This is a genomic window from Fibrobacter sp. (genome assembly GCF_017545445.1).
GTDB lineage: Bacteria > Fibrobacterota > Fibrobacteria > Fibrobacterales > Fibrobacteraceae > Fibrobacter.
Window position 1 is genome coordinate 1 of record NZ_JAFWOM010000043.1, and the last position, 115,343, is coordinate 115,343.

Genomic DNA, 115,343 nt, shown 5'->3' on the forward strand with positions numbered 1-115,343 from the left:
ATCCTCTTTCAAGCCCTTTCTTGATAACGGCTTTTGAGCCACAATAAAAGCATTTTTTTTGTCATATAACAAAAATATCCCTCAAAGCCTGTAGCCATAAGGGATAGAAACGATTTTAGGTCTCCAAATGACACTTAAGCCTTTTAATGTAAAGAATCGAACGTTGCCTTGTAAACCTTGTTGCCGTCGGGCATGAAGGTCGGTATTTCGACTGAAACTACACCTAAAAGATTCGCTGCGAACATATAAGGAGCGATTACATTATGCGTGGGTTTTTCCCATTCGGGCAGTGCGTAATAAAGATCGAATGTCTCGCCCTTTGCTTTGCTTGCCGTCATGAAACCGAACAAAGCGTGTTCAAAGCTGTGTAATGATGTTTTCCAGTTGTGGGCTTTAGGATAACGAATTATGGGTTCGTTCGTTGCCCCGTCGACATAATGCCAAATTTCGCCATTTTCTTTGTCCACCATGTAATTGAACCAGTATTTGTGGGTATTGTTCAGATATTCATAGTATGAAGGATCGTGGATGGCGAGAATTTCTGCGGCTTGGTCGAGTTCTGCAAGAATCCACCATTCCTTGTCCTTGTCAAGTTCATTGTCTTTGACAAATCGTCTTGCCCATGAACCGTTTTCTTTCAAATAGGCGTGCTTTAAAATCTTGTCGATTTTTTGTCTTGCAAATTGGATGTAGAACGGGTCACCGAGCAATTCGCCAACTTTCAAAATGACCCAGAATGTCTTGACGGAATGGCCAAAATCGGTATGGTCTGTACCAAGCTGCATGGAATGGGCATCGCTGTCAACGCCCCAGAAGAATTCATAGCGTTCGCTGTAGAACTGCGTGATGAGAATGTCCACGATTTTCTTCATGTCTTGCTTCCACTGCGACTTGAACGGTTCGGGCAGTGTTGGCGTGAGCATGAGCATATAGGCGTAAAGCTGGTCGAGTTGAGCCACAATTTGGACTTCGGAATCTTTCAGATAGCGAGGTTTCCATGTCAAGTAGCCCTTTGCGTCATCCATATAGACGTTGAAAATAAAATCTTTCAACTGAATTATACGGTACAGGACTGTTTTGTCTCGTGTCAAGAAGTAATACATTCCGAGACCCGTCAGACCGTAGGCCAAGTCTTGGCTTGTTCTCGCTTTATAATCCTTGTCGAATTCACCGCCGTTAATACCTTTGGTCACATGCATCCCGTAGTTGCCGTCGAATGCTTGCATCAGTGCCAAAGCTCCCTTGCGGCATACTTCAAGGTAATGCTTGTTTCCTGTCATGTGGAATGCAATCCCGAAAGCGTAGGTGAGGCGGGAATGCGCTCTCATATAAATATTTTGCGGATCGACTAATCCGTTTGTATCAGTTGCTTTTTTGTCTGTAGCGGCCTTAAATTCAGGTGGCCAATCCTTAGGATCTTCAGGAAGAAGGTGGCCTTCATTTGTAATGTAGGTCCGGAAAAATCCATCATCGGCATTTGTGATTTCGGGTTTGTCCCAGAACTTCATCAAATCATGAACAACATGATTTTTCCATGTTTCTGGCGAAATTGCGTTTTTGAGCAATTCGTCAACATTGAATCCTTTTTCACTTATTTTCATTATTGTTTACCTCGTATGTTTCGATTATTTTGTTGCAATAAATGTCCAAGTCTGCGGCAGACCTTCCAGTGACCAAGTCTCTGTCTGCATAAACGTGCGATTCGTCAGGAACAAATTCTGCTCCTGCGTTCAATACGTCCGAAAGTACGACAGTGTGGCATATCACTTTACGCCCTTTCAAAAGTTCTGGACATGGAGTCATAAACCATAGCGCATGGCAAAGAAACCCTTTGACAATCGCTGGGTTCATCATAGCGCTAGCCATAAATCTGACGGCGGACGGTGAGCGAATTTCTTCAGGACTTCCAAGATTTCCCATGGGTGGAATTTCGCGCAGACGACAGGCAACGTAATTTGCGGCGCACAGTACAATGGCGTAATCATTGGGATTTGCGTCGACAACGTCTTTGCAAACGGTCAACGTTTCTGGCATTTTACCAGGTTCCGTTACGTCGCTGACGATAACTCTTTCGCCTTGTCCCCAAAGATACGTCAGCAGTTCAACTTCTGCTCCCAATTCACCGAAAAAGGATTGGTATTTTCTTATTTCGTCAGGAATGTATTCTGTTTCAACTAGAACAGCAATTTTTTTCCCTGCGAGTATATGCTTCTCAGGTATCACGAGCTCCCCTTGTGATTTTTGTAAATAAAGAATTTTATTTTGTATGTCGTAAATATATTCTATTCAAAGTAATAATTACAACGTATAAATATAACAACAACTTATAAATTTAGTTTCATGTAAACAAAATATTTTCAATTTAGGGCGTTAATTGTGATTTTTCATCGACTGTTAATCAGATTGTTGTGATTGGAATCACCTCTTGTTGCAATGATGACTATGCTAATTGCGGTAAGTGCTTGCATCTATATATGAACTTTTCTGTCCGCTGTGTGCGAAAAAATTGCAAAATAATCTCCCATATAGACATAATTTTATTGCATTTTTTCCCTACATTAAATAAAAAAGCTATATTCATGGCATGATTTGTCCATTTTGCAAAAGTGATAACGATAAGGTGGTCGATAGCCGCGTGAGTGGCTCATCAATTCGTCGTCGTAGGGAATGCTGTAATTGCGGTCGCCGTTTTACGACCCGTGAGTACGTCGAATTGCAACCGCTGACCGTAATCAAGCGTAGCGGAGAACGTGAACCGTTCCAACGCGAAAAGCTTTTGCGTGGTATTATGAACTCTTGCAAAAAGCGTCCGGTGTCCATAGACGATATTGAACAGCTTGCAACACGCGTTGAGAATTCGTTGCAGATGTCGGAAGGTTTTGAAGTGGGTTACGATCAAATTGGCAATCTTGTCATGCAAGAACTCAAAAAACTCGATGCTGTTGCTTACGTCCGCTTTGCTTCTATTTACCGCGAATTTAAAGAAGTGGGCGAGTTCGTCGATCAAATCAAGACATTGGACAAGTAGAGCGGCGCAGAGCGCCTTTGGGGTTTGGGCTATGAGGACGCTTGCTATGCAAGCTTTGTGGTATGGGCAAAAGTAAAAAGAAACGCATCTGCAAAGAAATCTGTGTAAGAAAATTTTCGGATCACTTTGACAGGCTTTGTGCATTGCAATTTTTTGATGACAACGCAAGCTTTGATACCCCAAAGCGAAGCGACCTCAAAGCGCTTTAGCGCGACCTCATACCTCATAGCTGCGGTTTCATATGATTTATAAATACGCTGATCTTTTAAATTCTGCATTTTCCAAGCGTTCTTCGCTGTTTTCTGTCACAGACGCTTATCGCGTTGTAAACGGTGTAGCCGATGGCTTTCCAGGGCTTACGATTGATAAGTTTGGCGACCGTTACCAGATGCAGTTTTTTGGACCGGAGCTTTTGCAAAGTCGTCGTAAAATTGTCGAAGCTGTTGTTGAATGCTTCAATCCCATTTGCGTTGTCGTGAAGGAACGCCTTTCTAGTGCAGGGCGTTCGCTTGAAAATGCTCCGATGGATGTTGTAATCGGTTCGCGCGATGATGCTGTGGGCATTGTGCATGAAGGTCTTGCTAAGTTCCATGTGGATCTGATGGATACGATTAATCCGGGACTGTTCCTTGATATGCGGCATGTCCGTCTCGAAGTTGAAGAACGCTTCCGTGCGATGTCTGACTCGTCTTTGTCTGCAATTTCTGCATCCTCGACGCCTCTCGAAACTCCAAATGCTTCTCCGGCGAATTGCGAAACTGCGAATACTGGCTTTCGTTTTTTGAATTTGTTCAGTTATACGTGCAGCTTCTCGGTGCATGCTCGATTGGGGGGCGCTGCTGTGGCTACAAACGCCGATATCAGCGGGAAAATTCTTGACAAGGGTCGTGAAAATTATGCGCTGAACGGCCTCGATTTGCGACCGGGAGAATTTTTCCGTGGCAACGCCATCGAGTATGTGCGTTGGGCTAAAAAGAAGGGACTCCGCTTTGATGGTATTGTGCTCGATCCGCCGAGTTTTGCGCGTTTCAAGGGCTTTAACTTCAATGTGCGTGAACACTTGATGCCGTTAGTCGCCGAATGTGCGGAACTCCTGAATCCGCATGGATTCTTTATGGTGAGTTCCAATTACAGTGAATTTAACTTGTCCGCTTTTTCGCGTGATGTCCTCGCCGCTGTTGCTTCTATTCATTCGCAAGCGAAAACATCATGGAAAAAATCTCAGGATATAGACTTTGTCGGTAGCGGCTTGACTAAGGATTCTTGCTTAGTTGCGACGATGGTTGAGGTTTGACTCTCGGCTATGGGGTATGGGCTCGGTCGCCTGCAGCTCCCTCTGGGGGATGGGCTATTGTAATAAGAAGTGCTCAAAGCCTTGCAGAGCAAAGCGACCTCAAACCCCATCGTCACTGGATCCTTCGCGTAGCTCAGGATGACGCTTCCAATAGCCTACAGCCTCTGTCCACTAATCACTAACCGCTGCCTACTGCCTACTCTTCTCCGCCATCAATGGCTATTTTTAGCTCTTTTAGCTTGCGCCACAGCGTTGCACGGCTGATTCCGAGTCGCTTGCAGACTTCCGTCTTGTTTCCCTTGCACACACTCAAGGCATGCAGAATATGCCTACGTTCCATCTCTTCCAGCGAGAGAATTTCTTCTTCGACGACTTCCGTATTGATTGGCGTTGTATTGTTCGTTAAATACTTTGTCGGGTTATGTGACAATAGCCCGGCGTTGTCCGTCTTGCCTGTAATGGGGACAAATTGTATAGGCTTTCCGATAGGATTGTCGATGGACTTTTCCGCTTCCTCGGCTTCATCATCGTTGTTTCGTGTGAAAGTTTCTGAAACAACGTTGTTCTGAACAAAATCATCGTTTGTTGCATTCTCGTTGTAGCCATTCAAGTGCGGTATTGCGACCGTTTTTTCACGGGCTTCTTCTTGAACATGCTCGGGCAAGTCTTCGAGTTTGATGATCCCGCCTTCCGAAAGCACTATGGCGTGCTCCATGATGTTTTCGAGTTCGCGGATGTTGCCGGGGTAGGGGTATTTTGACAATGCGTAAAGAGCTGCCGGTTCGAGGTCGTGGATCTCTTTGCCCTGTGCTTCTTTATTCTTTAAAATAAAGTAACGAATTAGATTGGGGATGACCGGTTTGCGTTCCCTGAGCGGAGGCAATTGCAAGTGGAATGTATTCAAACGGTAGTAAAGGTCTTCGCGGAACCGGCCCTCGTGCATGGCTTTTTGCAAATCGCGGTTTGTGGCTGCGATAATGCGGATGTCGAGGTAGCGGGCTTCGGTTTCGCCCACACGCCTAATTTCATGACTTTGCAGAAAACGTAAAAGCTTGACTTGCGTTGCCAGTGAAAGTTCGCCCACTTCGTCTAAGAACAACGTTCCGCCGTTTGCGGATTCGAACAAACCTTTCTTGTCGGCGGTCGAACCTGTGTAAGAACCCTTCTTGCTGCCGAAGAGTTCGCTTTCCACAAGGTTTTCGGGGATGGCGCCGCAGTTGACTGGCACAAACGGTTCGCTTGCGCGCTTGCTGTAGCGGTGAACGACATTCGCCAAAAACTCCTTGCCTGAGCCAGACTCGCCGGTTATAAGCAAACTGCTATTGGTCGGTGCGACTTTATATACAGTTTTTAAAATCTTCCGCATCTCGGGCGTGTCGCCGAGAAGGCTATCCAACACTTGGGATTCCATGAGTTGTGTGTTGGATTTGTTCTGTTGTTGTGCCTGAGTTTTACGTGCTGTATTTTCGAGAAGCGACAATGTAATGGGCTTCTTCAAAAAACTGCTTGCACCACGCGTGATTGCGCTAGCTGCTCCCTGCCAGTTGCGATCATCGCATAGTACAAATATTTCGATACCGGGTTGACGTTCCTTGAGGTAGCTGATCATGTCCATGTTGTCGAGCATCAAAAAAGGAACCTCGATAAACGCAAGGTCTATCGACGTCTTTTTTACTAAAGGCATCAAGGTCTTTTCGTCGGAGCAGACATAGAGGTTCGTTCCGGCAACCGACCAGTTGCGCTGTAGCTCATCGACAAATTTCCGATCAAAATCAGCGATCAGGATATTCATCTTACGCGATTACGTATGGCTCTTGATAATCTCGTCAACCTTGGTTCGCAACTGCTGGAGATCCAGCGGTTTGCTGAATATAGCTGCAACATCGAAATGCTGGGCCGTTGCCAAATAGTCTTCGGCAGAGGTACGTCCACCACCGCTAATCGCTATGATGCGGTCGCTTAATCCCATGCGGCGCAAATCAAGAATTACTTCAAAGCCGTCACCCTCCGGCATAATGATATCCGTGATAATAATATCGTACGTATTCTTCTGATAGAGCGACTTTGCTTTCTTACCATTGCATGCAGTATCGACAGAGTAACCTTTCAATTCCAGGGCGGACTTCAACATGAGGTTCAACTGAGCGTCATCGTCAATAATGAGTATTGTAGACATTAAGCCTCCATTTTCTCGTTTCTTATAGGCCAATATAGATAAAAAATAGTTCCTTCGCCTAAAGTTGTTTGTACAGTATAGCCTGCATTGCCTTCTTTTAGCAGTCTAAGGGCCGAAGAAAGGCCTAAACCAAGGCCTTCACCGGGTGCTTTTGTTGTAAAGAACGGTGAGAATATGCGTTCGAGCGTTGCTGTATCCATTCCGGTACCCGTATCTTCGACTGTGATTTTGGCATAAATGCCTGCATCGATTTGCGGGGCGTATGGAGTGATGAGAGGCTCTTTGAGTTCTTCTTTATCGAGCGATATCGTAAGCGTTCCGCCATTTTCCTTCATGGCGAATATGGCGTTGTTTGCAAGGTTGCTGATGATTCGGTCTAGGGCAGCTACGCTTCCTTCAATGCGGATGTCCTTGTCTAGGTTGCCTACTTTGACCTTGACGTTGGGTGGAAGCGTAATCCAGAGCTTCTTGACCACGTCGTCGATAATCATGTATGGTGCAAAATTGGTTGTGACTTCACTTTCGGACGTCTTGCCTCGTAAGGTCTGTAGAAGTTCTTTCAAGGATTCCTGTCCGCGGGTCGCAGCCTTTCTTGCTTCTTGAATGAACATTCTCGCTTGGTTGTCCGGAGGGAGCACTTCGAGTGCTAAATCGCAGAATCCAATTTGGGAATTGAGAATGTTGTTGTAATCGTGGGCGAAACCTCCGCATATGGTCCCCAGTTCTTCGAGTCTCGAATGGATGTGTTTTTGCTCCTGCAACATGTCACGTTCTTTTTCAAGTTGCTTTTCTTTGGTGATGTCGAACTTGATCCCTATTATTTTATATGGTTTGTGCGGGGCCATAATGGGGATGAACATGTTTTCGAAAATTAAAATATCTTTTGCTTGACCCTTGCGGACGGCCATGTTATAGTCGTCTTGTTTCAGAATTTCGATATTATCTTCGTCTTCGTTGTTAGATTTGTTAATTCGTTCGTAAGAAATGAAACTTTGCGGTTCTCCGTTGTTGCGGGCTAGGAGCTCTTGCGGTAGAATTTTGTTGTCGGGTTCGGATGTCTGTAATAGGTTTCCACGTTCCTTGATATCGTTTTGGTTTTGCGTCATGAACACGCCTTGTTCGTTCTTGGACCAAAAACGGAAGGGTAGTGTGCTGATTAGGGTATCCAAAAAGAACTTGCTTTCATCGACTTTCTTTTTCCAGATGTTGAGTCGTTCTTGGTAACGAATTTGGTCAAGTTGGTATTCCTTGAACTGCTCATTACGACTTTTGATAATTTGTTGGTAATGCAACGTGTTTGATACATCGCAAAAAAACAAGGCGTTATAGTTTGTTGTCAACGATTGACGTATCTGGAATACCGTGGCGTTGATAATATGATCTTCATTGTCTATATTGATTTTGATTTTATTGTAGGCTGCCTCACGAATGGGATCCGTAATTTGTGGAAATATGGATGTAATCTTTTTATTGTAAATGTGTTCTTGTGTCGTGTGCAAAATGCTGAGTGCAGCCGAGTTTGCCAAAATGATATTGCCTTTGGTGTTGTAATACAGCAGACCGTCAGTCATCTTTTCTTTGAGTTTGTCTAGAAACCACGAGGCGCTTTTATTCTTGAACGAAACGGATGTAAAGTATTGTCCCGAAAGGGTTGCTAGGAACACCGATATGAATTGTGACCACTTAAGAAATTGATCGTAATCATTGAATTTTGTTGCAATGGGAATGATAAAGTCAAAGAAAACTGTAATCATTGAAAAAAAGGTGAATGAACTCAGCATGTATATGCCAACTTGCCGAGGAAGCGTCGAATCGCTAGACTGCACAATGTTGCGGAGAATAATGTAGCCTGTAACGATGATATTCGGAATGACGAAAATGCCAAATATCAGCATGTATAAATGAAATACAGGTCTTTCTACAAATGGGGTGAATCCCAAAATATTGATGTTCGCAATATAAGAAGGATCTTTGATGAATAAAAATGTTGCGATGATGACGGATGATGTTCCGAGAATATTCATGAGCTTCCATCCGTTTTTTCGTTTTATCTTTAGACTGTTTTCTGCAGTATGCTGTATGGCATTTCCGACTTGAACCCAAGCAATCGCAGAAATGCCAAAAACAATCATCCTTGTGGTGTAGGCTTTAGTTCCTGCTTCGAAGTCGCTGCCGCTGAAAAAAATGTTGCCGATCAAACAGCTTGCTTGCCAAAAAATGTTGATAATCACTAATTGGTGAATGGTTTTGGGAAGCTGTTTGACGGACGTTTTTTGCCCAAGCATGATGGGAAAATAGCATACGAGAATTAACGCAATGACTGAAAGCGCAATGACGTAGGGTGAGTTCGTAAAAAGGCTCTCTTGCATATTTTCCCATTTACTTGGATTTTGTTACTTTGTTCTCTTAATGCCGAAGGTCTTTGTTTTTTCAAACGAAGACTTTGTTGAGAAGTTTGCGGAAATTTTCGCATCGTTCTTGACTTCGGGGTTATTCATATTAGGCTCGAATTTGGCGCTGACTTGGGCCTTGTAGATATATGCACCTGTGCCTACAGCTCGGTCTTTCTGGGTACGTATGCCAGACGGAGCCTTGTTCGCCCATTCGATAATGAATTCAACCTGATTGTTGGGGGACAGGTATTGCTTCGGATTGACTTCAAAAGACTTGTTGAATCTATTGACGAAACTGCCCAAGTTGGAATAAATGGGGATGTTGAACTTGACGAGAAGTTTTTCCCAGGCGCATTCATCTCCAAGCGAAGCTCCACGAGGAACAACCAGATTTACGTCAAAGATTGCCCCGCCGATATCGGTAGAGTCTATGCCCTGCTGCGTGACTTGACCATTCTGGATGAGATCGTATTTGCCGCTGGATGGATTCTTGACATAGAAACGCATAGATTCTTTGGCATCCACTTTAGTGCGCGCTCCAGAGTTGGCGTCGGTTATCGTTTCACGTAAATCCAAAGAGTACTTGATTTTGGGTGCTCCTGTTCCGTTGACCAAAATCCATGGAACCTCATTTTCAGGATAGTTCCCGTTAGCATCCTTGAATACGCTGGTCATTGCAGAACCCATTCGCACAAAGTCGCCTTCCATGACGGTTCCCGCGCGTTCGCCCATGTAAAGAATTGTCAGCACGGAGTTGCTTTGTGAATAACTCCATATTGTAAATTCGTTGGCGAAAGCATTGGACTGCTTGTCGGCTCGCTTTTGTCTGTAGTATTGCTGTGCAGAATCGGCGACAACGATGGGCTCGCTTACAGTGATGTTCAGAACGTCCGCGGTCGATGTCTGGTTTATCATAGCAGATACATATACCGGTCCGACTTTGTCTTCTGCGAGAACGGAATTTGTTTCGATTGCCGCCCCTGTTCCAAGGTATTGCGTGACCTTACCTGCATGAGAGAGTATCTTTCCGCCTGGAAGCATGCCTTCGAAATTTCCGGCTGTATTGCCGAATTGGAACGGCTTTGCAAGGTCCAGAGAGAGGTTCGCTCCGTTAAAGACGAGCTTGCTCTTTTCGACCATAAGCGTTTCGGGATGCGCGGTACCGAAGATGATTTCCAAGGTGTCAGGAATATGCTTTTCATCGGGGGCGCGATCGAAGGTTACATCGATATGGCTTGCATAACCGTTTTGGAATTTGTCTGTAATGACCGCGTAGTTCATCGGAATAGGCAGAATCTTGAGGAGAATTTCAACTTTTTCAGGTGTGCAGATACCGGCGATTCCGTTCCCGTTCAAATCGGTGATTATTCCGGCGGGATCCAGCTGTCCCCACATCCCCGCGCTAACAAGCGATGCTCTGCTTGCGTCAAATGCAAGCTCGAAATCCCAAATGTTCTTCGCTTCGTTGTAGAGTTTGGCTGAAAGGACCGTCGGCGTTGCTGTTTTGGTCGTCTTGTCTGTACCGTAGAGAACGAGCGGGAAATTCGTACCCGGTGCAGAAATCGGTTCGCTGAATTGCAGATAAAGGTGGTCTGTCGTAGAGGTATCTAGACGTTCGAGGACTGTTGCTGAAAGAAGTGCTGGTGGCATGCCATCGGAATAAGAGTCGTCAATCGACTTGACTTGTCCTTGAATATTGCTGGTTAGCGTAATCTTTCCGCTGGCGTTTGTCACGATTTCTTTTGGAACGTCAATGTTTACGACGAGAGAACGACCGTTAAGCGATTTGACCGAACTCGATGTATAGGTTTGGTTTTCGTAGGTAAACGAGATAGAGGTGAACGTCTGGTTCTCCAAGTATTCCGATGAAAGCTGGATATCCATGGCATCAGGAATATGGTCGCAGTCCAAATCGACAATTTTTGCAACATCGATGATCGGCCATGGCGGCAGTTCCAAGATGTTCAACTGTGCAGTAGCCGGCGTGTAGGCGTATTCCTTGTCGCTGATGTGCGTTGCGGAAATAGCGGTCTCTACGGCGACCTTGGAACTGACGTAAATCGTAGCAACGCCGTTATAGAGCGTCACGGATGTTACAGGAATTGTTGCCGTCGGATCGGTGTAGAAGAGCACGTTCGGATCGTTTGTGAGGAGATCGACGTTTAAGTTCTTTTCGTCTTTAATAAGATCCAGGTTACTGTCGAGAAGTGAAATTTCGACTTCGATGAACTTGTCCTTATAGCCTTCGATTTCAATTTTGTCGAAGACGAGGTAACGCTTTTCGGGTGGAATGGTGATGCTGTCGATTTCGACGTTGCTACGGACGTAGGCGCAAGCGCAGTCATACTTGTTTTCGCTCTTCTGGTTTGCGTTTCTATTGTGCCAGCTGACCCATTCTATATAGTTGTTGCCGTAAGCGAGTATGGTATCCTGTTTCCCGAAAGAAATCGCATCGGTGCGCTTGGGGTTCAGGTATTCAAACGGGTAAGGATTGCTGTTCATTTCTACAGCATCGAGGAGACCAGTCGGCGTAACCTTACTTGTGGCCGAGTAAGTCGTGAGCGTGTCCTCCTTTTCGACGGAGTAGTATGGTGTCACGAACGGGCTAGTGAAGTTGATTTCTACGTTGCGGTTGACTTGTGGACCCGTTTCCGGCGTATCGTCCGGAGCGTAGCCGTAAATGTGCTTGCCGTGGTAATAGACGGGGACGTAGGGGTCGCGCACCATGGCGACAACTTTTTCTCCGCGAGAGTTCCTTTCGAGTTGTGCGGTCTCGGAACCGGTATAGTACGGGGCCTGCGTGAGGTCGATGCCTTCGAACTGTTCTTGGGCTTCGTCTCCTGTATGGGCGATAAGCGACCAACCGTCATTGAAGCTTGCGTATGTGGCGCTCAGCCACTTAATCTGGAAGATGATTCGGCCAGAAACATAGAGCTTGTCATTGACTGTTATGGGGAGGTAGTATTGCCCGGCCTTGTCTTGTGTTTGCGGTCCGAAGGTGACTAGAGGCTTGCTTGGATCGACACGAGGGACGACAAGACCGGTTCCGCCGAATACTTGTCCGATGTAGCTTACAGGAGTTTCAAGGCTTGCGTCTGCGCCGAGGTAAAGACGAAGTTCGAAGTCCTGGAAATCGGTCGTGTCATTGTTGTCGATTTCGACGATAAAGTCGCCGCAGTTCTTCCAGTTGTTGCCGGAACATTTGGATGTGTTCTGGTAGGCGCTTGGCTTGATGTAGATGTCCAGGTCCGCGTAAGCCGCATGGGATTCCGTCGTGAACGAATATTCGTCAGAGGTTGTCGTACCCGAAGAAACTTTGAAGTAGTAAGTCGTGCCGGCTTCAAGTCCAGTGAGGATGGCTTCGTGGAAGAGCACTGCGCCACCGCTTGCTGCGGCTGTTTGCGTGTAGTTGCCTTTTCCCTTGCCAAAGTTGACGATGCCGTTCAAACGGTCGGTACTCCACCAGTAAATCTTTGCGCTGCGGTGATCGACTTGGCAAATTGTGACTCCCTTGATTTGTGTGCCAATCGGAGTCATGGTGAACTGGTACCAATAACCATGGTTGTCATCCGTGGTGAGGTTTCTCTTGGTGTCCATGCCTTCGAGGAAGAAATAGTAGGTTTGCCCCGGTGTGAGGCCCGTAAGCGTTACGGAACCGCCCTTGGATGCCTTTTCCTGCTGTACGGATTTGGCCGTATTCGCATTTGTTGTTTCGTCGTAGAACACGGTCACGAGTGCGACTTCGTTTGCATCCCAGCTTATAATCGCTTCTGTATCTGAAATCGGAGTTCCGACGATATTGCTGAAGATCGGGCCTTCGTTATCAGGCGGGAGCGTTTCTGCAAGGCTTTGTGCCGGGAAGAGGAATTGTGCGGAGAAGTCGATGCATGTTTCGGTAGAGGTATATTTGCTCCAGTCTTCGATAAGCGTCTTTTCGGGATCGCGTCCGCCCATGAGTGCGCCTTTCGGGCATTTGTACTGGTAGGGCATGCCGCCTGCGTTGTAGCCGTCGGGGTTTGCGGAACGGTTATGCGGGTGCTGAGGGTTCTTGTCGCCGGCACCCATCAAGAGGGATATATCCCATGGGTTTGCGCCAAGGGCGTAGTACATGTTGTCCAGTGCAACTCTCAAGTAGCGTTCGTCTTTCGTGAGTTCGTACATCAAGAAGATGGAAACGGCGGTGCCCAAGTTGTAGCGGATAACGCCCCAGTCAAAGCTGGTCCATACGAGGTTGTAAGGGGTAATGACCTTGAGGTCCGTCGGTCCTTCATGCGGGTCGCCCGTGCCGACGCCCGGATTTACGAGAACGGTGGAGTCGCCTTGGTTCGTGGCGTCGTTCAGGATTTTGCGGAACGTGGCCATGGTGCGCATTGAGAGTGAGTCGCGTTCAATTTCGGTAAGGCCGTATTCAGCGGCTATTGCGGCGTCTTTCAATATCAAGTTCTGGAAGGCGAACAACACGTAGGTGTGGATGTTCTGGTAGTCTGTTGCCCAGCCACCGGGCGAAAATCCGCTTTCGTTGCCGAGGAATCCTGCCCTGAAGTAGTCCAAGTTGAATCGATAATTGGTGGGATTGTTGAAAATCTTTGTGTTCTTGTAAAGGTCGTAGCGGTAAGTGGTGTCTTTGGTGGCATACCACAAAGCGAGAGCTGCCGCTGCACCGTCGTCATAACGAGGGCCGCCGCCGGTGTAGAATCCCGGGAAGTCCGTCGTTTTTCCAGATTCGTTGCCGTTGCCGTAGTCAAAAAGCGGCATCATCACGTTTTTGTAAATGTCTTTGGCGGCTTCGAGTAACGTATCCGCATAGGCTGCATCATAGACGCGGTAGCCTGTGGCCACGTTGGCGAGTGCCGCGACGAACATGCCGGAGGTATTTGCGCCGATGCCTGTGAGTACTACGCGGTCTGGGCCACCTTTGGATTCGGGCTGGGCATCTTGGCGTTCCGGCAAATCCCAGAACTGGTGGTCTTTTTCGTCAACGCCTACGGAGTGGTACATGTCATTCTTTGCTATCAAGCCGTTTGCTTTGGATGCCTTGTAGAGCTTGAGAATAAAGTCTGCACCAATTTTTGCTTCGTAGAGAATGTCAGGGATGCCGTCCGTAAAGACTGTGTCCGCGTAAGAATGTCCATAGCGGTCTTCAGCCTTGTCGGGGTAGGTGAGATAAACCATCGAAAGCACATAGGCCGTATAACCCAATGTTTCGGACACCTTGAAATGGTCACCGCAGTCATGCCAACCGCCGGTCAGGTCGTGGCCGATTTTGGAACCGTCTTTCAAATGGCAGGGCTTGTGGAAGTGAGAATCCGTGTTGCCGCAGCGCTGGATGCCAAAGAACTGTAACGAGTTTTCGAGAATGGCATTGTAAATGGAGGGGTGCACATGGAAGGTTGCCGAAGTATCGTTTCCGACGACGAGGAAGTATTCGCCTGTTGTCGAAAGTGTCGTGAAATCGGCGCGGTACAGGTCCTCTTTTTGCGTACTGATAGAATCCTGCTTGCCGAACTCATAGACGCTTTCCAAGGAATTGAAGGATCCGTTAATCCAAATGTTGGGCTTTGTGGCTCCCTTCTTGATGAGCGTGAGGTTTCCGCCACCCGGCACTTCCTTTCCGCTATTGGCGTCGATGACCTTGAACGTTTTCTCTTTCGGGTCTGCCACGTAAGCGTACTTGTAGTCCTGCGGCCTGAATCCGCTTTGGTTCATGCGTATAGGACGCCTGTTATAGACATTCAGGGAGTCGAGGTAGCGACGGTTGCAGCTGGTACACGTCCTGTCGATATTGGGAAGTGTTTCGCGACTTGCCGCAATAGAGGTGTCAATGCTCAATAAGGTTAATAATGAAATGACGCTAATCAGTTTCTTCATATGTTGTTCCTCCTAAAAAAGTAGCCCCCTGAACGTTTAAGTTCAGGTGGCTACGCATTCATAATTATTTTCTTCTCTTGAAGCCAAGAGTCTTGGTCTTGCTGTCGTTTGCCTTTTCGACTTTTTCACCGACGGCCTTACAAGATGCCTTGTAGTCGTTACTTGCTTCGTCAAATGTTGTGGCGCAGAAGGATTCTGCCTTGAAGTCAAACTTGGCGATGTAAGCTCCGGTTCCAATCTTGTTGCCTTTCTTTGCGACTGGGGCTTCGTTGTCCTTGGCGGCCCATTCCAAATTGAGTTTGAGCGAACCGTTATCTACAAGGTGGCGCATGGCGGCGAATTTTTCCTTAGGAATTTCAGTCTTGTACGTATTGACGTACTGCCCAAGATTGTCATAGAGATCCATGACAATTTTCAAGCTGTAATCGTACATGTACATGCCACTATGAGTCATGAAACTTGCGGATGGCATCGAAATTTCGATTTCGAAGTTCGGGCCAGAACCGAAGTACGTGGCGGAGTCTGCCTGGCCAAGGATTGTTCCGTCCTTGCCAATGAAGGTGTGCTTGCCACCGATAACTGCCGTGGTTACGAAATCGTCGTTGTTCGTTGTTTCTGGGCGTCCAAAGTAGGCGCCTGTTTTCGGTGTTGAAACCGGTTCCGAAATCTTGGTGGTAAAGCGGACGTTATCGTCTCCAGTCACGCGGACATAGGGGTTGCCACTTGTCGGGGCATTGTTGTTTTTGTCTATATACGCAGAACCAAGAGAATTCGGGACAAGGCGGATGCGGTCTCCGGCATGGACTACGTTTTCTTTACCATTATAGATAAAGAGCTGGGACTTGCCTGGATTCTGCGGCTTCTCAGGCGGAATGTATGTGTCTCGTTCGCGCTGGATGAACGAACCTGTTTCGAGAATTGAAAGATGTTCGGACATGTTGACGGTGAGAATATTCCTGATGACTCGTGCAGAACTGATAACCGGAGGGCATTTGTCGTACAATGTGAATGTCGATTCGAAGAATCCGTTCGCCATACCCTTGAGCGGGGAGACTGTTCCGTTTCCGTCCTTTTCACCACTCGTGGAACCATAAGGATAGGCTAGACTTGGCGGAATGGTGATTTCGATGATACTATATGTATTGACGGTATCAATTGTGGTGACGGAGTCTTTTTGAATGGTGTATGGAGCGGAGTTCGTATCGCGGATGGACCAGTATGTTTCTTTGGGTGTGATGATTCCGCCTGTCGTATCGGCTGTGGTGATGAACGAACGTGCAATGCCCGGATTTCCCCAGACGGTCACGATACTGTCGAACAAGTCTTTCGGCTTGAGCTTGCGTTCAAACACGATATAAACTCTATCGGGGATGCCGTCGCCTTCTATGTCAATCATGTCTGCATGATAGATTGGAACTGGGCGGGAGATGAGTGTTATAGGTACGGTCGGCTTGCATCCTTGCGGATTGATTTGGTTCAAACTGTAGTCAGTGATGGATAGGTTGCCGGCAGATCTTGCACTTGCCTGTGCTCCGACCGGTACAAGCTTCTTGTCTGTGTTTCCGCTGATGATGTACTGCCAGCTCTTGCCGTTGTTTGTTGTGGTTGCGTTTCCGACAACTGCCGGCATGCCTGGAGCGCCAGCCACAGAGAGAGGCCATTCGCTCATGGACGAGAGAATGACGGGTTCAGAGTATGCTATCATGACAGTATCGAGTCCGCTATCATCGTCGTCAGCTCTTTCGAGAATCGATACGCTTTCGAGAGTGGGGAGGATGCCGTCCGTGATCTTCATGGATTCAGCATTTACAGATACGTTCGTTGCGGCATTGTCCGTGACGTAAGTTGTTGCCTTGCCGGATGGGCTCGGGTTTGTCGGAATGAGGCTTGTGTCAATCGCTATGAGAACTTCGTCCTTGTCCGCATATTTGGTCGCGTCAAGCGAAAGCTTCACTGAATCAGCCATGCCTTCGATGAAGTACTTGATGCTGTCTAGCATATAGCCATCGGCGAGCTTGTTTGTAAACGAAATTCTCAGTTGGTCGGCCTTGCCGTCGCAGTCGCTATCTTCTGCAAGTATCTTTTGCGGAGACGGCACCTTGGATATCGCGAAGAAGGACTGCTTGGAAATGTCGTCTTCATCATCCGGGTCCGTATAGATGACTTGGATGGTGTCGCCTGCGAAGAACGAAATTTCTGAGGTTTGGTCTCTCGTTTCCTTGGATTTGTTCACAGCCTTGAACGGTCCACCGGTAAAGTGTCCGGGGTTTGCAGGGTCTGCGCTCAAGGTGACTGTGAGAGCATCGTTCTTTTTGTTGTTGAGAATCTGGATTTCGATAGACTGAGTATTTTTCTTGACTTTGTCCTTGTCCATCAAGTCGATATAGAACACGGTTCCTTCGGGTTCGGCTGGGCTTACGACTGGGTTGCCCTTGTCATCCTTGAGGACGAGCGTCGATGCAGTGGCATCGCCCTTCGAGAAGTTGATGTAGTAGTTTCTGTTGACGAATGCGCATCCGCCGGTTTCGGAACAAGCTTCACAAGAGGGGTTCGGTCCGGCAAAGATGGTGATATCGACCTTCTTGCTGCCGAGCGTCATCTTGACCGGAATATCGAGATCCCACATGTCCGACGGAATATCGTACTTGGCGATAATATGGGTGCCGGATTCGTCCAAAATCCATTTGTCATTGCCTTCGGAGAATACCATGCCGCTAATCTTTACACCGTTGGCCCAGACCTTCGTGATGTAGCCGCCTTCGGTAATATGGGCCTTGCCGGTCACGTGGACGGTGCTGTTCGGTTGGTCAATGTCGATATGGGAACCGTTGGAAACATGGAACGGAGGATCAAAGGTCACGTCCATCTGGTAGTTCGCTCTCTTGGTTTCCATTTCGCTCTTGGAGGGGCTGAATCCCCAAATAAATTCGTTTTTACGATAAACGACAATGAAGGGGTTTACCGGGACTTCGTTGTCAAGGTCCCCGTAGTCCTTGTCTTCTGCGGGCATACCGTCATAGTCTGCGCCATCGACTAGGAATTTGTGCGGAGCCCAGGACCAGTCTCCCGTAGTCTTGTCCATGTGCTTTTTAGCTGGCTGGCGAAGAGTTTCGCATGTCTTGTAGCCGTCGTTAGAAAGGCCCGACGAATAAGTCAAGTCAACACGCAAACGGGACTGGGACTTGATGATTGAAGAACCCAGCGGCACTGGGAAGTAGTAAGAATACTTGCCCGTAGCCGGATCGTAGGTGTCGTCCAGACGGACCGGCAATGCGGAACGCATCAAGTCGCGGAGCTCGCGGTCGTTTTCGCAGGGCTTGTTGAAGCCTGCTTCGTCGTAAGCTTGGCAAATATCGGAGTCTATCAACGTGGCGCACTTTTCCACTTCTTCGGGCAATGCGCTGAAGTACATACGAAGCGTAAGGCTGTCGAATGCACGTGCTTCGTTGTTGTAGATGTTGAGGTTCAAAAATTCCGTTCCGCCAAATTCATACTGGTAGGCGCGCACGCTAAAGTCGTACCACGTGACTGGAGTTGTGAACTTGAGCAAGTTGCCGTTGTCATCAACCGTGGATTGAGCTCCGTTGCTTTCGACCATGAAGTAATAAGTAGTTTGTTCCTTAAGTCCGCCAATCTTTACATAGTGGAATTGCGTCGGGATGCCGGAAACATCGGCGTTGCCGCTACCGCTGTTGTATGCAAATTCTGCGGCGTTGGAGTGCGGTTTGGTGTCCCAATAAATCTTGGACTCGTATTCGCCGTTCGGGGTGTACCACATGATTTCTGCGCTGTCGGCACTGACATTACAGACGGTGACGTTTGCGATGTTTGCGTTTTCGACGATGCTGAGTGTCGTGAACGTGAACGGAGTCATCGTGCTGTCAACAAGGTACTTGTCCTTGGTATTTTCTGGCTTGTAGGCGTTTGCGCCAGTGGCGTAGAAGTAATAGGTTGTGCCCGGCTTCAGGTCGCGGAGTATGATTTCGTGCTGAACACCAGCTTCGGTGCTTGCTGCTTTCGAGGTGTACTGGCCTTCGGTCGTGCCGTAGGAGATGGTGGCTGTGCCACGCTGCGTGAGCTTGACCATCACGATAGCAGAGTCCATGCTCACATGGCGGATTTCTACGCTGACGTCCGGGGCGAGCGTCTTATCGACTTTCTGGGACGCGATCATGCTTGCGCTGACCAAGATTGCCGCAGCGTCAATACAGGTTTCTGACTTATGATAGTCTTCCCAGCTCTTATTGTCGGGAATCCAAGAGTTGGTGAGGCCCGGGGTCACGCCGCCAAAGAGTGCTCCGGTCGGCGGTCTGTACTTGTAGTTCGCGCCCGGCATGTTTTTGCCTTCGGGGTTTGCGGCACGGTGGTGCGGGTGGGCGTCGTTCTTGTCTCCCACGCCCAAGATGAACGAAACGTCCCACGGGTTCACGCCCAGCATGTAGTTGAGCTGGTTGATGGCCATTTGCTTGACTTTTTCAGAATTCCAGGAGAGAACGCCTACGCCGTTGGGCAAATCGACGTTTTCAAGATCCTTGGTGACATCTGCATAGGCGAGCATTTCGAAAATGTTGCCGGCTTGATAGCGGTTGTAAATCCAGTCCTGGTCCGTTTGCATGTTGTACCAGAGGTTGCCGAAGGAAACGGTTGTATTCGGGTTCCATTTGTTCAATGTGGGGACTGTAATAGACTCTGTGCCGTTGCCGCTGAGGTAGGTCAAGTTTGTGCCAAGGTTCAAAGCGACCTTTCCGGCATAATCCAGACGCTTTTCGCTAGAAATGCCGTATTTGGCAGCTGTCTCGTCATCCTTGAGCAATAATTTGTAGAAGGCGTACAGTGCGTAAGTGTATCCGTTTGCCCAGCTGGTGTTCTTGCTGCTCTTGCGCATGCCGTCTCGGGTGTAGGCCATCCATCCGCCGCGGAAAAATCCGTAATCGGATTCTTGATCAGTACCTATAGTCTTGTCTTCCACGGCATCGTTCAAATAGCTCATGTCGTGAGAATCTTCGTAAGTGGCGTAGTGGAGCGCGATTGCTGCAAGAGAAAGGTCGTCTTGTGCTTCGTTGTTGCCGTTGTAAGCTTCACTATCGAATTTGAAGGACTTGTGGTTCTTGAACGTCTTGCCTCCGTCGTAGGAGCCTTTCCCGAGCATAAGGTTCTTTGCAAAGTCGTACATCTTCTTTGCCACCATAAGGCAGCTATCGGCGAAAGCGTCGTATTTACCTCCGAACTCCTTGCCCTTGTACATTTTACTGAGGATGGCAAGGCCGGCTGCCGTTTCGCCACCTACTGTAGAGCCAACTTCACCAAGACGGACGGCTCGTGATGCCGGACCGCCACGGTCTGTTGCTGCGGCCGAATTGTCAACGGGTAGCTTGTCCTGGTTTTCGGGGCGGCCCCACCAACCGTGGTCAGTGCCGAACGTACCCACAGAAAGAGCCATGTCGTCAATAACGCCCTTTGCGCGGATGAAGGAGCGGAGAACGAAATCGGCGCCATGCTTTGCTTCACGGAGCATGTCGTCAACACCATCGGTATTGACGGTTTCGCCTTGGTTGAACGCGTAGTGGTCTTCGTCAGCGTCCGGGTTCGTCGCTGCCATGACCGCAGATACCATGAAGGCGTACATTTGGGTTAAGGATTCCTTCAGGTGGTCGCCGCAGTCGTAGTAACCGCCTTGCAGAGTCCCTGCTAACGAGGCATTGTAGCTGCCTCTTGCACCGTCGCTTGTTGCCGGGTTGATAACGATTCCGCCTGCACCGTCTAAGGTGTGGCTTGCCGGATGGAACCAGGAATCGCCATAACCGCTGCGGTTGATGCCGTAGAACTTTAGGGCGGCGTCCTTCACCATGGAATAGACCCTGTCGGAGATGATGAAGGTGCTGGAAATATCGTTACCCACTTTGATACGGAGACGTGTTTCCGTCGGGACTCCTTGCGGAATGTTACCGACCATGACCTTGCCGGACTGCCCCGTGATATCGACCTGATAACGTTTCTGGTCGTTTGTGGCAGCGTTGGTACCTGCGATAATCGTCCAGTTCGAAGAAATGGAGTGGCTGGTCGGCGTGAACGCGCCGGTGACTGCCGGGTCTAAAGATTTGCCATTGACATCGACAACTTCGAAGGTCGATGCGTTTCCGACGTAATAGAATTGACGTTCCTTGTCTTTTTCAAGGTAGCCCGCCTGGTTCACGCGAATAGGAGACATGCGGTAGTTGATAGCGTCCAAGTACGCCTGGTTCAGAGTATCGGGAATCAATGCGTTCGGAGCGTATGATGCCGGAGTCAAATTTTTCGGCAGCATATTCTTCTTCTTGGTGACCGAGGTATCAAAATGTTTGAATACGGTAGAGTCCCAAGTGAGTGGGTACGTCGGTCGAATCAAGTCATAAGGAGTCGGTTGTTCCTGCTGTGCTGACGTTAACCCGACGGCGGCGCACAATGCAAACAGATACTTCTTAATAGACACGGTGTCTCCTTTATATATGTAAAAATCGGGCAAAACATGTCTTGCCCTCTAATTATACTTTCAAAAGCTAAAATAGATTATTTCTTTAAAAATGTTTTGGAATAAATGCTTTTTTTGTTCTCAAATTATGCTCTATTATTGTGATTATTTCTTGCCATGTATTATATATATGGTGAAAAATTTACAATGTCAGGAAATATAGGCCTGATGGAAAACTTTTGTTTACGAATGATATTTTTAAAAGTTTACAATGCGGTGCGGTTTGCCTGTTATTTCCTTCTCTTGAAGCCGAGGGTCTTTGTCTTGTTGTCTGTCGAGCGTTCGACTTTATGGCCGATTTCGTCGCATTTAGCCTTGTAATCGTTACTCGTTTCGTCGAACGTCGCTGCACAGAAGGATTCTGCCATGAAGTCAAACTTGGCAATGTAAGCTCCGGTTCCAATCTTGTTGCCTTCCTTGGCGATGGGAGCTTCGTTGTCTTTGGCAGCCCATTCTAGGTTGAGTTTGAGAATCCCGTTATCGACGAAATTGCGCACTGCCTGGAATTTTTCCTTTGGAATGTCGAGCGTGTATGTGTTGACGTATTGTCCGAGGTTATCATAGAGGTCCATGACGATTTTCAAGCGGTAGTCGTACATGAACACGCCTTTGCGCGTTGTGAAACTTGCAGATGGCATCGTGATTTCGACGTTGAAGTTTGGACCTGAACTGAAGTAAGATGCCGTATCCGCTTGACCGAGGAACGAACCGTCTTTGCTGATGAAGTTGTTTTTGCCGTTGAAAACAGCGCTTGTGGAGAAGGCTTCTTTTGCAATGGTTTCCGGGCGGCCCATGTAAGCCGTAACCTTCGGGGTGGCAACGGGTTCCGCGAGCGTTACTGTAAAGCGGATGTTGTCGTCGCCTGTGACGCGGACGTAGGGATTCATTTTTGTAGGAACATTGCCGTTTTTGTCCATGTAAGCACCTCCAAGTTCTTGCGGAACAAGACGGATGCGGTCGCCAGCGTGGAAAACGTTGTCTTTGTCGTTGTAGGTAAAGATGTACGATTTTCCGGACCCCAGCGGTTTTTCGGGGGGAATGTATTCATCGCGTTCGCGTTGGATATAGCGATTATTCTGTTCGATAATGGAGACTGGCTCGGATACGTTTACGGTCAGGATGTTCTTGATGAGGCGTGCGCTTGCGATAACTGGGGCGCACTTGTCGTACAGCGTGTAAGTCGATTCGAAAAATCCGTTTGCTGTACCCTTGAGCGGAGTGATTGTTCCGTTTCCGTCTTTTTCGCCGCTTGTAGAACCGTAGGGGTAGGCGAGGCTTTCTGGAATGTTGATTTCGATAATGCTATAAGTATTGACAGAATCCTTCGAGTGGATGGAATCTATCATGACTTTGAAAGGTGACGAGACTGAGTCGCGGATGGTCCAGTAGCTTTCTTTGGGTGTGATTTTGCCACCGGTGGTATCTGCTGTGGTCATGAATGTACGCGTAATGCTTGGAGAACCCCAGTTTACGGTGATGCTGTCGAATATGTCCTTGGGCTTGAGCTTGCGTTCGAACATGATATAGACCTTGTCCGGAATGCCGTCGCCTTGCAGGTCTATCATATCGGCATGGTAAATCGGTACAGGGCGCGAAATGAGCGTTACGGGTACAGATGGCTTGCAACTGACATCTATTTTATTGAAGTTTTGGTCGGTAACGGTAAAACCGCTGGTGGTTTTAATGCTTGCCTGTGCGCCAATCGGAACAAGTTTATTGTTGTCGTTACCGCTGATGACAAATGTCCAACTTTTTCCGTTGTTTGTCGTTGTTCCCTTCCCGACGACAGTCGGTACGCCTGTCGCACCTAGGATAGAAAGAGGCCATTCGCTTTCGGATGAAAGGATGACGGGCTCCGAGAAGGCTATCATCACGGTATCGAGACTGCTATTGTCATCGGTCTTTTCGAGAATCGAGACACTTTCGAGCGTCGGGTGGATACCATCATCAACTTTTGCAGTTTCCTGGTTTACAGAGCCTTGGTCGGAGACGTAAGTCGTAATCTTTCCGGATGGGCTTGCGTTTGTCGGGACAAGGCTTGAGTCAATCGGGATGATGACTTCGTTCTTGTTGGCGTATGCGGAGGCTTCAAGCGGAACTTTGACGGAATCGGTCATACCTTCGATATAGAACTGGATGCTGTCGAATGTGCTTTCGTCGCTAAACTTGTTCGAAAAGATGATTCTCAGTTGGTCGGCTTTGTTGTCGCAGTTGGTGTCTTCGGCAAGTACAGTTTGTGGCGATGGCGTCTTGGATTCTGCATAGAACGTCGATTTAGAAACATCGTCTTCGTCATCCGGGTCGGTATAGACAATTTGGATGGTGTCGCCTGCGAAGAACGATATTTCGGAAGTCTGGTTTCTCGTTTCCTTGGAGTGGTTGACGGCGGTAATTGGACCTCCGACAAAGTGTCCGGGGTTTGATTCGTCTGCTTTCAAGGTTACAACGAGTTTGTCGTTTTTCTTGTTGTTGATGATTTCGATATCGATAGTCTTTGTATTGCTCTTTACTTTATCCTTGTCCATCAAGTCAATGAAGAATATCGTGCCGTCTGGATTGGCGGGACTTACGATGGGTTTTCCTTTCGCATCCTTGATGACAAGCTGGGATGCGGTCGCATCACCCTTGGAAAAGTTCACGTAGTAGGTTCTGTTCTCGAAGGCGCAACCGCCATTTTCTATGCAGACATCACACGTGGGATCTGGGCCTGCAAATATCGTTACATCTACTTTATTTGAACCGATTCCCATCTTGACGGGAATGTCGAGCTCCCACATATCGGTTGGAATGTCGTACTTTGCGATAATCTTTGTTCCAGATTCGTCTAAAATCCACTTGTCAAGGCTTTGCGGGTCAACGAAAGCCATGCCGCTGACCTTGACTCCGTTTGCCCAAATTTTTGTAATGTATCCACCTTCGCTCACGTGTGCCTTGCCAGTGACGTGGACGGTGCTGCTAGTTTGGTCAATATCGACATGGGAGCCATTAGAAACGTTGAACGGCTTATCTAGCGTCAAGCTGATTTTGTAATTGGCCCTCTTGGTTTGCATTTCCTTCTTGGAAGGACTGTAACCCCAGATAAATTCATCCTTGCGATAGACGGATACATACGGATTCACCGGAGCCGCATTAAAGTCTTTGTCTCCTTCGTCTTTTTCAATACACGGCATGCCGGGGTAATCTAATTCTTCGCCGTTTGCGCGTGAGTGCGGCATCCAGCTCCAGTCTCCCGGATTTTCGTTCAAGGTGGGGGCGCCCGGAGTTTCGTTGGACGGGGCGTACCATTTGTTGCCGGAGTAGCAATAAAGTTTTTTATTCGGAGCTTCGTTCATCAAGTCCTTGTACGGAGGGTACGGACTGCGGTGATCGAATCTCACGTCAAAGCGCAGGCGGCTAGAGCTCTTGATGACGGTCGAACCGAGGTTTAGCGGGAAGTACCATTGCCAGGTTCCCGTAGCATCATCGTAGGTGTCTTCGATTTTGACAGGATGGGCATCGCGCAGGAGTCTTGCGAGTTCCTCGATGGTTTCTTCAGGGCATGAGCCGCTGAAACCAGCTTCGTCGTAGTCGTTGCAAATGTCTGTGCCCATGCCGATATCGTTCTCGATTTCGTCGGTACCACGCATGTAGAGACGGATGGTTAAGCTATCAAATGCTCTTGATTCATTGTTGAAAATGTTGATGTTGACCATGGCCATATTGACTTGCCAAGGATATTGGTAAGTTTTTACGCTAAAGTCGTACCACGTGACGGGAGTCGTGAATTTTAGCGGCTTGCTGTCTTCGTCAACGTTGGCAAATGTGCCGTTGCTTTCGACCATGAAGTAATAAGTCGTCTTTTCCTTGAGCCCTCCAATCTTTACGTAATGGAACTGGGTCGGAATGCCGGACAAATCGGCGTTTCCGACTCCGGAATTGTAGGCGTACTCGGCTGCTGTGGAGTGTGGTTGGGTGTCCCAGTAAATTCTTGATTCGTATTCGCCGTTGGGAGTGTACCACATGATTTCGGCACTGTCGGCAGAAACATTACAGACGGTAACGTTTGTAATTTCCGCGCTTTCGACGGTGCTTAGAGTTGTGAAAGAATATGGCGTTTGTGTGCTATCGACCAGGAACTTGGTCTTTTGGTTTTCTGGCTTGTAGGCGTTTGCTCCCGTAACGTAGAAGTAATAGGTGGTACCTGGAGTCAAGTTGTGGAGGACGATATCGTGCTGGACTCCTTTGAGATTATCTGTTGCGGTAAGCGTGTATTCACCTTCTGCGGTGCCGTAGTGAATGACTGCTGTGCCGCGCATGGTGAGGTTTACAGTCACGATGGCGGAGTCTGCGCTTTTGTGGCGGATTTCCACGCTTATGTCTGGCGCCTGGGTCATGTCGAATTTGTGGGCGACAAGGCTGACTGCGCCTAAGAACGTTGCCGAGGCGTCAATGCAGACTTCGGATTTTTCGTAATCTTCCCAGCTCATCGTCTTGGGTACAAAAGAGTTGGCTCCACCGGGTTTGATGCCTCCAAGGAAGGCGCCTGTGGGGACTTTATACGGGTAAGGACTGCCTGGCACATTTGTTCCTTCCGGGTTTGAAGCGCGGTGGTGCGGGTGGGCATCGTTCTTGTCTCCAACACCGTAGATAAACGAAATGTCCCACGGATTCACACCGAGCATGTAGTTCATCTGGTTGATGGCGAGCTGTTGCATTTCGTCGGTTTTCCAGTTGGGGGTGCCCATGTGCGGGAGCGTAATGCCTTGAGCTTCTATGCTTTTGGCGACATCGACGTACGCCATGACATCAAAGATGTTGCCTGCTTGGTAGCGGTTGTAAATCCAATCCCCAGATGGCGAGGCCATGTTGTACCAATCGGCGTCGTATGTCACTTTATTCTGTTTCCAGATGATGCTGCCCATGGGTAGTTCGATGGAGGCTCCGGTACCTTCCGACATATCGGAAACGTTGTAAATCAGGTTAGCTACGCAGTCTTCAACGGCGTTCAGCCATTCATCTTCGGTCAGGCCGTATTGCGTAATCGCTTTGTTCTTGTCGGCGAGGATGAGCTTGTACAAAGCGTAAAGGGCGAATGTGTAGCTGTTTGCCCAGCTTGTTGACTTTACGTTTTTCAAGAACCCCTTGTCGTTTGTGACGAACCAGCCGCCTTCAAAGCAACCGGCACAGTTTTCCATATATTCCTGAGTTGGAGCCGTTTGCCCTTTATCGCCAATTTTTACTCCTGCAGGCACTAATTTCCTGGTACGGATCATATCATCGGCGTATTGCTTGTCTCCGGTGGCGTAGAGAAGGGCTACAGAAGCGAGTGCCAAGTCGTCGTAGAATTCATTGTTGCCGTTATAGGCTTGACTGGACCAGCTTGCTGCAGATGTGTTGTTCTTGATTTGCTTGTCTCCGTCATAGGTGCTTTTGCCTTGAGCGATGGCTTTGGCCAGGCTGTACATTTTTTCTGCAACCATCAGGCAACTGTCTGCAAATGCTTCGTATTCGGGATAATCCTTGAACATCTTGCCAAGAATGGCAAGGCCCGCGGCAGTTTCTCCGCCAATATTCGAGCCGATTTCGCCTAAGCGGACCATTCTTGAACTTGGGCCGCCACGGTCTGTTGCTGATGGAGAACCATCTACTGGAAGATCATCTTGGTTTTCGGGGCGTCCCCACCAACTGTGATCAGAACCTTTAGCTCCAATGGAAAGTGCCATGTCATCGATAACGCCTTTTGCTCTTACGAAAGAACGGAGTACGAAATCGGCTCCATGCTTGGCTTCGCGGAGCATGTCCGGGACGCCGTCGATTCCGCCCGCTCCGTGGTTGAATTTGTAATGGTCAACATCTACATCCGGGTTTGTGGCCGCCATGACCGCTGCTACCATGAAGGCGTACATCTGGGTTTGGGATTCTTTCAGATGGTCGCCACAGTCATAGTAGCCACCTTCGAGTGTCCCTGCCATTGATGCATCGTAATGGTTTCGAACTTCGGTTTTGTCGCTGACCGTTACTGCACCGGCGCCATCTTTAGTGTGGCTTGCCTTGTGGAACCAGGAATCTCCGTAACCGCTGCGGTTGATTCCGTAGAACTTGATAGTCGCGTCCTTGACCATGGTGTACACCTGGTCGGAAATGATGAATGTGCTTGAAATTTCTTTGCCGACCTTGATGCGGAGGCGGGTTTCTGTGGGAACTCCTTGCGGAATGTTGCCTATCATGATGGTGCCGGATTGGCCGGTAACATCCACTCTATAGCGCATCTGGTCATTTGTGGCGGCATTTGTGCCTGCAACAATGGTCCAGTCCGAGGAGGTGGTATGTCCAGAAGACTTTAATGTGCCTGTAATGGCTGGGCTAAAGGACTTGCCGTTGACATCGACTATTTCAAAGCTAGAGGCTGTTCCAATGTAGTAGAATTGACGTTCCTTGTCGCTTTCGAGATAGCCCGCCTGGTTTACGCGGATTGGCGATATGTGATAATTGATGGCGTCGAGATAAGCCTGATTTAGCGTATCTACAATATAGGCGTTTGGCGCATAAAAAGGAGTTGTCCTGATTTTGGGGACTGTGTTCTTTTTTTTGGTGACGGATGCGTCGTAATGATCAAAAACGGTTGTGTCCCATGTTAGCGGGAATGTTGGCCTAATCAGGTCGTAAGGAGTCGGTTGTTCTTGTTGTGCTATTGCAAAACTTATGACGGTGCTAAGTAGCAATAGATACTTTTTGAAAAGCATTTTTCCTCCCTAACTCATATAAACGGGCAAAAACGAGTTTTGCCACCGCAACGGTATTTATTTGTATTCTATAAAAATGAATATAAATTATTAGGAGGAAAATTTATTAGAATAAATTTTTTTCTGTTCTCAAAACGTACTCCGTTTTTGCAAAATTTTTGCATAAAAAAAGACCGTCACATGGACGGTCTTTAAATTCACAATAAAGCGTTCTTGAAAAAGCGCTTATTAGTCGTCTCCAGTAAAGATGATGACGAGAACGGAGGCAATGAATGCTGCGGAAACTGCGATGAATTCCCACGGATTGTCCATGATAGAGGACTTGGCTGTACCGCTAGTTTCGTCTTCGACTTTCTTCTGTTCTTCGGCCTTTGCCTGAGCTTCTGCTTCGGCGGCCTTCTTTTCTTCTTCGGCCTTGGCAAGAGCGGCGCTATCTACCGGAGCTTCTTCAGTCTTTGCTTCGAGAACTTCGGTGGCTTCTGCGGCTGGTGCTGCTTCAGCAGCCGGGGCGGCGGCTTGCGTGGAGTCTGTAACCGGAGCTTGAGCGGCTTCAGCCGGTGCAGCTGCTTCTGCAGCGGGTTGAGCTTCAGCCGGGGCGGCTACTGCTGCGGGAGCCTGTGCTTCGGCAGGGGCTGCTGCTGGTGCTGTTTCGGCGGGTGCCGGTGCTACTGCTTGAGCTGCCGGAGCGGCTTCTGCAGCAGGTGCTGCTTGAGCGGCTTCAGCTGCGGGTGCCGGAGCGACTTCAGCAGCTGGAGCGGCCTGAACAGCTTCTGCTGCGGGCTGTGCTGCCTGTGCGGCGGCTGCCGGAGCTTCTTCAACCTTGGTTGTTGTGGCTTTTTTAGCCGTAGTCGCTGTTTTCGTGACCTTCTTTGCTGCCGGAGCTGCAAAAACCAGTGCTGCCGAAATCATCGTGGCGAGCAAAATCTTTTTCATTATTCAATCCTCTTATGAAGTTTTTGTTTCGATATCAAAAATAACACTTCTTGTGTGATTTTGGTCATATTGAAAGTAAAAAAGAACGAAAAACTTGTGAAAAAAAGGGGCAGGGTTGTCGAATTTGCGGGATAAGTGGAACTTAGTAGGCGGTAGGAGGTTGGCTTCGTCATTTTGGAGGGTGCGCATGCCTTTGTTAAAGAAAAAGGAGATCCCCGAACATGTTGGGGATGACAGCCAGAGGCACATGCTTCTAACCACCAACCACTAACCACTGTTTACTAATCACAAGATTACACGAAAGAACGGGCCTTCGGCCCTACAGATAGCAAGTGAAAGATTTATCTTTATATTCGAAGTAACGAAACGAGGTCTTAGGTAGTAGGTTGTAGGTCGTAGGTGAGTTAGGCGGCAAAGCCGCGTGTTTATGAACCTAAAGCCAAACTCCTGTTGCCTAACCACTAATCACTAACCACTAACCACAGGATTAGACGAAAGAACGGACCTTCGGCCCTACAGACGAAAGATATAAGAATGGATAGTTATGCTTGGCATGAGCAAACACTCTCGTCTTTCGTTAAGGTTGGTGAGCCTGCCGAACCACGTCTCTCGTCTAAAACAAGGAAACTATGGCATTCAAATACGAAGCTACCGTCCAGCACGGTGAAGATACTACCGAATACGTGAACCTCGGCAAGGAAGGCGTTTCCGTCGCCGAATTCGAAGGCAAGAAGATTCTCAAGGTCGCCCCCGAGGCGCTCACGAAGATAGCCCAGGCCGCTTTCGAAGAAGTAGAATTCTGCCTGCGCCCGGCACATACCGCCAAGGTCGCCAAGATTTTGCAGGATCCGGAAGCTTCGGACAACGACAAGTTTGTCGCTCTCACCATGCTCAAGAACGCCTGTGTCGCCGCGAAGGGCATCCTCCCGTTCTGCCAGGACACCGGCACGGCTATCTGCGTTGCCCACAAGGGCCAGCAGGTCTGGACGGGTTTCGACGATGCCGAAGCCATTTCTGAAGGTATCTACAACGCCTACACGACGAAGAATCTCCGCTACAGCCAGATTGCACCGCTCACGATGTACGAAGAAAAGAACACGGGTTGCAACCTCCCGGCCCAGATCGACATCCACGCCGAAGAAGGGGCCGAAATGAAATTCTTGTTCGTCGCCAAGGGCGGTGGCTCTGCCAACAAGACTTACTACTGGCCGATGACCAAGGCGCTCCTCAACCCGAAGTCCTTGGAAAAGTTCCTCGCCGAAAAGGTTAAAACCCTCGGTACTGCCGCTTGCCCTCCGTACCACCTCGCTATCGTGATTGGCGGTACCTCTGCCGAAATGAACACGCACATGGTGAAGCTCGCTAGCTGCGGCTACCTCGACGATATTCCGACCAGCGGTTCCGAAGGCGGCCGTATTTTCCGCGACCTCGAAATGGAAGAAAAGGTTTTGCACATCTGCCAGAAGACGGGCATTGGCGCCCAGTTCGGCGGCAAGTACCTCGTGCACGACGTCCGCGTGATCCGCGCTCCGCGTCACGCTGCAAGCTGCCCGGTTTCTATCGGTGTCTCCTGCTCTGCTGACCGTAACATCAAGGCAAAGATTGACGAAAACGGTCTCTGGCTCGAAAAGATGGAACACCATCCGGAAAACTACATTCCGGCTGGCAATGCCGTGAACCTCGCTCCGGCAGTTGAAATTGACCTCGACCGTCCGATGAAGGAAGTGCTCGCCGACCTTACCAAGTATCCGGTTAAAACACGCCTCTCCCTCAAGGGCACGATGATTGTGGCCCGCGACATGGCACATGCCAAGATTGCTGAAATCTTCGACAAGCAGGAACGTGGCGAAGAACTCACGGACGAAGAAAAGACCGTGCTCAAGGTTGTTTCTGACCACCCGATTTACTACGCCGGCCCGGCTAAGACTCCGGCAGGCATGCCGACAGGTAGCTTCGGCCCGACGACGGCTAACCGCATGGACCCGTACGTGATGCGCTTCCAGAGCAAGGGTGCTTCGATGATCATGGTCGCGAAGGGCAACCGCAGCCAGGACGTGACCGACGCCTGCAAGAAGTACGGTGGATTCTTCCTCGGCTCTATCGGCGGTCCGGCAGCCATCCTCGCTGAACAGAACATTCTGTCCAACGACATCGTGGCCTTCCCGGAACTCGGCATGGAAGCCATCCGCAAGATCACGATTAAGGACTTCCCCGCCTTCATCTTGGTTGACGACAAGGGCAACAACTTCTTCGAAGGCTTGATCTAAACCCGAATTGTCATCCTGAGCGGAGCCTGTCATTCTGGAGCGAAGCGATAGAATCCAGGCGAAGTCGAAGGATCCAGACCCGAGTCTAACAAAAACATCCCGTCGGAAAACCGGCGGGGTGTTCTTGTATGTAAAAAATCGGGCTTTAATTTGAGGCTTATCTATTCTTTGAATTCAACGCTGTTGATGGCATCGAGAAGTTTTTCCTTGACTTTAGCATCATTGGCAAAGCTGCGCATGACGACGAGAAGGATGTTCCCTTTTTGAGTGAGTCTAGATGCGAGGCAGATATCTTCCGGTGTCCCATCGCCATGTGTTACTTTGTAGCATCTGTGTGTGTACTTCTTTTCGGAATTATAGTCGGTATCGACTAGGTTTTCATCTGTACAATCTTTGAAAAATTCATCGTAGGCGGTGAAAATTCTGGTTGTCTTTAGTGAATCGCTTATATCGTTCTGAAAAACTTCAGGATTGTTTTGTACGGCTTTGCTGTATGAAGCGAGTATGAAACCCATCTCTAAATCTTCGTTATTTAACGTAACGGAAGCTATTCCTTTTGTGGTGTCATGAACGGCGTTTTTGTAATTGAATGGGAAGTTGACGTTGAATGGGGTATCAATTTCGAGTTTCTCGGGCATTTCGGTGGCGATAAATGCTTTTGAAGTTGATACACGGAAGTAAATGAGCATTTGTCCAAGAACGATTGGCTGCATTCTTGTTCCCATCAGGACGGCGCAGCTTGAAAGTACTAGTACAGCGAAAATAAGCGAAATGGATAAAAACTTTTTCATAGAATCTCCTTTTTAGTTATGTTGAAATAATAATAAATTCTATACGGATTTATGCTTGCGGGGCGTTCTTGTATATAGGATTTTGTTTATATTTAAAGCGATGTTTAAGGCTTTGCGTATCGCTGTATTTCTTTTGATGTGCTACAGTTCTGTAGCGATGGCCCAGCTTTTATCTGATACTGCGAAAATTCAAAATGAAGAAAAAATTTGGGTCCCTGAATCTGTATTAAACATGTCTCCAAATTTACCTAAATGTATGGACTTAGGAAATGGATGTCTCGGTGAAAATCTTAATTATGATAAAGTAAAAGATGGGATCGAATGGGATAAGTGCCGCAATGGGGACGAAGATTGCTATTTGACGAAAAATGTAAAACTCGCAGCCCTCTTTGTTAAAGCTTTGGCTCAGCCGTTTATCTATAATCACGAAAAATGTGAGCGCCGTTCAAACGAAAGCTCGAAGTAGTGAAGTCTAATATTCCGTCGGTAGTCTGGTTTATCCGTAGATTTTTAATACTGTAGAAGGTGCTGCCCAGCTAAAAAATATATATTCTGGCTATGAAAATATTGAAGCTTTTATATTGCTTTTGTTTCCTCGCTCTTTTAGGGTGTGCTGGTAGCGAACCTGTTGTGCAACAGGAGAACAACGCCGATGAAGTCCGTGCAAACGTTGCTCAGGCTTACGAAGAACTGAATGCGGAGCAGGTAGGGCCGTAATGCAGAATACTCGTGTTTTTCCCAAATTTTTTGGCTTATTGTCATTGGCTATGTTAATGACGTTGACTTCTTGTGGCAGCGATGATGTGAATCCGAGTGCATCAAAGGATTCTCAGGATGAAGATTCTTCTAGTTCGTCTGTGAAAAAATCAAGTGCGAGTAAGACTAAGTCTAGTTCCAGTACGGTGAAATCTAGCGCTTCCGGCAAAAAGGTATCCTCTTCGAGTGCAAAAGGCAAGTCCGTAAGCTCCAGCAGCGCGGCTTCGAAAAAGTCTTCAACATCGTCCAAAACGAGTTCGTCTGCAACTGCAAAGAGTAGCTCCTCTGTAGCGAAGTCCAGCTCTAGCGTTGCGAAGTTGTCTTCGTCGAATGCTATATCGAGTTCTGCGAAAAAAGTTTCGTCAAGTTCAGTGAAAGCGCTTTCATCGTCTTCGGTAAAAGCAACTAGCTCTGCATTTGATTTAAGTCTTATTGGAACTTGCGCTCCGACTAACGCTGTGGCCGAAATGGGTGAAAAGGTGACGTGGAAATTTACGCGTGGCGAAGTGATTACTGTAACAGATTTGCTTAAAGGTTCGTTCAAATGGACGTTTGAAGGCGGCTCTGCTCCTACAGTGGATGGGAACGTGAACGATCTTGTACAAACGATTACTTATGCAGCTTCGGGTGACTTTGGAGCTACGTTTGAAATGGATATTGACGGCATCTCGTATTCAATTCCGTGCACCCCGGTTCATATTAACGGAGCTTCGATTACAGGTTGTAGTTGCGATGCCGACGCTCTTTCGGTGGATTATAAGAAAACGCCTTCTGTCGAATGGATGGTGTCTAATTGTACGACAGAGGGTGGCAAGTTGACATACGAGTGGGAGGGAAAATCCGGTACGGATACGTTCTCTAAAGCTTTTGACGCTCCGCATTCCGGATATTCGCCAACTCTGATTGTTCAAAACGAAGAAAATACAAAGGTCGAAGTCGCATGCTCTGCGGTGAAGGTTACAGACGGCCCGGAATTTACTATTGCAGAACCGGGTGGTTCTGGTACTGTTAAGTTGCCTGCGGGAGTTTCGCATGTGACTTTGGAGTTTAATTCTTTTGGTTCTGCTTGCGCTGTATTTTGCCAAGTGGACCGACAGGATTCTCCTTCGGGTGATCTTGACGGAACGGTTAATGGCGTAGCTCTTAGAGGACGTGATTACGTTTCGGAGCATTTGCCTTCGGGGTCGTGTGGTCCGGGGGCCGTCTTGGAATTTGTGCTAGATGTCCCTGCAACTTGCGGTGCTTATTGATTTCGTGCTGTTAGAATTTTAGCCAAGTTTTGGTTTGCAACTGTTAAAAATTATATATTGGGACTATGAAAATGTCTAAACTTTTATATTGCCTTTGTTTTCTCGCCCTTCTAGGGTGTGCTAGTTCTGAACCAGCTCCCAAGGAGGAGCCTGTAAACGTTGACGAAATCCGTGCCAACGCTGCGCAGGCGTACCAGGAACTTAATGCGGAGCAAGTGGAAAAGTAGCTTCGTTGCGTAAATGGTGTTTGCCTGAACTCCGGGGCGTTTTGCCCTGGATTTTGTCGTTGTCTGTTTTTTCTAAACGACATTGAAGTTTGTCATGCCGGACTAAGATCACTGAGCCTGTCGAAGTGCCGGCATCAGTTATTCCAATTGAGATAAATCTTATTACGTTTACTATACTTTTGCTATTGTTCTATTGTAAACAAAAATTCTATATTTACATCTATGAAGACTTTAAAGCTTTTGTATTGTGGATGCCTTATTTCTCTTATAGGGTGTGCCGGCAGCGAACCTGCTGTAAAGAAAAGTAACGCCGACGAAGTCCGTGCGAGGGCCGAACAGGCTTATAGCGAAATGGATGGTGGCGCAACTTCCCAGAAATCGAATGGGCAAAATGCGCCTCAGCCACAAGCTGTCGTTGAATCTGGCGTACCTTTAATAGAAATGTTGCATTCCCATGCGTGCCCGAATGCGGATGACTTGCGCGGTCAGGGGATTGCGGACAATGCGAGTTCTGCACTCACGATAGCTCAAAAGGAAATCGCGGCACAAATTCAGTCTGTAGTCGTTGCCAAGACCGAAGAAACGCGTCATTCCAATGTCGATGTTGCCGGGAACGAAACGCTCCGGTCCTCGTTCGAATCAAAAACACAGGTGATTACGACATTGCAGAATGCTCAGGATGCAAAGCCTATTATCACGTTGACGCAGACCGGTAAGTTTGGTGTTGTAGCTTGCATGCAACGTTCCGATGCGGCGAAACCCTTTATTCGTGAAGCGAACCTCTTGCAAGATTCTGTGACGCTTGCTCTTAAAATTTTTGAAGAACAGAAACATCCGATTATCAGGAACAATGCGTTCGTGGCTGCCCGCGACATGTACGTGCAGACGCTTTCAATTGTGAGCGTTCTTGATGGGCTGGGCTTCAATCAAGAAAACAGGGTTAAAGAATCTTTTGAAACTGAGCAGCAAAAGTACAACGACTTCCGTTCGCAGTACGCCTTCTATTACCAGATGGATGAGAACGATGCGTCTGTGCTACCGCAGCGTCGTGCCGTGTTTGAACGAATTTCTGCAAAATATCCAGTGCGTGCCGCTGCTTGCTCTAACGGCCTTTTGCTGAAGCTGGATGTCACTTCGACAAATTGTGCCGAAGGTAGCCTTGGCGTGTCTTGTACGGCGGACTTGAATTTGAGCGGCTCGAATTGCGAAGGCGAACCTTACTTTAGCGTCCATGCCAAGGTCAAGGGCAATGGCCGCTACGATGTGAACGAAGCGAGGGAACGCTTGAATACGAATATTTCCAATGGTGATTGGTTTAACGAATGGACTCAAGAATTGGATAAATGGAGACTCGAATGATGCGCTTTCTACTTGGTGTATTGGGCGGTGCTCTAGCTTTGTCGCTTTGCGTCTCTTCTACGGCGCAGGCGGCGTCTCAAGGTAAATCGGTCGAGATGAAGTTGCCTTCGTCAATTTCTGATTCGCTCCCGTGGTTTGCTATCCGCGAAGTTTCGGATAACATGCTTCCGTTTACGCGTACGCATTTGTCTAAAATTTCGATGAAGAACGAACGCACCGCGCTTGTCTATTTTGCGACATGGTGCATCCCCTGCAGGGCGGGCATCAAACGCCTTGTCGATAATTACGCGGAACTCCAGAAAAACAAGGTCTCGGTCGTGCTGGTGAACATTGGCGAACGCGACGAAGAACTTGTCAAAAGCTGGGTGAAGAAGACTAACGTCTCCAAATTTACTGTCGTGAGCGACCCGTTCAAACGTTTGACGGAAGGCTTCGGGCTCGTCAAGGAAGGCGAAGAAATAAGCCTCCCGCGTACGATTGTGCTGGACAAGAATGCAAAGCCGTTGTTCATGCTTGGCGAAGAAGGCAACGACTGGCCGCAAGTTCTTTGGACTAAATAGAATTATGTATCTTATTGTCGGTCTTGGAAATCCGGGTACGCAGTACTCTAACACTCATCATAACGCTGGTTTCATGGCGGTTGAAAAGCTTGCGGATTCAAGCAAGGACTGGAAAAGCGAACACAAGGCATTGACCATGAAGGTGAACATTGCTGGCGAAGAATGCCTGCTTGTGAAACCGCAGACTTACATGAACCTCTCTGGCGAGGCGGTGCAGGCGCTCATGACATGGTACAAAGTCAAGGTCGATCATCTGCTTGTCTTTAGCGATGACATCAATTTGGATGTAGGCCGCATCCGTTGCCGTGCAAACGGTAGCCATGGCGGGCAGAACGGACTCCGTAATATTATTGAGCATGTGGGCGACAAATTCCCGCGAATCCGCTTTGGCGTTGGAAAATGCCCTCCGAAATTTGACTTGAGCAACTGGGTGCTCGCCAAATTTTCTCCCGAAGACCGCCCGAAGTTTGACGAGGCTATTGCAAAAGTCCCGGCATTGATGGAATGCTACTTTAAATTTGGCATCGAAAAGTGCATGGAACGGTATAACGGGAAATAACTAATACTTGCATAGCCCAAAAGCGTTAGAGGCAATATTAAACGAAAATAGTCCATGGGGCTATTTTTTTTTGAATTAAAAAAGTAAAAAAAAAGAAAACATTTTCAAAAAAAAACTATATTTCGCATCAATTTAAAATAACGAAGGATGTTTGATATGAAATTCCAGAATGCAAAAATATGCGTTTTTTCTATCATGATGGTTCTTTGCCTCTTTGGCTGTGCTGAAGATTTCCTCTTTTCCGATGAAGCAGTTAATACATTTTCCACGATTGATGCTTTGACTGACAAATGTACCGAGGAAACGAATGGCGTTATGGTTTTTGTGAAAAAAGAAGCCACGATGTACGTGTGTACGGATAATGAATGGGTGGCTATGCAAAACAAGAATCATAAGTGCCACTCTGAAGATTTAGTGGATGGGGATGGAATCGCCATTGTCTGCGATGGGGAAACCATTGGCGTGGTCAATAATGGCAAGGATGCCGACATGGATGCCATTCAAGAGCAAATTGAAGACAAGGGGTGCCAAGTTGTTGATACGACTCGCAATTATGAGGAAGCTGTTATCAAGGTGACTATCCGGTGTGGCGATGCTCAGACCGAAATGAAAATTCCATTTACTGAAGAAAATAAGAATCTTGCTAATGTCTATAAGAAGCACGTTGTTGTGCGTTTCCCGGTGCGGACCACTAAGGAAACAAACTCCCAAGAAACTTTCGAAGAACTCTGGAAAAACTTCAAGAGCGGTGAAAATGCAGAACTTACCGTGATGGAACTTGATGAAAATCTCAATGCGACTGGCAAGATGTTTTTGAAGGACTTGTTTGCTTCTGATGATAAGTCTTTTGTGACGATTGAAGAATCGAACAAAAAAACGGTGGAATACAAGATTGCCCGCCTTGAAGGTGACCTTGACATAACGAATCTAACGTCATCGATTGTTCAACTCCGTACGAACCTCATTTTGAAACAGTCTAAAGCTGCAAAAGGCAAACGTTTCACGAATATCATTTACAATGCTTATGCAGACTTTTCTGAAACTTCTGATACGATTGTTATCGACTTCTTGACCGACTACAAGGCTGCCCGTGTAAAGAACTTGGTCGATGAAGGCCTCGGAAAAACGGACTTTGCAACTGCAAATAAGAAGGCCAACCAGGAACTCGCCGATGCCCTTTACTTGGAACATGAGGGGGTCGATGATTATCCTGCTTTCGAACACTTTGTTCCGAATGAGGTTGGCTTGGCCGAATACTTCAACAGCATCGTGTGGGTAATGGCCCTCATTGACCAAAAGGACAAGACTCCGGGTTTTAACTCGGTCTATAACGCTTTCCGCAATGTCTTTGCCGAAAACGGCAACTTTAACACCGCCGTCAATACGACTTACGCAGGCAAGGAACACAGCATGTTCTTTGTTGATTACCTCGCTTTGCTTATCGACGCGAACTTCTTCAAGTGGAACCAAATGCAGCATGGCGACAACACTGCTGAAACGAATGTCTGGAGTGGTTCGGATGCCGTCTATTACAAGATTTTGCAGAATGGATTTGTGGAAGCCTATAAGCTTAAAGTCGAAGACGCAACGGTTTTCAATGATCCGTCTGGCTATAGCAGCAAGGTATATAAGTCTGATGTCAAAGGGGGATATTTCCATTACTTTGAATATATCGAAAACGATCAAGTTTGGTATCCTGTAACACTTTGGGCTGCAGGCGCTGCAACGGTGGAAAAAGTTTGCGATGCTGACGCTGTTAATTCGACCTTCTTCTATAGCTTTGAAGGTCTTGATGATAATGCCGTTTGTGTATGCGACAATGGAAAATGCTACTGGAAAGATCCTGAAAATGTATGCTTGGGCCGTAATAAAGGAGATAAGGGATCGGCGTTCATTGACAGGGAAATTCAAGAGTATGAGTGCGAATGTAATCTATCAGCTTCTTCTACTTGCGATGATCTTGTGCCTGGTATTCCGAGCTCTTCGAGCTCTGTTGCATCCTCTTCTAGCGCTGCAAGTGGCAAGACTCCAGAAGAACTTGCAAATGATCCGTCTTTTAAGCTTTACCTCGGTGAATGCAGCGCTACAGTAAACGAAGGCAAAGAAAAACTGTTCGACTACAAAAATGCGGAACTAGCCACGACAACGAGCAAAATAACCCTTGTATGTGATGGCTCCAAATGGAGAAAGAAAGATTATCATGATGAGAAATTTGGAATATGTTCAAAAACTACGATGGAAAAGGGCGAAGTCAAGGCAGAAGTTGGTACCGCATATTATAAGTGCGATTACCTTGATAACGATAAAAAATACGAATGGATCGCTGCTGATTGGCAAGACGTGTATAATGAAAAGGCTTGCCATTATGGCTATGTCGATAAAAAAGTGGTTACTGGATCCGGTTATGAATATGTTTGTGAAGAAAATTCTGAATATACAGACAACGACGGTAACCATACCCATGAATGGCGTGAAACGACTGTTGATGAATATTGCGTGGGTGACCGCGTCAAGGCTACAGTGCAGAAGCTTGAAGACGAAGACCTCGGCGAATCGACCTTCAACGAAAAGTGTAACTACCACGGTTCTACCTATGCGAGAAACAATACTGCTAGCGGGGCCAAGGAATGGGTGTACTACGGTAATTTCACCAACGAAAGCACAAGAAACAGCGCCCTCTTGTTCTTGAATGGTTATAAGGATAATATAATTTACGCTTGTAACGATTGGGTCAACATCTACTGTGTGCCTGTTTCTGTAGAAATCGTGCAGAGTGCAATTGCTTCAGCGACAGGTGATGAAAAACAGAAATTGATTAATATCCTGTGTAATTATGGTGATTACAAGCAAGCTAGTGGCTACGCCGACGGCATCGCCTTTGAAGTCAACGTAACGTTAAAGAGTGGCGAAACTCCGAAGACGTTTGTCGCTAGTGCCAAGAGAAATGATTGGCACGAACCTACCTTTGAGGATATCTATGGCGAATGCGACGAAGATAAGATGAAAAATCAAACCAAAGTAGCAGTTTACGGAGGGAAAAAATACAAGTGTAACTACATTTCTGGAGTTTCTTCCAGCGGATACTCTTGGGTTAAAGCAAGCGATTTGGATGAAAACGCAACGCTTGGAATTTGCACAAGAAATCGAATGAAAGAAAAAGATGTCGCTATAGTCGGTGACGCATACTATGGATGTCTTGGTAATGGTGACGCAGAAGGAATCCCCGCAAGTTCTTCCTCCACAGATTGGCTAGAAATTGATGAAAATAAGTACCTTAACGCCAAGCTTGGTAAGTGCGATACCGATGAAGGTGATACTAAAAATATTAAAGACATTAAGAGCGAAACCCTCATGGATGGTAAAAGCCACAGTTTCAAGTGCTCTATAGCTAAAGAAGTCGTAAATGACTATGGTAAGTGGGTTGACGCCTCCACAGACATTGCTCTCAACCAGATTTGCTACAGAGATAACGAAGGTACAACTGTTACCAAAGAAAGCGTAATCTATGTCTGTGCGTACAAGGATGAATCGTCCATGTATCAGTGGATTACTTCTGATGAGTACTGCGAAACTAATGGTGAAAATCTGATTTACGGTGGGTATTTTGACAATCCGTCTAGTTCTTCTAGTATGTCTCACTGTAGCAAAAGCGGAAGTCCTAAATGCCAAACGGAAACCGGCAAGAAAATCTGCCATGTCGGTACCGAGTCTTTCGTCAAATTGGATAGCGCATGGCAATCTGTGGCAAAATATTGCGAAGACAATTCTACAGGTTCCGCCTGTGAATTTGTCAAACATGAAGGTAATATACGCGAGCCTACTCTTAAGTATTACGAACAAACGGAATACTACGTAAATACAGAACAAGGTTATTATAAGAAAGCAGAAACTGCAGAAGAATATTGCGATGCGTTTGATCTGAATCATGAAAAGCTCTGCGTATTTGGATTTGACGTTTATTCTTATAGCGAAAGTTCCAGTGAATGGATTCTTTTCCGTGAAAACTGACCGACCCGTGGATAGAATTTGTACTAGAACATGAAAAAACTTACCCTTATACTTGCACTTGCGCAGGCGGCGGTATTATATGCTGCGGAATCTATCCGTTACAAGGACCGCATGTTCGAAGTTGAAAAAACTTCGGATGTGGTTTTTGCGACGAATGTTCCGCAGTTGAAAACACTGCATTCGCTTGCACAAACGATAAAGACTTATGGTAGTCAAAACGTCTATTTTTACGCTAATGAAACCGATACGAAACAGGTTGATTTGAAAATGGACATCTACACTCCGAAAGGAGATGTGGCTACAAAGCGTGCCGCCGTCATCGTTGCTCATGGGGGGGCGATGATTAGCGGCTCTAAGAGTACGACGCAAAAATCGGTTGCTTATTGTGATTCTTTGGCTGCACGCGGTTTCGTTACCGTATCTATGGGTTATCGCCTTGGCGTGTCGCTTTCGGGAACATTTTCTTTACAGACTCTATTGAAAAAAGGTTCAAGTCAAGAATTAAAAGTTGATAGTGCTGATTACGCCCGTGCCGTCTATCGAGGTGTGCAAGATATCAATGCCGCCGTCCGTTACATGCGTAAACATGCAGAGGATTATGGCATTGACCCGAAACGGATTTACGTTCTCGGAAACAGTTCCGGTGCAATCCTTGCCATGGAAAATATATATGCAAACAGCAAGGACGATTTCCCGAGCTATATGGAATACAAAAATGTCCCGAATCTTGGTGAATTGAACGATTTTGGCGAACAAGATGTTGATGCCCATGCCAATGGCGGAGTGCTCTTGTGGGGTGCCATTCATGACCCGAAGGTTATCAAGTACAACAGGACTCCGGTTTTCCTTGCCCATGGAGGCAAAGATCAGACTGTTCTGTTCAAGACGGGCCGCCCGTTGCAATCTTATTCGGTGACGGATGCACTTCCTAAAGCTTTTGCGGAAAGGTTGTCAATTAATATCGAAACTCCGACACTTTATGGTAGCTATGTCATTGATTCTGCATTGACTGTCAATAACGGTAAGAGAGCTAGACCTGCGACTTATTTTGTTGAAAATGCAATGCATGAATTTTACAACAAAGAAGATTATACAGAAGAAGTCCAAACTAGAGCTTTTAATTTCTTGTATAAACTTGCTACTGAAAATAAGATTGTCTATACCACTGCTGCAATCACTATAAGCGAAGATGACAATGGAAAGTATCATGCTGTTGTTGACGGGGATTATGATGGAACCGATTCCGTCAAGGTTAGCGAGAACTTCGATGTGGAAGATGTCGTTTTTGATAGGGAATTTAGCCTGTCTGGCTTATCTACCGTCACGTTGCCTTTCTGCGTGGACTCTATCAATGTTTATGGAGCAAAGCAGTTCTTGAGGTTTGTTGGCGTGAAACCCAATGCTGCAGGTGTAAATGAAGTTTGGATAGAACGTGTTTGGTGCGATCTTCCGGCTCTTCTTGAGGATATTGATGATGATATGGGGTTGAGTGCCGACCAAAAAGAGAAAATGGCAACCAATGTTACGGAAAAGTGCAATTCTATACCCAACAAGCTATTTGCCTATACTCCGTATATTGTACAATTGAAGGATAATTCACTTTCGTTTAGCAATGCGGTGCGGGTCGAAAAGACGAAAGCCTCGGCTGATACTGTCGTTGGCAACTGGATTTTCCGCGGGACGCTTGCTGCGAAGGTTTGGTACGAAGGCCACCCTGAATTAGGCTATGCTTACGGCTATTCTGCTACAGAATACGACCGGATCAAAGTCGGTAAATTTGCAAAAGCTGGTAAAAATGCTTCTGTTGGCTTGCTCCGTAGCTATCTGCTTTACAGCCAAAAAGCGGCGGCGGTCTTGGGTTTGTCAAAAATTCTTGATAATATCTCGTCTGAAAATCTCCCGACGAATATGGACGTCGTGATTGTCGATAATGACGGATATGGTCATGAGTCTAGGACTGTTGTCGGGCGGTTCAATACACGTACCGGCGAGTTCAAGGCGTTGCGCTCTGTGGACCGCTCTTATGACCTCAAGGGTCGCGTCGTAGGTAATGAATCCCGTAATGCGAAAGGCGCGTACTATGGGAAAAAGAGTAATTAGAGAGGGGCGTGTTTAAAAAGGAATGAGACTATGATAAGCGGAAATGAGCAAGAAAAGAAAAAGGAATATGTCGCCCCTGCGATGGAGGTGCATATTATAAACCAACAAGTGAATCTCTTGGGAAGTAGTAGCGAAATTCCTGTTGAAACATGCGAAGGCTGCACGTTCCAGTAATTAGAATAAATACTGGAAGTTGATTTAATCGTCATTCCTCGACTCTAGCTTCCTTCGTCATTCCCGATTCTGGTTTGCTTCTTCACCCTCGACTCTAGCGTCCTTCGTCATCCTCGACCTGAGAGCCGAAGGGGATTGGGGTGGGAATCCGCGCATTTCTCTTTCTTATCGCTGATGCTTCAAGTCTTTTTTACGCTTGAATCGCTATACTCCAAGGTATAATAATTGTTTTTTTCTCAAAAAAAACTTATTTATAGGGAAAAGGAGCGTTGCGGTTATGAAACGATTCGCGTACCTGTTATTTACAGTTTTTCTTTTATCGGGGATTTCTTTCGCGAAGTTTGTCGCGGTTCTCGAAACGATGTCTGACGGCAATGATCAGCTGTCTCTTACGGAGCGCCAGTTCCTTACGAATATGCTTCGTGAACAGGCTGTGCGGGAACTCCCTGCCGAGCTGAACTTTACCATTATGACTCGCGAGAACATCATGATGATGCTCCCTCCGGGCAAGGCTATCGAAGATTGCGAAGGAAGTTGCCTTGCCGAGACGGGCAAGAATATCGCCGCCGACTACGTGGCACAGGCGCGAGTGGGCAAGGTGGGGGACAATCTCTCCATCAGTGCCGAAATTTATGAGACGGCTGGCAGCAAGTTGCTCGCTAGTTTCAACGGTCTTGGTGCTGATGTGAACGCCTTGATGAACGTTATCCAAGAAAAGGGACCTGAATTTTTCAGAAAGGCTCGTGGTGGAACAACGGGCATTGTGCGGACGGGAATGGACGGGCTTGAAAACCAGTCCTTTGTCTTACAAGTTTCAACGAATCCGCAGGGGGCGGCGCTGAGTGTTGATGGACGACCTGTTCCGAGCTGCACTTCGACTCCGTGTCAGATTCTTGTGGAAGCGGGCGAACACCGCATTGTGGCGGTCCTCGAACATCACGAAGATGCCGAAGGCGTTTTTAAAGTGAATCAGAATGGACAGACGGTATCGCTAGACCTCGTGCCTCGCTACGGGACTGTTCAGCTGGATTTGGATTTCCCGTTGGGCGGAACTTATGATGAACTGGAAATAAAGGTCGATGGTAAGCTTGTCAAGGGTTCGGACAAAGTGCTGATGGATCCGGGTACTCATGCTGTTTCTATAGGCCATCGCTGCTATAGCCCAATCTCGTTCCAGGTCGGAATGGTTAAAGATAAAATAGAAACGTTTAAAGAGTCTTTTAAACCGCTGAATACAGGGCTTTCGCTCACGGCGCATTCTGCTTCGGGTGAATCCCGTACTTATAATTTGTTGTCAAATGGAACGATAGTTGGAAAAACTCCGTTTTCTGGCAGTATTCCCCTTTGTGCTAAGTTGTCTGTGGAAAGTATGAACGGTAATGAAGTGTATCCTGTTGATGTAGAACTTGTTCAAGGACAGGTCGTTTCATTTGACTTTGTGGAACCCGCTCCGAATGCCGAAAATATTGCTGTAGATAAGTTAAATACCGATGGCTCGCAAATCGGTGAAAGCATCCCCGCGAATGTGGAACAGCCCAAGAGCGGCGTGCGTATGGGACTCCGGATTACAAGCGGTGTCGTTTCTGCACTCGGCTTTGGTGCCGCCCTATACGGAATCATCAAGATGAAGAACCTAGCGAATGAGGCTCCTGACAACAAAAAGGATTATGAGGCGCGTCTCGATGATATAGATAACCACGAGTGGTTCCGCAGATTTGGCTTGCTATTTGGTGGTATTGGACTTGTCGGCTTTGGTCTGACGTTCGTGTTCTAGGAGGGGTGTATGTTAGATGATAGACAAAAGACGAAAGACGAAAGAGGCGAGAGTCGCGAAAATAAGTTTACTTGTTTTCATGACCGAGCCTTACTGTCTGACGCTGAAGGCGTCAAAGACGAAAGATTAGAGGCTAAGGGTGTGAGGCTTGAGACGAGAGGCGAAAGAGTTTGTGTCATTGCGAGCCCAAGGTCACTGAGCGAAGTCGAAGTGAGGGCGTGGCAATCTCTAACCAGGATTTTGTCATCCTGGAGGCGCGTTTTCAATGTGTTGTCATCCTGGAGGAGCGTAGCGACGATAGGATCCATTGCGTTCCTCCTTACAGCTTGTACCGATTATTACCAGCAATTCGAAGATGAATATGCCTTTGGTAAAACAAGTGGAAGGTTTGTATTTGATGGGCAGACCTTGACGGACCAGCGCAATGACCAGACATACGAAGTCGTTAAGGTGGGTAACCTTTACTGGATGAATCGCAATCTGGGATTTGAGTTTTATCATTCTCATGATAATGCGACTAATGTCCATTGTCCGAAGTCAAGCATAGAGACATGTGAAAAGACTGGATTCCTGTATCCCGGAACCCGTCTCGATAATCTGTGTATTGATGGTTGGCGATTGCCTAGCACTGAAGAATGGAAGGAATACTACAATTCTTCAGCGTACCAGAGTAGCACATACGGGAAAGACACGTATAGTGGGTATCTGGGTGGGGATGAATCCCTGAACGAATATGGAAAGGCCGCCTATTTTTGGACCAATGCTGAAACGGACGGCAAAGGTTACCGGAAATGCGTATCCGTCACTTCAGAGAGTAATTCGTTCCGTCAGGCCGGACCTTGCCACGAGCAGTGGAAACTTGCCGTGCGCTGCGTGAAGGAAGTCGATGGGGAATCAGGTTCTCAATCAACCGCTAAATCGTCTGCGCAGACAACTAAAAAATCTTCATCTTCTGCGAAATCGTCAACGGCGAAATCATCTTCGAGCATGAAACAAGGAGAATTGGTTAACGCTGACCCCCTTAAGGATTCCCGTGACAGTCAGACTTATTCGACTGTGGCTATTGGCAAACAGACTTGGATGGCCCAAAATTTGAATTTTGAAATGGGCGGTAGCTTCTGTTTTGATAATTTAGATGGAAACTGCAGTGAGTATGGACGACTTTATACTTGGGATGATGCTAAAATAGTGTGCCCTTCGGGCTGGCATTTGCCATCTGTAGAAGAATGGGAAAAATTCTTCTCTACGGATATTGGAAAAGAAATGGCTGGGGATATGCTTGGTGCGTCTTGTCAACTCAAGAATGTGTATGCTCCCAAGGCGAAAATTGAAGTGTCGGTTAAGCCTTCGGCTTATCAGGATGAAACGAGATGCAAATCCTCATCCAATTATAAAGAGTGCGGGGAATTTTTCATTAAAGTTGTCAACAACGACGATGTTGATTATACGGATTTAGAATTGCGTTTGTATATAGGTAGTCGAGGCAGTCGTTTTTCGGAACTTCCGGATTGTGACATAAAGAGTGCATTCAATAGTTCCGGTCAGTCGATTTCTGCGCCGCAAATTGCTATGGTTCAATATTTAGAGGACGACTATACGGGGCAAACTTATCTGCCTATCTTTATTAACGGCAACATTCCCGCTTCTGGTGGAACATTTTTCTTCCAGGTCAAGTGGCCTACGCTTACTTTCCATGATATTCAGGGAGGCTGGTCGCTTGTTGGTCACGAAGGCTATGGGTACTACGCCGATTTTGATGGTATCGACCTTACGCAGGCTCCCAATAATAGGAGAAACGAAATGGCGTTGGAATCTTACACTGTTGACGAATATATCCCGGTTTATAAGATGGGCGAACTTGTTGCCGGTATTACTCCGGACGGTTCCACAGAAAAAGAATTGGTGAAATATCAGTGCGCTGAATTCGATAATGAATCGGCTACTTATTGGACTTCCGATGGTGATGAGTATGTTGCTCATTTTGTCGTCTGGGCCAACAATAAGTCGAATGAAGATTATTATTATGATTCGAAGACATCGTTTGCAAAAACTGTCCGCTGCGTAAAGGATTAGAGATGTTGTCAACGTCTTTGGTTCTTCTCATGTGTTGCCTCTAGTGGATGTTTTGAGCGTCCGCTATATGCAACGTATGCAACAAAATCGTCATACGCTTCCTTTGAAATGAGCTTGTAGGGGTTCTATTTTTCTCCTTAATTTATATATTTTGTAAAACGACAATTTTTTAATGTCGTTTAATAAATTATAAAGGAGGATTCTATGAAATTAGATTGTTGCGTAGGCGCGGAGAATGCTTTGGGCGTTTTGCTCATGGCGGCGTTTTTTTTAGTGGGGTGTGCTAGCGATGGCTCCGTTGCGGCCCCAGATTCTCAGAATGCAAAAAATTTGAACGGTAATTTGTCAAGTGTCGCTGAATCTAACGGCAACTCCAGCAGCAACGTATCGAATGTTAATCAAGCAGGGCTTTCCAAGACGGTTTATGGTCTGGCTCAAAATGGCCCTTATGTGGACAGTTCTGTTGTAAAGTTGACCGTATTGGATGAATCTACTTTGGAATCTACGGAGCAGGTTTTTACGGGCTTGGTGGGGGATGGCTATGGCGGTTACTCAATCCAGGTTGATTCCTTGAAATCGAATATAGCACAGATTTCGGTGTCGGGAAAATATCTCGAAGCGAGATCTGGGCGACTTTCTGAAAAAGAACTTACTTTATACGCGCTTTCGGATTTGAATGTCCATAATTCGATAAATGTCAATCTGTTTACGACTTTGGAATATGAACGCGTTCGTGAACTTGTCAAGAATAAGAAGCTCTCTTTTGCGGAGGCCAAGAAACAGGCCAAAGAAGAACTTTTAGATGCGTTTCATGTTGTGGCTAAAGACGAAACTGGCAATAATGTAAATTTTGATGACCCTGAAATGTGGAATATTTACGGGATTCGCGATATAGAAAACCGTGATGAAGACAAAGTGTTGATGGGGCTTACGGCTATTTTTTCCGCATTTAATGAAAACTATGTTGAATCATTGATTAAAACTATTGCGGAAGATTTTGCGAAGGACGGCAAATGGGATGATGATTCAACTAGAATGAGGGTTGCAAATGCAGCCTACGGATTGAATACGACGATTTTGTCGGGCGATGTGGTTATCCCTGCGGATATTGAATCTATTCGAAGGACTATGACGAGATGGAGAAGTGTATATACGACAGGCTTTGATTTGAGCAATTTGTCGGGCGGAATCCTTCCCGATTTTGAAAGTGTAGTTGACGGCTTTTGGTTGGGCGAATATGGTCTTAGCAAGTGTGCTTACAGTATTTTGGGAACGGTCGCGAAAACTCCATTTGGTAGTTATTTTACTTGCAAGGAAGACACTAGAACTCATACGGGCATCCACTGGTTGTCTTCGTCTGTTTTAGAGACGAATACTTATGGAATTAAATGCGATAGCACGGACTATTTTAAAACAGAGACAACAGATAGAACGCCTCGTCTGTACGTTTGCGAATTTGGAAAATGGCGCGAGGCTTTGGATGTCGAAGGGAAAGTAGGATTGTGTACAAGTGAAAAAGAAGGCTCACTCGAAGATACCGATTTGTTCGGCTATGTCTGCAAGTCGCAAAAGTGGGAGATTTTTACGGACACGCTTGAAGATAAACGCGATGGAAAGCGCTATGCGTACCGCAAGGCGGCTGGGCTTTATTGGATGATTAGCAACTTGCAGGATACTACGCTTACGTGGGCGGAGTCCGATAAATGTCCCGAAGGTTGGAGGCTTCCGACTGAGGATGAATGGAATGATTTGTCTAAACAGCTTGCTGGAGTGACTGCAAACGGTTCTCAGTTGAATTTAGTTCATGTGGGGGAGTATAATACCTGGTGGAGTTCGACGGAGAAAAACGATAGTCTTGCTGTAACGGCTAATGTTTGGCATCATCCGAGGAGCTATGATGAATCTTTGAGGTTTACGTTTTCGATTTCGGCGTTGGAAAAGAAAAATCGCGCTGCAATCCGTTGTGTGAAGGAACCTTAATAGCCCTTTCTCGGCTTACTTTAAAAGTCCGGACGTCCAATGACTATTGACCAATAACCACTTTTTTACATATTTCTAGTAACAAATAACTAGAAACTAGTTACAAATTTTACTATATTCAATGCGCAAAAGAGGTACTATATGAAACTTTTGCCAGAAGCTTTGACGTTTGATGACGTCCTACTCGTTCCCGCTGAATCTTCTGTTTTGCCGTCCCAGACGGACGTGAGCACTCAACTTGCTCCGAATATCAAATTGAACATTCCTATAATCAGTGCCGCTATGGATACCGTTACGACGGCTCCGCTTGCGATTTCCTTGGCTTTGCAGGGTGGCCTCGGCATTATCCACAAGAACATGTCTATTGAAGACCAGGCTGAAGAAGTTCGCAAGGTCAAGCGCTGGCAGTCCGGTATCGTGACGAATCCGGTGACGCTTGATGCAGACCAGCCGGTTTCTGCTGCTTTTGAACTTCGCGCTCGCAACAAGGTAAGCGGTTTCCCGATTTTGTCGAAGGGCAAGGTCGTGGGTATGCTCACGAGCCGTGACCTCCGCACGGTGAGCGACATGAACGTGAAGATTAGCACCATCATGACGAAGGATCCGGTGACGGCTTCTCCGAAGGTGAGCCTTGCGAAGGCGAAGGAAATTCTTGCCGAAAAGCGTATTGAAAAGCTCCCGCTGGTGGATGCTTCCGGTGCGTTGAAGGGCCTCATCACGATGACGGACATCTTGAAGCGCGAAAACAACCCGAACGCTAGCCTCGACAAGAATGGCCAGTTGCTCGTCGGCGCTGCTGTGAGCACGTCTGCAAATACGATGGACCGCGTGGCTGCCCTCGTGGAAGCTGGCGTTGACCTGTTGATTATCGATACGGCTCATGGTCACCACATTGGCGTTCGCAACATGGTGAAAACGGTTCGCAAGAAATATCCGAAACTCACGATTTGCGCTGGTAACGTTTGCACGCCGGAAGCTGTCGAAGAACTTGCCAAGTGTGGCGCGAACATCGTCAAGGTGGGTATCGGTCCGGGTTCTATTTGCACGACCCGTATCGTGGCGGGTGTCGGTTATCCGCAGTTCTCCGCTGTCGTGGAATGCGGCAAGATGGCTCGCAAGGTCGGCGTGAAGATTATCGCTGACGGTGGTCTCAAGTTCTCTGGCGATATCGTCAAGGCTTTGGCTGCTGGCGGCCATGCTGTGATGGTGGGTTCGCTGTTTGCCGGTACGGAAGAAGCTCCGGGCGAAGTGATTCTCGCTGATGGTCGTAGCTACAAGAGCTACCGTGGCATGGGATCTCTCGGTGCCATGCAGGCGGGTTCTGCTGACCGTTACTTCCAGGGCGGAGTCCAGGAACCGCGCAAGTTTGTTCCGGAAGGCATCGAAGGCCGCGTTCCGTACAAAGGACCGCTCCGCGACACCGTGTATCAGCTGATTGGCGGTATCCATTCTGCTATGGGTTATGCCGGTGCTGCAAACCTCGAAGAACTTTACAAGAAATCAACGTTTGTCCGCATTACGGGTGCAGGCCTCCGCGAATCTCATCCGCACGACGTGACGATTACGAAGGAAGCTCCGAACTACAGAACTGGGGACTAACGTCCCTGAGCGTGGTTCGGCAAGCTCACCAACCTTGTAAGGTCCCTGAGCCTGCCGAAGGGCTGACTATTTAGAAATGAAAACCCGGTGCGCAAAAAGCGTGCCGGATTTTTATATTTATAGCAAATAAATTTGATAAGGAGTTGAAATGAAATTTGCAAATACTTTCTTGATTTTGGCTGCGTTTGGCTTGGCTTTTATCGGTTGCTCGAATTCAAGGCAGCACAAGGATCCGTCGTGGACGGCGAAGCCCGCGAATATGCAGGTGGTGTTCACTGCACCTGCACCGATTGTCTTGGATTTTGCGACTGAATCAGGAAAACTTGCGGAGTGGTTCTCGAGCAATATCGATAATACGCTTAAGTTCAATTCGAATGTTCCATACAAGGTAAGTAAAATTTCAAAGGATCTTCTTTCTTACTCTGAAAAAGATGCAGATGGTGAAAAAGTTCGTGTTCCAGTGCTGAAAACCATGTCTGATAGTGTTGATATTTATATGGTTTTGGATAGTATCCAGTTGACGTCTGATATCGGCATAAGGGCGGGGGCTGGCACAACGATGATGTCGACGGTTGGTCCTATGATAAAGAATAACTGTGCGCATGTTTCAGCATCTTACGCTTTTTACGAAGTGAAAACTGGGAAACCGTTAGATTATGGTTATTTGGATGAATCCCAATGTTCGGATCAAAAAGTAATTGAACATGATTGGCAGAATGTTTTACGAAAATTAATTTTGCACATTATTAACAAAACTCCAATTGCGCAGTTTTAAATAAGCAAACGCAGCTTCGCTAGGCTGCGTTTTTTGATATATATTAATAGAGAGCTTTTATGAATTATATGTCTCGTTTTAGTTGGTTGTTTTCGGCGGTGCTTGCAGGTTTGCTTGCAGTTCCGTTTGCGTTTGTCGCTTGTGGCGAATCCTCGGTAGGAATGCCGATGGCGGCAGGCGATTCCTCGTCGTCTTCGAAAAACGTTGAAACGTTTAGTTCTGCAAATGTTGTTGCAAATTCGAGTTCTGCGGGAAACGTAGCAAGTTCGTCGAGTGTTCTTTTGAGCAGTTCGTCGAGAATTGCTGCGAGTAGCGGATTGGAATCGGAGGCTTCGAGCAGTTCTGTAAGGTTAGCGGATTCTTCCTCTGAAAAACTTACGGAATCGTCGAGTAGCCGTGCTGTAGAATTGTCGAGTTCCGCGAAGGCTGCTGTTTCGAGTTCTGCGATGCTTTCTAGTTCTTCTGTTGAGGCGCTTTCGTCGTCAAATGAAAAACTTGCGGGTTCGTCGGATGATGGCGTTTGTACGAAATGCGATAGCTATACGGCGGCAGATCCGACGCTTGTCGAGAATGGCGGCAAAGGTTCCGTGACGACTTATGGGAGCGTTACCGCGAAAGAAACGAGTCTCGGTGGCGCCTGCAATTACGGACAGACTAATATCCAGTACTATGCTGCGATTCATGTGAACGTTTCTCCGGGTGATGATAAAGGGCCATGGGATGGCGGCGCTGCTTGTGGCGGTTGCGTGCACGTGAAGGCTAAAACGCCGGATGGCTGGAAAGAAGTGACTGTGCGCATTACGGATCGTTGCCCAGATGCAAACTGTGGCGTGGATTTGGGCGGTGCTCCGGCAAGCGATATCATGGGAGTCACCGTCGGGCGTTACTACGGCGAATGGGAATTCGTGAGCTGCGAAGGCGTTGAAGGCGTATGGGGCGATTCAACGTCTATTTGGGTAAAGGAAGGGGCCAGTAAATTCTGGAGCATTATTCAAGTGCGTAACCCGAAGGACATGGTGAAGAAAATCGTGATTCGCGGGGTGGACAGCGATGATGCTCATACGTTAGAGATGGTCGTCGGGACGGAAAACTTTTGGACGGTGCCGCAAGAAATTTTGCAGACTGAAAAGCAATATAGCGTCGTTGTGACGTACCGCAGCGGAACCGATGACGAATGGATGTTGAAAGGCTCGGAACTTGCAGTGCCAGAAGCGAACCTTTATTTGTACGAACACCGTGCTGGTGTGAAATTTTAAAACCGTATCTATATTGAAAATGTGTAAGCCGATCCCGGCACAAGGCCGGGATGACGATTCAGGATGAAAAAAACGGCGCCTTGGTGGGCGTCGTTTTTTTGCGTTCTGCAAGAATTTAACGAAAGTCGCAACGGGAGTCGCGGCAATTAAGAAATGCGCGACTTCCGAAATGCGACTTTTACTTGTTCAATTGCTCTGTAGCTTCGGCGACTGCGAGCAAGTCAGCTTCCTGGAACGGCTTGCCAATCCACTGGAGGCCAACCGGGAGTCCGCCTGCCATACCGCACGGAACGCTCACGCCCGGAAGACCGGCGAGGTTCAAGCTAACGGTGTAGATGTCGGAGAGATAGACTGCCATCGGATCGGATTCGTTCATGCCGCACTTGAGTGGGAGACCCGGCATCGTCGGGCTTGCAATCACGTCGCAAGTCTTGAAGGCTTCGGTGAAGTCGTCTGTAATGAGACGGCGGACTTTTTGAGCTTGTACGTAGTAGGCGTCGTAAAAACCAGCGGAAAGAACGTAGCTTCCGAGGAGGATGCGGCGTTGCACTTCCTTGCCGAATCCTTCGCTGCGGGACTTGGCATAAAGGTCGAAAAGCTTGCGAGCTTCGGCACTGCGGTAGCCGTAACGCACGCCGTCGTAGCGGCTGAGGTTGGAGCTTGCTTCGGCGGTAGCGATGATGTAGTAGCTGGACACCGCGTAGCTGATGTGCGGGAGGCTCACTTCCTTGATGGTGGCGCCTTCGGCTTCCATCTTCTTAAGCATGTTTTCGATGGCGGCCTTGCATTCTGCGTCGAGACCTTCGCCAAAGTATTCCTTCGGAACGCCGATGACCTTGCCCTTGACTCCAGCATCGAGTTTTGCGGTAAAGTCTTCGGTCGGTCGGGTGCTCGTGGTGTTGTCGTGCGGGTCAATGCCGCAAATAGCACCGAGGAGCGTTGCGCAATCGCGGACGGTTGCACCGAACGGACCTATTTGGTCGAGAGAGCTTGCGTAGGCGAGGAGGCCGTAACGGGAAACGCGGCCGTAGGTCGGCTTCAAACCGACAACGCCTGTGCAGGCTGCCGGCTGGCGGATAGATCCACCCGTATCAGAACCGAGTGCGCAAGGAACCGTGCCAGAGGCGACGGCGACTGCAGAACCACCCGAGGAACCGCCTGGAACGCGGGATTCGTCCAGCGGATTCTTGACCGGACCGTAGTAAGAGGTTTCGTTGCTGGAACCCATGGCAAATTCGTCCATGTTCGTCTTGCCGACGATGATGGCGCCTGCGGCTTCGAGCTTTTCTAATGCGGTTGCGGTGTAAGGGGCAACAAAGTTGTCGAGAATCTTGGAAGCGGCCGTGGTGCGTGTGCCGGTCAAGCACATGTTGTCCTTCACGGCGACCGGGATGCCATCGAGGGCGCCCAGAGATTTGCCTTCGGCGCGGCGCTTGTCGCTTTCTTTAGCGCGTTCGAGAGCGCGTTCGTTCAGCACCGAGATGTAGGCGTTCAAATTCTTTGTAGATTCAATTTTTTCGAGGGAAGCCTGTGCGAGCTTTTCGGCAGTGGTGCTGCCGTTTGCAAGTTGAGCCTGAAGTTCCTGAATAGTCTGCATTATCTTTCTCCGGACCATTTCATAATGTAAATTGCTAAAATCATGCCTGCTGCACTCAAGAGATTGAATTTAAAACCAATCCCAAGTGCAAATTTGACCAAATACAAGTCGATGATGACAGGTTGCGGCGTGTCGCCAGAAAAACCAATACAAGGATCCCATGACGCTGTAAAAATATGGTGGACGCTGTTATCGTAGCCACCAGCGTTCAAGAGGACTCCGAGTTCGCCGAATAAAGCTCCGAGAGCTTCGCCCATGATGCCGCCTAAAATCAGGCCGACAAAAATGAAAAGGACGACACGTGCCATTGAGTTTTTGTGAGTCATGGGCACGAATATAGAAAAATAGTTATTTAGGAGCGAAAACCACCTGCTTTGCAAGAGGTTCAAAAGTGTCATTTGTATCATTTTTTTCGGAAAAAAGAATTTCCGTGGTTTCAAATAATGTGTGGTCTGTTTGCGATGTGTCTTAATAACTCTTAAATCATTTACGATTTACTATCTTTCGACCATAGAGGTATTAACATGAAAGTTTTAGTAACTGGTGTTGGTGGTCAGCTGGGACACGATGTGATGAACGAACTTGCAAAGCGTGGTTATGAAGGTGTCGGTAGTGATATTGCTCCTGCTTATTCTGGAGTTGCCGATGGCAGTGCTGTAACTACGATGCCGTATGTGTCGATGGATATTACGAATGCAGCCACCGTGGCTGAAACCATCAAGTGCGTAAAGCCGGATGTGATTGTGCATTGCGCCGCTTGGACTGCGGTGGACTTGGCCGAAGACGAAGACAAAAAGGCTAAAGTTTTTGCGATTAACGCCGAAGGTACTGAAAATATTGCCCGCGTCGCGAAAGAAATTGATGCGAAGATGGTTTATATTAGCACGGACTACGTGTTTAACGGTCGTGGCACTTCACCGTGGAAACCGGATTGCAAGGATTACGAACCGCTCAACGTCTATGGCGAATCCAAGCTCAAGGGAGAACTCGCTGTAAGTGGAACGCTTGAAAAGTATTTCATCGTGCGTATTGCCTGGGTGTTCGGCCTCAACGGTAAGAACTTTATCAAGACGATGCTCAAGGTGGGCGAGTCTCACGATACCGTCCGTGTTGTTTATGACCAAATCGGAACGCCGACTTACACGCTTGACTTGAGCCGTCTCCTCGTCGATATGATTGAAACGGAAAAGTACGGCTACTACCATGCGACAAATGAAGGCGGATTCATCAGTTGGTACGAATTTACCAAGGAAATTTACAAGCAGGCGGGGCTCCCGACGAAGGTTCTGCCGGTGACGACTGCGGAATATGGTCTTTCAAAAGCTGCTCGTCCGTTCAATAGCCGCCTCGACAAGAGCAAACTCGTGGAAGCCGGTTTCAAGCCGCTTCCGACATGGCAAGATGCCCTTGCTCGCTACCTCAAGGAAATAGGTGTGGTTGTTTAATCTCGTGTTATCATCCCAGCTTTCAGAGCCGGGATTAATTTTAATATTTCTTCATTATTAGCTTTTATTTTTTGTTTATTCCCTAATCGTTTTTCAACTTGTCTCAAATTCTTTTTTATATTGCATATTAATGAAAAAGATGCACTTACCTCTGGAGGGACTGCTGTCCCTTACGCTTTTGGCTTGCTATAGCCCCGAATCATTTGAGGCTGAATATTTGGATGATGAATCTAAAGTCCAAAACAGTTCCGAAATAGGAAAGATTTACACTGTAAACGGGGATAACCAAGTCTGTAACCCGTCCATATCTCAAGATACGGTGAATTTTCCGGCGTCGATGCTTTGGTTGAATTTCCAAGGAGATCTTGATGTGAAATCTCCAGATTCTGAATACACGGTTTCGATTTCGAAGGTTCGCCAACATGATCGACTGACAATCAGTGATACCGCGAAAAATGTGAAATGGTATTTGATGCGTGATTTGTCCAAAGGTGAATGCCAGTTTCAGGATCCGGAATGGAGTACTCATCCCGATTACATTATTGCTTTGCGCGGTCACGATATTGAGGGTGGTTCGGGTTGCGATGTCTTGGATTATGGAGTATTTGCGGTTCGCCTTTCGGACAAGAAAAAATTCTCGTTTTACGATAAGGGCATTATTGAAGTTGCAACTCCGCATTTGTGGGTTGACCCTTTGGCTGAACTCAAGAAAGACGGCGATGCATCTACGGTCAAAGGATTTTTTGGTACGAATGAAGTTCGACTTACGTATGTTGATGGCGATGAGGATGCAACGAAAAAGGGAACGCAGCATATTGTGTTTGTTGATTACTCCAATGGTGGCAAGGGAAAGTCTATTAAGCTCAAGAAACCTGCAAATCGTAGCGATTGGGGCATTGATAGTCCTTTGATTTCTCCAGACGGAAAGTTTGTGGTTTACCAGATGGATGAAAATAATGTTACGTGGGAAACATACATTCAGGAGCTTTCCAAAGATGCCGAAGCGATTAAGGTTCCTCGTACGAAGGACATGATGTCGGAACCTGCGCAACCGCACTGGTTTAAGTTTGGCAATCGTTTGTTTGTGCTTTGGGCTGAATTTCCGCAAGGTTCGCCAATATTTAACGAGAAACACTTGACTGAGAAATCTGTTCAGGATGGTTCTGCTGGTCGAACTGTGATGCGTGAAATTCGTTTGATGGCTGGCGTTCCGAGAGACCTTGCTGTGGAATGGGTTGGAGAAAATATCGAGATTGCTCCAATTCCTATGATTGGCGGACGTTCTCCTGATAGCAAATTCATATCGACTGGCTATGAATATGCATATCTGCTTCAGCTTCCGTGAGGTTCGACATGAAGAAGAATTTTTTGATTGAAGGTTGTGCTGTTGTCGCGCTTGTTGCGGTTGCTTTTTATGCAGGCTTTAGTTCTCCGATTGTTCCTTCGACTCCGTGGGAATCTATAGGCGGTTGCGGAGCAGGAGGTTCCGGTGGCGGTTCAGGCGATGGAATCAAGTGGATTGGCCAAGGCGTTTCTGGTGGATACTTGGAAGCGGAAGTCTTTACGAAGTACAATGTCGGACAGAATTTTTCTGCGTTTTCGGTAAATCCGCATTTTTCGATCAAGCCGACATGGGATACGAAAGTCGGGATTTCTCTTCCGTTTACGAGTCACCGGGGAGAAGTGCAGTATCGCAGTAACCAGTCTCCGGTTGATCGCAGCACGGGTGGTTTTGGTGATATTTCGTTTGATTTCTCGAAGACTATCGGTAGTGGTGGTGCCGCATCTCTTTCTGCATCGCTAACTATTCCGACGGGGCAGTACGATATTAAACGCGGCGCAGATGGCTCGAAGCAAATTCTTCCGAGCAGTTTCCAAAAAGGCAGTGGACTTTATTCGCTTACGCTTGGATGGGACTATAGCCGTGATACTGATAAAGGAATTTGGCTTTATAGCTTGAGTTATACGCATCCGTTTGCAATGCATTTGTTCTCGGGAGAGAACGAGTTTAATGACACTTATTGGAGCAGTATCAAGAATAAGGACGGAGATCGTTTCAAGTATCGTTTTAAACCGTATGGCGAAAATGACCTTGGTGCATTTACACCTCCTTCTATTGGTGGTTCTATTGCTTATGGATATCGCGGCCGTTCTGGCATTGTGCAAAGTTTCGGTATGAATTTCTCCGTGCCGCTTGGCGTTGCGTGGATTGCTTCTGAAAAGGTTGGAGAATACAATCCGAAACCGGATCCGGACCATCAGGCATGGTCTCTGTCACTTGTCTATGGTATCGAATTTTCGAATCCTGATTTTCCCGTTTTCTTAGCATTCTCGTTGCCGATTCATGATAAAGCGGGTGGTGCAAATAGCGTGAATGAATACGACGAAAAACCGATGAAAAAGTGGAATGCTCCGGATTGGAGCGATGTTGGTCAACAGTGGACAATTGCTGTGGGGGTCAAAGGAAGCTTCTTTTAGGTTATAAGGAATGAGCTCTTTTCTTTTTGTGCTGTAAGTCATTTTTTTGATCAACTTTTGGTGTTCTGCAAGTTATGGCAAAAAACTTTACCAAATTTCTTAGCAAAGTGACTCTCATGACTGCGGCAGCATTGTGGGCGGGGTGCGGTGATTCTGAAAAAAAGACCGATGCACCTGTTGCGCTAAACAACATTAAGACAGTGCAGTCGCAGAATGCGGACGTTTCCCAATCGCAAATTTTGGAAAAAGTCGTGCCTTTGGCGAAGGATTCTGCAACTGCGGATACTCTGGCATCAGAAAACGAGGCTGCGGAATCGTCAGCTTCGGATAGCGAAACTGTTGCAGAAACACCTAAGGACTCCTTGTTGAAAAAGGCGGTTCGCGTTGCCAAGATGAAGCCTGAAATTGGCATGATTCGGGCTTTGTACGGTGTTATCGAAGAAGATATGGGTCGAGCAGTAGCTCTTTATGGAGTTCGGCCACCGCGTGAGATTATTGCTCCTGATGGTCCTCGCGAAATTCACCAGCCTCAGCCTGTTCCTCGTTGCCTTGTCAAAGAATTGACAGGGGAAGATGTTGTCGCAGGGAAGGATAACGACATTGATGTTGAATATTTTTTGAATGTATTCCGTCAGCGTTTGCCGGGCTTTCGCCATATTTGCAATAAGGCTTTGTACGGCAAGGAGTCCCGTACTGCACGAACAAACGAATTTAATGCTAAAATAGTCTTGTCGTTGAAAATTGCTCCAAGCGGCGATGTAGAAAATATCAAAATTAAATCATCGACAATTGAAGAAAAAAGCGGCTTTAAAGTAATTAATGAGGATGTCAAGAAAGCTGTTCGCCGTTGGAGATTCCCGAAAACGCAAAGAGGCGGAACGTTTACATTCACGATTTCTTTGTACGAAGTGATACCTTCGGCTGCGTCAAGTGCTTCTGTAGAACCTTTGTCGCCGACAGAAAATTGAAAAATCAAAGTATGTCCAAGTTCTTTAGCAAATATCTTGGCAAATTTGCGTTGATGACTGCCGCAGCATTGTGGGCAGGGTGTAACGATACTGAAGAAAAAAAGGTTTGTTATCCGATAGAATTGAAAAAGATTGATACCTCTAAATATCAGGATAGTATTCGGAAAATAACTGTAAAGCCTCGTGTGGAGATCTTTCAACAAGCATACCTTTATGGTGTCCTTCCGGATGTTGTTCACAAGGGGGGGGATGGCAAGGTGGTCCCTAGATGCCGTATTAAGCCTTTGTCTGCAAAAAATGTTGTCGTTGAAGGTCGTGATATTGATGTTCAGACTTTTTTAAAGGTTTATCGCCAACGAGTTCATGGTTTACGCTTTATCTGCGATAAGAATGTAAGGCGAAGTGAATTTGAAGGAAGAATAGTCTTGACTTTGAAAATTGCTTCAAGCGGCGAAGTTGAAAATGTTCAAATTAAATCGACTACAATTGCCGAAAATAGCCCCTTTAGCGCTATTAATGAAGATGTCAAGGAATCTGTCAGCCATTGGGTGTTTCCGAAATCGAAAAACGGGGCGATATTCTCGTTCCCGATTTCCTTTTACGGGGAACTTCCGCAACCATCGATGTTTGATGATTCGTCTTCAATAAAGAACAAGTAGCTTGTCGCGAAGTTCTAGCCTTTTTGCGGTTCGCGATTTTCGTAGTCTTCTAGGAATGAATGCAGCTCGCCGCCGGCCTTGTAGCCGGGGAAAGTCTCGATGCAGACGGAGTGCAGGCTGTTGAAGATACTCTTTTCGATGTTCGGGTTTTCGCGCTTGAGACGCTTGATGAGCGCCTTGATTTCTTGACGCTTGCTGCCGCCACCGCCGTTGTCGCAAACGGTGCAGCTTTCGGTAAAGCGGCAGGCGCACTGGATAAACTGCAGCCCGTTGTAATTTTTCCAGTTGATGATGTCCTGCTCGTTGATGCAATACATGGGGCGGATGAGTTCCATTCCACCATAATTCATGCTGTGGAGCTTGGGCATCATGCCCTGCAGTTGCGAGCCGTAGAACATCGCCATGACGGTGGTCTCGATGACGTCGGAGAGGTGGTGACCCAGCGCAATCTTGTTGCAGCCCAGGTCCTTTGCCTTGTGGTAGAGGTGGCCGCGGCGCATCTTGGCGCAAACGTAGCAGGGGGATCGTTCGGTGTTGTTCGCCACGTCGAAAATGTTCGTCTCGAAAACGGTGATGGGAATTTCCAGAAGTTTCGCATTGCTTTCGATTTTCTGGCGGTTGATTTCGTTGTAGCCGGGGTCCATCACCAGGTATTCCACGTCGAATTTCACGTCGCTATGGCAGTGGAGCATCTGGATGAGCTTCGCCATGAGCATGGAATCCTTGCCGCCGGAAATGCAGACGGCGATTTTGTCGCCTTCTTCGATGAGCTTGTAGTTCTTGATGGCGGTAATGAACGGTGTCCAGAGCCTTTCGCGGTACGTTTTCGAAATGCTCCGTTCTACGCTTTGGACAAATGAAAGTTCTCTTGCCATTTTCATTACCTTTTTTGCGTTTATTTGCAAAGTTCCTTGTAGCAGCTGTTGAATGCGGCCATGAATTCGTCGATTTCTTTTTCGGTGGTGAGGTGCGAAAGGCTTATGCGCCAGGAGTTCAAAGCATTTTTGCGGTCGCGGCAGACGGCAAAAACGGCGCGGGAGGGGAGTGCATCCACGCTGCAGGCGGACTTGACCGACACGTAAATTCCTTTGTCCGAAAGTGCCTTTTGGAAAACGCTTCCGCGGACTCCCGCGACACTCAGGTTCAAGATGTGCGGGACTGCGTCTGCGGGCGAATTGATGCGGACCTTGGGATAGCCGCAGAGTTTTTCTTGCAAAATCGTTCGCAGTTCCTTGACTCGATCAAAGCGCTCTTCGAAATGCTCCATGGCAAGCGACAATGCGGTTTCGAGGGAAGCGTCCAGCGCAAGCGTCGGGGTTCCGCTGCGGTAAATGGTAGTGCTTGCGCCGCCGTAAATGAGCGGTTCCATGGCGATTCCGCTTTTTTTGTATAAAAGACCGCTGCCTGAAAGTCCGTAGAACTTGTGCGCGCCAATGCTTGCCGTGTCTGCCAGATTTAGGTTTATAGGCGTTTTGCCGATGGCCTGCGTTGCATCCACGTGAAGGCTGCAGTTCGGGAACTCGCGGACAATCTTACTGATGGATTCCAGCGGCTGCACGGTCCCGAGTTCGCTATCGACCGCGTTGACCGTTACGAGCACCGTATCTTTGCGGAGCAGGCTCTTCAAGTCTTCCAGGTCGATTTTCCCGTCGGTGCCGATTTTTACCATCTCGATTTCGTAGCCCGCTTCTTGCAGGGCCGTGAGCGTGGCGCTTACCGAAGAATGTTCCAGCGGGTTCGTGATGATGTGCTTGCCCACATGGCGCTTGGTCTGGACGATGCCGCGGATGGCGGTGTTGTTGCTTTCGCTTGCGCCCGAGGTGTAAATGATTTCGTCGGGGTTTACGCCCAAAAGTTTCGCGATGGAATCGGTCACTTGGGCGAGAAATGCTTTTGTCGCATGCCCTGCTTCGTGATTCGAATTGGCGTTGCCGATAAACCTGCGTTCAACTTCGCAGAATCGTTGCAAGGCTTCTTCGCATGTTGGGGTGTTTGCCGTGTAGTCGAAATAGGACATAACTGTCAAAAAGATAGAAAATTGAGTGGAACCTTCTGCGGTTAGATGAACTCGGCGAAATCTTTGATATGGCCTGCGGTGTATCGTGGCGACAAGGGGAGTAGATTCTCTGTTTTGCCGAAGCCTTCAAAAAGCGTGATGCAATCGATGCTTGCGTTCTTTGCTGCTAGAACATCGGGCGTATCGTCGCCAATCATGATTGCTTTTTCGGGGGCGATTCCGGTCTGGCGGAGTATCTCGTAAATGCCGGCGGGGCTTGGCTTGCGTTCGGGCGTGGTGTCGCCGCAGAGGTATGTGGCGAACGAATTTTCGAGTCCGAATTTTTCGAGAATTTTTTGTGCAGGGGCGACGGGCTTGTTCGTGAGCATCGCCGCGCATTTAGCCCCGGCGCAGTACCCATTACCATTTGTGCCTTTTGCATTATTTTCCGCACGGTTCTCATTGCTTTCCGTGCAGTTCTTATCGTTTCTTGCGCAGTCTCCATTACGATTGATGGCTGCGATTCTTTGCAAAAGTTTTATGACACCTTCGTATGGTTCCGTATTTTCGGTGCAATGCTCCCAGTAGAATTCTGAATAAACTTTATGGATTTCTTTGATTTTTTCTTCGCTGAAACCTTCGCGTTCTAGCACGGCGGCGACTTCGTCAAAGTTGCGAACGAGTTTCACGTCAATGAAATTTGCGGCGACTGCACGACGAATCAAGTTCATGGATCCGTTCCCGATGAATGTTCGCACATCGTCATTGCTGTGTGTGCAAAGCCCGAATTGCATCATCGCGTAATTCACGGCGGGGGCCAAATCGCCAAGCGTATTGAATAGCGTGCCGTCCAAGTCGAAAATGAACAATTCTTTTTGTGCAAGAAGTGCCTTGAGTTCGTCGAGTGAAGTCATGGCGCCAAATGTAGAAAATGTTGAGTTGTTAGTCGATGGTTTTTGGTCATTGGAAATGTGTGATGAGTATGGGACTATGAGGGTGTGCGTTGCTCTGGTTGTTGTAGATTTTGTATATTCCTAATATGGCTTTTCAAAGAATTTATTTGTTGCTTATGCTTGCGTTTTCGTGCACGTTCTTGTGGGCGTGCAGTTGTGCATCTTCAGATAATTGTGCTGAAGAATGGTTTGGGCCGACGGATCGAGAAACGATGGATCAAAAAAATGCAAAATGCCTCGACCAAGAAAAATATGATTCTTGCCTAAGCAGACATTTGTATGCTCAGAATACCGATGTTGTTGCTCAATGCCGCGAAGAGGCTATATATTTGTGTAAGGATGGAAAGAAACGTTAACAAACAACTAACCACAGCCCACTTCTAACTTCCTACTGCCTACTGTTTACTAACCACTAATCTCTAACCACTAATTTCTATATTCATACCATGATGTCAAAAATTTTTAAATCTCTTTTTGTGGCGGCTCTTGCGTTTTCAGCGACAGCCATGGCCGATGATGTTATCCGTTTTGTTCCGGATCCGTATCCGATTGGTTTTGCAGATCAGGGCGATGTTAAGCACATCGTTATCAAAGGTGCAAATGTTACGGATAAAGAGATTGTTCTTGAAAACGTGATTGGTCAGGGCATCGGCATGTCGAACTTCAAATATCCGCAAAAGATTGCGCCGAATGCTCCGGTGACTATCGAATTCGATATGGATTTTGCTGGCATGGATGGTCAAATCAACCCTGTCGTGGTCATCATAGATAATCAGGGAACGCCGTATCCGGCCCAGTTGGACGGTTATGTAAAGAATCCGATTTTCTTTGGCGAAAAGATGTTCGACGCTGGTTATTATGCACCGAATGAGAAACGCGAATGGACGTTCTATGTATGGGGAACAGACAAGAAGGAACGCCCAGATTTGACTCTTGACGAAAACGCCCAGAGGGAATTTTCAATCAAGACGAAAAACGTGATGCTCAATGTCGATAAAGTCGATCAAGTCAAGGAAGGGGGCAAGGTTCCTGGACTCAAGGTCACGCTTTCGACGAAGGGACTTTCGCGCACGGGCTGGGAACTCAAGCAGAAAAGTCTTCGCAAAATTGTCGGGTTCAAGAGTAAAAAGTATCCGAAGGCGACTCCCGAGGTGCTGGTTGTCGGTTATTGGAAGGAGTAGAATCGTTTAAAAAGGACCTGCGATGCCAGAGTGAGGTAAATTTCGCTTTTTTCGCACTTTTGCCTTGAAAAAATGTTCTAGTTTAACTAACTTTGGCATACTCTTGTAAGAGACCTCGGGATGTAGCTCAGCCTGGTAGAGCGCTTGAATGGGGTTCAAGAGGTCGCTGATTCGAATTCAGTCATCCCGACTAAAAAGACTCGTCATTGACGAGTCTTTTTTGCATTGTTCTTTTTCGCAGCGTTGACTTTGTTATGTTACTGCTGCCGTGTTGATGAATTTTTCTGTGCTGAAATTTCTTTGTACAGATTTAGTTGCCGTTTGAAGCAATCGTTCCAGCTGAATTTTTCGGCGTACTTTCGGGCTTTGGCTTTTTTGTCAGTGAGGTCGGAATGGTAAAGCTCGACGATCGCATCAGCCAAGGCTTCGGGCGTGCGTTCCTTGAGGATTGTGCCTGCACCTGATTCCGTGACGTGCTCGAATGCGGCTCCGGCAGAGGCTCCGACGAGGGCGTTGCCGCTGGCCATGCTTTCCAGAATCGAAAGTCCAAACGTTTCCCAGCCGGAGAGCGCGAGCCCTATATCGACGCTTGCGTAGTAGCGCGCCATTTCGTCGATGGAATTTACGAAACCGATGTAACTTACGTGTTTGTACTTTTCAGCGGCGGCTTGCACAAGTGGGAGGCTCGGACCAGTGCCTGCAAAAACAATGGCTGGCTCATGGCCGAGCTTTTGCGTCAAAAGGTCGTATGCTCCGAGAACGAGATCGATGCCTTTCTCGTTGCAGTGCCTGTGCGGGAAGAATATCGTCAAGCGTTCTGGACAACCATCCTTGAGATTTTGAACAAGCGATTCGTCTCGCTTGCTTGGCGAGAACGTGTCGATATCGCAACCGAGTGGAATCCAGCGCGGGTCGGGGAGGCCGTTCTTTTTGAGGCGTGCCATTGCTTCTTTCGAAGACGCTTGTACACAATCAAACCCATAAAATTCTTTTTTTGCGTACCAGAAGGCGGCCTTGCGGCAGAACGTTCCCGCCTTAACACCTAATTTTTTTGCGACGGGACGTCCCACGTAAGTCACTGGGAAATCGGCATGCCAAAAGCTAAATAACGCCGCTTTGGGAACAACCTTTTTTGCGATACGTCGGACCGCCGATGGCAGAATGTACGGCGAACCGACTTCAATCACGTCAGGCTTGTATTTTTCGAGGATTGGACGGATTTGTGAGGGCTTCCACATAAAGCGGTATTCCCAGTTGCCAGGGAATCGGAACGCTTCTACATGTTCGATAATGAGTCCGTCACTTCTTTTTTCGGTATAAGTTGTCTGCGACGGCATTACGAAAACAGACAAGGTTTCGCCTTGCTTTTCGTAAAACGACATTTTCTGCAAATGATAACGCCGGACTCCGCCTCCCGACGGACTCCAGAAGTTGTTGAAATCGACAATGGTAAACATTACACTTCTTTCATGCGACTGGATTCTGGATCCGTCACAATGTTTCCTTCATAGACGTGGCTTGTACCAAGGCGCTTGGAATCGACTGTGAGTGTCAGTTCGTCGTCCTTTTGCGTGAGCCAGTAAATGGCGTCCGAATCACGAAGGTAAGCTCTTGGCCCGAGCAGTCCCATGTTTGGAGAATCGATGAGTTCGCCGCCAAGGAATATGGGAATATCGAGAGCTTTGTACAAATCGAGCATCACGGAAGAACGCTTTTCGTGGATATCCGGGAGTTCCGGTCGATCGGTAATCTTCAAGTGGTCGATACCGTCAATCATGAGTACCAAGTCCGGATGGTCCTTGAGTTCTGGCTTTAGCGTCTTGAGGAGGTCGTTAAAGTCGAGCGAAGGCATGTCCTCCCAGATTTCAAGGCGATTGTTGCGAACGTAGTTCATCAGCTCGCGTGTCGCTTCCATGATGTTTTTGTTGACTTCGTTGTCTGCATTTTGCTTGCGGACGGAGAGGATGGATTGCCCGATGAGCATGGAAACGAATCGGTCAAAAATTTGGCGGCGTGGTGTTTCGTAGGCAACGTAAATGACTTTGAGTTTCGGGTTGCTCTCGATCAAGTCCAGGGCGAGGCTCGAAAGCAAAATCGTTTTGAGGCCGAATGGATTGGACGAAACAAAGAAACACCCAGATTGCACACCGTCGATTTCCTTGGTGAGCTTGGGGAACGTGTTCAGCTTGTAACCGACGCTTTGGTCTGGCGGACAAGCCATGGCCGTATCGAAGTTTTCCTTGATGTCCTGCAACAGCATGGAGCGGCGGTGCGAATGGATTGTATCGACTTCGGTTTTGGCAATGAGGTCGATGAGCTGGTCGGCTCCGTTCTTGCGGACAAGGGTATCGACAGTTTCGCCTGCCGGCAGCACGATGGATTTGAGGTTCATGTGCAGCTGTTCTGCCATCTTGAGGTACTTCTGGATTCTCAGTTCCTGTTCCCTGCGGTCGTGTTCGCGACGTAAGATGACCGTGAACGCTTCGGCTCCGCAAGCCTTGAGCTTGTACAGGTGGTTGATGTTCAATTCCTGGAACATCGTGGAGACGACCCCAGGAATGCCGGCGAGGTCCGCGGTGAGCGCGTCAAAGAATCCTTGAACAATGATGGGCTGTTCGCTATCGGCTTGGATATTGAACGGAATGACTGTCGGACCCGAAGCGTATGTAATGTACGTGTGGCTCTTTTCGTTGTCGTCGATAAGCCTTCCATAGACGGAGTGGATGAACCCCTTGGAATTACGGGCCGGGATGGTCAGTCGCGGTTCGTGGTAAGCTTCGAGGTTGTCGAGGTAAAAACTGATTTGGTGGCGTTCAACGCCCGAAAGCATGCAGTAGCTGATGAACGGTTCTGGGTCGCCACTGTAGTAGCCGAGGCCGTACAGTTGTGCTTGCCCGATGCTCCAGCCGCGGGCTTCTAGGAACTTTGCCGAGGATGGGCTTTTGCAAGCGGCCCAGTGGCAGTAACGCACGAAGCATTCCAGCACTTTGGATTTTTCTCCGCCGACTTCTTTGACCCATGGGTGTTCGCTATCTTGGGAACTTGTCAAATCTTTGTCGAGAGAGCCAAGAAATTCAAAGGCTTCGGAGCGGGCAGACTGTTCGTCGAGACCGTTGAAGCGGCTTTTCATTACGAAATCAACCAAATCGCCTTCGCTTCCGCACTGGAGACAGCGGTAACGCCAGTAGCCTAGTGCATCGTAGAAGAAAAGGGATGTTTCTTCTGGAGCGTGGAAAGGACAGCAGGCTATAAGGTTACGTCCCCAACGACTTAGGGGAATTCCCAGTTGTCTCGGGTGAGCTTTAGTTCTCATATAATCTGCATGTTCTTGATCAATTATCATTGGAGCCTCCATATATGAAATCTAATAAAGAACGCTCTCGTAAATTGTGATTTTTTTCAAAAAAATGCAAATCTTTATCTAATTTTGGGGTATGGTTATTCTTGGTATCGATCCGGGCTCCATTACAACCGGCTATGCTTTCCTGAAAAAGACGGAAAATCAAATTCATGTGCTTGAATATGGCACGTTTCACGCAAATCCTGCAAAAAATCTTGAAGATCGACTTGTGCATATCGTTTCGGAGCTAGAAAAACGGTTGGAGTTTTACCGACCAGACGCTTTGGCGATGGAAGGGGTGTTCTTTGCGAAAAACGTGAAGAGCGCTCTTGTGCTGGGGCATATTCGTGGTGCGATTCTCGTGGCGTGCCATCGTCGCGGAATGACGTACGACGAGTATCCGCCGCGTGTCGTAAAGCAAGCGGTTACGGGTGATGGGGCTGCATCGAAGGAACATGTGGCGAACATGGTCTTTGCGCGCTTGGGGATTGAGGCTGCGGAACTCCCGCTGGATGCGACCGATGCGCTTGCTATTGCGTGGACGCATGCGAACCCGGCGCCACTAGCCCAGTCGCTTTTGAAGAAAAAATCAACGACGAAAAAGAAAAAAGCTTCGGTTCAGCAGTGGAAGGACTTGATTGAAAAAATGGGAGGGACGATTCAATGATGAATGTTTCGATGTCGGATGTGTCGCTATTGCCGTATGGCCTTGGATCGCCGGACTTGGTAGAGTTCCAACCGGGATACTTTGTCGATCGTGAGATTGCGGGCGATTTGCAATCGCTGTCGAGTGCTGCGGATGCTTGTGGCTTTCAGCTGCGTGTGGAGTCCGCGTACCGTTCGTTTGAAAAACAACTTTCTATTTGGAACCGCAAGGCTCGGGGCGAACTTCCGCTCTTGTCGGCGGCTGGAATGCCCATGGAACGCCCGACGGACGAAGAAGAACTGATGTATGCGATTCTCACTTGGTCAGCATTGCCGGGGGCAAGCCGCCACCACTTGGGCACTGACATTGACGTGGTCGATGGCGCTGCGTGCCCGGAGGGCTATGAGGTACAGCTTACGCCTGCGGAGTGCGAAGGCATGTTTGCAAAATTCCATGCGTTCTTGACGGAGCGGATGGATGCTGGTAAGTCGTTTGGCTTTAATCGCGTATTCGTTCCCGGTCGTGGGAAAATCCGCCCGGAAGGATGGCACATTGCGCACTTGCCCACGTCGCGCAAACGGCTGGAACATTTTTCGCTCGATGTGCTGCGTGGCATTTACGAACGCTCCGATATGGAATGTAAACAAGCTGTTCTTGCGAATCTCCCCAAACTTGCGGAGGAATATATTTATCCTTACTTTGTATGAGATAGACGAAAGAGGTTTCAGGTTTTAGGTTATAGGTTTTAGGAAAAGAATCACGAGCTTTGCTCGTCTTTAATATAGACGAAAGAACGGACCTTCGGTCCTATAGACGAAAGGGGAGGCTTCGCCTTCAGGATGACTCTTCCTAACCACTAACCACTGACCACTAACCACTGACCACTGACCACTAACTTACTATATTCCCTCACACCTCAAAGCCGTGAAACGGCGACCTCACTCCTCAAACCTCTATGCTCTTCTCTCCTGAATCTCGCGGAATTATTCGGTTGCCATTTTCTGAATACGGGCGCTCCGTTCTAGGCGCTCCGCTACGCTATATTCCTTGCCGTGGTAAGTGCCGTTTGCTTGTGATGGCTGGAATTCACGGTGAGGAACCGGAAACGACGTTTCTCTTGAGCCGTGCGCTCCGTGCGTTCGACGACAACTTTGATTCTGTGGCCTTTATCTTGTGCGCAAATCCTGATGGCATGGCGCTGGGAATGCGCGGAAATCCCGTCGGTGTCGATTTGAACCGCAATTTTAATACGCGTAACTTCTTGCCGGATATGGTCGAATCTCGTTCTATCCTCGAAGCTCCTCGCGATACGATTTTGTTATCGGGATATGAAGCTGAGAGCGAACCCGAGACGAAAGCACTTGTCGCCTTAATTGAAAAACTGAAGCCGAAGTCGATTCTTTCGATGCATGCGCCGATGGGTTGCATCGACGCTCCGCAAAAGACGGAACTTGTTGAGGACTTGATGGGGGTATTCAACCTTCCATGGCGGCCTGACATCGGTTATGAGACTCCGGGGAGCTTGGGGACGTGGTGCGGTGAACGTAACATAGAGTGTGTGACGCTGGAACTCCCTCGCATGTCTCTAGAGCATTTGTTTGACCGGTATGGCGTGGCGTTCGCGAATTTTTTGGAACGCATAGATTCGCACTAAAGCGATTCAAAGATGCTTATAAAAAGAAGATGCCCGCCAAAACGGCGGGCATGACACTTTTCTAATGACCTATGACCAATGACCAATGACCAATGACTAACCACTAACCACTAACCACTAACCACTAACCACTGCCTACTGCTTACTGCTTACTTTTCTTAGCTTCTTCAATAATCTGCTTGCGGTAGGCGATGCCGACACCGAAACCGATCACCATGTAGCATGTACCCAAGATGAGCAGGTATTCGAGAATGAACGGAACTTTTTCGTTGTAGAAGAGGAGACCGGCAACGTAGGTAAGCACAATCAGCACAATCTGGAACATATTGAAAGCTTTGTTCTTGCGGGGCTGGAGCTTCGGGAGGAACAACGGACTCACCATCAAAAATCCAGTGACAACGAAGACGATTAAAGGAACCCAGAAGATGAACGTGCTTGAATCCGCAAAAACGCCTTTGGTATTGAGGAACACGATGAGAGTGGCGTTGACCATGCCTGCGAACGTGGAGGGAAGACCGGAGAAGTGGTGGTGGTAAGTGTCAGAGTCGCAGGCGTTGTACTTGGCGAGTCGCATGGCGGCACAGAGTACGTAAATGGCGAGGGCGACGACCATCAGGAGTCCATGGTTCTGGAACCAGTCCGGGGCGTACATCTTGTAAGTGAAGAAAACGCCGAATGCTGGAGCTAGACCGAATGCAATCAAGTCGGCAAGGCTATCGAATTGGGCGCCGAATTCGGAACTGGCATTTACAAGGCGGGCCGCAAAGCCGTCAAGCTTGTCAAAAAGGGCACTCAGGATGACGAAATAAGCTCCCATGCGGATTTGGTCTGCCGTACTGAATGAAGCGAACGCACCTGTAGTCCAGCAAATGGAAAAAACACCCAATAAAAAATTCATGCTTGTGAAGGCATTTGGCAAAATATAGCGTAAGTTTTGCACCATGAACTCCTTTAAATAATGAGCTAAAGATAATTTTTTTTAGAGAAAATGAGAACTTTTTTATTGATTATTCTGCTGTTCGACCGATTTTATTTCCCAAAGAGCAGTCACACCTGCGGCAACGACAAGATTATTTGGTGGTGCATAGGGGTTTTCTGCCGTAGGGAAGTTCGTCCAGTGCTTGGTGGAAAACTGGTAATATGTTGATGGTCTGTACATGATGGGAAGGACTGGCACCGTCTGCATGAAGCGCTTGTTCAATTCTCGGTATGCTTGCTGGAGCTTTTCTTCGTCCGTAATTCTTGGGATGCTGTCTAAAAGGCTGTTGATTTTTGCATCTTGAAAGCGTCCTGGATTTGCAAAAGATTCTTCACCGATGGGTTTGTAGGCGGTCAGGCTCAATAAGTGGTTGAACCTGTCCCAAGGACTTGCTACGGAGTGGTCTATCGGTGGCGTTATCATGGCGAGGTCAAATGTTCCTCGGCGCAAATCCGTGTCCCAAGTGCTGTAATCGACAAATTTCGGGACTGCAGTTATCCCGATTTCTGCAAATGATTCGACAATCACATTGATTGCTTCGTTCCAGTCGGTCCAACCTTGAGGACACTCTATAGTAATATTACGGATAAGCTTTTTCTTTTTGTCTTGGAGAAGGCCTTCCTTGTTCCAGGAGTAGCCGGCGTCTTTGAGTATTTTGCGAGCCTTGTCTGTATTGTAGCCGTAACCGTAAAAATCAGCATCCTCCTTGTTGTAATATTTTTTCTCTGCTCCGAAGGGGAGGATGAGTCCGGGTTGCATGCTCGGGGAGTAGTTAGATACAGCTCGAACCTTGATTTTTTCGAAATTTATGGCATGAGCTAGGGCCCGTCTGAAGCTTACGTTGTTGAAGGGTTCTTTTTGTGTGGCAACGGCCAGAACGGTGATGTTTGCCGGTTGTTGGTAGGGTTCTTCCCTGCTCCACGCTCGGATGCTGTCCCTGGCTTTTTCCCAAATTCTTGGCAAGTAACTGGAGGAAACGTCCAGATTTCCACGTATCATGGCGTTATTGAAGTTGTCATTGCTATTGTATATAGCGTGGATGATGAAACGGGGAACAGGCTTCTTTCCCTTAAATTTATTTTGTCGCCAATAGCTTTCAGAACGTTCCAATACGATTTTGTCAGGACTATAGGATTTTAAGTTGTATGGACCCGAGGCTACCGGGAGCGAGTCGTTCTTGAATTCTCGAATTTTCTCCATACTGTAGCCCTTGCCGTTTTTGGCGGACTTGAGGAGCGGCTCGAAGACCGCCTTTGGGAGAATGGAGGTCTCGGCAATGGCGTTCAGGACGATTAGCGGGTTTCTTTGTGACGCAAGATGGAATGTGATATTGTTGTTCCCGTCGTCTGTGATGGCCTTGATATGTTGCCAGTTGTCGTGATGGGCTGTCGGGAGAATGGAGTCTATCTTGAATGTGTAAATCACATCATCGGCAGTGACAGCTTGTCCGTTGTTCCACTTTGCTTCTGGATCGAGATGGACAGTGATGCTGGAATCCGTTTGGATGTAGGAATCGGCTAGCATCGGGTCTAGCTTTCCCGTAAGCAGGTTATAGGTGAGGAGCGATTCGTACAGAAGCCTGATGTTTCCGTCTGTTGGAAAATTGGGGTTCGGATCCAACGGGTTGAAAGTCGTGGGCGGAGCCCATTCGAATCCGCCGATGTATAAAGTTTCATTCCTCGGATATTCAGATAACTTTTGGAGAGGGGGTTGCTTGGAAACCTCTTCTTTGCAACCTGTAGCCATGAATGCGATCGACGTAAAAAACGTCATCATAAACACGTTTTTCCAGAACGTCTTCGTTATAGAATGGTTGCATGAAATAGTCAGTTTCTTGAAATTGTAACCCATCTTTTCCCTATAGAACTTTATAATAAAAATGTAGTGACATTTTGCATAACTGACTACTAAATTTTAGTTTACTATACTCTAAATTAGAGCGGAAAACCGTAAAGGACCCGTTTGGGGGAGGCGCTGAACAAAGTATGGTTCAAAATGAAGGGTGTCCCTGCCCCTCCAGGTGTGTTGAATGACTTTACGACTTTCCCGTCCTTGAGGGATATGGCGATAATTTCGTTGCCTTGGTCTATCCATGCAAGCCCATCGTCGATGAACGGCTTTGAAAATATGGATTTTTTCCCTTGGAATTTCCAAAGCGGAGTTCCGATGTTTGAATAAAGCAAAATAGATTGGTCGGCAAGCGAGAGAATGATTTTATTATCGTTCTGGTCTCTAAAAACTTGTACAGAGACGATGGGATATTCCATGAGCACCTGCGTAGGACTGAAATCCTTGCGCTTTGTATTTTGCAGGAACATCTTGTTTGTACTAGAGACGAGCACGAGTGTTGAATCGAGTCCTTCCATGCTGGTGATGTTCACTTGAACCTTGTTGATGAATTTGTCAATTGAAAAACCGGTGTCATCGTTTAGGCGAAGGAGTTCTCCATCCAAATTGCAGAGTTGTAGGTAACGGGAAAATTTGACAACATGGAATGGCATGGAATAAACTTTGCGGGACCAAACGACATTGTAATTAGAGCGGGCGATTTTCATCAGGAACCCGTTCCACGTGGAAACATAAATGAAGTCGTTTGTCAGTGTAAAATTGAATACTTTGCCTGGCAATTGGAGTGGTTTGTTGAATGCGTCCTTGTTGATGTCATAGACATTCATTTGGTAGCCGCTTGAAATGAAAATGGCGTTTTCGTCGGATTCAATAACTGGTGCATTCCCAATTTTTCCGATGTACTTGCTCCAGCGTTGTTCTCCATTTTCTGCATTGATGCAAATAAGTTGTTCTGTGGCTGGGTCTATGGTGTAAAGGTTTTTCTTTGCTCCTAGGAATTGTGGATATGTAGTCTTAGGAGAAATGTTTAGTGGACTTACAAAATTTGCACCGATGGTTTTGCTGTAATTACTTAAAATCGTGTTTGCTATTTGCGGATTTCCGATAGAGAGCCTGACGGCTTCGGCCCATGTTTTTTGGCGTTCCTTTTCGGGTGCATTTTTTTGTTCTAAGTACAGAGCCTTGAAAAAGTGGGCTTCGGCATTGCCGGGTTCGTTCTTGATGATGGAATCGAGAACGGGATTGATATTGTCCCAGTCTTCTTGTCTTGCTTTTAAGATTGCCTTGGATGCGAGCTTGCTAGAATAGAGCGGACGTTGTCCATAATAGTGGGCATCTATGACATAGATTTTTTTGTCGTCGAAAGGTATGTAGATGTACTTGCTTTTGACGATGGGGCGTGTCATGGGGGACTTGGCAAAGTTGAAATTCCACAGAGGGCGGAGCAGCGTATCGACTGCGATGACCGCGCCTTCGTTTGAAAAGAGTCCGAGAGTCCCTTGTGCAAGTGGGTACAAGTTAGACGCATTGACGCGGATGCTCGAAAGTATGGTTCCGTTGAGTCTGTTGTACAAAGTCACTTTTCCCGATGCTTCGAGCGTGACGATGTTATTCTCGAATGATTGAAGGCTTTCAATATTACCGACGCTTGCTTTCCAGAGCGGAGTCTTTGGATTTTTGGGAGAATAGCAGAAAAGCGTGTTTCCGGAAATCAGGTAAATGAGGTTGTTATAAACGAAAGTTTGTTGGATAATATCGTATTGGGCGATGACAAAAGATTCTGTTGCCGAGGCTGTTGAAATCACATGAAGGGCGTTATCGGTACAGTTAACGATAAAGAAATCGTTTCCAAGCATGTCTTTTTGCAGTTGGCAAGAACTGAATGTATTGTTGCCTCTGACGGACGTACCCTTGCGGTCAAGGACGTAAATATCGCGATCCGTCATGGCTATGGCGTGGTGGTTGACTGCGGTAAATTGCGTGATATCCTTGATATTGAATGAAAGCTCTTGTTTGGGCGATGTGTGCGACTTGAAAAATAGGGTGTCACGAGTGGAATTGTGGAACCACATCCCGTCGGAATCGATATGCAATAGAATATTGCCTTCTTCCAGCTTGGAGGAAACGTCTATAACGAGTCCGCCTTCAAGTTTGGCGATGTTTCCGTTTTCGTAAAGAATGTTGGCGTTTTTGCCGTCAAAGAATTTGCGAATGGGGCTTCGGAGAGGGATAGTCTTCTTTAAAAGCCTTTCCGGGGAAAAACTGGTGGCTGCATCGCGTTCGGCAAGCCAATATGCTTTGCTTGTCGTTTGGGTTATTGCTTGGCTGCGGGCGTAAAAGTGGTTTGCCTGGGCTTTGTTGCTTGCCATGTCGTAGATTTTTCCGAGATAGAAAAATGCGGCTTCCTTGTCGTCTGTATCTCCTTGGCGAGAAACTTTTTCAAGGAGTCTGATGGCGTCATCGACTTCGCCCTTCATTTCAAAAAGGTAAATGGCTTCTTGCAACTGGGATGCCATCTTGCTTGCGAGCGCATGAACCGAAAATACCGTGCAGAGGGCGAGGAATGCAACAATCCACGCCTTGCTGAAGGTGCTTTCTTTTTGCGCGAAGTTAAGCATCGAACTTGTAGCCCGCTCCACGGATGGAAAGGATGATTTTCGGGTTTGCCTGATCGTCTTCGAGTTTGCGTCTCAAGTTGACGATGTGATTGTCTATCGTTCGTGTTGATGGCATGTTGTCCGGAGTGTAGCCCCATAGGTCTTGCAAGAGATCTTCTCGGAGTATGACTTCGCCACGGCGTTGCCAGAAGTACTTGAGAATTTGGAATTCTCTTGTTGAAAGTTCCAGCGGTTCGCCGTTCTTGGAGGCGATGAATTTCTTGAAGTCCAGATGGATGTCTGCAAAATCGATGGCATCGACAGAAGCGAGTTGCTTTGCCGGGCGGGCTTGTGCTTGAGCCTGTTGGTCTATTCGGCGGAGGAACGCTTTTACGCGAGCCAACAGTTCCAAGATGGAGAAAGGCTTTGTTACGTAATCGTCTGCGCCCATGTCGAGGCCTGCGACCTTGCTTGTTTCTTCGGTCTTTGCCGTAAGCATGATGATGATGCATTCAGGGTGCTTTTTGCGGATGAACCGGCAGACTTCAAAACCGCTCTTTTTGGGGAGCATCACGTCCAGCAATATCAAGTGCGGTTGGAACGAGTCCGTCTTGGCGATAGCTTCTTCGCCATCGCATGCCGTTTCGACTTCGTAGTTTTCGAGCTCGAAGTTGTCCTGGAGCCCAAGCCGGATGATTTCTTCGTCTTCTACGATGAGAATTCTGTATGGTTGCATAATCATTCTGCCTTTTTGAATCTTACGGTGAAGGTTGAACCCTTGCCGGGCTTGCTGGTGAGAGAAATTGTCGCATGATGGGATTCCGTCACTCGTTTCACGATGGCGAGTCCAAGTCCGGAACCTTTCGTGCTGCGAGTCATTTCGTCACCGACCCTATAGAAATCATTAAATATATTTTTTTGTTCCGAAGAGGGAATGCCGATTCCGGTATCAGCCACAGAGAAAACGACTCTGTCTTCGTCGGGTTCGACGGTAATGGTGATGTCTCCGGGGGCGTTCGTATATTTGATGGCGTTTTCGATGAGGTTCTGGACCAAGCTATAGAGGGCCGTGTAGTCACCGACAACAAATAGGCCCGGTTCAATCTTTGTGCTGAACAGGAGGCCCTTTTCGACACCGATATCTTCTACGTTATCAAATACTTTTTGGACACAGGCTGAAAAATCGAGTTTTTCCCAATGGAATCCTCCTTTGCCATGTTCCATTCGCGTGTAGTTCAAAATAGCGCCAATCAGGTTTTCAAGTCGGGTCGCTTCCTTGCCGATAAGTCCCGAATATTCCTGTACTTTCTCTACTTTCTGGACTCGTCCGCGGGCCATCATTTCGGCGAACATCTTGATGGAGGTTAGCGGAGTCTTGAGCTCGTGCGAAACGCTCGAAAGGAAATTCGCTTTCATTGCCAAAAGCTTGTGCTCTTGCGTCAAGAAACGGAACATCACAATGGATCCCAAAAGCACCGAGATTAGCGAGAATGACAAAAGTCCGTACATGAGGAACATGCGCTTTCGAGTTTCTTTTTTGATTTCACTCAAGCCTTTTTCGTATAAGGTAAGCGTCCAAGAAATGGCCTTGTCTAAAGAAACTTGATTTAATATGGAGGAACTGTCTGATACATGCCCAAGGATAAGTGTTTTGTCGGAACCTTCGGTAATGGAGTATGGGATGCCTTTCCAACCTTGCGTTACGGCTTTGAGCTTGGAACGCATGCGCTCGCGGTATTCGTCGGTATTGACTTTGGCTAGCACTACTTGGTCGCCTGACAAGATGGGGTAGCTCATCTTGAGGAATGTTACCTTGCGGTCATTCATGATATCGATGCCGCTTTTGGTAATCGTTTCTTTGCTCAAAAGCGTATGGACTATGTCTTTGTTGTTAAAGAAAATGTCCATGTAGCCGAGCTGGCGGTTGAAGTTCTCGCGTAGGTTCCAGAATGCTTCGCGTTTTTCTTGGCTCAGGTTTTCGAACGAGAGAATTTGTGTAAATGTAGTTTCGAAGAAGAATTTTGCCGAGGGCAAGTTCTCGATGTTTTCGCTCTGCAAAAATTGATTTAAGACGGAGAGCGTGTAGTCTTCGGCTTCTTTGTGTTTCTTTTGTGCAACAAGAATTTCAAAGTGCAACAAATTCACCGAACGGGTCAGGTCCGAATGGAGATACCCTTGCTGATGTGGATGTTTTTCGAGAATGTTTAAAAGCCTGAGAGCTTCTTCGTAGTCTTTGGTTTTGTATGCAATACGGATAAGTCCCAATATATTCTGGATCTGGTCGTCGATGGATTCGAACGAAAACCGGAGTTGCCGTGCGGATTTGGAGAGACCTACCGGTTGCGGCATGACCGAAGTCACTTCTTCGCGGAACAGCAGTTTTTCGAAGGGGCTTGCGACGCTGTTTGAATAGTCAGAAGTCTTTGAAAAATGCTTGGAAGAAATGTCGGGATAGATGAGAGTTCCTTTGTTGTAAAGGAACATGGCTTCGATGCCGTTGACCGTCTTGAATTGTGTGGCGTTTCCGAAGTCTAAAAGACTGTGAGGCTGTTCGTAAAGATAAAGCGAGGCGGACTTGATTTCTTGAAAAATCTTGTTCTGCTCTTTTTGTATGGTGCTCGTGACTTCTTCGCGGAATGTCTCTGTACTTTCAGTAAAGTTCTTTTGCGCAAGGTAAGCTTCGTTTTGGATATTCCTTACGCTCAAAAAGGAAAGAATTGCCGTAGGTAAGACAATTCCCCCTGCAAAAAAAGAAAGAAAGAGAAGGTTGCTACGAGAAATCTGCATTGAAAGCTCACTTCCTTAAAATGGAATATGTGCTGACAATTCTGGATAATCTAGTATAAGAACACTTCCGGCCATGAGTATTGCTAGAATCGAAATTGCGATACCGATAATTATCAATAAGTTTTTTGTCACTTGGCCAAGTTTGCTTTATGTGTTATGGATACCTTATGCCCAACTTCGACACGGCGGCTGCTGGAATAGATTTCGCGTACAAGGACGGAGCATTCGTTGTCACTAGCTCTTGCTATGACACCACGCCCGAGAAGTCTCGGGGCAAGACCGGCATCGGAAGTGTCCTCGTCCCAGAAGGCGACTGCATCGCCTGTATTATAACCTTGCTTTGTTCCTTTATCGACAAGAATATAGGAGTACGCTCCAATAATAAGCATCGGGTCCATCGTGTAGCGGATCATTGCCATTTCTTCGATCTTGGCTTCTGGAACTGTCGTATAGCCGGAAACGTTCAAGATGTTGAGCGGTTGCTTGAGACGAGCCTTGGCGTGGTCGAGCTTGATTTCTTTGAAGCTCTGGACAATCATCGCTCTCGAAAGCGTATCGCCAACGCTTGTAATTTTTGCATATCCTGAAAGTCTGACCAATGCATAGTAGTCAAAGCTCTTGTCCTTGTGTGCCGGAACTTCGATAGCCCGTGCATCGACGATTTCGATCAAGTCGCCCTTCTTGAGGCTTGCGTTCGTCTTGCGTCCAACGCCAACGATGACCTCGGACTCAGGAATGTGGATGATGGGTTCCTTCTTTTCGCCAGAGCGGATGGAGAAGAAGCGTTTGTCGGTCCTGATGCCGTCTAACGTGTAAATTTCGGGGGCGAGAATTTGGTAGTAACCGTTGAAAATTTTCGGTTCTGGACGCTTTTGGTAGAAATAGGCATCCTCGACTTTTTTCTTCTTTTGTTTTTTGTCTTTTTCGCGGAGATTGCCGAGCATGTTCTCGAAGTCGCCATCGCGGGCGTCCCTTTCGTCACATCCAACGGCGGTAATGCCTTTGGGCAAGTTGGAATCGGCGACGGCAGCTTCGCACGGTCTCGTCTTGGCGGGGATGCGGTAGCCGTCGTCCTTGACGCCTTCACCCATGTAGATGGAATCGCCTGGATAAATCCAGTGCGGATCCTGAATATGTCTGTTGTTTTCCCAAAGGTCCGGCCATGCGAATGGATCGTTCAAGAATTCACCACTCAAGTCCCAAAGAGTGTCGCCTTTTTTCACCACGTAGGCGGATGCAAGCAGAGCCGAAAGACCAAGACAGATCGATGCACATTTTAAAAATCGCATACTTTTCCCTAAGCCAAATAATTAATGTTTTTTAGTTTCCAATCTTTAATTTAATCTTTTCTTTGCTTAAAAGACGGCGTTTTTTGCACAAAATGCGGAATATCGGACATATTTGCACGTTGTGGGCGTTCTTTGGGGCGTTGAATGTTCCTAGAACGGTGTGCTTGAGCCGGATTTTGGCCCAATAGACCCACGCGATCAGGGACGAACAGGAAGAGAAGTTCAAAATTGCCGCGCCCCGGTTCCATGTACAGTGGGATGCATTTGCGCAGCACATAGCCTTCGTTTCGGAACGCTTTGATTTCTTTGGTAGCCGTTTCTAGGTTCCCGGTCTGCAGGAGGATTCTTTCGGGACGCGAGGTGGCGAGTGTATGCTCGATTTCCGAGGTTAGAATGTCTTCTCCGGTCAAGTTGACGTAGAATGTCCAGCGGCCTTCGGCGTTTTCGCTCTTGGAGAAAAACTTTGCGATAAAGTTTGCATCGAGGTGGCTGCGGTGGAATCGCATGTTCGATGTCGCGAGGTTCTTGATGTTCATTCTGGACGACTGCATGGCGGATTCGCGACAGTCGAGAGCTTCGACTTGCTTAAAGCATGGAGCAAGGCATGCCGAAACGTATGACGAGCCGGAGCAGAACTCGAAGAACCGGTCTTCACGATTGGGGTGAATTGCATCTTTGATGCGGGTAGGGAAGTTCAGCCAGGCATCTTTGATACGTGGAGTCCAGTCCAGGACGTGCATACAGAATCCTGTGCTTGCGATGGGCATGAAATCGCTGCCGAGCGAGCATTTCGTTTCGATTTTCATTCCGCGTGCATCGGCGGGGTCAAAAAGGCGGTCGGGGAGGCACTGGATCTGGTGGCAACTGATGACTTCGGGACAGCTGCGTTCGACGAAATCGACGAACGTCTTGTAGCCGTGTGCCGAAATTTTTCCTTTGACGTTCACTTGTACAAGAAGCGCGAAGCGTCCGTCACCTGTGGCTCGGAACCAAATTTGACGTAATGCTTTTTTGAAAATGTGCAGGTGGTCTTTATGGAGTTGTTCCATGACGCGGACGACCAACTCAATCGGCTTCATCTCACGGGATGGCGCTTCGATGGTCAAGTTCTCTTGAACACCGCGGTATTCTTTGACGATTCTCCAGTCGCTGTGCTCGGGAATGGCGTCGGCGGTGTACCAAGCCTGTAGTTTACCTGGAATGCGGTCGTTTGTCATCCATGCTAAGACTTGGGCCTTGATGTCTTCGAACGAAAGAATTTTACGGACGACCGGTTTTTCGGTTTTGGCGCTTTTCTTTGTATTTAATTCATCGTCTGCGTAGATATCGTGTTTTTTGGAAACATTGAATTTGTTTCCTGCGATAGCTTTTCCTATTCTATTACCTACGGTTTTGTTGTGTGCCGTTTTGCTTACGGTTCTGCCCATCGTTTTGTTTTCCGTGCGGCGTGAAAATCGATTGCTTTGTTTGTACATCTTTTAATGTTCTGTTGAATGATTAAACTATAAATCTCGGATAAATCCAGGAACATTCGCGGGCGAGCGTTTTAGGAAATTCGCGGAACGAACCGTTAATCTGATACATGTTGAGGCTTCCCTCGACGGGGGAAAGTGACATGACGCTGTCGGCGCGCGCTTCGAGATAAGGGTATTCATTTATGTTGCACGAAGATACGACTGCGCAGCCAGTGAGGGAGATAATCGTATCGACCATTTGCATGAGAATTTGGTGCGGAGCTCCGCTCAATCTGACAGACTTCGGATTGTGGAGAACGGCTGAAATCGGGTCAATCACGACAACTTTATAATCGTGGTTTTCGAGCTTCTTTGCACCTTGAATACGTTTTACAATAAGTTGTGCGATTTCAATGGGCGATAGTGCTGTACCGCGAAGATTCAAGAAACCGAACCTCGGCGTGCTGGCGTTAAGCTTGCGTTTTGCGCCAAGCAAAAAGAGGCGGTTCAAAAATACGGACTTAGTGAGTTCCATATTAATGAACAATACGTCGTTCGAATTCGTCGTGTTGCCGAACCAGTCTTCGCCGTAGCAGATAGAAAGCCCCATGTCCATGAGGGCTAGTGACTTTCCGCTTTTTGGCGGAGCCGTGAACAGGAAAAATTCGCCTGCGCGGAGAACGTTCTCGATAACGCAAGGGTCTTTTTTAGGGGCTTCGTCGCTATCGCTTGCAAGAGCGATGAGCGGTTTGCCGTCTAGCGTGTATTCTGCCCATTCACGCCATTCCGTGAAGTTCCTGGCGCCTTGATCTAAAGCGATAAGGTATTGCTGCTTACCGTTGCGGAGCACGCCAGGCATGCGAACCATCTGGTTCGGATTGCGGTTGCCGTCATCGACTTTGAACCCTTGTGATTCCAAAGTCTGGAACAAAAAGTCAACGCGTTCGTTATATTCGTCAAGATCGGTTGCTTCGATTTTAATCCATGCTTGCACGGAGTTCGCACCTGTGTTGATGAGGGCTGCACAGGGGAGGTTCAGAGCTTTGTAATAAGCGAGCTGCTTTGCGAGTGTCATCTTCGGATTATCGACGACAACGTAACGGAAATGCCAACTTTCGTCAGTCGCCTCGGCCCCGCTCTTGACCGCATTGATTGTCAAAAGCGCTCCGTCGGGGCTGTCGAGTTGCCTCATGATTTTCTTTAGAGCATCGTCCTGGCCGATGATGTTCGATACAAGTTCTTGCGTACTTGTCGGTGTATTCGAAATTTTGAATTCGATGGTTTCGTCGGACTTGAATGTCGCAGAAAGTAACTTGGCAAGGTCTTTTCGCCAGTCGGCTGCGGGCCACGGAATTGAAAGCGCTTCTGGGTCAATCTTGAAGTTCTGTAAAAGTTCAAGGGATTGCGAGTCCAGACCAAGTGCAATCATCTGCTCCATCATGCTTGCCGGAATAGGCGAGATGATGGTGGGGCCCATGGCGGGGATGGGGGCCGCGCCTGATTGTGGTTGGGCCATCGAGGGTTGCATGGACTGGGCTTGTGCTGAGGATATTGGCGCTTGTGAAGTCGAGATCTTTTGAGCTTCATCGCGTTCCGATTTTCTTCGTTCTTCAGCAAAAGCGTTACGCAGAATTTTTTCTACATCGTCTGCGGAGAGACCGTCGTCTCTTGCTTTTCCTCCCAACTGGAAGGTGGCGTCCATGAACGTCCAGCCCTCGCTCAATGCGGCAACGCCCGCTTTGAACAGTTCCTTCTTCAGTTCGCTTTTGTCGGAAAACTTTCTTTTGATAAAGTCATTGAGAAATTTTTTTGCGTTTTCCATGGACACCTCCAGATTGGGTGGTTGTATGATTAAAAAATTCCTTTATTTCAGCGGGTCGCTTTTGGGATCGAGCTTTCCGGTACGCACGTATTCCTGTATGTCGCGGGATATGCGCATCGAGCAGAACTTCGGGCCGCACATCGAGCAGAAGTGCGAGGACTTTGCGTTGTTGCCGGGGAGCGTTTCGTCGTGGAATTCCACAGCGCGTTCCGGGTCGAGCGACAGCGCGAACTGGTCGTTCCAGCGGAAGCTGAAACGGGCACGCGAAAGTGCGTCATCGCGGAAGTGTGCTGCAAAGTGACCCTTGGCGAGGTCTGCGGCATGGGCGGCGAGCTTGTAGGTCACCACGCCTTCGCGAACGTCGTTCTTGTCCGGGAGGCCCAAGTGTTCTTTGGGCGTCACGTAGCAGAGCATGGCGGTACCGAACCAACCAATCATAGCAGCTCCGATAGCAGACGTGATGTGGTCGTAACCTGGAGCGATATCCGTGGTGAGAGGGCCAAGTGTGTAGAACGGCGCGTTGTGGCACATTTCAATTTGGCGGTCCATGTTTTCGCGAATCTTGTGCATCGGCACGTGACCCGGACCTTCAATGATAACTTGCACGCCCTTCTTCCATGCGATTTCGGTGAGTTCGCCGAGCGTATCGAGTTCGGAGAACTGGGCCATGTCGTTCGCATCTGCAATGGAACCCGGACGGAGCCCATCGCCCAAAGAAACGCAAACGTCGTACTTCGCGAGAATATCGCAGATTTCGTCGAAGTGCGTGTAAAGGAAGTTTTCTTGGTTGTGCACCATGCACCAGCGGGCGATGATAGAACCGCCACGGCTCACGATGCCCGTCGTGCGTTCCAAAGCGAACGGCACGTACTTGAGCAAAAGTCCTGCGTGGATCGTAAAGTAGTCAACGCCTTGTTCCGCCTGTTCGATAAGCGTGTCGCGGAACACTTCCCACGTGAGGTCGTCGGCGATGCCGTTCACCTTTTCGAGTGCTTGGTACATTGGCACCGTTCCTATAGGCACGGGGCTGTTGCGCAAAATCCATTCGCGCGTTTCGTGGATGTCCTTGCCGGTCGAGAGGTCCATCACCGTATCAGCACCCCAACGCACGGACCAGACCATCTTTTCGACTTCCTGTTCAATGGAAGAGGCAACAGAAGAGTTACCGATATTGGAGTTGATTTTCGTGAGGAAGTTGCGGCCGATGATCATCGGTTCGCATTCCGGGTGGTTCACGTTCGCGGGGATGATGGCACGGCCTTCGGCGAGTTCCTTGCGTACGAATTCCGGCGTGATGGCGTTTCCGTTGCTGCCGAAGATTTCGTCCATCTTCTGGTTTTCGCGGATGGCCACGTATTCCATTTCGCGGGTGATGACGCCTTCGCGGGCATACTGCATCTGCGTCTTGTGTCCGCCGTCTTTTTCTTGGCGTTCGCGAATCCACGGTTCACGGATGCGTTCAAGTCCTTTCTTTACATCAATCGTCTTGTCGGGGTCGCCATAAGCACCACTCGTATCATAGACAGGGAGCACGGGGCATTTGGGGTCGTCGAGCGTGATTTCGCGCATGGCGACTTTCAAATCCGGAAAAAGTTTACCGGGGACATAAATCTTGCGAGACTGCGGAAACGGCTTGAAAAAGCCATTGGTTTCAGACATAAACGTTCCTTTTGTTCAATTACGAACCAAGTTCAAGGGGTATAATCTCAGCCGACATGGGTACGGCACCCCACCAATAATATAGATAATATAGTGATTAGTGATTAGTGGTTAGTGGTTAGTGGTTAGTAAACAGTAGGACAAATGCGTAGGTCGAGCGTCGCGGCCAAGCTTGCTTGGACATGACCGAGGCCAGCATTTGGTGCTTGAGCGTAGCGAAAGTACAAGTAGGCAGTAGGAAGTAGGAAGTGAACGTCATCCTGAACGCAGTGATATATGAAACTTGGCACTTTGACGCTTTGCGTCCGCAACATCAGCTCGACCATAAAAAATGCAAGCATTTTTTGCGGCACTCGCTTCGCATGCTATTAGTGCCTTAGTTGAATTATACTCAAAGAGCATAACTCTACTAGGCCACTAAAGTGGCGAGTATCGTTTAGGTTCGTAGGAGCAGGATCCAGTGAATTATTTGATTTTCCAAAAAATCTTTTTACCTAAAAGGAGAGTGACTTTATTAGCTATTTTTGTATTTATATCCTAAGTAAAGGATGGGTATTATGCATAAACGAGTTGTTTGGGTATCTTTTGTTAGCGCTTTGCTGCTTATTGTTGTTTACGGTTTGAATAAATCTCTAAATTACGGTTCGTTCAAGGACTCTCGCGACGGTCAAACTTACAAGACCATAAAGATTGGCGAACAGACTTGGATGGCCGAAAATATGAATTATGAAATGCCTGATAGCTATTGCTATGGCGATAAGGCTCTTAACTGTGTTAATTATGGTCGCCTTTACTCATTGAAATCGGCAAATGAAGTTTGTCCGGCTGGTTGGCGTTTGCCGACGCCTCTCGATTGGAGTGTCCTGATTTTTTCGATAGGTGGGGAATCTGTTGCCGGTCAATATCTTAAATCAGCGGAAGGTTGGGTTGGTGGCGGAAATGGTACGGATGATTATGGGTTCTCGGCACTCCCTGCAGGGGCTAAGTATGGAGAATCAAATTACGGTGCTGAGGGTAAGTCTGCGTTCTTTTGGGGAGCGCTGGGTGATTCCCAGAATCATACGTATGCAATGGTTCTTGACTATTATAACACTAAAGCTGTTGTTGAAAGTGAAGTTGCTGAGCACTGGCTTTCTGTTCGTTGCGTCATGGCTGAAACTCCAAATTCCAGCAGTTCTGCAGAGCAAAATAGTTCTGCTGAGCAAATCAGTTCCGCAGAGTCTGTGAGTTCGTCTTCGGCTGCGACAATTCCTGCTGCTCGGGGATCCCGAATGGAAGGGGATTTTCTTATCGATTTACGCGACAATCAAGTTTACAAAACGGTAAAAATCGGAACTCAGACATGGATGGCTGAAAACTTGAACTATAACGTTGAAAATAGTTCCTGTGATTTGGTGAAGTGTACTGAATCTGGGCGTAGTTACACATGGGATGCTGCCATGAATGCTTGCCCGGATGGTTGGCATTTGCCGACACGAGCCGAATGGAAAACGTTGATTTCTTTTGCCGGTGGAAAATCTGTGGCGGGCAAGATGCTCAGGGGAAAAGCAAGCGGAAGTGGCGGAGAAAGAATGCGTGGCCCGTTTATTGAATTTTATCGAGTCGATGGTACAGATGAATTTGGTTTCTTGGCGTTGGAACCAAATTACTGGAGCTCGACGGAGGATGACAAGGATAACGCTTATCACATCGATATGCCCTCTAAGGATGGTTCTGCAGATGTCGCACGAGAAGCCAAATCAAAGGGCTTGCATGTTCGTTGTCTTTTGGGAGAGGCTGAACGTGCGGAACAAAAAAAGCAAGATAAAATCGTTGCTGCTTTTACGGATAAACGTGATGGAAAAACTTACAGGACTGTTGCTATAGGTGAACAGACTTGGATGGCTGAAAATTTGAATTATGAAACCGAAAACAGCTATTGTTATGATGATAACGTAAAAAATTGTGCACTATATGGTCGTCTTTATGAATGGGAGGTTGCAAATGTTGCATGTCCTGACGGTTGGCACTTGCCTTCGATTGAAGATTGGGAAGATTTAATCATTACTGTGGGCAATCGTGATATTGCTGCTTTGGAACTCAAGTCTAAAGTCGGCTGGAATGACAGTATAGCCGGTTTGGATAAGTATGGCTTTTCGGCACTCCCTGCCGGTTACAAATATGGGGAAAATTTTGGAAAAGGAGGCCTTAACACAGAGTGGTGGAGTACGACAAACAGCAAGAATAATAAAGGCTTTAAACAAACGGTCGCTTTGGAAAAAGATAATATGAAATGGACTCGTTCCTGTATCGGTAATGCTAAGAACTCCCCGTTCCCTTGGAACCAGGGCTACAAGCCACATCGTTTCAGTATCGAAAATTTCAGTATCGAAAAAACGGCTATTCCTGTCCGTTGCCTTAAAAATAAAGCTCCTAAAGTTCTTCGCAAAGTTGGGGTGGTTAAGGCAGCTCCACTCAAAGATGCTCGCGATGGTCATACCTATAAAACGGTAAAAATCGGTTCGCAAACCTGGATGGCCGAAAACTTGAACTATAAAACAAAGAATAGTTTCTGCCATGGCGATAGCGTTGCAAAATGCAAAAAATACGGGCGTTTCTATACGTGGTATGGAGCCATTCAATGTGAAGAACAATGGATTGATGAGGATGGTGATGGTTCGGGGTTTATGAAACGGTGTGACCCGAAGCCTCCTGTTCGAGGTGTATGCCCTGATGGTTGGCATTTGCCATCGTTAAGAGAATGGACGATCATGATTTCGGATGTGGGGGGCGAAAAAATTGCAGGAACTGAGCTTAAATCGAAAAACGGCTGGGCTGGTGGAATGAATGGCTCTGATGATTATGGTTTTGCAGCCCTCCCTGTAGTTTATCATAAAAGTTACGAAGGCGAGTTTACTGAAAATAATGATAAAGCTGAATTTTGGAGTTCTACGCAATTTGAAGGAGATAAGCAAGCTTATTATATGGGCTTGACGACAAGCAAAGATACTTATCGCATCGATCTTACCGGGCGTGAATCTCATATCGCTATGAGTGGGAATCATGCAAATCTGTTGGAAAATTCTAAAGAAAGTAAAATGTCTGTTCGCTGTGTGAAGGATGGCTTGGACTTGAGTAACGCTAAAGACGAAAAACGAGAAACTAGTGATGAAAATGTGCAACAGCGCAATGTTAGTGGTGAGAGTGTTGTCGATTCGTCAGCGGTTTTGCCGAACCATGTTGAAGCTATTGTCGAAGGTTTATTTACAGATTCTCGCGATGGCCATGTTTACAAGACCGTTACTATAGGTACGCAGACTTGGATGGCGCAAAACCTTAGTTACAACGTGGAAAACAGCATTTGCAAAGGTGATTCTACAGGTGTCTGCGCTAAATACGGTCGTTTGTACTCATGGAACTTGGCGAAAGAAGCTTGCCCTACGGGGTGGCGTTTGCCAATGCGCGTGGACTGGGATACTCTTTTTGCTGCCGTGGGCGGACAGTCGGTTGCAGGTAAATATCTTAAATCATCAACGGAATGGTATGGCCATGGAAATGGTTCGGATGCGTACGGTTTTTCGGCTCTTCCTGTCAATGTTTTTAGTCATAAGGACTATGAGGGCTTTTTTTCCAGCGGCAGTGTTTGGAATAGCAAGATAGGCCGAAGTGCATTTTTCTGGAGCTTTGATAATGGAATTTTGGCGAATGCTGTGTATTTGCTTTACTATAGCGATAACGCATTTTTTTATAGCTTTCCTAAGGATAATGCTTTTTCAGTTCGCTGCATCAAAGGGGATTTGTCGGATGGCAGTAAGAAAAAGATGATAGAAGATTCTCTGCTTACCGATGCCCGTGATGGTCGAACCTATAAGACCGTAAAAATTGGCAAGCAGGTTTGGATGGCGGAAGACTTGAACTTTGCAACTCCGGATAGCTACTGTAGCAGTGACAGCACAAAGAAGGACAGTGCAAGTTATTGCGATAAATTCGGGCGTTATTACAAGTGGAGCGATGCTATGGATAGTGCTGGAGTTTATTCTCAGGATGCTAAGGGCTGTGGAGCCGAAAAGAGTTGCATCCCGACTTATCCGGTACATGGTATTTGTCCGACAGGTTGGCATTTACCCTCGCAAATCGAATGGAATGTCCTGTTTGCATCTGTCGGTGGAATGGAATCGGCAGGAAAGGCTCTTAAAACAGTAACGGGATGGAATGGCGATGCTATAGGCTCTGATGATTACGGCTTTTCTGCAATCCCTGGCGGTGGTTATTGGAGTTCTACGGAAAAAGGATATAGTTTAGCGTATTCTGTAGGGGTGTATGGTGATTGGGATAAAGCGAGTCTGAACTTAAATGAAAAACAGCGTGAAAGAAAAAGGGTCCGTTGTGTGAAGGATGGGAATATAGACGACAATCATTTAAGACAAGCGAATGTCGCTGTTTCTGACTCAAAGCTTGATTCTAGCCTTCTTGTGGATACCCGTGATGGACAAATTTACAGGACTGTTACCATAGGCAAGCAAACTTGGATGGCCGAGAACTTGAATTATGAAACTGAATATAGCGAATGTAGTGATGATAACGTAATTATGTGTTCTAAATTTGGTCGTCTTTATCCATGGTCTCTCGCGATGGACAGCGTTGCGGTGTATTCCGAAAATGGCAAGGAATGCGGTTATAGAAAAGCATGCTTCCCGACGGAACCTGTACGTGGAATTTGCCCTGATGGTTGGCATTTGCCGACAAGCAAGGAATGGGGAACCCTTTTAGAAACCGTTGGAGGTCCATCTTTCGCCCAAGTTGCACTCAAGGCCGTTGTTGGATGGAAAAACGACCGCAATGGTATGGATAAATTTGGTTTTTCGGCACTCCCGACGAGTCTAAGACATGTACCTTATAGGTACAGTTCTGATAGAAAGTATAATGCCGCATTTTTCTGGAGTTCTTCAAAATATGATGCGGACGAAGCGTTTGCGTTTGTTTTGCATGATAGACAGAAAGATAAACCTATTGAAGAAATCGCTAAGAATTCATTGCTTAACATCCGTTGCGTAAAGAATGATCCGCCGCAAGTACCGACGGAAACATCGGATTCCCTTTCGGGAAAATCGTCTGCATGGGGTGTTATGAAAGACCCTCGTGACGGACAAACGTACAAGACCGTTACCTTTGGCAATTATACATGGATGGCCGAAAATATAAAGTACGAAACAGAACACAGTAACTGTTATGATGACGATACCATCAACTGCGTTAATAATGGTCGCCTTTATGAATGGCAAGCGTTGAAGACGGTTTGTCCTGTGGGTTGGCACTTGCCTACAGAAGCCGAATGGGATACTTTGTTTGTGGCTGTGGGCGGAGCATCTGTAGCCGGGAAAAAACTAAAATCCATAAAAGATTGGCTTGATTGCAAATCTAAAACCGGTTTGGATAAAGATGGCAACGGCACAGATGAATTTGGTTTCACGGTGCGTCCTGTAGGAATATACAGCGGATATGGATATGGACCTGTAACCCAACAAGATGGGTACATGGCATGTTTCCATACGGCTGAAAAAGATGATAAATCCATGGAAGTTGAAATGTGTTTTGACTATTGCCAAGATAGTGTTGTACGCACAGACAACTATACGTACAAAGCGATTAGTGTCCGTTGCATCAAGGATTATCCGCAAAAAGACGATGGCAAAAAAATAGAGAAGAAATCATCTTCGATAATAGCTCCGTCGAGTGTCGAAAAAGGTTCTCTTGTCGATTCCCGTGACGGACAAACTTACAAGACCGTGAAAATCGGTTCGCAGACATGGATGGCTCAAAACTTAAACTTCAAAACGGAAAAGAGTTTGTGCTTTGATTTTGATTCTACAGGTTGTGCTGAATTTGGAAGCATCTACACTTGGGCGGATGCTATGAAAGCGTGCCCTGCCGGTTGGCATTTGCCGACGGAAAAGGATTGGAAAAAATTAATTAATGCTGTTGGGGATTCTACTACGGCTGCAAATGCTCTTAAATCGTCAGAAGGCTGGGTGGATTATAAAGATGTTAATGGCGGAGGTCCCGATGAGTATGGATTCTCGGTGCAACCTGTTGGCTGCTGGTGGAGTCCTCCAGAAGAAATGTCCGATGAAGGAAGTTTCAGCATCGGTGGTTATAATGCGGATTTTTGGACATCAAAAGAATTAGATGATGACAAAGCTTTAATCGTTGGAATGGGTTACTTTTATGGCAATATCAATATGAGAGAGGACCTTAAAGCTAATGGGTATTCCGTCCGCTGTGTGAAGGACTAGAAATGCGGTTAGAGACAAAGGTGAAATACTAAAAAAAGACTCGATTTTCATCGAGTCCTTTTCTGCGGTCGGACAGACTTGAACTGTCATGAGATCGCTCCCACTAGCACCTCAAGCTAGCGTGTCTACCAATTCCACCACGACCGCGTAGTCCTTAGCGGAACGGCAACAAATATAGTATAAATGCTAGATCATGTAAAGGGGTAAAGGCTCATTTTTATCATTTTTTTTTTGCTCAAAGGGGGCTTTGCCCCTCCGGCCTGTCACCCCGGACTCTGTTCCGGGGACGGTATTCCCTATTACAGTTAGATCCCAGCAACTAATTTGTCAAAGACTTGTCCGCGAACTTTGTAGTTCTTGAACAGACCGAAGCTTGCACATGCGGGGCTCATAATGACTGTGCCGCCTTTACCAATATTTAAGCTATCTGCAAACGCTTCTTCGAGAGTGGGGAAGATAGCGGTTTTAATGCCCGCTTCATCGACTCCTGCTTTTTTCAAGTCGTCTAGCATGCGTTCTGCGGTTGCGCCAATCAGCGCGATGCGTTTCAAGTTCGGGCGCTGTTCCACAAGAATTTTAGACAATTCCGTGAAGTCGGCATTCTTTTCCGAACCGCCGAGAATTAACGCGAATGGGCGTTTCATGCTGCCTGTTGCTGCAATCGTTGCATCTGGGCGTGTGGCATAGCTGTCGTTGTAGAATTCAATGCCGTTTTTTTCGCCTTTGAACTCCATGCGGTAGGGGAGAGTTTCGTAGCTTTTGAGTGCTTCGAACGCTTCGGCAACACCAATACCGATGGCTTTACAGGCGAGTGTTGCTGCCGCCATGTTTTCGAGCTGATAAATACCGCGCACCTTGCAGTCGGCGAGGTCTAGCGTTTGTCCGCTAATCGTAAGCGTCGCTCCGTCAATCACGGCATCTCCATCGCCTGCGCTAGGGCCATCAGCGAGGCTTACGGCATACTTTGTCTTGGCCGGGCTTTCTGCGGCAATCTTTGCGGTCGGTTCTGCGTCTTTCAGATAAACGCATGCACCGTCACGCTTTTGCCAACGCACGAGATTTGCCTTTGCGTCGCGGTATTCTTCCACGCTTTTGTGCCAGTCCAAATGTTCTGTCGAAACGCGCAAAACAACGCCCACGTCTGGCGATACAGACAACGTCATAAGCTGAAAACTCGAAAGTTCTAAAATGCTGATGCGGTCCGGAGTCTCGTCTTCGAGCAAGTCCAAAGCCGGCACGCCAAAATTTCCGCCAATGGAGTTCGCTTTGCCGCACTTGTCCAAAATATGGCTGATCATGCTTACTGTAGAACCCTTGCCGAGTGTTCCTGTCACGCCGATTACTTTTGCAGAACGAGTTTGTTCCAAAAATAGTTGAATCTGGCTTGTCATGAGACCACCGTTCATCTGGAACTGGAACAGTTCCTTGCTCATCGGATAAACGCCTGCTGAACGCACGACCGTCACGCAGTCCTTAAGCCCGTCCAAATAGTTCTCGCCGCTGCTCACCTTGACATTCACGCCCGCAGGGACTTCCGGCAAACTGACTGGGTTTTTGTCCATCACGACAATGTCCTTGACGCCTTCGCGGAAAAGATAACGTAACGTGCTCTGGCCCTCAACGCCAAAGCCCAAAATTCCAACTGGAGAAACAAGTGTATTCTGCATAAAAATCCTTGATGTAATTCCAACTAAAATTTAGCAACCCTTACCAAATGTGGGCGCCAAGACCAATCATGAAATGGTTTTGAAAGCCTTCCTTGCCATCCCATTCGGCTGCGTATTTGATTTTCAGGGCTAAATAGTCTTGAGTGTGAAATTCAGAATCGGGTTTTCCTAAATAAAAACGCCAATCCGCTTGTGCTCCAGCGTATTTTGCAAATGTTTTTTTGTCACTATCGTGTTCCCCTAAGCCAACAAATGGGTGAATCTTGAAACGCTCTGAATCGTATGCTACAAATCCTAGTGTCCCAAACTTTTTTTCAAGGATTGTCATTGTGAAAATTATCCGTTTAACTTGTATGGGAATACTTAAGAATATTTTTCCTGGAGTTGAATAAAATACTTCGACTCCTAATCCTCCCGTATATAATTTTTTTGTTGCAGGATTGGCAGTTAGTGTTTCGTATCGTCTTTGAATGGTGCTTTTTATTTGTCGAATTTGCGGAATGTATTGGAAATTGGGGTATTTGTTTTCGAAGTTTTCTAGACTCTTCAGACTTTCTTCGTAACTTTCTTTGTCCGGTACTCCAATTGTGGCATCGCGGATTCGGTTTCTACTGTAACTTCTGGGCAAGCAGGCGAGAATCCTTGCCAATTCCTTTTGCTCTTGTGAAATATCGGACGCTTCTATTTGATGAATTTTCTGGACTAGTACTTCATTTGTACTTGCGTCTATTACTTTGTTTAAATATTCGCCTAGATAATTCTTTGTCGTTGGAAAAATTGTTACGCTGGGCTCGTCGTCAATGTACTTGTTCACCCAGAGATCAACGGCCAAATCGTATTTTTCAATGAATAAATAGATTTGCAACCTTTCGTAATCTGTGATGATTGATTTGTTCGGATTCCCTGGCTCGGTAAGTTTTAAAATTTCATCGGGCTCGCGTTCAAGATCATCTAGTTTTAGCGCATTGTATAAACGCATTCGTGCTTCGTGTACTGCTCGTTCTTTTATGGGCAAGCCTGCGAATAGAGTGTCTATTCCATTTGAATCCGCTGCTGTCGATAGAGTCTCTGTTGGATGTAACGGCTCTGTCGGTGTTTCTTGCGAAAAACACCAACCTGCAAGTAAAAACGTTAAACACAGAACAACTCTCATCATTTATCCAATATACAATTCTCCAATAACCATTGACCAATAACCAAAAACCATAGACTAATGACTACTGACCAATGACCAAAAACAAAAATCCGCTCTCTTTCGAGAACGGACTTCTGAATGCGGTCGGACAGACTTGAACTGTCATGAGATTGCTCCCACTAGCACCTCAAGCTAGCGTGTCTACCAATTCCACCACGACCGCAGAGCGTAGCTCGCCGTAATCATTGCTGATACGGCGAATTACAAACTCTTACTTCGCTGCTTTCTTCTTGCCTTTCTTTGCGGGTTTCGCTGGGGCTTCCGGAGCCGGAGCTGCAGCTTCTGGAGCCGGTGCTTCGGCCTTCACTTCGGCAGCAGGTGCGGCTGGAGCGACTTCAGCGGGAGCTTCGGTCTTCACTTCAGCAGGTGCTGCAGGAGCAACTTCGGCAGGAGCGTTGAACGTTGCCGGGAGTGCCGGAACAGCCGGTGCAGCTTGTTCTGCTGCATTTTCGCGAGTAGCCTTCTGCATGGCGGATTCTTCAACAACCTGGTCTTGCTTAGCCGTGATGAGGCCAAGAGCAAAAACCACGATGAAGAAAATCACGGCGACGACACGGGTCAACTTCTGGATGAAAGTCGCTGCGCCGGCGGTAGAAAATGCAGATTGCGAAGTCATGCCACCAAGTCCAGCAAGACCTCCCATCTTGTCATTCTGAACGAGAACGAGGAGAGAGAGGAAAATGCAAAGGAACACGTGGAGGACGATCAATACCCAAAAGAGAGTTGTCATAGTCGTTTTTTACCTTGAGTTTAAAGTTTTGTCGGAAATTACTTAGCTTCTGCAGCGTCGATGATTTCCTTGAAGGTGTTGGCCTTGAGACCTGCACCGCCGATAAGGCCACCGTCGATGTCCTTCTGAGCGAGGAGGCCAGCTGCGTTGGCGCCCTTCATGGAGCCACCGTACTGGATGCGCATGCCTTCAGCAACAGCTTCACCGTAGATTTCCTTAACAACGGAACGGACATAAGCCTGTGTTTCTTCAGCCTGTTCGTCGGTAGCGGTAACGCCAGTGCCGATTGCCCAAACCGGTTCGTAAGCGAGAACGCACTTTGCGGCGTCTTCAGCAGAAACGTCCTTGAATGCACCCTTGACTTGAAGGCCGAGAACTTCCTTGAGGATGCCGCCGTTGCGCTGGTCGAGAGTTTCGCCAATGCAGATGATCGGCTTGAGGCCAGCTTCGAGAGTCTTCTTGACCTTGAGGTTCACGGTTTCTTCCGTTTCGTGGAAGTACTGACGCTGTTCGGAGTGACCGATGATCACGTATTCAGCACCGATTTCCTTCACCATGTCGATGGAAACCTTACCCGTGTATGCGCCCTGGTCCTTCCAGTGGATGTCCTGGATAGCGAGCTTCACGTTCGTGCCCTTAACAACGTCTGCAACCTTAGCTGCAGCGAGGTAGGTCGGAGCGATCACGACTTCGGTCTTCTTCACATCCTTAACAGCTTCCACGATATCCTTAGCGAGCTGAACGGATTCGCTAACGGTCTTGTTCATCTTCCAGTTACCAGCAATGATATACTGACGCATAATTAACTCCTTGAGAGGTTTAAAATTTAACGGGCGTAAATGTAGAAAATCCTATTATGAATGTCACCCTAGATTACACTTGTCACCCCAAAAACTTTCCCTACCTAATACCTAACCCCTAATACAAAAAATCCCCTCGGCATTAAACCAAGGGGTGCAGTGCATTTTAGGTTATAGGTTGTAGGCTATAGGGGGTAGAGTTAAGTGATTAGTGGTCAGGATTTATAATCGCGGCGAAACCGCCCTGCCTACTAACCACTGCTTACTGTTTACTACCTATTACCTAAACCCTAACACCTAATAAACTAGTGGTCGTAGTTGCTCGAACGGCTAGAGGTCGGCGGAGGAGATCCACCATAGCGGTCGCCTTCCATCTTGTCGAGGACGAGTTCCGCTTCGTAACCCTTCAAACGAGCCTGTTCCGGAGCTTTCCAGAACAAGCGTGTGATGAGCTTTCCTTCGAGTGTGTAGTATTCCCAAATTTTGCCGTCAGCAAGTTCCTTGTCTGGTGGTCCCCACAAGAGGTTCACCATGTCGGTGGTCATGCCTTCTTCGACGTAGCCCTGCTTGAAGGTGTTCTGCAGGTGTTTGTCGATGCCCATGCTTTCCTTCGAAACGAAGTATTCGCGTTCGTATTCGTTCTGTCCCACGCCGCGTTCAATCAGCACGGGCGACGAATACTTGTTGTTCGCGCATCCAAAAAGCATGAGGGCACCGAAGGAAATTATGCACAGATGTGAAAATTTCATTGGATCTCCTTGTATTTGATGACCACAAAATAAGTATTTATTGTGCAAGTAGCTAAATAATTTTTAGATTTTACATTGAAATGAAGAAGATTAACGCTTTGTTTAAAATTATTTTACTTAATGTCGCCTTTTTAGCCACCATGTCGCTTGGGGCGATGGGGTTTGATCAGTCCAGCCTTGTCGGATTCCGCTACGGACCGAACCTCTCTTGGGGAGGAATGGTCAATTCGCCAATTGTTTGGGGACAGTGGGTTCCGCAATTGAGTGCCGGAATGCGCTATACATGGCTTGAACCTTTGCAACCGTTAAATTACGGCGAACCGCTTGGTATAGCTTCGTCATATCTCAAAATGGATGGATCCATTGAAATCACTCCGTTTTATGGAGGCTTTAGTGCAGGGCTTGGACTTCGTCCGTTCAAGGTGAACCCGCAGATCGAGTTCAATTTTGTCTATGAAAGCTTCTTCTATTTCAAGTCCAATCTTGAAATGGTCAATGCTGATGTCAGCGGCGGCGGTCATATCGCTGAAACATGGAATTCTGATTACATTTTGGACCACGTTGGAAAATCGGAATTTGACTATGCCCAGCTGTTCGACATGGGGCTTGATCTCAGTTATAGTTTGCCGCATGGAGGCCTTATTGGCATTGGGGCTCATTATATCCTTTCGGATATCAGTACGGATTTCGATGGCAAAAGCTATGATTACGAACGTAATATGCCTGTGTTCAGCCGAGACTATATCGTCCAAATCCAAAGTTTTGGGCGACTGCCGGTGTCGAGTCTCGTATCCGTCATTTACGAGGGATTGTTCCTGAAAACGGGACTTCTACGTAGTGGCGGTAGCGTGAAAAAAGAATCCTTGAGTTACCGTATGATGCTTGTCGGAGCTCACTTCTCTTGGATGGATGGTCTTCGCAATTTTATCGTCAAAGCCGGTATGTGGAATCGTGACAAGAAGCGCTTTTATAATGGCTCATTCGCCCAGCAGCTTCTTGTTCAGCTTGAGTATAAGGGGTATTTTTCGTTCCCCTTCCATGGCAATTTTCCCAAATAACTTAGGGACTGGGAATAATATTTTAGACTTTATCGACTTGAGCAACGGGTCCGTTTTCAGTGCTTGGGCCGGGTAAGCGGATCTAATCCAGATGTTTCCGCCGTAATTGCTGCTGGCGACGTTCACTAGAGTCGGAAGTTCCTCGTTGGCGTAAGATTTCCAGTTTGAAAGTGCGAAATAGCGTGATCTTGATGCTCCGTGCATGACCGCTTTGCCTGGTTTGGGGAGAGAATCAATGACGAGACTCCACCACATCATGGAGTTCGAAGTAGCAAAGACATTGGGGGAGGTGCTCCTTGTCGAGTCGGGGCATTTGAAGTAGCCGTTGGCGAGGAGTTCTAGGTCGTCAAGTCTAAGCGGCGTTTTTCCGATAGTCTCTTTGAGGTGGTGCAGTCCGAGCTGCCGTTTGATTTTTGAATCTCCGATTTCCATGTAGCGGTAGCTGCCGGATGTGATGAACGCGAACGAGTGACCGTCATAAAGGTTTACAAAGAATGTATCTAACGTTTCGTTGTGGTGTCTCCATTCGACAGACACGCTAGCCCTGTTCTTTTCTTCGTTGACGAAACGTCCTTCGATGTTAACGACGATTGACGAGTTCGTCAAAAGATGCGGACAGTTTTTGGGCATGCTGTTATCGGCCATCGAAAACGAGGCGAAAAAACATATAACAATAGCTGTTAATTTTATGCTTTTAATCATACCTATGAAGATAGATAAATTTACACGAATTGGGTCTATCCCAAAAGTTAAAGTTATGTAAATTATGAAGTATCAACGACTTACAACTCTGTGAAATGTTGATAACTTACAATTTAAAATAAAAGAAAACCCCGGCTCTCCCTAAATGGCTAAAAAGGAAAGGCCGAGGTTTATTGTTTTTTCAGGAAGAAAAATTTTAGTAGATATTGGCGGTAGGATGTCGGACGTAGGCGGTAGGAAGTAGACTGTAGGATGTTGGAAGTGTCATCCTCGAAGCGGAGCGGAGGGGATCCAGTGAAGGTATGGAGTCGCCCGCTAAGCGATGAACTGGTTGGTGAGGTTTGCTTCGACAAGCTCAGCACAGGCTTAAGGTCACTGAGCCCGCCGAAGTGCTCCAACTTTATGCTGAATCATGGGGTATGAGGTGTTCAGTAGGTTGTTACTGTGTATCATCCTGACTCTCCGGCTGCCACTTCGGTTGTCGCCCCGGCCTATCAGGTCCCTGAGCCTGCCGAAGGGCCGGGGGCGGTATGTACGTTTAAGCCTAAGCTTCGTCCGGCATGACTTCGCTTTCGCCGTCTTCACCGATATCGACAGAGTCGTTTTCGCCCAGCTTGAAGAGTTCCACGTCCTTCATGCTTTCGCGAATCTTCTGTTCGATTTCGTTGCAGAGTTCAGCGTTGTCCTTCAAGAACAAACGGGTGTTTTCGCGACCCTGGCCAATGCGTTCGTTGTTGTAGCTGAACCAGGAACCGCTCTTCTGGATGATATCCAGTTCGCAAGCGAGGTCGAGGATGGATGCTTCGCGAGAAACGCCCACGCCGTAGAGAATGTCGAATTCGCACTGCGTGAACGGAGCCGCGACCTTGTTCTTCACAATCTTTACGCGAGTGCGGTTGCCGATAACTTCTTCACCGTTCTTGATGGCCGCGATACGGCGGATGTCGATACGCTGCGAGGCGTAGAACTTCAAGGCATTACCGCCGGTAGTCGTTTCCGGGTTCCCGAACATCACGCCAATCTTCATGCGCAACTGGTTGATGAAAATCATGCAAGTGTTTGACTTCGAGAGAATGCCGGTGAGCTTGCGGAGGGCCTGCGACATGAGGCGAGCCTGGAGGCCCACGTGGTTGTCGCCCATTTCGCCGTTGATTTCGGCCTGCGGGACAAGTGCTGCCACAGAATCGACGACAATGATGTCGATTGCGCCAGAACGCACTAGCGTTTCGGCAATGTCCAACGCCTGTTCGCCGGTGTCCGGCTGCGAGACGAGGAGCGATTCGATATCGACTCCGAGCTTGCGGGCATAGACAGCGTCGAATGCGTGTTCTGCGTCGATGAACGCCGCCACGCCGCCGAGCTTCTGGGCTTCGGCAATCGCATGCAAGGCAAGCGTTGTCTTACCGGAAGATTCCGGTCCGTAAATTTCGATAATGCGTCCGCGGGGGAATCCGCCTACGCCAAGTGCCATGTCCAGCTGGATGCACCCGGTCGGGATGACCGGGATGTCTTCGACCGGCTGTTGACCGAGGGCCATGATGGAACCTTTACCATAATTCTTTTCGATTTGTGCAATTGCAGCTTCGACTGCTTTTGCCTTGTCGGCGGAAAGGTTGCTTGTGGGGGTTGTTGTTTTTTTGGCCATTGTTGACTCCGTTTTTTATCTTTTTTTTTGTTAATATACTAATTAGTGAACTTTTGTGCAAGTGCTTTTTTGGTTATTCAACAAAAAAAGAAGCTTGCCCATTATCTTTAACACGCTTTTTTCACGGATTTGTCCACGGTTTCCTGTAAAAATTTCGTAAAAAGCTTCATTTTGCAAACTGTTGGCGACACACATCCATACTGTACCGACCGGTTTGCCCGGTTCCGCACCGGTTGGGCCGGCTATTCCCGAAGTCGCGACCGCCCATTCGCAGTTGAATATTTTGCGGGCGCCTTCGGCCATGGCTTTGACAGTTTGCTCGCTCACGGCTCCGTACTTTTCGAGAATATCGCTATCTACTCCCAACAAGTCGTGCTTGACTTCGTTCTGGTAAGCGACGATTCCTCCCTTCAAAATTGCAGAAGAACCCGCTTCGTTGACGATGCTCGATGCGATAAGCCCGCCTGTGCAGGATTCCGCCGTCGCCATCATCTCGCCGCGTTTGATCAGTTCTTCCTTGATTTTCAAGGCAAGTTCGTGAATTTCGTGTTCGATATTGGTTGTTTCGTTCATCATTACACCCATAAGTTAGAAACGTTAAATGTCAAAAACAGACATTTTTGTAAAAACTTGAAAATTTTTTACCCCGCACGCTCGTCATCGGAGCTGTCATCCCGGACTCTGTTCCGGGATCGGCTTTTGGCGAGGAAAAAGTAGATAACTTTTAAATCTTTGTTATTTAAAGTAACCCTCTTTTTCTATATTCGCCCTCAATGATAGCGAAAATCCTCATAACGGCTCTATTGATGCTTTGTGCGTCTCTTTTTGCGGTGACTCCTGTACCGGCATCGGCTGTTGTGGATAGTCTGAAGAAGGTGGCTCCTTCTCGTGATTCAGTCGCGACGGATTCGGTTCTGGCAAGATTTCGCGAATCGTCCATTGGCAACGCTGTTGCGAATTCCACGCGTGCTGTTGAGGCCGTTGAATCAGACGACGATGAAAATGATGCTATTATCATTGAACATGAAGAAGAACCCATGACTCCGCTTGTTCGAGGCAAGACGGGCATTGTGGCTATAGATACGCTCCCCGTGAACGAATGGGACATCCCGACGGAGCGTAATTCTCTAAAATACGCTATGCTTTTCAGCTTGCTTCCTGGCGGTGGCCAATATTATACAGAGCATTATGTCCGTGGCGGATTCTTGACGGGCATCGAAGGCTTGCTCATTTACGACATCTTTTTCAACCGTTCTTTCCAGCGGGATAGGCTTCTAGAACGCGCCGGTTCTTTCCAAGATTCCGTCCGCTATTTTTCAACGCGGCAGCTTGAAGGCCCTCGCGACAGTATTGCCGCTTATCATTCGAAACGCCTTGAATTCCTTGAACGCGTTCGTGCTCAAAGCGACAAGAAAATGGAACAAGAAGATGTCCGCAAGGCCGAAATGGCATGGCTTATCGGCATTCACCTTTACGGAATGTTCGATACGTTTGGCATCTGGTACAATAATAATTGTCGAAGCACCGAATACCGCGATATGAAAACGGCTGTTCTTTGGGCTATTTTGCCGGGCGGCGGACAGATTTTCAATCGCGATTTTGGCAAGGCGGGCCTTGTCTATATGGGCTTGCTTGGGGCTATCGTGAGCGTTTCCACCTCGCAAAATATGGTCAATTATTACCTCGATCGTAAACACTTGGTCGAAAAAGAAAGCCCCGGTTCCGAGGAATACGAACGTATTACAGAACGTGTCACGTATTATAGAAAGAACCGTAATACGTATATTTGGGGTGGAGTGTTAATTTACTTGTACTCTATTGCCGATGCCGCCGTTGATGCTCTCCTGAGCGATTTCGACAGCCCTCTGCACATGGCGCTTCTCCCGAACTTTGCCGGCGGTGCCCAAGCCGTCATGACTCTTGATTTTTGAGCATTGAGGTCTGCATTGTCATCCTCGAAGCTGTCTTCCTGGAGGCACTGAGTGCCGATAGGATTCATTATTTCTTGCGCTCCCATAGCCCATAACCCATAGTTATCTCGTCTAAATGCCCATCTTCAGCGTAGGCATTGGGATTCCGTCGTGAATCTTCGTGAATGTTCCACGGTAATGACCTTCATTGTCTCGATTAAACTCAAATTTCGTCACCATGGAGTAACTGGACTGCCCTTCGACAAAAACCTCGTCTGGCAGTCCACAACGGGAATGCTGCAAGGCGGCGATAACGCCAGCATGTGTGATACACAAGAACTCTCCGTCGTCCGGCAGCGAATCCAAGAATTTTCCGGCTCGCTCGTCGATGTCGTAAAAATTTTCGCCTTCAGGGAATCGGAATCCGCGGAGGTCGCTAATCCAAGCGTGCATTTCTGAACGGGGGACGGCGGTCAGCTTTTGACCTTCCCACGTGCCAAAGTTCAGTTCTATAATTGCTGGCTCTTTTTCGATGGTAAGTCCGGTCGCCACAGATGCTTTTTCTGCAAGCTTCAGACAGCGTAAAAGCGGACTTGAGAATAGCCGTGTCGGTTTGGCTCCGGTCGCCAAGAAAGCCTTGATTGCCCCTTCGGCTTCATCTTCGAATGTGGGGGAAACGTCAAAATCCAGTCTTCCGTAGCAAACGTCGTTAGGGTTGTAGGGCTTGGTATGTCGAATTGTCCAAAGAATCATTTTTAGTAAACAGTGGTTAGTGGTTAGTAAGCAGTATGTGGTCAGGCGTTGGCTATGGTTGAATGTTAGTTTATGGTCATTAGTTATTAGTCATTAGTCGTTAGTCTTTGTGACGGCTCGGACTTGCGATACTCTGCTTGTACTGAATTCAATAAAAGTGAGCCTTTCTGAAGTGTTCCAATGACATTCCTTAAACAAAAAACGCCCTTGCCGGGCGTAATATAAAAAATCCTAGGCTACCTGAGCACATAAAGATCCGCAAGTCCGTTGCTGCTTTCGCCCTGGCGAGTTGCCCGCAAATAATCATTGCGCAGGGCCTAGGACCCGAAAATATAGAATCAAAACGAAATATTTTCAAGGGGTGTCCTTCGGCGATGTGAAACAAATTACCCTATATAATACAAAGTCATAATACAATATTCTTAAAATTGGGGGAAATGGTCCCATTTTCCTTATTTTCTTCGTAACGAATGTTTTACAGTTAAAAAAAAATTACTATATTCAATAGTAGGTGTTTAGGGTTGCAGATTTTTTTTGTTGGGGTCTGTTATGAAAAAGGATGATTTTACATTTCGAACCGTAATAGGTTCGGTTATGCTGGCATTTGGATTTGTGGTGCCGGCTTCGGCTCAAAGCGATGCTCCTGATGTTGAACGCGTCGTTGTCGATTTGAATCCGCTTCATTTTGAAGTGGGCGGGGTCGCTGTGACGGATTCGGCTAAAAACCAAAACCTCTGGACTGAGCTTATGAAGTATAAGCTCTGGGGAACGGATCAGGTTATTTTTAATAAGCATGGCTTCAGAATTTCAGAAACGAGCGGCTTTACTGGTACTGCTCAAGGTGACGTGATTTTCAACGATTACGGTCATACTCTTGGCGGCCCGATTGTTTCGGGTCGAGATCTCGTTTTTGCAAAGGGCGATGCGAAAAAGGATTCCTTGATTGGTGGCTCGATTTATGCAAGGAACCTTTATTTATCAGATTGGTATAAGGTCGAAGATTCCCGATATGATGGAAATATCTGCTTTGAAGGCACGATTAATTTTGGCATGCCGAATAGAAACTCCCAATTTAGCGATTATGTTTGGACGCTGAATCGCTTTATTGAAAACGCCCACAAAGAAAACGATTCAAAACTAAAAAAGGGTATGGTCTATGCCGATTGGAATGCGGATTTTTCGGATCCGAAAGCTGTGAATCTGGATGGTCCCTATAGTCGATGCCCGGAAGATGTTCCTAAACCCGAAAAGAACCTTAGCGTTCCGCTGTTAGATGAAACTGGCATTACATGGGAACCTGCTGTAGATTTGAACTCGAGCTACTACGGCGAAGTCCAGTATATTCATGTTCCGCCTGTTACCGTAGAGGATGTCAAAAACGAGCACACTTGGTTTGACAAGTTTGTTGACAATATCCATTTCGAAGGTAATTACGGAAAGAAACTCTACATCTTGATGCCTTCAAGATCTCAGAACGCCGATGGTAAGACGGGGCGTTTGACGCGTATTTTTACAAAAAAAGGTGTTAATATCAGTGGTTCGGCAAATGACACGAAGATTCAAGTGGCTTACGTCGATAACACTGCAAAGTGGAATGGTAGCTCTTGGGAAAAAGCGGATGGCAGCGCCATTGATGTATCCGCAATAACTGTTGTGCCGGATTCCAATTATGCCGGTAATCTCTTGTTCTATACGAATGCCGATATTTACTGGTCTGCGATGAATGCCAACAAGGAATCCGATTACCAAGGTACGTATATTACGACGGGTGATTTTACAATCAATGACCATATCAGTGTTGCCGGGCAGCTGATTGCTGGTGGCACGCTTTGGTTCGAATCGGAATTTAGCGGAGAATTCCACTATGTCCCGTTCAACTCGCCCGAAATCAATACAGATGTGTTTGCCAAAGGTTTGTTCAAGGAAAGCGACGAATGGCATCCGATGGATTTCTATTTGACGGATACGGCGCACACCGATGTGTCCTTTGACTATTGCTTTGCGTTCTTCGGTTCCGATATCGATACGACGGGCGGCAAGTATGACGGTTACCGCCAAAACGAAAAGGGAACGTTTGCAGAAGAAAAAGATTTGGACTTGTCGGATAAAACGCATCCTATGCCGTTGTGCTCGAAAAACGAGACTGCTCACATTACCATTAAAAAGGGAGATCGCAAGCCTTCTGTTCCTTCGTATATCAAGGTGAAGTTGGACGAAGACCGTGAAGGCGATGAATTCATGGTGTTCAAGATAACGAATTTGAACGGAGCCATTCTTTCGGGTAACAAGTTTGATGGTGGCCTTGTTGTCCAGCTTGTAGATGTCAACAACAATCCTCCCGTATTTGTGGATTTGGACAAGGTGAAACTCAGTGTTCCTGAAAATAAGACGAAGGCTGTTGTGGGTCAAATCAAGGCGGACGACTCGGAAGGCGATGAATTCATTTATTCCATTGAAGGCGGTGATTCGGATTTGTTCGAAATTAATCCAAGTACTGGTGTTGTTTCGATGAAAGCTGGAGTCAAGGCTTTTGATTACGAAGAATGGAAAGTGACGGGAAAAACATATTCTATCGTTGTTGAAGCATGTGAAGTTAGCACGTACATGTTGCTTTGCTCCGATGATTACACGTTCAAAATCTCCATCACCGATGTCAACGAAATGCCGTACTTTACTTATTCGGAAGTCAGCGAACAAGTTGTCAAAATTGCCGAAAATGAAATTTTCTCGGAAGATTCTGTAAAGTTTGCGGATACGGACAAGTTTAATACGGATGGCTTGCTGACGGATAACGAAGTTGTCGCCATTGGCGGAGATACAGCTGTTTTCGATGTGTCCAAGGCAGGCGTTGTCTATGCGAAAAAAGGCGTTGTGTTGGATTATGAAACGAAGAATACATACACGCTTACGTTGAGAGTCCGGGATGCAGATACTCTTAAGTATCCTGATCTTTACGATGATATGGAATTTACGGTTATTGTGACGGATGTGAAGGATGGTCCTGTATTTGACGCCAAGGTCTATAATGGTTCCATTGTCGAAAATTCTGTCGCACCTGCCGAAGTCGATATGGATAGTCCGATTTATGCGACGACAACGCAGATTGGGGCAACGATTACTTACATCTTGCTCGATGAAACAAAGTCGTTCGTGATTAATCCGAATACGGGTGCAATTTCTGTGGCCGCAGGTGCCGTTCTGGATTACGAAACGAAGAGTGTCTATACCATGAAAGTCGTGGCGTCTGATGTGTCTGGTATCGCAAATCAAATTGTACAGACCGATACCGCAGACGTTGTTATCAATCTTATTGATGTGAATGAAAATCCCATTTTTGTAGATCCGGCGAACCCGCTCAAGTTCCCCGAAAACCAGAAGGGTTGGGAAATCGGAACGCTTACGTACGACGATCTTGATACGGCTGCTAAGTTCCGCAATAACAAGTTTGAACTTGTTGAAGAAGTCGATGGCTTTGACTTGGACGAAGATGGTGTTCTTACGACGACCCGCAAGTTTGACTACGAAACGGAACCGACAACGTATAACTTGACGGTCCGCATTTTCGATGCCTCCGGCAACCCAGATCTTGCTGTAACGGGTGTTGTTACTGTTGAACTTTTGAATACCAATGAACCTCCGTATTTGAAGGATTTGGTCCTTACTGTTCCTGAAAGCGATACGGTCGGCTCTGTGTTTAAACAGCCTCTTGATGTCACGGATCTCGATGATCCTAACAATACTGGTACGTATAAATTCTTTATCTTGGATGGCGATAAGGAAGTGGGCGCGACTAGCGAATTTAAGTTGGATTCCGTTACGGGTAAGTTCACGGTGGCTACTTCGCTGGATTTCGAAAAGACGGAATCTTATTCTATCCGCGTTCGCGTTAAGGATTCTGAAGGCTGTGAAAACTTCGGCTGCTCCGATACGACGGTTACTATCAAAGTCATTGATGTGAACGAAACTCCGTCCATTATTGTAGATACAATTTATGTGTATGAAGATCAGGGACTTAATGATCCGTTCAGCTCCGTCAAGACGGATGATGACGATCCTGATTTCAAAAACGATAATTTCCGCAATAACGTTTATGAAAATACGGATAGCGATATCTTTAAGGTCCTGCCGGACGGTGATGTTGTTATCTTGAAGCCGATTGATTACGAATCGGATTCCCTCTATACGATTACGGTTCGCGTGACGGACAAGGACAATAGTGAACTTACATCGACCAAGAAAGTTGTTGTTAAAGTACACGATGTCTATGAAAAGTCCGAAGTCGAAATTACTCGTGTCGAGACCGATAAAGATGTCTATCTCAATACAAACGATACCATTTTTGTGAATCAGGAAGTCGTGGGTGTCGAATGGAAAGAAGATGACAAAACCAAGGCTAGCCGTGATTCGCTTAAACCTGGCTGCAACGAAGTGATCAAGACGTATCACGACAAGTCGAAGAACGATCCGGGTGCTGATACCGTCGTGATTTGCTATAGTACTGCAACTCCGGTTGTTACTGTATCGACCAAGAGTAAATCTGTGACTGCCGAAGATATTTATACGGTCGTTGAAAAGACATCTGAGAGCGATAGCGCTGTTTATGTGAACAATGTAAAGAATGATATTCAGGTGACCGTCAAGGACACTGCAGCGAACGTTTCCAATTCGTTTACCGTCAATGTGAAACTGGATACGGTTTCAGTGCCGTCGGATGAATTCAAAGATGTCACGAAAATTGCCGAGACGGGTATTTCTCGCAAGAAGAACCCTGCATCTGGAATAACTTCTGTTCCTGAAAACGGAGATTTCGTCAAGAACTCTTATTCGGAATCCGTCAACGGTGTGAATGTGACCGTTTCTTACTACACCGACAAGAAGGGGAAGGATGTCAAGCGTTCTGTGATTACATCTTCGGGTGAAAAGAAGAATATTGCTGTTATCGAGGTCTCTTATACCACGAAGATTGACGGCAAAGATGTTACGATTTCATACTTCGCAGATGCTTCTACCGGTGAACGCGTTTCTCTCGATACGGGCTTGAGCGATAGCGAGTCTGTGCTTTCTGCCGAGGGCGATGCCGTTGTTGGTTCGTATAAAGTATCGTACAGTTATGTTGATGAAGATGACAATACTGTCGAAATCTCGTACTATCTCGATGAAAAGGGCAAGATTGCGAAGAACAGCGAAGGGAATATTGGTTACAACGTAAGCTATACCTATGTGAACAAGTATGGCAACTCTTCGAAGAAAGAATTGCTTATCGTGCTTGACCAGAAGGGCCCGGTCGTAAAAATTGAAACACCGTCAGAAGACGATGTGCTTACGGCTAACTTTGTCGAAGTCTTGTGGACTGTCAATGGAATCGAACAAGATACGCTTAAAGTTCAAGGCTTGGAAAATGGTGTGAATACGATTGTGCGTGAGTTCCGCGACAAGGCTGGCAACAAATCCCGCGATTCTGTCCATGTCATGGTCAAGAAGGTGAAGAACATTGACATTGACGTGGAAAAGCCGGTTACGCTAGTTAATCGCGACTCTGTCGAAAAATTCTACAAGTCCAAGGCGCCTAAAAAGGATCAGACTTTCGGCGTGACGTTCTATAACTACAAAAAACGTTCTGAATCCGAAGCTGTTGTCGGTATCAAGGACAAGGCTCAGGAAGGCTCCGGTAGCGAACCGTATCCGGGACTTGATGGACATCTCGGACCGACACTCGCGGTTGACGCTCGCGTACCTGTCGCGAATGCTCTTGGCGGACTGGCTACGCTGGATGACATTATGAGCACCGGCGGTATGATCGCACTGGATGGTGTGGATGCCGCTAATAGTAGGAAGGTCTCGGTCAGCGAATACGTGGAACAGTATTGCACGGACGAGTTCAAGCAGTCCATGACTTCGGATTACAGCAAGATGAACCTTTACTGGACGACGCTCAAAGTGAAGGTCTGGGTTTATACGAACACGGGCGTGTTTACGGATTACTTCAGCTTTGATTACGACTTGAACAATCCGGAATACGTGAACGATGCGGGACTCCTGAAATTCTTCGTTGAATTGAAACCCGACGAAAATGGTGATGTTAGAAATTCTTTAGGCCGTCTCTATGGCACCGGCGCTTACTTCTTCAAGACTGAAGTCAAGATGAGCTCCAAGCTCCGCTGTGACCTCCCGACGTCGCCCGAAGAAGAAAACAAGGATAACAAGAAGAAGAATGCTGTTATCAAGTCAAGCGATGAGCTCTTGAAGGCGTTCGGTTACCGTCGCCCCGTGGATAAATAAAGCATTACCTGTTGATAAGTTGTAAAAGGTGGAACGTCGTTCCACCTTTTTTTCATCCTTGACATGTCATCCTGGAGGCGTCAGCCGATAGGATCCATGCAGTGCTAGCGGTAAACAACCGATCTTGGCACAGGGTTCGATGACAGTGTGAGTGCAGCTTTGTCACCCCGGACTCCGTTCCGGGGTCTGCTTACGCAATTCTTATATAATACGTATGAAACGCTTTTAGCAAGATTGCGTATGAAAACATACTTTTTTGTACTCTTTTACTACACTTTCTAAAAAAAAGCTTTTTGAATTTTAAGGTCTCGTTACTATATTTATAGATAGAATATTTGGATGTTTGGGAAAAATACTATGGCAAATTGGATGCATACGATTTGTCGTGGATAAAGGAGCATAGAAAAATATGTTAAGCAAGTTTGGACTTAAAGTAGCAGCCCTGGTCTTGGTCGGCACTGTTTCGTCGATGGCTCAAGGCGTGGCCCCAATAACTTTTGGGGATTCTAAAACAGATGTTAATAACTGGAATTACCTGACTCAATATAAGCTTTGGGGAACCAATGGTATTGAGTTGGGGAATAGACCTGGTTTCTATAATCCAAAATATTTCAATAAATCCACTAAGAGTTATCCTCCTGATCTTAATTATCTAGACTCTTTAGGAGCTGTGGGAACTTTAAAAAATTTGGAATCTAAAGGCGATGGCGGATGGCTTGATGGTCCTATTGTTGTTGGCGGTAATATTACCAATAGTGGGCAGAATTTTGAACTTTTGACGGGACCTGTTCGTACGAATGGCTCGATTGCTGCTATTCATAATGATGTAAAAACGACTTGTAGCTTGACAAATGTAGATGGTAATTGTAGCCCGGATAAAGTTCCCGATTATCGTTCCACTATCAAAGTCCCGACCTTGTCAGGGTCTATTGCTTGGCGTAGTGCTATAACGGTGCCAAACAGCAGACGTTATACGATTGATGTTAATAATATGTGCCCTGGTACTGGCACTTGCGATATCTTCTATGAATCCATCAATTTTGAAAACGATGGACGCCTTGTTGTTGCTATGCCTGCAGAGGGGCGCACTACCCGAATTTTTACAAAAGCTCTTAATATGAGCACCCATCCTCAGATCGTGGTTCGTTATCCTGATGGCGAACTCAAACCAAATCAGTATCAAGGTAATTTGCTGATTTATGTTGATAATAATATTACTTTTGTAAATACCGATAATGCTGACATGATGGGTACTTTGGTCAGTAATGGAACGATTGAAATGCGTTGTAATATGATTGTTTCAGGACAATTTATTGCAAATAAAATTGTTATCGGTAACGAAATTGAAGCTGAAAAATTTACTTTTAAACCTTTTAACAAAGTACCAGAGCTTTCCATTCTCGGAAACAGGGCTATCTATTTCGAAGAAGGGACTGATTGGAAAACTATTAATGTTGAATTGAGCGAATCTACCCCAGAAAAAGTAACGTTTGGATATTGCTTTGAATTTTATTCTGCTACCGGCGCCCAGAATAATTATGCGGGTTACCAAGATGTGGGAGATGCTGATGCTAGTCATAAATTCCCGATATGCAATAAGGGAGAAGAAGTCAAGGTTACTATTCCTGCGAACCAAACCAAGGCCGAAGGAATTTACATTAAGCCTTTGTTGGATGGCTATGTTGAAAAAGATGAACAACTTTGGTTCCAGGTTACCTCCATTGAAAATGCTAAGCTTGCAAATGATTATGAACAAGGGAAAGGCTATAAGATTTATATTGTAAGTAACGATAAGTTGCCGACGGTCTCAAGTGAACTTGTTGTTAATGTAAATGAAGATGAAAAGCATACGTTTACCGCAGCGGAATTCAAATTCCAGCATGAATCACAGTCGCTCGCTGCTGTTATCATAACAAGCCTCCCCGCAAGCGGAACGCTGGTTCTTAATGGAGAGGCCGTTAAGTCTGGTAATCCGATTGACGTTTCTAGTTTCTCTAAGTTCACTTACACGCCTGATCCGAATGAATTCGGTAACAACTATACTACGTTCGGTTATAAAGTTGTTGGTGACGGAACTGTTGACAATACTTCTATTGAATATACGGCTACGGTTAATGTCATTCCTGTTAATGACAAACCGGCTGCATCTGATGTTGTGTTTATCGTGAATGAATTGGATCACGCTATTGCGGGCGGTCCGATTGAAGTGACGGATGTTTCTAATGAAAGAAGCCTGGATACTTACACTTTCAAATTGGTAAATGTGACGGGAAGTGATTTGGCTGCATTTAACGATGCGTTTGAGATTGTCAAGTTGACTGGCCAAAATGCGACGATTAAAGTGAAGACGGGTGCTGTTTTGGATTACAGCCAAAAGAAAGAATATGTCGTCTATGCGACAGTCTCTGATGATGCTGCTACAGAAACGAGTGTTCAAGCTGGTCCGCAGACATCAGAACAGTTCAAGATTACAGTCAAGGTCAAGAATGAAAATGATGACCCGGTTATTGCTCCTCAGGAATTCTTTATTGCAGAAAAACAAGCTGATGGTAGCGATTGGCCGAGTGGTACATCTGTAGGCAAAGTCGTTGCTTTTGACCCGGATGATGACCCGCTCTCCTTTACGGTTGATGCTTCTGAAAATGTTCCGTTTAAGTTCTTGAACAGCACGAACGAACTTGTCGTGACGGATGGAAGTAAGCTTGATTACGAAGCCCAGACTGGATGGAAATTCAGGGTTATCGTTTCTGACGGTCAGGGAGGCTCCAATGCTACCTCTGTTATAGTGCACATTACGGATGTGAACGAAAAGCCGGAACCCGAAAACGTGAAGTCGGAATACTCTGTTGCAGAAAATTCCATTAAGGGCACCGTTGTTGGTTCATTTGATGTTTTTGACAATGATAAGATTTCTACTGCGTATGAAACGCTGACTTATACGTTGACGGGTGCTTTGACTGGTGTTAAAGGCGGTACGACCGCTAAGGACATGGGTGAAATTTTTGAAGTCAAGGAATCTGGAAATATTGGCGGAGCAAGAACAGTTCAGATTGTTGTAAAGGATCAGGCTTTGCTCGATTACGAAGCTCTGTTCAACGGTACGAACGCAACTTATCCTGTGACGATTACTATTGCAGATGCAAAGAATTCCATCGAGGTAACGACAAAGATTGCTGTAACCGATGTCAATGAAAAGCACTCTGCCACGGGTGGAACATTCTATGTTCTTGAACATTCCGCAGGCGGAACTTCTGTATGTTCTCAGAAGCATAATGCCGATGGCGAATGTGAAGGCGACTATGGTCAGGTTAAATTCATTGACCCGGACTTGAACAATGCTTTGAAGTTCAAAATGTCCGCTGCGAATACGGGTGACGATGCAAGTGCCTTTGCCGTTGATTATCAGGGATTCATAAAGACCTCTGGTAACGAAGAATTTGAATATGATGGTACCGGAGCGAAACGTGAATATACATTCCTGGTGACTGTCTATGATACCGATTTCTCTGTAGATGTCGAAGTCACCGTGAAGATTGAAGATATCGAAGAACCTAAGATTGAGTTGACTGTTAACGGTTCTGGTTCCATCAAGGAAAATGCAGATAACAACTCGGTTGCTGACAAGTTCTCGAAGGAAAAGTTGATTGAAGAAAATCCTTCCATGGCGGCTGATTTTGATAATATTGGCGAAATCCAAGAATACATAATTGGTGATGTGAAGGGACCCCATGGTTCAGACATCTTTTTTGTTGACGCTGAAAAGGGGAATATTCAAATTAATGACAATACATACCTGAATTTTGAGGAACTGTATCCGAATAATTCTTATGAGGTGCAGATTGTAGTTCAGGGTCAAAAAAATGATCTCATCATCAATAGAACTGTTGTCGTTGTGGATGTCAACGAAAAACCTGTAAGTAGGGATACGACGTTCTCTGTCAAGGAAACGGTTGAAGGTGGCACTATTGTTGGAACGCTGTGGGCTACGGATCCGGACTCCTGCTCCAAGATTCTTGCGAGCGCTTGCCGAAATGGAACTCATCCATACGGGTTCAATAAGTTAGTCTATACGATTGTTGACGAAGATGACGATTTGCCGTTTGAAATCAACCAAAGCTCTGGTGTAATCACGCTCAAACAGGGTGAAAAGCTGGACTTTGCAACAACAAAAGAATACGAATTTAAAGTCAAGGTGATGGACCGCTCTTTGGATCCCGAAAATCCGCCGATGTCCACGACGGCTACCGTTAAGATTGTAGTAACTGATGTAAACCAGCCTTCGGAATTCAGGGTGCTCTCTGACCTTTATGAAACAGAAGAAAATGTTGCGGTCGGTACTTCGTTGAAAACGATGGTTGCTTCCACTTTGACTGTTGGCAAGATTGTAGTCTATGATGAAGATGTTGCTGATATTGACAAGTTGAAGATTACCATAACGGATATGGATGCTACAACTGCTCGTGATGCGGCGAACCTTTTTGAAGTTGTTCAAGATGGTAAAACCGATTCTGATCGTTTAAGTACGTTCGTCATCAAGACGAAGAAAGACATTAACTATGAAGATCTCTACAAGGTGGTCGACAAGAACGCTATCTTTAATGTCACCTTGACCATTGATGATGCTAGTACTGATTTTACGCATACGAGCCAAACGACCAAGATTCGCGTGATTGACGTGAACGAGGAACCTACTGTTACAGCTCCGGCTCCGTTTACAATTGCTGAAAACACCACGAAAGCCACTTCGCTTGGTAAGATTACTGCAGATGATCCGGATAAATTCAATGCAAACTTCGGTACGTTGTATTTCTCTCTGAAGGGCGACGAAGCTGCACAGTTTGATATTGATGCTAGCACGGGTGAACTTTCCACAATCAATAATGCCAAGTTCGATTACGAAACCAAGTCTTCTTACAAGTTCAAGGCTGTCGTTACGGACAAGACGTTTACGAAGGAAGTCGATGTCGTTGTCAACGTCAAGGATATGCCGGAAGTTCCGAAGTTCCCGGATAATCCGCCGGCACTTGCTGTCGATGAAAATACCTTGAAGGGGACGAAGGTTGGTGATGTTGTAGCTACGGATGACGATTGCAAGGATACGCTTATTGCAACTTGCAAGCAGCCGACTTACTCGCTTACCGCAACCGACATTGCTGCAACCGACTACAAGTCCTTTACGATTGATAAGAACGGAACCATTACGGTGGCCCAAGACAGTATTTTGGACTATGAAACCAAGAAGGAATATTCTGTCCGTGTCGTGGCGACGGATGGTAGCGATCCGACGCTCTCTAGCTACATTGACGTGACTATCAAGATTAACGATGTGAACGACGCTCCGACATACGCAAAGAAGAAATATGTATTCGAAATACATGAAAGCGCTCCGAAGGGTGAATTTGTCGGTTCTGTTGTTGCTGGTGACCAGGATTCTTGGAGTAAGTTGACATATACACTTTCGGACTACGTTGCTAATTCCAAGGACTCTGAAGTCTTTAAGATTGATCCTGCAACAGGAAAGATTTACTTGGATGCTACTATAGATTACGAAACAAAGAACACGTATGAAATTTGGGCAAAAGCTACCGACAATGGTAAGGATAAGGGTTTTGAAAACTACTCAGCTTCGACGTTTGTGACTATCAAGCTCATCGACGATCCGGATAAGCCTGTAATTGTTGATGATGGCAAGAAGGGTTATGATGTCAAGGAAAATACGGTTGATAACAATACCCCGACTGGTTTTGAAATTGCATGCTACGAAGTTCAAGACCAGGATAAGGACCAAGTCGCTACGTTGGTTCCGTTCGTGAAGGATGCGGGTGATACTGATGCTGACCGTCTGTTTGACGCTAAGCTCAAGAAGAACGGCTCCAAGTATGAAGTTTGCTTGACTGTGAAGAACGGTGCCAAGTTGAACTACGAAACGATTGCTCATGAACACAATGTGATTGTTTCCGTGATAGATGCGGATAACCAGACTGCTGAAGTCAAGAAGACTATCAATATCATTGACGTGAACGAAATGCCGATTATTTCGGGTACGGTTAATTTCTCGTTCTACGAAGACAAGGCTCCGCACGTCATTGGTAAGTTGTTCCCCGATGATTTGGATACTCTTGAAGCTTTCCGCGACGATATCTTTACCGTTGTCGGCGGCGATGTAGATTTGTTCGAAATTTCTGAAGATGGCAAGGTCAAGACCAAGCGCAAATTCGACTACGAAACCGAAGAAAAACGTACGTTTGAATTGATTGTCGCCTTGTCTGATAGAAATAAGACTGATTATCCGAAGCTCACGACTCAAGAAAAGTTGACGATTACGCTTAAGGATATGCCGGAAGTTCCGGAAATCACGAGCAAGGAATTTGATGTTGATGAAAATTCCAAGGCTGGTACCGAAGTCGGAGTCCTTAAAGCTACGGACCCGGATGGTACGGGCAAGTTGCTCTATGAACTCACTGAAGAAAGTCCGTATGTGGTTGTTACTCCTGAAGGTGTAATCAAGGTTCGCGAAGGTGCTGATATTGATTATGAAAAGATGCAGGAATTCACGATTAAAGTGATTGTCAAGGATGAAGATGGTTTGCAGTCGCTTCCTGAAGAAGTCATCATCAAAGTCAACGATCTGAATGAACCTCCGACCATCAAGCCGCAGACGTTCGTATTCTATGAAGATGATCCTCCGGGAACCAAGACTGGTCCTATCGAAGCCTCTGATCCGGATACGAAAAACGAAAAGTTCAGCAAGTTGACGTATTCGCTTGTCGATTCTAGCGATGTGTTCACTGTGACTCCGGATGGCGACATCGAAGTGAAGGGCAAGCTCGATTACGAAACCCAAAAGACTTACGTTGTTAAAGTCGCTGTGACGGATGGCAAATCTACAGCCACCACTGATGTGACAATCAACCTTGAAAACGTGGTTGAAAAGTCTGAAGTTGAAATCACACGTGTTGAAGCTGGTGATTCTATCTACTTGAACCCGCCGAAGGAAAATCCGATTTACACGAACAAGGATGTTATTCTTGTGGAATGGAAGCAGGATGGAAAGACCAAGTCTAGCCTCGATACTTTGAAGGAAGGCAAGAATGTCATTATCAAGACCTATAAGGATCCGAGCCGCGACCTTGAAGGTGCTGATACCATCGTTGTGTTCTACAGCACAGCCGCTCCGCTTGTCGAAGTGACTGCAAAGAAGACTGTTGTCACTGCGGATAACATCTACACCGTGGTCGAAAGTGTGGATAAGAAGGACTCTTCCATTTATGTGAACAACGATAAGAAGGATGTCCTGGTTATCGTGAAGGATACTGTGGCAGGTATTTCTGATACATTCGATGTCGATGTGAAACTCAATACGGTTACTGTTCCGAATACAGTCGTGAAGACTCTTACGGAAGTTGCCAAGTCGCAACCGACGCTCAATAAGAATCCGAAGTCTGGAGTCAAGGAAAATCCGATTAATGGCGAAAAGACCAAGATTTCTTACGAAGAAACTGTGAGCGGCAACAAGGTTACGGTTTCCTACAATGTCGATAACAATGGCAAGATCATTAAGGAAGCTGTCATTGATGAATATGGTGAAAAGACGATGATCGAGGTCATTGAAGTTTCTACCGTGGTCGAAGTGAATAAAACGAAGGTCGTTGTCTCCTACAAGGCAGATGCCAAGACCGGTAAGATGCTCTATGGTGACTCCGAAGGCAACTTGTTGACTAGCAAACCGAGCAGTTCTAGCTCTAAGCCAACATCTTCGAGCTCGAGCAAGAAGGGTCGTTCTTCGAGTTCTTCGAAGAAG

At 47.0% G+C, this 115,343-nt stretch carries 69 protein-coding genes, 3 tRNA genes and 1 other RNA gene (1 of these 73 running past the window's edge); 35 read left to right on the forward strand and 38 right to left on the reverse strand.

The window, feature by feature from the left end:
* Positions 1–143: 143 nt before the first annotated feature.
* Positions 144–1,601: an AGE family epimerase/isomerase gene (locus tag IKG78_RS05060; protein WP_290940290.1), complete on the reverse strand. Its 1,458-nt coding sequence runs from the start codon at positions 1,599–1,601 to the stop codon at positions 144–146.
* The gene (locus IKG78_RS05065) at positions 1,588–2,223 is read right to left on the reverse strand and encodes a DJ-1/PfpI family protein (protein ID WP_290940293.1); all 636 of its coding nucleotides are present in this window, start codon (positions 2,221–2,223) and stop codon (positions 1,588–1,590) included. The genes IKG78_RS05060 and IKG78_RS05065 overlap by 14 nt, the downstream gene beginning before the upstream one ends.
* Positions 2,224–2,584: 361 nt before the next feature.
* Between IKG78_RS05065 and nrdR the strand changes: the two genes are divergently transcribed.
* Together nrdR and IKG78_RS05075 are read left to right on the forward strand one after the other, a co-directional pair.
* The gene (nrdR, locus tag IKG78_RS05070) at positions 2,585–3,028 is read left to right on the forward strand and encodes a transcriptional regulator NrdR (RefSeq protein WP_290940296.1); all 444 of its coding nucleotides are present in this window, start codon (positions 2,585–2,587) and stop codon (positions 3,026–3,028) included.
* Positions 3,029–3,269: 241 nt separating this feature from the next.
* Positions 3,270–4,322: a class I SAM-dependent methyltransferase gene (locus IKG78_RS05075; RefSeq protein ID WP_290940299.1), complete on the forward strand. Its 1,053-nt coding sequence runs from the start codon at positions 3,270–3,272 to the stop codon at positions 4,320–4,322.
* Between the two features lie 196 nt (positions 4,323–4,518).
* Here IKG78_RS05075 and IKG78_RS05080 read toward each other — a convergent pair whose 3' ends face one another.
* The 7 genes from IKG78_RS05080 to IKG78_RS05110 form a co-directional block, all read right to left on the reverse strand.
* Positions 4,519–6,114, reverse strand: a complete 1,596-nt coding sequence (locus IKG78_RS05080) for a sigma-54 dependent transcriptional regulator (RefSeq protein ID WP_290940302.1) — start codon at positions 6,112–6,114, stop codon at positions 4,519–4,521.
* 9 nt (positions 6,115–6,123) lie between these two features.
* A complete protein-coding gene (locus IKG78_RS05085) occupies positions 6,124–6,498 on the reverse strand; it encodes a response regulator (protein ID WP_290940305.1) in 375 nt (124 codons plus the stop codon).
* Positions 6,498–8,696, reverse strand: coding sequence for an ATP-binding protein (locus IKG78_RS05090; RefSeq protein WP_290940308.1), 2,199 nt, complete (start codon positions 8,694–8,696; stop codon positions 6,498–6,500). The genes IKG78_RS05085 and IKG78_RS05090 overlap by 1 nt, the downstream gene beginning before the upstream one ends.
* Positions 8,697–8,891: 195 nt before the next feature.
* Positions 8,892–14,759, reverse strand: a complete 5,868-nt coding sequence (locus IKG78_RS05095) for a glycoside hydrolase family 9 protein (protein WP_290940311.1) — start codon at positions 14,757–14,759, stop codon at positions 8,892–8,894.
* A gap of 64 nt (positions 14,760–14,823) precedes the next feature.
* A complete protein-coding gene (locus IKG78_RS05100; RefSeq protein WP_290940314.1) occupies positions 14,824–21,228 on the reverse strand; it encodes a glycoside hydrolase family 9 protein in 6,405 nt (2,134 codons plus the stop codon).
* A 269-nt stretch (positions 21,229–21,497) separates the two neighbouring features.
* The gene (locus IKG78_RS05105; protein ID WP_290940317.1) at positions 21,498–27,989 is read right to left on the reverse strand and encodes a glycoside hydrolase family 9 protein; all 6,492 of its coding nucleotides are present in this window, start codon (positions 27,987–27,989) and stop codon (positions 21,498–21,500) included.
* A 228-nt stretch (positions 27,990–28,217) separates the two neighbouring features.
* The gene (locus tag IKG78_RS05110) at positions 28,218–28,922 is read right to left on the reverse strand and encodes a hypothetical protein (RefSeq protein WP_290940320.1); all 705 of its coding nucleotides are present in this window, start codon (positions 28,920–28,922) and stop codon (positions 28,218–28,220) included.
* Between the two features lie 629 nt (positions 28,923–29,551).
* Between IKG78_RS05110 and IKG78_RS05115 the strand changes: the two genes are divergently transcribed.
* Positions 29,552–31,189, forward strand: a complete 1,638-nt coding sequence (locus IKG78_RS05115; RefSeq protein WP_290940323.1) for a fumarate hydratase — start codon at positions 29,552–29,554, stop codon at positions 31,187–31,189.
* 161 nt (positions 31,190–31,350) lie between these two features.
* On the opposite strand, the gene IKG78_RS05120 is transcribed toward IKG78_RS05115, so the two are convergent.
* Positions 31,351–31,980, reverse strand: coding sequence for a hypothetical protein (locus IKG78_RS05120; RefSeq protein ID WP_290940325.1), 630 nt, complete (start codon positions 31,978–31,980; stop codon positions 31,351–31,353).
* Positions 31,981–32,062: 82 nt separating this feature from the next.
* On the opposite strand from IKG78_RS05120, the gene IKG78_RS05125 reads away from it, so the two are divergent.
* The 16 genes from IKG78_RS05125 to IKG78_RS05200 all read left to right on the forward strand — a co-directional run bounded on the left by IKG78_RS05125 (position 32,063) and on the right by IKG78_RS05200 (position 52,430).
* Positions 32,063–32,446, forward strand: a complete 384-nt coding sequence (locus IKG78_RS05125; RefSeq protein WP_290940328.1) for a hypothetical protein — start codon at positions 32,063–32,065, stop codon at positions 32,444–32,446.
* A 92-nt stretch (positions 32,447–32,538) separates the two neighbouring features.
* On the forward strand, positions 32,539–32,697 hold the full coding sequence (locus IKG78_RS05130; protein WP_290940331.1) for a hypothetical protein: 159 nt from the start codon (positions 32,539–32,541) through the stop codon (positions 32,695–32,697).
* Positions 32,698–32,753: 56 nt separating this feature from the next.
* Positions 32,754–33,986, forward strand: coding sequence for a hypothetical protein (locus IKG78_RS05135; RefSeq protein ID WP_290940334.1), 1,233 nt, complete (start codon positions 32,754–32,756; stop codon positions 33,984–33,986).
* Positions 33,987–34,057: 71 nt separating this feature from the next.
* On the forward strand, positions 34,058–34,213 hold the full coding sequence (locus tag IKG78_RS05140; RefSeq protein WP_290940337.1) for a hypothetical protein: 156 nt from the start codon (positions 34,058–34,060) through the stop codon (positions 34,211–34,213).
* Between the two features lie 222 nt (positions 34,214–34,435).
* Positions 34,436–35,572, forward strand: a complete 1,137-nt coding sequence (locus tag IKG78_RS05145) for a hypothetical protein (RefSeq protein WP_290940340.1) — start codon at positions 34,436–34,438, stop codon at positions 35,570–35,572.
* On the forward strand, positions 35,569–36,132 hold the full coding sequence (locus IKG78_RS05150; protein ID WP_290940343.1) for a TlpA disulfide reductase family protein: 564 nt from the start codon (positions 35,569–35,571) through the stop codon (positions 36,130–36,132). The genes IKG78_RS05145 and IKG78_RS05150 overlap by 4 nt, the downstream gene beginning before the upstream one ends.
* Before the next feature lie 4 nt (positions 36,133–36,136).
* Positions 36,137–36,691, forward strand: a complete 555-nt coding sequence (gene pth / locus IKG78_RS05155) for an aminoacyl-tRNA hydrolase (protein WP_290940346.1) — start codon at positions 36,137–36,139, stop codon at positions 36,689–36,691.
* A gap of 156 nt (positions 36,692–36,847) precedes the next feature.
* On the forward strand, positions 36,848–40,699 hold the full coding sequence (locus IKG78_RS05160) for a hypothetical protein (RefSeq protein ID WP_290940351.1): 3,852 nt from the start codon (positions 36,848–36,850) through the stop codon (positions 40,697–40,699).
* 30 nt (positions 40,700–40,729) lie between these two features.
* The gene (locus IKG78_RS05165) at positions 40,730–42,799 is read left to right on the forward strand and encodes an alpha/beta hydrolase (RefSeq protein WP_290940354.1); all 2,070 of its coding nucleotides are present in this window, start codon (positions 40,730–40,732) and stop codon (positions 42,797–42,799) included.
* 30 nt (positions 42,800–42,829) lie between these two features.
* On the forward strand, positions 42,830–42,973 hold the full coding sequence (locus IKG78_RS05170) for a hypothetical protein (protein ID WP_290940357.1): 144 nt from the start codon (positions 42,830–42,832) through the stop codon (positions 42,971–42,973).
* 277 nt (positions 42,974–43,250) lie between these two features.
* Positions 43,251–44,747: a PEGA domain-containing protein gene (locus tag IKG78_RS05175; protein WP_290940361.1), complete on the forward strand. Its 1,497-nt coding sequence runs from the start codon at positions 43,251–43,253 to the stop codon at positions 44,745–44,747.
* A 9-nt stretch (positions 44,748–44,756) separates the two neighbouring features.
* Positions 44,757–46,820 (forward strand): FISUMP domain-containing protein, encoded by a 2,064-nt coding sequence (locus tag IKG78_RS05180; protein ID WP_290940364.1) that lies wholly within the window; start codon positions 44,757–44,759, stop codon positions 46,818–46,820.
* 204 nt (positions 46,821–47,024) lie between these two features.
* Positions 47,025–48,800, forward strand: a complete 1,776-nt coding sequence (locus IKG78_RS05185; RefSeq protein ID WP_290940367.1) for a hypothetical protein — start codon at positions 47,025–47,027, stop codon at positions 48,798–48,800.
* Between the two features lie 141 nt (positions 48,801–48,941).
* Complete coding sequence (guaB, locus tag IKG78_RS05190) at positions 48,942–50,399, forward strand: IMP dehydrogenase (protein ID WP_290940370.1); 1,458 nt, start codon at positions 48,942–48,944, stop codon at positions 50,397–50,399.
* 148 nt (positions 50,400–50,547) lie between these two features.
* Positions 50,548–51,174: a hypothetical protein gene (locus tag IKG78_RS05195; RefSeq protein ID WP_290940373.1), complete on the forward strand. Its 627-nt coding sequence runs from the start codon at positions 50,548–50,550 to the stop codon at positions 51,172–51,174.
* A 59-nt stretch (positions 51,175–51,233) separates the two neighbouring features.
* Complete coding sequence (locus IKG78_RS05200) at positions 51,234–52,430, forward strand: expansin-like protein (protein ID WP_290940376.1); 1,197 nt, start codon at positions 51,234–51,236, stop codon at positions 52,428–52,430.
* Between the two features lie 178 nt (positions 52,431–52,608).
* On the opposite strand, the gene gatA is transcribed toward IKG78_RS05200, so the two are convergent.
* Positions 52,609–54,027: an Asp-tRNA(Asn)/Glu-tRNA(Gln) amidotransferase subunit GatA gene (gene gatA, locus IKG78_RS05205; RefSeq protein ID WP_290940379.1), complete on the reverse strand. Its 1,419-nt coding sequence runs from the start codon at positions 54,025–54,027 to the stop codon at positions 52,609–52,611.
* A complete protein-coding gene (locus IKG78_RS05210) occupies positions 54,027–54,335 on the reverse strand; it encodes a DUF4321 domain-containing protein (protein WP_290940381.1) in 309 nt (102 codons plus the stop codon). The genes gatA and IKG78_RS05210 overlap by 1 nt, the downstream gene beginning before the upstream one ends.
* A 216-nt stretch (positions 54,336–54,551) precedes the next feature.
* Here IKG78_RS05210 and rfbD point away from each other — a divergent pair, with 216 nt between their 5' ends.
* The 5 genes from rfbD (at position 54,552) to IKG78_RS05235 (ending at position 59,577) form a co-directional block, all read left to right on the forward strand.
* Positions 54,552–55,472 (forward strand): dTDP-4-dehydrorhamnose reductase, encoded by a 921-nt coding sequence (gene rfbD / locus IKG78_RS05215; RefSeq protein WP_290940384.1) that lies wholly within the window; start codon positions 54,552–54,554, stop codon positions 55,470–55,472.
* A 130-nt stretch (positions 55,473–55,602) separates the two neighbouring features.
* A complete protein-coding gene (locus IKG78_RS05220; protein WP_290940387.1) occupies positions 55,603–56,817 on the forward strand; it encodes a hypothetical protein in 1,215 nt (404 codons plus the stop codon).
* An 8-nt stretch (positions 56,818–56,825) separates the two neighbouring features.
* The gene (locus IKG78_RS05225; RefSeq protein ID WP_290940389.1) at positions 56,826–57,950 is read left to right on the forward strand and encodes a hypothetical protein; all 1,125 of its coding nucleotides are present in this window, start codon (positions 56,826–56,828) and stop codon (positions 57,948–57,950) included.
* Positions 57,951–58,024: 74 nt separating this feature from the next.
* Entirely contained in the window at positions 58,025–58,918 is an 894-nt protein-coding gene (locus IKG78_RS05230; RefSeq protein ID WP_290940391.1) for a TonB family protein, read from the forward strand.
* A gap of 11 nt (positions 58,919–58,929) precedes the next feature.
* A complete protein-coding gene (locus IKG78_RS05235; RefSeq protein WP_290940395.1) occupies positions 58,930–59,577 on the forward strand; it encodes a hypothetical protein in 648 nt (215 codons plus the stop codon).
* Positions 59,578–59,591: 14 nt separating this feature from the next.
* Here the strand turns inward: IKG78_RS05235 and IKG78_RS05240 are convergent, their stop codons facing one another.
* Genes IKG78_RS05240 through IKG78_RS05250 form a run of 3 tightly spaced genes read right to left on the reverse strand, consistent with a single transcriptional unit; the run spans position 59,592 to position 62,487 of the window.
* Positions 59,592–60,452, reverse strand: a complete 861-nt coding sequence (locus IKG78_RS05240; protein ID WP_290940398.1) for an ATP-binding protein — start codon at positions 60,450–60,452, stop codon at positions 59,592–59,594.
* Between the two features lie 20 nt (positions 60,453–60,472).
* Complete coding sequence (locus IKG78_RS05245) at positions 60,473–61,594, reverse strand: cysteine desulfurase family protein (RefSeq protein ID WP_290940401.1); 1,122 nt, start codon at positions 61,592–61,594, stop codon at positions 60,473–60,475.
* 41 nt (positions 61,595–61,635) lie between these two features.
* Positions 61,636–62,487, reverse strand: a complete 852-nt coding sequence (locus IKG78_RS05250) for an HAD-IA family hydrolase (RefSeq protein WP_290940404.1) — start codon at positions 62,485–62,487, stop codon at positions 61,636–61,638.
* 125 nt (positions 62,488–62,612) lie between these two features.
* On the opposite strand from IKG78_RS05250, the gene IKG78_RS05255 reads away from it, so the two are divergent.
* From IKG78_RS05255 to IKG78_RS05265, 3 genes are all read left to right on the forward strand, one after another.
* Positions 62,613–62,882 (forward strand): hypothetical protein, encoded by a 270-nt coding sequence (locus tag IKG78_RS05255; protein WP_290940407.1) that lies wholly within the window; start codon positions 62,613–62,615, stop codon positions 62,880–62,882.
* Positions 62,883–62,972: 90 nt separating this feature from the next.
* Entirely contained in the window at positions 62,973–63,707 is a 735-nt protein-coding gene (locus tag IKG78_RS05260) for a hypothetical protein (protein WP_290940410.1), read from the forward strand.
* Positions 63,708–63,823: 116 nt separating this feature from the next.
* A tRNA-Pro gene (locus IKG78_RS05265) sits at positions 63,824–63,897 on the forward strand.
* Positions 63,898–63,964: 67 nt separating this feature from the next.
* Here the strand turns inward: IKG78_RS05265 and IKG78_RS05270 are convergent.
* Positions 63,965–65,164 carry a glycosyltransferase gene (locus IKG78_RS05270; RefSeq protein WP_290940413.1) on the reverse strand — a complete coding sequence of 400 codons (1,200 nt, stop codon included), beginning with the start codon at positions 65,162–65,164 and terminating at the stop codon, positions 63,965–63,967.
* Entirely contained in the window at positions 65,164–67,050 is a 1,887-nt protein-coding gene (locus IKG78_RS05275) for a CHC2 zinc finger domain-containing protein (protein WP_290940416.1), read from the reverse strand. Before IKG78_RS05275 ends, IKG78_RS05270 begins: the two co-directional genes overlap by 1 nt.
* Positions 67,051–67,141: 91 nt before the next feature.
* Here IKG78_RS05275 and ruvC point away from each other — a divergent pair, with 91 nt between their 5' ends.
* From ruvC to mpaA, 3 genes are all read left to right on the forward strand, one after another.
* On the forward strand, positions 67,142–67,714 hold the full coding sequence (ruvC, locus tag IKG78_RS05280) for a crossover junction endodeoxyribonuclease RuvC (RefSeq protein ID WP_290940420.1): 573 nt from the start codon (positions 67,142–67,144) through the stop codon (positions 67,712–67,714).
* Complete coding sequence (locus IKG78_RS05285; RefSeq protein WP_290940423.1) at positions 67,711–68,400, forward strand: M15 family metallopeptidase; 690 nt, start codon at positions 67,711–67,713, stop codon at positions 68,398–68,400. Before ruvC ends, IKG78_RS05285 begins: the two co-directional genes overlap by 4 nt.
* 248 nt (positions 68,401–68,648) lie before the next feature.
* Positions 68,649–69,347: a murein tripeptide amidase MpaA gene (gene mpaA, locus IKG78_RS05290; protein ID WP_290940426.1), complete on the forward strand. Its 699-nt coding sequence runs from the start codon at positions 68,649–68,651 to the stop codon at positions 69,345–69,347.
* A gap of 142 nt (positions 69,348–69,489) precedes the next feature.
* On the opposite strand, the gene IKG78_RS05295 is transcribed toward mpaA, so the two are convergent.
* The 9 genes from IKG78_RS05295 to thiC form a co-directional block, all read right to left on the reverse strand.
* Positions 69,490–70,290 (reverse strand): CDP-alcohol phosphatidyltransferase family protein, encoded by an 801-nt coding sequence (locus IKG78_RS05295; RefSeq protein ID WP_290940429.1) that lies wholly within the window; start codon positions 70,288–70,290, stop codon positions 69,490–69,492.
* A 57-nt stretch (positions 70,291–70,347) separates the two neighbouring features.
* The gene (locus tag IKG78_RS05300) at positions 70,348–72,177 is read right to left on the reverse strand and encodes an ABC transporter substrate-binding protein (protein ID WP_290940432.1); all 1,830 of its coding nucleotides are present in this window, start codon (positions 72,175–72,177) and stop codon (positions 70,348–70,350) included.
* Positions 72,178–72,260: 83 nt separating this feature from the next.
* Positions 72,261–74,792 (reverse strand): hypothetical protein, encoded by a 2,532-nt coding sequence (locus IKG78_RS05305; protein ID WP_290940435.1) that lies wholly within the window; start codon positions 74,790–74,792, stop codon positions 72,261–72,263.
* Positions 74,785–75,507, reverse strand: a complete 723-nt coding sequence (locus IKG78_RS05310; RefSeq protein ID WP_290940437.1) for a response regulator transcription factor — start codon at positions 75,505–75,507, stop codon at positions 74,785–74,787. Before IKG78_RS05310 ends, IKG78_RS05305 begins: the two co-directional genes overlap by 8 nt.
* 2 nt (positions 75,508–75,509) lie before the next feature.
* Positions 75,510–77,558, reverse strand: a complete 2,049-nt coding sequence (locus IKG78_RS05315; RefSeq protein WP_290940440.1) for a HAMP domain-containing sensor histidine kinase — start codon at positions 77,556–77,558, stop codon at positions 75,510–75,512.
* A gap of 128 nt (positions 77,559–77,686) precedes the next feature.
* A complete protein-coding gene (locus IKG78_RS05320; RefSeq protein ID WP_290940445.1) occupies positions 77,687–78,847 on the reverse strand; it encodes a LysM peptidoglycan-binding domain-containing protein in 1,161 nt (386 codons plus the stop codon).
* A 50-nt stretch (positions 78,848–78,897) separates the two neighbouring features.
* Positions 78,898–80,322: a hypothetical protein gene (locus tag IKG78_RS05325; protein WP_290940448.1), complete on the reverse strand. Its 1,425-nt coding sequence runs from the start codon at positions 80,320–80,322 to the stop codon at positions 78,898–78,900.
* A 22-nt stretch (positions 80,323–80,344) separates the two neighbouring features.
* Positions 80,345–82,123 (reverse strand): AAA family ATPase, encoded by a 1,779-nt coding sequence (locus IKG78_RS05330; RefSeq protein WP_290940451.1) that lies wholly within the window; start codon positions 82,121–82,123, stop codon positions 80,345–80,347.
* 42 nt (positions 82,124–82,165) lie between these two features.
* Entirely contained in the window at positions 82,166–83,782 is a 1,617-nt protein-coding gene (gene thiC, locus IKG78_RS05335) for a phosphomethylpyrimidine synthase ThiC (RefSeq protein ID WP_290940454.1), read from the reverse strand.
* Between the two features lie 557 nt (positions 83,783–84,339).
* On the opposite strand from thiC, the gene IKG78_RS05340 reads away from it, so the two are divergent.
* On the forward strand, positions 84,340–90,054 hold the full coding sequence (locus IKG78_RS05340; protein WP_290940457.1) for an FISUMP domain-containing protein: 5,715 nt from the start codon (positions 84,340–84,342) through the stop codon (positions 90,052–90,054).
* A gap of 63 nt (positions 90,055–90,117) precedes the next feature.
* On the opposite strand, the gene IKG78_RS05345 is transcribed toward IKG78_RS05340, so the two are convergent.
* From IKG78_RS05345 to IKG78_RS05375, 7 genes are all read right to left on the reverse strand, one after another.
* Positions 90,118–90,201: transfer RNA gene (locus IKG78_RS05345), tRNA-Leu, on the reverse strand.
* Between the two features lie 158 nt (positions 90,202–90,359).
* Positions 90,360–91,721 (reverse strand): UDP-N-acetylmuramoyl-L-alanine--D-glutamate ligase, encoded by a 1,362-nt coding sequence (murD, locus tag IKG78_RS05350; RefSeq protein ID WP_290940463.1) that lies wholly within the window; start codon positions 91,719–91,721, stop codon positions 90,360–90,362.
* Between the two features lie 40 nt (positions 91,722–91,761).
* Entirely contained in the window at positions 91,762–92,877 is a 1,116-nt protein-coding gene (locus IKG78_RS05355; protein ID WP_290940468.1) for a hypothetical protein, read from the reverse strand.
* Positions 92,878–92,995: 118 nt separating this feature from the next.
* Positions 92,996–93,079 (reverse strand) — tRNA-Leu (locus IKG78_RS05360).
* Between the two features lie 48 nt (positions 93,080–93,127).
* Positions 93,128–93,646 (reverse strand): preprotein translocase subunit SecG, encoded by a 519-nt coding sequence (gene secG, locus IKG78_RS05365; protein WP_290940473.1) that lies wholly within the window; start codon positions 93,644–93,646, stop codon positions 93,128–93,130.
* 38 nt (positions 93,647–93,684) lie between these two features.
* Positions 93,685–94,446, reverse strand: a complete 762-nt coding sequence (gene tpiA, locus IKG78_RS05370) for a triose-phosphate isomerase (protein ID WP_072827325.1) — start codon at positions 94,444–94,446, stop codon at positions 93,685–93,687.
* Between the two features lie 305 nt (positions 94,447–94,751).
* Positions 94,752–95,195 carry a hypothetical protein gene (locus IKG78_RS05375; protein ID WP_290940512.1) on the reverse strand — a complete coding sequence of 148 codons (444 nt, stop codon included), beginning with the start codon at positions 95,193–95,195 and terminating at the stop codon, positions 94,752–94,754.
* An 80-nt stretch (positions 95,196–95,275) separates the two neighbouring features.
* On the opposite strand from IKG78_RS05375, the gene IKG78_RS05380 reads away from it, so the two are divergent.
* Positions 95,276–96,253: a hypothetical protein gene (locus tag IKG78_RS05380; protein ID WP_290940514.1), complete on the forward strand. Its 978-nt coding sequence runs from the start codon at positions 95,276–95,278 to the stop codon at positions 96,251–96,253.
* Here the strand turns inward: IKG78_RS05380 and IKG78_RS05385 are convergent.
* The 3 genes from IKG78_RS05385 to IKG78_RS05395 all read right to left on the reverse strand — a co-directional run bounded on the left by IKG78_RS05385 (position 96,173) and on the right by IKG78_RS05395 (position 99,176).
* Positions 96,173–96,883, reverse strand: coding sequence for a hypothetical protein (locus IKG78_RS05385; RefSeq protein ID WP_290940517.1), 711 nt, complete (start codon positions 96,881–96,883; stop codon positions 96,173–96,175). The two genes, IKG78_RS05380 and IKG78_RS05385, sit on opposite strands and share 81 nt — an antisense overlap.
* A gap of 616 nt (positions 96,884–97,499) precedes the next feature.
* Positions 97,500–98,600 (reverse strand): recombinase RecA, encoded by a 1,101-nt coding sequence (recA, locus tag IKG78_RS05390; protein WP_290940520.1) that lies wholly within the window; start codon positions 98,598–98,600, stop codon positions 97,500–97,502.
* Between the two features lie 42 nt (positions 98,601–98,642).
* On the reverse strand, positions 98,643–99,176 hold the full coding sequence (locus tag IKG78_RS05395) for a CinA family protein (RefSeq protein WP_290940523.1): 534 nt from the start codon (positions 99,174–99,176) through the stop codon (positions 98,643–98,645).
* Between the two features lie 197 nt (positions 99,177–99,373).
* Here IKG78_RS05395 and IKG78_RS05400 point away from each other — a divergent pair, with 197 nt between their 5' ends.
* Positions 99,374–100,531 (forward strand): DUF5683 domain-containing protein, encoded by a 1,158-nt coding sequence (locus IKG78_RS05400; RefSeq protein ID WP_290940526.1) that lies wholly within the window; start codon positions 99,374–99,376, stop codon positions 100,529–100,531.
* Positions 100,532–100,642: 111 nt separating this feature from the next.
* On the opposite strand, the gene IKG78_RS05405 is transcribed toward IKG78_RS05400, so the two are convergent.
* The gene (locus IKG78_RS05405) at positions 100,643–101,263 is read right to left on the reverse strand and encodes a histidine phosphatase family protein (RefSeq protein WP_290940529.1); all 621 of its coding nucleotides are present in this window, start codon (positions 101,261–101,263) and stop codon (positions 100,643–100,645) included.
* A gap of 226 nt (positions 101,264–101,489) precedes the next feature.
* An RNA gene (ffs, locus tag IKG78_RS05410) (signal recognition particle sRNA small type) lies at positions 101,490–101,586 on the reverse strand.
* 271 nt (positions 101,587–101,857) lie between these two features.
* Between ffs and IKG78_RS05415 the strand changes: the two genes are divergently transcribed.
* Both IKG78_RS05415 and IKG78_RS05420 read left to right on the forward strand, forming a co-directional pair.
* Positions 101,858–107,542, forward strand: coding sequence for a cadherin repeat domain-containing protein (locus IKG78_RS05415; RefSeq protein ID WP_290940532.1), 5,685 nt, complete (start codon positions 101,858–101,860; stop codon positions 107,540–107,542).
* 409 nt (positions 107,543–107,951) lie between these two features.
* Positions 107,952–115,343, forward strand: the 5' portion of a protein-coding gene (locus IKG78_RS05420; RefSeq protein ID WP_290940535.1) for a cadherin domain-containing protein. 1,338 nt of this gene lie beyond the right edge of the window; 7,392 of the gene's 8,730 nt are visible here — the first part of the coding sequence; it begins with the start codon at positions 107,952–107,954; the stop codon falls past the right edge of the window.

Coding starts and splice junctions, on each gene's coding strand:
- IKG78_RS05135 (WP_290940334.1), top strand. CDS start 32,754: ATGACGTTGACTTCTTGTGGCAGCGATGATGTGAATCCGAGTGCATCA.
- IKG78_RS05060 (WP_290940290.1), bottom strand. CDS start 1,601: ATGAAAATAAGTGAAAAAGGATTCAATGTTGACGAATTGCTCAAAAAC.
- tpiA (WP_072827325.1), bottom strand. CDS start 94,446: ATGCGTCAGTATATCATTGCTGGTAACTGGAAGATGAACAAGACCGTT.
- IKG78_RS05115 (WP_290940323.1), top strand. CDS start 29,552: ATGGCATTCAAATACGAAGCTACCGTCCAGCACGGTGAAGATACTACC.
- IKG78_RS05170 (WP_290940357.1), top strand. CDS start 42,830: ATGATAAGCGGAAATGAGCAAGAAAAGAAAAAGGAATATGTCGCCCCT.
- IKG78_RS05150 (WP_290940343.1), top strand. CDS start 35,569: ATGATGCGCTTTCTACTTGGTGTATTGGGCGGTGCTCTAGCTTTGTCG.
- IKG78_RS05120 (WP_290940325.1), bottom strand. CDS start 31,980: ATGAAAAAGTTTTTATCCATTTCGCTTATTTTCGCTGTACTAGTACTT.
- guaB (WP_290940370.1), top strand. CDS start 48,942: ATGAAACTTTTGCCAGAAGCTTTGACGTTTGATGACGTCCTACTCGTT.
- IKG78_RS05295 (WP_290940429.1), bottom strand. CDS start 70,290: ATGGTGCAAAACTTACGCTATATTTTGCCAAATGCCTTCACAAGCATG.
- IKG78_RS05260 (WP_290940410.1), top strand. CDS start 62,973: ATGATGTCAAAAATTTTTAAATCTCTTTTTGTGGCGGCTCTTGCGTTT.
- pth (WP_290940346.1), top strand. CDS start 36,137: ATGTATCTTATTGTCGGTCTTGGAAATCCGGGTACGCAGTACTCTAAC.
- IKG78_RS05400 (WP_290940526.1), top strand. CDS start 99,374: ATGATAGCGAAAATCCTCATAACGGCTCTATTGATGCTTTGTGCGTCT.
- recA (WP_290940520.1), bottom strand. CDS start 98,600: ATGGCCAAAAAAACAACAACCCCCACAAGCAACCTTTCCGCCGACAAG.
- thiC (WP_290940454.1), bottom strand. CDS start 83,782: ATGTCTGAAACCAATGGCTTTTTCAAGCCGTTTCCGCAGTCTCGCAAG.
- IKG78_RS05195 (WP_290940373.1), top strand. CDS start 50,548: ATGAAATTTGCAAATACTTTCTTGATTTTGGCTGCGTTTGGCTTGGCT.
- IKG78_RS05095 (WP_290940311.1), bottom strand. CDS start 14,759: ATGAAGAAACTGATTAGCGTCATTTCATTATTAACCTTATTGAGCATT.
- gatA (WP_290940379.1), bottom strand. CDS start 54,027: ATGCAGACTATTCAGGAACTTCAGGCTCAACTTGCAAACGGCAGCACC.
- secG (WP_290940473.1), bottom strand. CDS start 93,646: ATGACAACTCTCTTTTGGGTATTGATCGTCCTCCACGTGTTCCTTTGC.
- IKG78_RS05270 (WP_290940413.1), bottom strand. CDS start 65,164: ATGTTTACCATTGTCGATTTCAACAACTTCTGGAGTCCGTCGGGAGGC.
- IKG78_RS05395 (WP_290940523.1), bottom strand. CDS start 99,176: ATGATGAACGAAACAACCAATATCGAACACGAAATTCACGAACTTGCC.
- IKG78_RS05405 (WP_290940529.1), bottom strand. CDS start 101,263: ATGATTCTTTGGACAATTCGACATACCAAGCCCTACAACCCTAACGAC.
- IKG78_RS05130 (WP_290940331.1), top strand. CDS start 32,539: ATGAAAATATTGAAGCTTTTATATTGCTTTTGTTTCCTCGCTCTTTTA.
- IKG78_RS05180 (WP_290940364.1), top strand. CDS start 44,757: ATGTTAGATGATAGACAAAAGACGAAAGACGAAAGAGGCGAGAGTCGC.
- IKG78_RS05220 (WP_290940387.1), top strand. CDS start 55,603: ATGAAAAAGATGCACTTACCTCTGGAGGGACTGCTGTCCCTTACGCTT.
- IKG78_RS05250 (WP_290940404.1), bottom strand. CDS start 62,487: ATGACTTCACTCGACGAACTCAAGGCACTTCTTGCACAAAAAGAATTG.
- IKG78_RS05140 (WP_290940337.1), top strand. CDS start 34,058: ATGTCTAAACTTTTATATTGCCTTTGTTTTCTCGCCCTTCTAGGGTGT.
- IKG78_RS05255 (WP_290940407.1), top strand. CDS start 62,613: ATGGCTTTTCAAAGAATTTATTTGTTGCTTATGCTTGCGTTTTCGTGC.
- IKG78_RS05165 (WP_290940354.1), top strand. CDS start 40,730: ATGAAAAAACTTACCCTTATACTTGCACTTGCGCAGGCGGCGGTATTA.
- IKG78_RS05310 (WP_290940437.1), bottom strand. CDS start 75,507: ATGCAACCATACAGAATTCTCATCGTAGAAGACGAAGAAATCATCCGG.
- IKG78_RS05160 (WP_290940351.1), top strand. CDS start 36,848: ATGAAATTCCAGAATGCAAAAATATGCGTTTTTTCTATCATGATGGTT.
- IKG78_RS05080 (WP_290940302.1), bottom strand. CDS start 6,114: ATGAATATCCTGATCGCTGATTTTGATCGGAAATTTGTCGATGAGCTA.
- IKG78_RS05075 (WP_290940299.1), top strand. CDS start 3,270: ATGATTTATAAATACGCTGATCTTTTAAATTCTGCATTTTCCAAGCGT.
- IKG78_RS05305 (WP_290940435.1), bottom strand. CDS start 74,792: ATGCTTAACTTCGCGCAAAAAGAAAGCACCTTCAGCAAGGCGTGGATT.
- IKG78_RS05285 (WP_290940423.1), top strand. CDS start 67,711: ATGATGAATGTTTCGATGTCGGATGTGTCGCTATTGCCGTATGGCCTT.
- IKG78_RS05240 (WP_290940398.1), bottom strand. CDS start 60,452: ATGGCAAGAGAACTTTCATTTGTCCAAAGCGTAGAACGGAGCATTTCG.
- IKG78_RS05315 (WP_290940440.1), bottom strand. CDS start 77,558: ATGCAGATTTCTCGTAGCAACCTTCTCTTTCTTTCTTTTTTTGCAGGG.
- ruvC (WP_290940420.1), top strand. CDS start 67,142: ATGGTTATTCTTGGTATCGATCCGGGCTCCATTACAACCGGCTATGCT.
- IKG78_RS05385 (WP_290940517.1), bottom strand. CDS start 96,883: ATGCCCAAAAACTGTCCGCATCTTTTGACGAACTCGTCAATCGTCGTT.
- nrdR (WP_290940296.1), top strand. CDS start 2,585: ATGATTTGTCCATTTTGCAAAAGTGATAACGATAAGGTGGTCGATAGC.
- IKG78_RS05415 (WP_290940532.1), top strand. CDS start 101,858: ATGCTGGCATTTGGATTTGTGGTGCCGGCTTCGGCTCAAAGCGATGCT.
- IKG78_RS05225 (WP_290940389.1), top strand. CDS start 56,826: ATGAAGAAGAATTTTTTGATTGAAGGTTGTGCTGTTGTCGCGCTTGTT.
- IKG78_RS05300 (WP_290940432.1), bottom strand. CDS start 72,177: ATGGGTTACAATTTCAAGAAACTGACTATTTCATGCAACCATTCTATA.
- mpaA (WP_290940426.1), top strand. CDS start 68,649: ATGCTCTTCTCTCCTGAATCTCGCGGAATTATTCGGTTGCCATTTTCT.
- IKG78_RS05325 (WP_290940448.1), bottom strand. CDS start 80,322: ATGTACAAACAAAGCAATCGATTTTCACGCCGCACGGAAAACAAAACG.
- IKG78_RS05340 (WP_290940457.1), top strand. CDS start 84,340: ATGCATAAACGAGTTGTTTGGGTATCTTTTGTTAGCGCTTTGCTGCTT.
- IKG78_RS05085 (WP_290940305.1), bottom strand. CDS start 6,498: ATGTCTACAATACTCATTATTGACGATGACGCTCAGTTGAACCTCATG.
- IKG78_RS05320 (WP_290940445.1), bottom strand. CDS start 78,847: ATGCGATTTTTAAAATGTGCATCGATCTGTCTTGGTCTTTCGGCTCTG.
- IKG78_RS05185 (WP_290940367.1), top strand. CDS start 47,025: ATGAAATTAGATTGTTGCGTAGGCGCGGAGAATGCTTTGGGCGTTTTG.
- IKG78_RS05330 (WP_290940451.1), bottom strand. CDS start 82,123: ATGGAAAACGCAAAAAAATTTCTCAATGACTTTATCAAAAGAAAGTTT.
- IKG78_RS05110 (WP_290940320.1), bottom strand. CDS start 28,922: ATGAAAAAGATTTTGCTCGCCACGATGATTTCGGCAGCACTGGTTTTT.
- IKG78_RS05355 (WP_290940468.1), bottom strand. CDS start 92,877: ATGATGAGAGTTGTTCTGTGTTTAACGTTTTTACTTGCAGGTTGGTGT.
- IKG78_RS05105 (WP_290940317.1), bottom strand. CDS start 27,989: ATGCTTTTCAAAAAGTATCTATTGCTACTTAGCACCGTCATAAGTTTT.
- IKG78_RS05230 (WP_290940391.1), top strand. CDS start 58,025: ATGGCAAAAAACTTTACCAAATTTCTTAGCAAAGTGACTCTCATGACT.
- IKG78_RS05375 (WP_290940512.1), bottom strand. CDS start 95,195: ATGAAATTTTCACATCTGTGCATAATTTCCTTCGGTGCCCTCATGCTT.
- IKG78_RS05175 (WP_290940361.1), top strand. CDS start 43,251: ATGAAACGATTCGCGTACCTGTTATTTACAGTTTTTCTTTTATCGGGG.
- IKG78_RS05245 (WP_290940401.1), bottom strand. CDS start 61,594: ATGTCCTATTTCGACTACACGGCAAACACCCCAACATGCGAAGAAGCC.
- IKG78_RS05275 (WP_290940416.1), bottom strand. CDS start 67,050: ATGATAATTGATCAAGAACATGCAGATTATATGAGAACTAAAGCTCAC.
- IKG78_RS05235 (WP_290940395.1), top strand. CDS start 58,930: ATGTCCAAGTTCTTTAGCAAATATCTTGGCAAATTTGCGTTGATGACT.
- IKG78_RS05210 (WP_290940381.1), bottom strand. CDS start 54,335: ATGGCACGTGTCGTCCTTTTCATTTTTGTCGGCCTGATTTTAGGCGGC.
- rfbD (WP_290940384.1), top strand. CDS start 54,552: ATGAAAGTTTTAGTAACTGGTGTTGGTGGTCAGCTGGGACACGATGTG.
- IKG78_RS05200 (WP_290940376.1), top strand. CDS start 51,234: ATGAATTATATGTCTCGTTTTAGTTGGTTGTTTTCGGCGGTGCTTGCA.
- IKG78_RS05380 (WP_290940514.1), top strand. CDS start 95,276: ATGAAGAAGATTAACGCTTTGTTTAAAATTATTTTACTTAATGTCGCC.
- murD (WP_290940463.1), bottom strand. CDS start 91,721: ATGCAGAATACACTTGTTTCTCCAGTTGGAATTTTGGGCTTTGGCGTT.
- IKG78_RS05145 (WP_290940340.1), top strand. CDS start 34,436: ATGAAGACTTTAAAGCTTTTGTATTGTGGATGCCTTATTTCTCTTATA.